Origin of the sequence: Arthrobacter sp. Soil764 (assembly GCF_001428075.1) — a bacterium.
In the GTDB taxonomy this organism is placed as follows: domain Bacteria; phylum Actinomycetota; class Actinomycetes; order Actinomycetales; family Micrococcaceae; genus Arthrobacter.
This window is the reverse complement of sequence record NZ_LMSI01000006.1, coordinates 57672-155877: the sequence shown is the minus strand read 5'-3', so window position 1 is coordinate 155877 and position 98206 is coordinate 57672. Positions and strand designations below refer to the sequence as shown.

At 66.5% G+C, this 98206-nt stretch carries 87 protein-coding genes, 1 tRNA gene, 1 pseudogene and 2 riboswitches (1 of these 91 running past the window's edge); of the genes and pseudogenes, 52 read left to right on the top strand and 37 right to left on the bottom strand.

Annotated elements, in window-relative coordinates; genetic code table 11:
• Window positions 1-191: 191 nt before the first annotated feature.
• On the top strand, window positions 192-1043 hold the full coding sequence (locus ASG86_RS06170; RefSeq protein WP_056331619.1) for a prephenate dehydratase: 852 nt from the start codon (window positions 192-194) through the stop codon (window positions 1041-1043).
• Here the strand turns inward: ASG86_RS06170 and ASG86_RS06165 are convergent.
• Window positions 1019-2950 (bottom strand): FAD-binding monooxygenase, encoded by a 1932-nt coding sequence (locus ASG86_RS06165; protein WP_056331617.1) that lies wholly within the window; start codon window positions 2948-2950, stop codon window positions 1019-1021. The genes ASG86_RS06170 and ASG86_RS06165 overlap by 25 nt on opposite strands.
• 230 nt (window positions 2951-3180) lie before the next feature.
• Here ASG86_RS06165 and ASG86_RS06160 point away from each other — a divergent pair, with 230 nt between their 5' ends.
• The 7 genes from ASG86_RS06160 to ASG86_RS06130 are packed head-to-tail and all read left to right on the top strand — an operon-like array spanning window position 3181 to window position 11139.
• Window positions 3181-4635: a fumarylacetoacetate hydrolase family protein gene (locus tag ASG86_RS06160; RefSeq protein WP_056331615.1), complete on the top strand. Its 1455-nt coding sequence runs from the start codon at window positions 3181-3183 to the stop codon at window positions 4633-4635.
• Entirely contained in the window at window positions 4628-5302 is a 675-nt protein-coding gene (locus ASG86_RS06155) for a GntR family transcriptional regulator (protein WP_056331613.1), read from the top strand. Before ASG86_RS06160 ends, ASG86_RS06155 begins: the two co-directional genes overlap by 8 nt.
• A 47-nt stretch (window positions 5303-5349) precedes the next feature.
• The gene (hpaE, locus tag ASG86_RS06150) at window positions 5350-6888 is read left to right on the top strand and encodes a 5-carboxymethyl-2-hydroxymuconate semialdehyde dehydrogenase (protein ID WP_056331611.1); all 1539 of its coding nucleotides are present in this window, start codon (window positions 5350-5352) and stop codon (window positions 6886-6888) included.
• Window positions 6889-6931: 43 nt separating this feature from the next.
• Window positions 6932-8017: a 3,4-dihydroxyphenylacetate 2,3-dioxygenase gene (gene hpaD, locus ASG86_RS06145; protein ID WP_056331609.1), complete on the top strand. Its 1086-nt coding sequence runs from the start codon at window positions 6932-6934 to the stop codon at window positions 8015-8017.
• A gap of 3 nt (window positions 8018-8020) precedes the next feature.
• A complete protein-coding gene (gene hpaH, locus ASG86_RS06140) occupies window positions 8021-8806 on the top strand; it encodes a 2-oxo-hept-4-ene-1,7-dioate hydratase (RefSeq protein ID WP_056331607.1) in 786 nt (261 codons plus the stop codon).
• Entirely contained in the window at window positions 8791-9606 is an 816-nt protein-coding gene (locus ASG86_RS06135; RefSeq protein WP_200946176.1) for an HpcH/HpaI aldolase family protein, read from the top strand. Before hpaH ends, ASG86_RS06135 begins: the two co-directional genes overlap by 16 nt.
• A 27-nt stretch (window positions 9607-9633) precedes the next feature.
• Window positions 9634-11139, top strand: a complete 1506-nt coding sequence (locus ASG86_RS06130) for an NAD-dependent succinate-semialdehyde dehydrogenase (protein ID WP_056331604.1) — start codon at window positions 9634-9636, stop codon at window positions 11137-11139.
• 143 nt (window positions 11140-11282) lie between these two features.
• Here ASG86_RS06130 and ASG86_RS06125 read toward each other — a convergent pair whose 3' ends face one another.
• From ASG86_RS06125 to ASG86_RS06115, 3 genes are all read right to left on the bottom strand, one after another.
• The gene (locus ASG86_RS06125; protein WP_082566692.1) at window positions 11283-12602 is read right to left on the bottom strand and encodes an MFS transporter; all 1320 of its coding nucleotides are present in this window, start codon (window positions 12600-12602) and stop codon (window positions 11283-11285) included.
• The gene (gene argE, locus ASG86_RS06120) at window positions 12599-13825 is read right to left on the bottom strand and encodes an acetylornithine deacetylase (protein ID WP_056331601.1); all 1227 of its coding nucleotides are present in this window, start codon (window positions 13823-13825) and stop codon (window positions 12599-12601) included. Before argE ends, ASG86_RS06125 begins: the two co-directional genes overlap by 4 nt.
• 188 nt (window positions 13826-14013) lie before the next feature.
• Entirely contained in the window at window positions 14014-14628 is a 615-nt protein-coding gene (locus ASG86_RS06115; protein WP_082566690.1) for a helix-turn-helix domain-containing protein, read from the bottom strand.
• A 225-nt stretch (window positions 14629-14853) separates the two neighbouring features.
• On the opposite strand from ASG86_RS06115, the gene ASG86_RS06110 reads away from it, so the two are divergent.
• Complete coding sequence (locus ASG86_RS06110) at window positions 14854-16263, top strand: aldehyde dehydrogenase family protein (RefSeq protein ID WP_056331599.1); 1410 nt, start codon at window positions 14854-14856, stop codon at window positions 16261-16263.
• A gap of 60 nt (window positions 16264-16323) precedes the next feature.
• Here ASG86_RS06110 and ASG86_RS06105 read toward each other — a convergent pair whose 3' ends face one another.
• From ASG86_RS06105 to ASG86_RS06075, 7 genes are all read right to left on the bottom strand, one after another.
• Window positions 16324-16710 (bottom strand): hypothetical protein, encoded by a 387-nt coding sequence (locus ASG86_RS06105; RefSeq protein WP_056331597.1) that lies wholly within the window; start codon window positions 16708-16710, stop codon window positions 16324-16326.
• A 196-nt stretch (window positions 16711-16906) separates the two neighbouring features.
• Window positions 16907-17332: a heat shock protein transcriptional repressor HspR gene (locus ASG86_RS06100; RefSeq protein WP_056331595.1), complete on the bottom strand. Its 426-nt coding sequence runs from the start codon at window positions 17330-17332 to the stop codon at window positions 16907-16909.
• 15 nt (window positions 17333-17347) lie between these two features.
• Complete coding sequence (locus tag ASG86_RS06095) at window positions 17348-18319, bottom strand: DnaJ C-terminal domain-containing protein (protein WP_200946174.1); 972 nt, start codon at window positions 18317-18319, stop codon at window positions 17348-17350.
• Window positions 18320-18600: 281 nt separating this feature from the next.
• Window positions 18601-19302 (bottom strand): nucleotide exchange factor GrpE, encoded by a 702-nt coding sequence (locus tag ASG86_RS06090; protein ID WP_056331591.1) that lies wholly within the window; start codon window positions 19300-19302, stop codon window positions 18601-18603.
• Between the two features lie 3 nt (window positions 19303-19305).
• Entirely contained in the window at window positions 19306-21177 is a 1872-nt protein-coding gene (gene dnaK, locus ASG86_RS06085) for a molecular chaperone DnaK (protein ID WP_056331589.1), read from the bottom strand.
• 233 nt (window positions 21178-21410) lie between these two features.
• The gene (locus tag ASG86_RS06080; protein WP_056331586.1) at window positions 21411-21857 is read right to left on the bottom strand and encodes a hypothetical protein; all 447 of its coding nucleotides are present in this window, start codon (window positions 21855-21857) and stop codon (window positions 21411-21413) included.
• Between the two features lie 90 nt (window positions 21858-21947).
• A complete protein-coding gene (locus ASG86_RS06075; protein WP_056331584.1) occupies window positions 21948-22700 on the bottom strand; it encodes a TetR/AcrR family transcriptional regulator in 753 nt (250 codons plus the stop codon).
• A gap of 126 nt (window positions 22701-22826) precedes the next feature.
• Here ASG86_RS06075 and ASG86_RS06070 point away from each other — a divergent pair, with 126 nt between their 5' ends.
• Window positions 22827-23756 carry an NAD-dependent epimerase/dehydratase family protein gene (locus tag ASG86_RS06070; protein ID WP_056331582.1) on the top strand — a complete coding sequence of 310 codons (930 nt, stop codon included), beginning with the start codon at window positions 22827-22829 and terminating at the stop codon, window positions 23754-23756.
• A 26-nt stretch (window positions 23757-23782) separates the two neighbouring features.
• Here ASG86_RS06070 and ASG86_RS06065 read toward each other — a convergent pair whose 3' ends face one another.
• Window positions 23783-25984, bottom strand: coding sequence for an MMPL family transporter (locus ASG86_RS06065; RefSeq protein ID WP_056331580.1), 2202 nt, complete (start codon window positions 25982-25984; stop codon window positions 23783-23785).
• Window positions 25985-26168: 184 nt separating this feature from the next.
• Between ASG86_RS06065 and ASG86_RS06060 the strand changes: the two genes are divergently transcribed.
• From ASG86_RS06060 to ASG86_RS06030, 7 genes are all read left to right on the top strand, one after another.
• Window positions 26169-26678: a MarR family winged helix-turn-helix transcriptional regulator gene (locus ASG86_RS06060; RefSeq protein WP_056331631.1), complete on the top strand. Its 510-nt coding sequence runs from the start codon at window positions 26169-26171 to the stop codon at window positions 26676-26678.
• A 29-nt stretch (window positions 26679-26707) separates the two neighbouring features.
• Window positions 26708-27526 (top strand): methyltransferase domain-containing protein, encoded by an 819-nt coding sequence (locus ASG86_RS06055; RefSeq protein WP_056331579.1) that lies wholly within the window; start codon window positions 26708-26710, stop codon window positions 27524-27526.
• 58 nt (window positions 27527-27584) lie between these two features.
• Window positions 27585-28208 carry a LysE family transporter gene (locus tag ASG86_RS06050; protein WP_056331577.1) on the top strand — a complete coding sequence of 208 codons (624 nt, stop codon included), beginning with the start codon at window positions 27585-27587 and terminating at the stop codon, window positions 28206-28208.
• 135 nt (window positions 28209-28343) lie between these two features.
• Window positions 28344-28877, top strand: a complete 534-nt coding sequence (locus tag ASG86_RS06045) for a low molecular weight protein-tyrosine-phosphatase (RefSeq protein ID WP_056331575.1) — start codon at window positions 28344-28346, stop codon at window positions 28875-28877.
• A gap of 59 nt (window positions 28878-28936) precedes the next feature.
• A complete protein-coding gene (locus ASG86_RS06040; RefSeq protein WP_056331574.1) occupies window positions 28937-29488 on the top strand; it encodes a DUF2231 domain-containing protein in 552 nt (183 codons plus the stop codon).
• 33 nt (window positions 29489-29521) lie between these two features.
• Window positions 29522-31588, top strand: a complete 2067-nt coding sequence (pabB, locus tag ASG86_RS06035) for an aminodeoxychorismate synthase component I (protein WP_056331572.1) — start codon at window positions 29522-29524, stop codon at window positions 31586-31588.
• Between the two features lie 154 nt (window positions 31589-31742).
• Complete coding sequence (locus ASG86_RS06030; protein WP_056331570.1) at window positions 31743-33017, top strand: multidrug effflux MFS transporter; 1275 nt, start codon at window positions 31743-31745, stop codon at window positions 33015-33017.
• 59 nt (window positions 33018-33076) lie between these two features.
• Here the strand turns inward: ASG86_RS06030 and cls are convergent, their stop codons facing one another.
• Window positions 33077-34552 carry a cardiolipin synthase gene (gene cls / locus ASG86_RS06025; RefSeq protein ID WP_440152717.1) on the bottom strand — a complete coding sequence of 492 codons (1476 nt, stop codon included), beginning with the start codon at window positions 34550-34552 and terminating at the stop codon, window positions 33077-33079.
• Window positions 34553-34647: 95 nt separating this feature from the next.
• Between cls and ASG86_RS06020 the strand changes: the two genes are divergently transcribed.
• Together ASG86_RS06020 and ASG86_RS06015 are read left to right on the top strand one after the other, a co-directional pair.
• Window positions 34648-35577 (top strand): aminodeoxychorismate lyase, encoded by a 930-nt coding sequence (locus tag ASG86_RS06020; RefSeq protein WP_056331567.1) that lies wholly within the window; start codon window positions 34648-34650, stop codon window positions 35575-35577.
• 59 nt (window positions 35578-35636) lie between these two features.
• Entirely contained in the window at window positions 35637-36101 is a 465-nt protein-coding gene (locus ASG86_RS06015; protein WP_056331565.1) for a pyridoxamine 5'-phosphate oxidase family protein, read from the top strand.
• Between the two features lie 38 nt (window positions 36102-36139).
• On the opposite strand, the gene ASG86_RS06010 is transcribed toward ASG86_RS06015, so the two are convergent.
• On the bottom strand, window positions 36140-36844 hold the full coding sequence (locus ASG86_RS06010; RefSeq protein ID WP_056331563.1) for a TetR/AcrR family transcriptional regulator C-terminal domain-containing protein: 705 nt from the start codon (window positions 36842-36844) through the stop codon (window positions 36140-36142).
• Window positions 36845-37064: 220 nt separating this feature from the next.
• Between ASG86_RS06010 and ASG86_RS06005 the strand changes: the two genes are divergently transcribed.
• A complete protein-coding gene (locus ASG86_RS06005; RefSeq protein WP_056331561.1) occupies window positions 37065-37319 on the top strand; it encodes a hypothetical protein in 255 nt (84 codons plus the stop codon).
• A 136-nt stretch (window positions 37320-37455) separates the two neighbouring features.
• On the opposite strand, the gene opgC is transcribed toward ASG86_RS06005, so the two are convergent.
• Window positions 37456-39921, bottom strand: a complete 2466-nt coding sequence (opgC, locus tag ASG86_RS06000; protein WP_082566689.1) for an OpgC domain-containing protein — start codon at window positions 39919-39921, stop codon at window positions 37456-37458.
• A gap of 226 nt (window positions 39922-40147) precedes the next feature.
• Window positions 40148-40263: riboswitch (SAM riboswitch) on the top strand.
• A 13-nt stretch (window positions 40264-40276) separates the two neighbouring features.
• Here opgC and ASG86_RS05995 point away from each other — a divergent pair.
• From ASG86_RS05995 to ASG86_RS05985, 3 genes are read left to right on the top strand one after another with little or no spacing between them, the layout of a single operon-like run.
• A complete protein-coding gene (locus tag ASG86_RS05995) occupies window positions 40277-40552 on the top strand; it encodes a DUF1737 domain-containing protein (RefSeq protein WP_056331557.1) in 276 nt (91 codons plus the stop codon).
• A complete protein-coding gene (locus tag ASG86_RS05990; RefSeq protein WP_056331555.1) occupies window positions 40549-40959 on the top strand; it encodes a rhodanese-like domain-containing protein in 411 nt (136 codons plus the stop codon). Before ASG86_RS05995 ends, ASG86_RS05990 begins: the two co-directional genes overlap by 4 nt.
• A complete protein-coding gene (locus ASG86_RS05985; RefSeq protein ID WP_056331552.1) occupies window positions 40960-42168 on the top strand; it encodes an O-succinylhomoserine sulfhydrylase in 1209 nt (402 codons plus the stop codon).
• Here the strand turns inward: ASG86_RS05985 and ASG86_RS05980 are convergent.
• Window positions 42165-42482 (bottom strand): DUF1905 domain-containing protein, encoded by a 318-nt coding sequence (locus ASG86_RS05980; RefSeq protein ID WP_056331550.1) that lies wholly within the window; start codon window positions 42480-42482, stop codon window positions 42165-42167. The two genes, ASG86_RS05985 and ASG86_RS05980, sit on opposite strands and share 4 nt — an antisense overlap.
• Window positions 42483-42621: 139 nt before the next feature.
• Between ASG86_RS05980 and ASG86_RS20955 the strand changes: the two are divergent.
• A pseudogene (locus ASG86_RS20955) lies at window positions 42622-43442 on the top strand (DUF222 domain-containing protein); the annotation flags it as partial.
• A 1-nt stretch (window position 43443) separates the two neighbouring features.
• The coding region (locus tag ASG86_RS20950) for an HNH endonuclease signature motif containing protein (RefSeq protein ID WP_235565109.1) at window positions 43444-44289 on the top strand (846 nt) is incomplete at its 5' end.
• A gap of 3 nt (window positions 44290-44292) precedes the next feature.
• Here ASG86_RS20950 and ASG86_RS05970 read toward each other — a convergent pair.
• The 6 genes from ASG86_RS05970 to ASG86_RS05945 all read right to left on the bottom strand — a co-directional run bounded on the left by ASG86_RS05970 (window position 44293) and on the right by ASG86_RS05945 (window position 50586).
• Window positions 44293-44583 (bottom strand): hypothetical protein, encoded by a 291-nt coding sequence (locus ASG86_RS05970; protein ID WP_056331548.1) that lies wholly within the window; start codon window positions 44581-44583, stop codon window positions 44293-44295.
• Between the two features lie 104 nt (window positions 44584-44687).
• Window positions 44688-45914, bottom strand: coding sequence for a glutamate--cysteine ligase 2 (locus tag ASG86_RS05965; RefSeq protein ID WP_056331546.1), 1227 nt, complete (start codon window positions 45912-45914; stop codon window positions 44688-44690).
• Between the two features lie 66 nt (window positions 45915-45980).
• A complete protein-coding gene (locus ASG86_RS05960; RefSeq protein WP_056331544.1) occupies window positions 45981-47504 on the bottom strand; it encodes a UDP-N-acetylglucosamine 1-carboxyvinyltransferase in 1524 nt (507 codons plus the stop codon).
• Between the two features lie 117 nt (window positions 47505-47621).
• Window positions 47622-48422 (bottom strand): energy-coupling factor transporter transmembrane component T family protein, encoded by an 801-nt coding sequence (locus ASG86_RS05955; RefSeq protein WP_056331542.1) that lies wholly within the window; start codon window positions 48420-48422, stop codon window positions 47622-47624.
• Window positions 48419-49957, bottom strand: a complete 1539-nt coding sequence (locus tag ASG86_RS05950; protein ID WP_442854291.1) for an ABC transporter ATP-binding protein — start codon at window positions 49955-49957, stop codon at window positions 48419-48421. The genes ASG86_RS05955 and ASG86_RS05950 overlap by 4 nt, the downstream gene beginning before the upstream one ends.
• A 5-nt stretch (window positions 49958-49962) precedes the next feature.
• The gene (locus ASG86_RS05945) at window positions 49963-50586 is read right to left on the bottom strand and encodes an ECF transporter S component (RefSeq protein ID WP_056331538.1); all 624 of its coding nucleotides are present in this window, start codon (window positions 50584-50586) and stop codon (window positions 49963-49965) included.
• A gap of 68 nt (window positions 50587-50654) precedes the next feature.
• Window positions 50655-50795: riboswitch (TPP riboswitch) on the bottom strand.
• An 83-nt stretch (window positions 50796-50878) separates the two neighbouring features.
• Here ASG86_RS05945 and ASG86_RS05940 point away from each other — a divergent pair.
• From ASG86_RS05940 to ASG86_RS05920, 5 genes are all read left to right on the top strand, one after another.
• A complete protein-coding gene (locus ASG86_RS05940) occupies window positions 50879-51421 on the top strand; it encodes a heme-degrading domain-containing protein (protein WP_056331536.1) in 543 nt (180 codons plus the stop codon).
• A 200-nt stretch (window positions 51422-51621) separates the two neighbouring features.
• Window positions 51622-52677 (top strand): iron-containing redox enzyme family protein, encoded by a 1056-nt coding sequence (locus ASG86_RS05935; protein WP_056331534.1) that lies wholly within the window; start codon window positions 51622-51624, stop codon window positions 52675-52677.
• Window positions 52626-53780 carry a glycosyltransferase gene (locus ASG86_RS05930; protein WP_327019816.1) on the top strand — a complete coding sequence of 385 codons (1155 nt, stop codon included), beginning with the start codon at window positions 52626-52628 and terminating at the stop codon, window positions 53778-53780. Before ASG86_RS05935 ends, ASG86_RS05930 begins: the two co-directional genes overlap by 52 nt.
• A 29-nt stretch (window positions 53781-53809) precedes the next feature.
• A complete protein-coding gene (locus ASG86_RS05925) occupies window positions 53810-54022 on the top strand; it encodes a CDGSH iron-sulfur domain-containing protein (protein ID WP_056331533.1) in 213 nt (70 codons plus the stop codon).
• Window positions 54023-54141: 119 nt separating this feature from the next.
• Window positions 54142-54405, top strand: coding sequence for a DUF4235 domain-containing protein (locus ASG86_RS05920; RefSeq protein ID WP_056331531.1), 264 nt, complete (start codon window positions 54142-54144; stop codon window positions 54403-54405).
• Between the two features lie 9 nt (window positions 54406-54414).
• On the opposite strand, the gene mnhG is transcribed toward ASG86_RS05920, so the two are convergent.
• From mnhG to ASG86_RS05890, 6 genes are read right to left on the bottom strand one after another with little or no spacing between them, the layout of a single operon-like run.
• A complete protein-coding gene (gene mnhG, locus ASG86_RS05915; protein WP_056331528.1) occupies window positions 54415-54819 on the bottom strand; it encodes a monovalent cation/H(+) antiporter subunit G in 405 nt (134 codons plus the stop codon).
• Window positions 54809-55087: a monovalent cation/H+ antiporter complex subunit F gene (locus ASG86_RS05910; RefSeq protein WP_056331526.1), complete on the bottom strand. Its 279-nt coding sequence runs from the start codon at window positions 55085-55087 to the stop codon at window positions 54809-54811. Before ASG86_RS05910 ends, mnhG begins: the two co-directional genes overlap by 11 nt.
• Window positions 55084-55629 carry a Na+/H+ antiporter subunit E gene (locus tag ASG86_RS05905; protein ID WP_056331524.1) on the bottom strand — a complete coding sequence of 182 codons (546 nt, stop codon included), beginning with the start codon at window positions 55627-55629 and terminating at the stop codon, window positions 55084-55086. Before ASG86_RS05905 ends, ASG86_RS05910 begins: the two co-directional genes overlap by 4 nt.
• Window positions 55626-57233, bottom strand: a complete 1608-nt coding sequence (locus tag ASG86_RS05900) for a Na+/H+ antiporter subunit D (protein ID WP_056331522.1) — start codon at window positions 57231-57233, stop codon at window positions 55626-55628. Before ASG86_RS05900 ends, ASG86_RS05905 begins: the two co-directional genes overlap by 4 nt.
• Window positions 57230-57835: a Na(+)/H(+) antiporter subunit C gene (locus ASG86_RS05895; RefSeq protein WP_056331520.1), complete on the bottom strand. Its 606-nt coding sequence runs from the start codon at window positions 57833-57835 to the stop codon at window positions 57230-57232. Before ASG86_RS05895 ends, ASG86_RS05900 begins: the two co-directional genes overlap by 4 nt.
• Window positions 57832-60927 (bottom strand): Na+/H+ antiporter subunit A, encoded by a 3096-nt coding sequence (locus tag ASG86_RS05890; RefSeq protein WP_056331518.1) that lies wholly within the window; start codon window positions 60925-60927, stop codon window positions 57832-57834. Before ASG86_RS05890 ends, ASG86_RS05895 begins: the two co-directional genes overlap by 4 nt.
• 195 nt (window positions 60928-61122) lie before the next feature.
• Between ASG86_RS05890 and ASG86_RS05885 the strand changes: the two genes are divergently transcribed.
• The 3 genes from ASG86_RS05885 (at window position 61123) to ASG86_RS05875 (ending at window position 64259) form a co-directional block, all read left to right on the top strand.
• Window positions 61123-62526 carry an MFS transporter gene (locus tag ASG86_RS05885; RefSeq protein ID WP_056331517.1) on the top strand — a complete coding sequence of 468 codons (1404 nt, stop codon included), beginning with the start codon at window positions 61123-61125 and terminating at the stop codon, window positions 62524-62526.
• 63 nt (window positions 62527-62589) lie between these two features.
• Complete coding sequence (locus ASG86_RS05880; RefSeq protein ID WP_056331515.1) at window positions 62590-63072, top strand: cation:proton antiporter regulatory subunit; 483 nt, start codon at window positions 62590-62592, stop codon at window positions 63070-63072.
• A 5-nt stretch (window positions 63073-63077) separates the two neighbouring features.
• Window positions 63078-64259 carry a cation:proton antiporter gene (locus ASG86_RS05875; protein ID WP_056331513.1) on the top strand — a complete coding sequence of 394 codons (1182 nt, stop codon included), beginning with the start codon at window positions 63078-63080 and terminating at the stop codon, window positions 64257-64259.
• A gap of 67 nt (window positions 64260-64326) precedes the next feature.
• On the opposite strand, the gene dcd is transcribed toward ASG86_RS05875, so the two are convergent.
• Window positions 64327-64902 carry a dCTP deaminase gene (gene dcd, locus ASG86_RS05870; RefSeq protein WP_018769967.1) on the bottom strand — a complete coding sequence of 192 codons (576 nt, stop codon included), beginning with the start codon at window positions 64900-64902 and terminating at the stop codon, window positions 64327-64329.
• Window positions 64903-65026: 124 nt separating this feature from the next.
• Here dcd and ASG86_RS05865 point away from each other — a divergent pair, with 124 nt between their 5' ends.
• On the top strand, window positions 65027-66772 hold the full coding sequence (locus tag ASG86_RS05865) for a CAP domain-containing protein (RefSeq protein WP_082566687.1): 1746 nt from the start codon (window positions 65027-65029) through the stop codon (window positions 66770-66772).
• A gap of 21 nt (window positions 66773-66793) precedes the next feature.
• Here the strand turns inward: ASG86_RS05865 and ASG86_RS05860 are convergent, their stop codons facing one another.
• A complete protein-coding gene (locus tag ASG86_RS05860) occupies window positions 66794-67255 on the bottom strand; it encodes an SRPBCC family protein (RefSeq protein WP_056331511.1) in 462 nt (153 codons plus the stop codon).
• Window positions 67256-67495: 240 nt separating this feature from the next.
• On the opposite strand from ASG86_RS05860, the gene ASG86_RS05855 reads away from it, so the two are divergent.
• From ASG86_RS05855 to ASG86_RS05850, 3 genes are all read left to right on the top strand, one after another.
• Window positions 67496-67566: transfer RNA gene (locus ASG86_RS05855), tRNA-Gly, on the top strand.
• Window positions 67567-67673: 107 nt separating this feature from the next.
• Window positions 67674-67814, top strand: a complete 141-nt coding sequence (locus ASG86_RS20730; RefSeq protein ID WP_200830458.1) for a hypothetical protein — start codon at window positions 67674-67676, stop codon at window positions 67812-67814.
• A complete protein-coding gene (locus ASG86_RS05850) occupies window positions 67811-68980 on the top strand; it encodes a N(5)-(carboxyethyl)ornithine synthase (RefSeq protein WP_056331509.1) in 1170 nt (389 codons plus the stop codon). Before ASG86_RS20730 ends, ASG86_RS05850 begins: the two co-directional genes overlap by 4 nt.
• A 60-nt stretch (window positions 68981-69040) precedes the next feature.
• On the opposite strand, the gene ASG86_RS05845 is transcribed toward ASG86_RS05850, so the two are convergent.
• A complete protein-coding gene (locus ASG86_RS05845) occupies window positions 69041-70417 on the bottom strand; it encodes an MFS transporter (protein ID WP_056331507.1) in 1377 nt (458 codons plus the stop codon).
• A gap of 141 nt (window positions 70418-70558) precedes the next feature.
• On the opposite strand from ASG86_RS05845, the gene ASG86_RS05840 reads away from it, so the two are divergent.
• Together ASG86_RS05840 and ASG86_RS20945 are read left to right on the top strand one after the other, a co-directional pair.
• On the top strand, window positions 70559-71413 hold the full coding sequence (locus ASG86_RS05840) for a LysR family transcriptional regulator (protein WP_056331505.1): 855 nt from the start codon (window positions 70559-70561) through the stop codon (window positions 71411-71413).
• 287 nt (window positions 71414-71700) lie between these two features.
• Window positions 71701-71895, top strand: coding sequence for a hypothetical protein (locus tag ASG86_RS20945; protein WP_235010440.1), 195 nt, complete (start codon window positions 71701-71703; stop codon window positions 71893-71895).
• Window positions 71896-72006: 111 nt separating this feature from the next.
• Here ASG86_RS20945 and ASG86_RS05830 read toward each other — a convergent pair whose 3' ends face one another.
• Both ASG86_RS05830 and ASG86_RS05825 read right to left on the bottom strand, forming a co-directional pair.
• Complete coding sequence (locus tag ASG86_RS05830; protein ID WP_056331501.1) at window positions 72007-75525, bottom strand: bifunctional proline dehydrogenase/L-glutamate gamma-semialdehyde dehydrogenase; 3519 nt, start codon at window positions 75523-75525, stop codon at window positions 72007-72009.
• A gap of 360 nt (window positions 75526-75885) precedes the next feature.
• Window positions 75886-77349, bottom strand: coding sequence for an amino acid permease (locus ASG86_RS05825; protein WP_056331499.1), 1464 nt, complete (start codon window positions 77347-77349; stop codon window positions 75886-75888).
• 156 nt (window positions 77350-77505) lie between these two features.
• Between ASG86_RS05825 and ASG86_RS05820 the strand changes: the two genes are divergently transcribed.
• From ASG86_RS05820 to ASG86_RS05805, 4 genes are all read left to right on the top strand, one after another.
• Window positions 77506-78420 (top strand): LysR substrate-binding domain-containing protein, encoded by a 915-nt coding sequence (locus tag ASG86_RS05820; protein ID WP_056331497.1) that lies wholly within the window; start codon window positions 77506-77508, stop codon window positions 78418-78420.
• 84 nt (window positions 78421-78504) lie between these two features.
• Window positions 78505-78930: an aspartate 1-decarboxylase gene (panD, locus tag ASG86_RS05815; protein WP_200946172.1), complete on the top strand. Its 426-nt coding sequence runs from the start codon at window positions 78505-78507 to the stop codon at window positions 78928-78930.
• A gap of 51 nt (window positions 78931-78981) precedes the next feature.
• Window positions 78982-79908, top strand: coding sequence for an AEC family transporter (locus ASG86_RS05810; protein WP_056331494.1), 927 nt, complete (start codon window positions 78982-78984; stop codon window positions 79906-79908).
• 42 nt (window positions 79909-79950) lie between these two features.
• On the top strand, window positions 79951-81096 hold the full coding sequence (locus tag ASG86_RS05805) for an FAD-dependent oxidoreductase (protein WP_056331492.1): 1146 nt from the start codon (window positions 79951-79953) through the stop codon (window positions 81094-81096).
• Between the two features lie 9 nt (window positions 81097-81105).
• Here the strand turns inward: ASG86_RS05805 and ASG86_RS05800 are convergent, their stop codons facing one another.
• Window positions 81106-82632: an MFS transporter gene (locus tag ASG86_RS05800; protein ID WP_056331490.1), complete on the bottom strand. Its 1527-nt coding sequence runs from the start codon at window positions 82630-82632 to the stop codon at window positions 81106-81108.
• Window position 82633: 1 nt separating this feature from the next.
• A complete protein-coding gene (locus ASG86_RS05795; protein WP_056331488.1) occupies window positions 82634-83626 on the bottom strand; it encodes an LLM class flavin-dependent oxidoreductase in 993 nt (330 codons plus the stop codon).
• Between the two features lie 141 nt (window positions 83627-83767).
• On the opposite strand from ASG86_RS05795, the gene ASG86_RS05790 reads away from it, so the two are divergent.
• Both ASG86_RS05790 and ASG86_RS05785 read left to right on the top strand, forming a co-directional pair.
• Complete coding sequence (locus ASG86_RS05790) at window positions 83768-84640, top strand: aldo/keto reductase (RefSeq protein ID WP_056331486.1); 873 nt, start codon at window positions 83768-83770, stop codon at window positions 84638-84640.
• 24 nt (window positions 84641-84664) lie between these two features.
• Window positions 84665-85363 (top strand): type 1 glutamine amidotransferase domain-containing protein, encoded by a 699-nt coding sequence (locus ASG86_RS05785; protein WP_056331484.1) that lies wholly within the window; start codon window positions 84665-84667, stop codon window positions 85361-85363.
• Window positions 85364-85471: 108 nt separating this feature from the next.
• Here ASG86_RS05785 and ASG86_RS05780 read toward each other — a convergent pair whose 3' ends face one another.
• A complete protein-coding gene (locus ASG86_RS05780) occupies window positions 85472-87805 on the bottom strand; it encodes a hypothetical protein (RefSeq protein ID WP_056331482.1) in 2334 nt (777 codons plus the stop codon).
• 329 nt (window positions 87806-88134) lie between these two features.
• On the opposite strand from ASG86_RS05780, the gene ASG86_RS05775 reads away from it, so the two are divergent.
• Window positions 88135-89112: an ABC transporter substrate-binding protein gene (locus tag ASG86_RS05775; protein WP_056331480.1), complete on the top strand. Its 978-nt coding sequence runs from the start codon at window positions 88135-88137 to the stop codon at window positions 89110-89112.
• A 57-nt stretch (window positions 89113-89169) separates the two neighbouring features.
• Here the strand turns inward: ASG86_RS05775 and ASG86_RS20470 are convergent, their stop codons facing one another.
• Window positions 89170-89358 (bottom strand): hypothetical protein, encoded by a 189-nt coding sequence (locus ASG86_RS20470; RefSeq protein ID WP_156386136.1) that lies wholly within the window; start codon window positions 89356-89358, stop codon window positions 89170-89172.
• Between the two features lie 141 nt (window positions 89359-89499).
• On the opposite strand from ASG86_RS20470, the gene ASG86_RS05770 reads away from it, so the two are divergent.
• The 6 genes from ASG86_RS05770 to ASG86_RS05745 all read left to right on the top strand — a co-directional run.
• Window positions 89500-90081 carry a TetR/AcrR family transcriptional regulator gene (locus tag ASG86_RS05770; RefSeq protein ID WP_056331478.1) on the top strand — a complete coding sequence of 194 codons (582 nt, stop codon included), beginning with the start codon at window positions 89500-89502 and terminating at the stop codon, window positions 90079-90081.
• A gap of 101 nt (window positions 90082-90182) precedes the next feature.
• Window positions 90183-91721: an aldehyde dehydrogenase family protein gene (locus ASG86_RS05765; RefSeq protein ID WP_056331476.1), complete on the top strand. Its 1539-nt coding sequence runs from the start codon at window positions 90183-90185 to the stop codon at window positions 91719-91721.
• Entirely contained in the window at window positions 91722-93362 is a 1641-nt protein-coding gene (locus ASG86_RS05760; protein ID WP_056331474.1) for a GMC family oxidoreductase, read from the top strand.
• Window positions 93363-93439: 77 nt separating this feature from the next.
• Entirely contained in the window at window positions 93440-95029 is a 1590-nt protein-coding gene (locus ASG86_RS05755; RefSeq protein WP_082566693.1) for an APC family permease, read from the top strand.
• A 148-nt stretch (window positions 95030-95177) separates the two neighbouring features.
• A complete protein-coding gene (locus ASG86_RS05750) occupies window positions 95178-95738 on the top strand; it encodes a hypothetical protein (RefSeq protein ID WP_056331469.1) in 561 nt (186 codons plus the stop codon).
• Window positions 95735-98206, top strand: the 5' portion of a protein-coding gene (locus ASG86_RS05745) for an ATP-binding cassette domain-containing protein (RefSeq protein ID WP_056331467.1). It continues 354 nt past the right edge of the window; the window shows 2472 of its 2826 coding nt (coding positions 1-2472); the start codon lies at window positions 95735-95737; its stop codon lies beyond the right edge, outside the window. Before ASG86_RS05750 ends, ASG86_RS05745 begins: the two co-directional genes overlap by 4 nt.

Here is a 98206-nt window from a genome sequence, read left to right as displayed (position 1 = left end):
TTGTGGAACTGGACTCTAGACAAGCCCCACTCCACTCGGAGGTTTTCTTCATGTCACCACGCCACGCCGACCGTCACCAACGTCCCTGGGTAATACAACTAGGTAGCAGCAGGCGTCGGTTTGGGGGCCCAAAACAGCATCTGCTGCTACTCAGTTGGGCGGGCGGGGCGGGACGTGAAACCATACGGATCATGGCCTCCAAGATTGCGTACCAGGGTGAGCCCGGCGCCAACTCCAATATCGCGTGTCAGCAGATGTTCCCGGACATGGAAAGCGTGCCGTGCGCCAGCTTCGAGGACGCCTTTGAACTGGTGGCCGGCGGCGAGGCGGACCTGGCCATGATTCCCATCGAGAACTCCATCGCCGGCCGGGTGGCGGACATCCACATCCTGCTGCCGCAGTCCAACCTGCAGATCGTGGGCGAATACTTCCTGCCCATCCACTTCGACCTCCTGGGCATCCCGGGCAGCACCATCGAGGGCGCCACCGAAGTGCACAGCCACATCCACGCCCTGGGCCAGTGCCGGAAGCTGATCCGCGAACATGGCCTGAAGCCCGTCATCGCCGGAGACACCGCCGGATCGGCCCGCGAGGTGGCCGAGTGGAATGATCCCCGCAAGCTCTCCCTGGCTCCCCCGCTGGCCGCCCGGATCTATGGCCTCGACGTCCTGGCATCGCGCGTGGAGGACGACCCCTCCAACACCACCCGCTTCGTGGTCCTGGCCCGGGAAACAGCGCTGCCGGCCAAGGATGAACTTCCCGGACCGGCAGTCACCAGCTTCGTGTTCCGCGTCCGCAACGTCCCCAGTGCCCTGTACAAGGCTCTGGGCGGGTTCGCCACGAACGGCGTGAACATGACCCGCCTGGAGAGCTACATGGTGGGCAACGAGTTCGCGGCCACCATGTTCATGGCCGACGTTGAAGGCCACCCCGAGGACCTGCCGCTTAAGCTGGCCCTCGAGGAGCTGGACTTCTTCACCACCGAGGTGCGGATCCTCGGCGTGTACCCCGCTGCTGACTACCGGGCGGCAGCCACCGCCTGACGCGGCTGCGCGGGTGCGGCCTTGGCGAGGGGCTTGAGCAGCGGCCCGAAGAACGCGCCGAGCTCCGCCGTTGCCGTCAGGGGCAGGACGTTGGCCACGTACTGGTCAGGGCGGACCATCACCACGGCGCCGGCACGGTCGATGCCGCGCAGGTCGAAGATGTCCGCAGTGGGATCCGTTGCGTACACCTTTTCGTAGTCGGTGAGCTTGAACGGACCCACCTGCGGCTTGAACACGGCAGGCACGGCGTTGATGTCGACGGCGGTGTGTGGCTGCTGGTAAATAACCTTCAGGTCGAACCACGCGTCCGGGTCGGCGCCGGCAGGCGTGGCAGCCAGCGGAGATTCGGGTGAGTTAACGAACCACTCGGCAAGCTTGTCCGTGGTGGAGTCCGTGCCGGGCAGGGCCTGGTCCGCGAAGACATAGATCCGCCACCGGCCGTCAGCCGTGGCGTGGTGGCCCAAGTGAATGGGGTTGGTGTCACCCACGCGGACGGCGGGTGCGGACTTGAACCGCTTGCCCACGGGGAAGCCGGTGGCAAGGCCCTGGTGGTCCGCCGAACCGATAATCAGGGACGGCGCGTACTGGGTCATGAAACCTGCCGGGAACTCGGCGGTCTGCACATAGAAGTCCTCGAGGTCGGAGGGGTGCTCGAACTCCTCCGGCTTCTTGGCCATCATGGTGGACCACTCCTTGTCGAAGTCGATCAGGTTCTTGGCCACCACCTGCCGCTCCTCCGAGTAGGTGGCCAGCAGGCTTTCCGGGCTCCGGCCCTCCAGCACGTGCCCCAGCTTCCAGGCAATGTTGAACCCGTCCTGCATGGACACGTTCATGCCCTGCCCGGCCTTGGCGCTGTGGGTGTGGCAGGCGTCGCCGGTGATGAACACGCGCGGGGTGCGGGTGCCGCGCTCCGCCGGCAGGACGTCGTCGAACCTGTCCGTGAGGCGGTGGCCCACCTCGTACACGCTGTGCCACGCCACGTTCCGCACATCCAGCGTGTACGGGTGCAGGATGTCGTTGGCCTTGGTGATGATCTGCTCGATGCTGGTGTTGCGGACGTCGTGGTGGGTGGCAGGATCCACTTCGCCCAGGTCCACGTACATGCGGAACAGGTAGCCGCCCTCCCGCGGAATCAGCAGGATGCTGCCTTTTTCGGCCTGGATGGCGCACTTGGTGCGGATGTCAGGGAAGTCGGTGACGGCCAGGACGTCCATGACGCCCCAGGCGTGGTTGGCCTGGTCTCCCGCCAGCGTGCAGCCGATGGCCGTACGCACTTTGCTGCGGGCGCCGTCGGCCCCCACCACGTACTTTGCGCGGACTGTCCGTTCCTGGCCCTCGTTGGGTCCGGCGGTGTGGAGCAGCGTCACCGTGACCGGGTAGTCCCCCTCGGTGCCGACGGTAAGCCCCTGGAAGTCATAGCCGTAGTCGGGCTTGAGGCGGGTGGGCGAGTTGGCGGCAAACTCGGCAAAGTAATCCAGCACCCGCGCCTGGTTGACGATCAGGTGCGGGAACTCACTGATCCCCGTCTCGTCATCCACGGCGCGTGCGGCGCGGATGATGTTCGCGTGGTTTGCCGGGTCCGGCTTCCAGAACGCCATCTCCGTGATGCGGTAGGCCTCGGCAATGATCCGCTCTGCGAATCCGAAGGCCTGGAAGGTTTCGACGCTGCGCGCCTGGATCCCGTCAGCCTGTCCGATGGCAAGGCGGCCGGGACGGCGGTCGATGATCCGGGTGGAGACATTGGGGAACATGGACAGCTGCGCGGCGGCGAGCATTCCGGCGGGGCCGGTGCCGACGATGAGCACGTCCACTTCCTCCGGGAGCTCCTCGGGCCGGTTCAGGCCGACGCCGGCCGCCGGCTGGACGCGCGGGTCACCGGATACATATCCGTGGTGGTGGAACTGCACGGGCTTTCCTCACTTCTTTGTGGATGACTCTCGCTGAATGTGTTCTATATCAGAACAAGTGATTCGATAATCGAAAACAATAAACTTGATTTCCACTGTACGCCGGATGTGACGGGGACGACAAGTAGCTCCGAAAACGTCATAAAAACGCCGGAAATCCGGGGGTTGACGGAAGCTGGAAATCGATGGATAGTGATCGTATACGATTTCGTACCTGATGAGGAGATGCTTTGGAGCAGGTCAACGGCGACACCCTGGCAGCAGCACGCAAGGTGATCGCGGTGCACATCAACTACCCCAGCCGGGCTGCCCAGCGCGGCCGCACCCCGGCCCAGCCGTCCTACTTCCTCAAGCCTTCCAGCTCGCTGGCAACCAGCGGAAGCCCCGTCGAGCGCCCGGCAGGCTGCGAACTGCTCGGCTACGAAGGCGAAATCGCGCTCATCATCGGCAAGGCCACGCGCCGCGTTTCCATGGAAGACGCGTGGAGCCACGTTGCCGCCGTGACCGCCAGCAACGACCTCGGCGTGTACGACCTGCGCTGGGCGGACAAGGGCTCCAACCTCCGGTCCAAGGGCGGCGACGGCTTCACCCCCGTGGGCCCGGCACTGATTCCGGCAGACGCCGTCGACCCTTCCAAACTCCGCATCCGCACCTGGCACAACGGTGAGCTGGTCCAGGACGACACCACGGAAGACCTCCTCTTCCCGTTCGCCCGGCTGGTGGCGGACCTTTCCCAGCTGCTCACCCTGGAGGAGGGGGACATCATCCTCACCGGCACCCCGGCCGGCGCCTCCGTGGCCAAGCCCGGCGACGTCCTAGAGGTGGAAGTCTCCGCGGGTGACCTCACCACGGGGCACCTGGTCACCACGGTTGAGCAAGGCACGACGGCGTTCGCTGAGTTTGGTGCCCAGCCCAAGGTGGATGACCTGCAGCGGGAGGAGGCCTACGGGTCCCGCGAAGCCGCAGGGCTCCCCGCACCCCAGCCCGCCCTCTCCGCCGAGTTGAAGGCCAAGCTCGAGTCGGTCGCCACGGCCACCCTGTCCTCCCAGATGCGCAAGCGCGGCCTTAACAACGTCAGCATCGACGGGCTGCAGGCCACCCGGCCGGACCGCCGCGTGGTGGGACTGGCCCGGACGCTTCGCTACGTGCCCAACCGCGAGGACCTCTTCAAGACCCACGGCGGCGGATTCAACGCCCAGAAGCGTGCCATCGATTCCGTCAACGAGGGCGAAATCCTGGTCATGGAAGCCCGCGGCGAAAAAGGAACCGGAACTGTGGGCGACATCCTGGCCCTCCGCGCCCAGGTCCGCGGCGCCGCAGCCATTATCACCGACGGCGGTGTCCGCGACTACACCGCGGTGGCCGGGCTGGAGATGCCCACCCACTTCGCCAACCCGCACCCCGCCGTGCTGGGCCGCCGCCACATTCCCTGGGACACGGACATCACCATCGCCTGCGGCGGTGCCACAGTTCAGCCCGGCGACATCATCGTGGCCGACTCTGATGGCATCCTGGTGATCCCGCCGGCTATCGCCGAAGAACTTGTTGAGGACTGCATCCAGCAGGAAAAGGAAGAAGCCTTCATCTTCGAGATGGTCAAGCAGGGCAACAGCGTGGACGGCCTCTACCCCATGAACGCCGATTGGCAGGCGAAATATAAGGAATGGGCTGGCAGTAATGACTGAAACCATGGCCGAGCTCTCTGAGGCCACTCCCGGCAGCAAATCCGAACAGGCCTACCAGGCCGTCAAGGCGCGCATCGTGGAGGGCACCTACACTCCCGGTTACCGCCTGGTCCTGGGCACCATCGCCAAGGACCTCGGCTTCAGCGTGGTTCCGGTACGGGAAGCGATCCGCAGGCTGGAAGCCGAAGGCCTGGTGACGTTCGAGCGCAACGTCGGCGCCACCGTGGCGGGCATCGACCCCACCGAATACCTCTACACCATGCAGACTCTCAGCATCGTGGAGGGTGCCGCTACAGCGCTCTCCGCACCGCTGATCGACAGCCAGTCCATCGCCCGGGCCCGTGCCGTGAACCAGGAGATGCGCGAGTGCCTGGAGCACTTCGACCCGGTGCGCTTCACCCAGCTCAACCAGGACTTCCACAACGTCCTGTTCGAGCACTGCCCCAACCCGCACATCCTGGACCTTGTCCACCGCGGCTGGAACCGGCTGGCCGCGCTCCGCTCTTCCACCTTCCGCTTCGTCCCCGGCAGGGCCCGCGACTCCGTGGAGGAACACGAAAACCTGCTGCACCTCATCGAGACCGGGGCGGATGCAGACGACATCGAGAAAGCGGCCCGCCGGCACCGCACCGCAACCCTGGACGCTTACCTCGCCCAAACCACCTAGTACGCAAAGACCACTTGTACGGATAGAACCCAGTTAGGACTTCAACGATGACGACCTCGGTAGAAACCACAAAGCACTACGTTCCGGATGACCTGCCCACCCACATCCAGCACTACATCAACGGCCACTTTGTGGACTCCGTCTCCGGCAGGACCTTCGATGTCCTGGACCCGGTCTCCAACCGGAACTACGCCACCGCCGCTGCCGGCCAGAAAGAGGACATCGACCTCGCCGTCGCCGCCGCGCGCGAAGCGTTCGTGAGCGGCCCCTGGCCCAGGATGAAACCCCGCGAACGCGCCCGGGTCCTGAACAAAATCGCCGACGCCGTCGAGGCCCAGGAAGCCAGGCTCGCCGAACTGGAAACCTTCGATACCGGCCTGCCCATCACCCAGGCCAAGGGCCAGGCCCTCCGCGCCGCCGAGAACTTCCGGTTCTTCGCGGACCTGATCGTTGCCCAGTTCGATGACGCCATGAAGGTTCCCGGTTCGCAGATCAACTACGTGAACCGCAAGCCCATCGGCGTCGCCGGCCTGATCACCCCGTGGAACACCCCGTTCATGCTCGAGTCCTGGAAGCTCGCCCCGGCCCTGGCCACCGGCAACACCGTGGTCCTCAAGCCCGCCGAGTTCACCCCGCTCTCGGCCTCCCTCTGGGCCACCATCTTCAAGGACGCGGGCCTGCCGGACGGGGTCTTCAACCTGGTCAACGGCCTGGGCGAGGAAGCCGGCGACGCGCTGGTCAAGCACCCGGATGTGCCGCTGATTTCCTTCACGGGCGAGACCACAACGGGCCAGACGATCTTCCGAAATGCGGCTGCCAACCTCAAGGGCCTGTCCATGGAGCTCGGCGGCAAGTCCCCCTGCGTGGTGTTTGCCGACGCCGACGTTGACGCCGCGATCGACTCGGCACTGTTCGGCGTGTTCTCCCTGAACGGCGAGCGCTGCACCGCCGGCTCCCGCATCCTGGTGGAACGCGCCGTCTACGACGAGTTCTGCGAAAAGTATGCCGCCCGTGCGAAGAACATCGTGGTGGGTGACCCGCATGATCCCAAGACCGAGGTAGGCGCCCTGGTGCACCCGGAGCACTACGAAAAGGTGGCCTCCTACGTGGAGATCGGCAAGTCCGAAGGCCGGCTCCTGGCCGGCGGCGGCCGCCCCGGCCACCTGCCCGAAGGCAACTACATCGCACCCACGGTGTTCGCCGACGTCGCCCCCGATGCGCGGATCTTCCAGGAGGAGATCTTCGGACCCGTCGTCGCCATCACCCCGTTTGAGAACGACGACGAAGCCCTCGCCCTGGCCAACAACACCAAGTACGGCCTTGCCGCCTACATCTGGACCCAGAACCTGACCCGCGCGCACAACTTCTCCCAGAACGTGGAGGCCGGGATGGTGTGGCTGAACAGCCACAACGTCCGCGACCTGCGCACCCCGTTCGGCGGCGTGAAAGCCTCGGGCCTGGGCCACGAGGGCGGTTACCGCTCCATCGACTTCTACACCGACCAGCAGGCCGTGCACATCACGCTCGGCAGCGTTCACACCCCCAAGTTCGGCAGCATCGAAGACTCGGCCGCCAACGAGGGCTGACCCCTTACTTCCTGATTAACCTGCTCAAAGAAGAGAGACCATCATGACCAACTTCGTTCCCACCCCCACCGTCCCGGCACCGGACATTGTCCGCTGCGCCTACATGGAAATCGTGGTCACCGACCTCGCCAGGTCCCGCGAGTTCTACGTGGACGTCCTGGGCCTGCACGTCACCGAGGAAGACGAGAACGCCATCTACCTGCGCTCCCTTGAGGAGTTCATCCACCACAACCTGGTGCTCCGCAAAGGCCCGGTCGCCGCCGTCGCCGCCTTCGCTTACCGCGTGAAGTCCCCCGCCGAAGTGGACGCCGCCGAGGCCTACTACAAGGAACTGGGCTGCCGGGTGGAACGCCGCAAGGAAGGCTTCACCAAGGGCATTGGCGACTCCGTCCGCGTCGAGGACCCGCTGGGCTTCCCCTACGAGTTCTTCTACGACGTGGAGCACGTGGAGCGACTCACCCAGCGCTACGACCTCTACTCCGCCGGCGAACTGGTCCGCCTGGACCACTTCAACCAGGTCACCCCCGACGTCCCCCGCGGCCGCGCCTACCTCGAAGACCTGGGCTTCCGCGTCTCCGAGGACATCAAGGACGCCGACGGCGTCACCTACGCCGCGTGGATGCACCGCAAGCAGACCGTGCACGACACCGCGCTGACCGGCGGCAACGGACCCCGGATGCACCACGTCGCGTTCGCCACGCACGAGAAGCACAACATCATCCAGATCTGCGACAAGATGGGCGCCCTGCGCATCAGCGACCGGATCGAACGCGGCCCCGGCCGGCACGGCGTGTCCAACGCCTTCTACCTCTACATCCTGGACCCGGACGGCCACCGCATCGAGATCTACACCCAGGACTACTACACCGGCGACCCGGACAACCCCACCATCACCTGGGACGTCCACGACAACCAGCGCCGCGACTGGTGGGGCAATCCCGTGGTCCCCTCCTGGTACACGGAGGCCTCCCTGGTCCTGGACCTGGACGGCAACCCCCAGCCCGTCATCGAGCGCGAGGAAAAGTCGGAGATGGCGGTGACGGTTGGTGCCGACGGCTTCTCCTACACCCGCAAGGAAGGCTCCCCCGAAGGCGACCGGACCGGCTTCAAACTGGGAGTGCAGGTCTAGGAGATGCTGGAGCCGAAGACGATTGAGGCCATCGCGGACGAGCTGGTGGAAGCCGGCCGGACCCGCACCCCTGTCCCCCGCCTGACCGCCCGCTACCCGGAGATGACGGTGGAGGACTCCTATGCGGTGCAGCAGCTGTGGCGGCGCCGGAACGAGGACGCCGGCCGGACCCTGGTGGGGCGCAAGATCGGCCTCACGTCCAAGGCAATGCAGGCCGCCACGGGAATCACTGAGCCTGATTACGGGGCCATTTTCGATGACATGGTGCTGGAGACCGGCTGCTCAGTGGAGTGGGACCGGTACACGCATCCGCGGGTGGAGGTGGAGCTGGCGTTCGTCCTGAAGGACGGGCTCAAAGGCCCGGGCGTGACCATCTTCGACGTCCTGAAGGCCACCGATTACGTGGTTCCGGCCCTGGAAATCCTGGATTCCAGGATCGAGATGGAGGGCCGGACCATCGTGGACACCATCTCGGACAACGCGGCCATGGGCGCCATGGTGATCGGCGGCAACCCGGTCAAGCCCCATGCCGTGGACCTCCGCTGGGTCTCCGCCATCCTGTACAAAAACCAGACCGTGGAGGAAACCGGAGTGGCCGCGGGCGTCCTGGACCATCCCGCCAACGGGGTGCACTGGCTGGCCAACAAGATCGCCGCCCACGGCGACGCGCTAAAGGCCGGCGACATCATCCTGGCCGGGTCCTTCACCCGTCCCATGTGGGTCTACAAAGGCGATACTGTCCACGCAGACTACGGACCCCTGGGGAGCGTCACATGCCGTTTCGAGTAGAGGACACCTTCCGGTCCGCCCTGGCCGCGCAAAAGGGTGGAGCAGGCCGGCCGCTGGCCGGAATGTGGGTGTGCTCCGGCAGCCCGCTGATCGCCGAGCTCTGCGCAGGGTCCGGCCTGGACTGGCTCCTGGTGGACGCCGAGCACAGCCCCAACGGGCTCGAATCCATCCTGGCGCAGCTGCAGGCCATCCACGGCTACCCGGTGCACACCATGGTCAGGCCGCCCGTGAACGACACCGTTGTGATCAAGCAGTACCTGGACCTGGGCGTGCAGAACCTGCTCATCCCCATGGTCGACTCGGTGGCGGAAGCGGAGGCGGCTGTTGCGGCCACCCGCTACCCGCCGCAGGGCGTCCGCGGCGTAGGTTCGGCTTTGGCCCGCGCCGCCCGCTGGAACCGTGTCCCGGACTACCTCGCCCGGGCCAATGAAACCATCAGCGTCACCGTCCAGATCGAGTCGACGGCGGCCGTCGAGGCTGTGGAGGACATCCTCAAAGTCGACGGCGTGGACGCCATCTTCGTCGGCCCGTCCGACCTCGCAGCCTCCATGGGCCTGCTGGGACAGCAGGAACACCCCGAAGTGCGCGCCGCCGTCGAACACTGCCTCTCCGCTGCCAAGGCAGCCGGCAAGCCTGCCGGCGTGAACGCCTTCTCCCCCGCCACGGCCCGGCACTATCTGGACAACGGCGCCGGCTTCATCCTGGTGGGCGCGGACGTTTCAGTCCTCGCCCGCGGTTCCGAAGCCCTCGCCGCCCAGTACATCCCCCAGGCCGACGGCGGCACCCCCGCCAGCTACTGACCTTCCCCTTCCCAAAGGACTTCTTCCATGACAGTTACTTCCGCGCTTTCCCCTGCCATCTCACCGGAGCGTGAAGCATCGTTGCTGGCTTCCGTGCCCACCGGGCTGCTGATCAACGGGAAGTGGGTAGAGGCGTCCGACGGCGGCACGTTCGACGTGCACGACCCCGCCACTGGCGAGGTGATCGCCACCCTCGCCTCCGCCACCAGCGACGACGCCGTCGCCGCGCTGGACGCGGCCGACGCCGTCCAGGCGTCCTGGGCTCGGACCGCACCCCGGGTACGCGCCGAGATCCTGCGCCAGGCCTTTGACCTGGTCACCGAACGGGCCGAGGACTTCGCCCTGCTGATGACCCTGGAAATGGGCAAACCCCTGGCCGAAGCCCGAGGCGAAGTGGTTTATGGCGCCGAGTTCCTGCGCTGGTTCTCCGAAGAAACAGTCCGCGACTACGGCCGCTACCTCACCACCCCCGAGGGCAGGAACAAGATCCTCGTCCAGCACAAACCCGTCGGACCCTGCCTGCTCATCACTCCCTGGAACTTCCCGCTGGCCATGGCCACCCGCAAGGTGGCCCCCGCCGTCGCCGCCGGCTGCACCATGGTCCTCAAGCCCGCCAAGCTCACCCCGGTAACTGCGCAGTACTTCGCGCAGACCATGCTCGACGCCGGCCTCCCGCCCGGGGTCCTGAACGTCGTCGCCTCCTCCTCCGCCTCCGGGATCTCAGGGCCACTGCTGAAGGACTCCCGGCTCCGCAAGGTCTCCTTCACCGGCTCCACCCCGGTGGGCAAACGCCTGATGGCCGACGCCGCGCAGAACGTCCTGCGCACCTCCATGGAGTTGGGTGGTAACGCACCCTTCATCGTCTTCGAGGACGCCGACCTCGACGCCGCCGTCGAAGGGGCGATGGCCGCCAAGATGCGGAACATGGGCGAAGCCTGCACCGCTGCCAACAGGTTTCTCGTCCATGAATCCGTGGCTCAGGAATTTACCCGAAAGTTCGCCGGAGCCATGGGCGCCCTGGCCACCGGCCGGGGCACCGAACCGGACACGAAAGTGGGGCCGCTCATCGACGCCGGCGCCCGGGATGACGTGCACGCCCTGGTGGCTGCCGCCGTCGACGCCGGAGCCACAGCCGTGACCGGCGGGGCACCCGTGGACGGTCCCGGCTACTTCTACCAGCCCACCGTGCTGGCCGACGTGCCCAACGACGCCGCGATCCTGGGCCACGAGATCTTCGGCCCCGTCGCCCCCGTCACCACCTTCAGCACCGAAGAAGACGCCATCCGGCTCGCCAACAACACCGAGTACGGCCTCGCCTCCTACCTCTACAGCCGCGACTTCAACCGCCTCCTCCGCGTGGCGGAGCAGATCGAGTTCGGCATGGTCGGCTTCAACGCCGGCGTCATCTCCAACGCAGCAGCACCCTTCGGCGGCGTCAAACAATCCGGCCTCGGCCGCGAAGGCGGGTCCGAAGGCATCGCCGAATACACCACCACCCAATACATCGGCATCGCCGACCCATACGCGGACTAGATAGGCAGAGACGCCCGACGGCGTCACGCAGGGCATGCTTTCGGCCCACCTTCGGCGGCGGGACCCCGGAAATCAGGGATCCCGCGTCGTTCAGGTGGCTAAAAGCATGCTCCGCGTGACGCCGTTACAGCCAAGATGGCGTTTTAGGCCTGCCGGAATACTTTCCGCGCAATAGCGAGGCTGACGGTAGCGATTGCGGCGACAAACACAAGGTAGTAGCCGGGGACCAGGAGGGAACCGGTCCTGTCGATGAGCCAGGTGAGGATAAAGGGAGCGAACCCGCCGAACACCGTGACTCCGATGTTGTATCCGAGGGAAAGTCCGGTCGAGCGGATGCGTGCCGGGAACATTGAAGACATGATTGCCGGCAGCGGGGCGAAGTAGGCCGTAGCCAGGACCGAAAGGATCGATTCCACCAGAATCATCATGGGCAGGGCGGGGGCAGCCATGAGCATCAGGAACGCCGGGATACCGACGAGGATGGTTCCGACAGCAGCCCACGTCATAACCCGGGCCGGCCCGGCCTTGTCGGCAAGCATTCCGATGAAGGGCGAGCCGATGCTCATGACAACTCCGAAGATGAGGGTGGAGACGAACGCCGCAGTCTTGGGCATGCCGAGATTGACGATCGCATAGGTGGGCATGAACAGCGCAATGTAGACGCCCACAGAACCCAGGGACACGACGCCTACGATTGCCCACAGCCGGCCGCCGTTGCCGATGAGTGTTTCCTTCAGTGGCGCCTCGGACCGCTCCGTGGCCATGAACTCCGGGGTTTCCTTCATTTTCGAGCGGATGTACCAGCCAACGGGTCCGATGGCCAGGGCGAAAATGAACGGGAGCCGCCAGCCCCAGGATTCAAGGGACTGAACGCTGAGGTAGGTGTTCAATACGAAACCGAAGATTCCGGCCAGCAGTATGCCTGTGCCCTGCGTTGCCACCTGCCAGCTCGCGTAAAACGCCTTGCGGTTCGGGGCGTACTCGATGAGGTAGGCCGTGGCCGTGCCGAACTCCCCGCCGGTCGCAAACCCCTGCAGGAGGCGGGCCACGAGCACGAGGATACTCGCGGTGATCCCGATGGCGACCGCTGTGGGCGCGAGAACAATGAGCAGGGTGCCGATGAACATGACCAGGATGGAGACCATCATGCCGGCCTTGCGGCCGGCACGGTCGGCGTAGCGGCCGATGATGATGCCGCCGAGCGGGCGCATGATGAAAGACACTCCAAAGGAAGCGAACGTCAACAACAGCGAGGCGGTCTCATTGGTGGTGGGGAAAAACAGCTTGGAGATGGTAACCGCGAAAGTGCCGTAGACGATGAGGTCGAACCATTCCAAACCATTGCCGATAGCCGCAGCAACGACTGCTTTCTTGGCGTTCTTCAGTTCAGCCGCACCGGCAGCTGGGGTCAGGGCTTCCGGCGTTACGGGACCCCGCCCGACGCTTGTGGCTTCGTGGCTCATCGCTGTTCGTTCCGTTCAGTAGTAGAGAGGTGTACGGCGAGGTTGTGCAGGAACTCCTCGCAGGCGGCGATCTGGGTGAGTTCTATGTATTCGTTGGCAGTGTGGCCCTGCTCCATGCTGCCCGGACCGCAGACCACCGCGTCGATTCCGGCCCTCTGGAAGATGCCTGCTTCGGTGGCGTAGACAACGGTCTCCTCGGCGTCGTTGCCCGTCAACGCCTGCGCCAGTTCAAGCGCGGCGCGGGTGCCCTGCGGGCTGAGCCCGGGAACAGCGCCCAGCGGTGTCATGCAGATATCCGCAGCGGCGTTTTCCAACTGCATCTCGGCCCGCAGGATCGCGATCTGGTCCTCAATCCGGGAAATAAAGGACTTTGGATCGTCACATGGAATGGTCCGGAACTCGAATTCGAACTCGCACTTTTCGGCCACGGTGTTCACGGCAGCACCGCCGGAAACCACGCCGACATTTGCCGTGGTGTACGGAACCACGAAGCTTTCGTCGAATGGGCCGGAGATCCGGTAATCGTCAGCGAGCGAACGAATAAAGGCAATAGACCGGGCTGCGTACTCAATCGCGTTGACGCCGGCGGGCGTCATCGATGAGTGGGCGGCCAGTCCGCTGACCGTAACGCGGTAAAGCTGGCTGCTTTTGTGTGCCGATACCGCACGCATGCTGGTTGGTTCGCCCACAAAACACAGCCGCGGCCGGATGCCCCATGCGTCCAGTTCCCGCACGAGGGCAACAGCACCGTGGCAGCCGACTTCTTCATCGTAGGTCCAGGCGAGGTGGAGCGGCTCGAGCAGGGGACGGGACAGGAATTCGGGCAGGACACCCAGGACCGCGCCGCTGAAGGCCTTCATGTCCGTGGTTCCGCGGCCGTAGAGCTTGCCCTCACGGATCTCAGGCGAAAACGGTTCGCTGGCCCAGTCCTGGCCGTCCACGGGGACGACGTCGGTGTGGCCGGCGAGCATGATTCCGCCCGTAACTGAACCATCCCGCGCGGGGATGGTAGCAAACAGGTTGGCTTTGGTTCCCTCGGGGTTCGGCAGGACAACGGGTGACAGGCCGCGGGCGGCGAGTTCGTCCGCCATGGCCTGGATCATCGGACGGTTGGAGTTCCGGCTGGTGGTGTCGAAGGAGACGAGCTTGTTGACCCATTCAAGGGTGGGTGCTGTCGGGGCACTCGGGGTTGGTTTGGCAGAGGCCGGGGCAAGGGTCGTCACTGGAAGGGTCCTTGGATTCAGGGAGAAGGAGAAGAGCAATACTGCCGCAGTACACGGCTTCAAAGTCCGAGGGCCCCGCCAGAAGAACTGAGGCGCAGGCCACATCCCTTCCAGTATTTATGGATATCGCGTGAGAGTCAACATTTTAAAGTGGTTTTATTCATTTTAATGAACGTAGGGGTTGATGCTCAGAAGGTGGGCGGCGTCATAGCGCCGATCAGGGCTGCGTCTTCGGAGGTGGGGTTCCGGTACCAGTGCGGCAGGGACGAGTCGTAGGTCAGGGAATCGCCCTCCTCAAGGTCATAGCCCACGCCGTTAACGCAAACATGCAGCCGGCCCTGCACCACGGTGACACATTCCTCCCCGGGGTGCTTGAACGGTGCGTCTCTGTTGTCCCAGCCCGCGCCGATTTGGGCCCTCAACATCCCAAGCTGTCCGTGCATATGGGGTGTGAGGAGCTCGTACACCAGGTTGTCCTCGGCGACCTCAAGACGCTTCCGGTCCGCGCGTCGGACAATTGCGCCAGCCTGGTCCCCAGTGTCGAAAAACCGCCCGACGGGTACCTTGAGGGCCTGCGACAGCTTGATCAACGTGGTCAAGGAAGGGTTTCCCTGGCCGCGCTCAATCTGACTCAGCAGGCCGGGGCTCAGCCCGGCGGCGGCAGCCAAACTTCCAATGCTGAGGCCGGAGTCCTTTCGCAACTGCAGAACCAAAGCTCCGACCGCCGTCATTGCCCGCTCGGCCTGATCGTCGACGCGGTGCGGTTCAATGTCGTTGGCAGCGTGCGCCGTGTAGCTATGCATAATCCCATGTTCCAGTTCATTGAAGGAATGGTCAACATAATGAACAAGGGCGGCGGCTCCCCCAAGGGCAGAAAGCCCTGCGCCGGGGCCGCTTTACTGGCGTTCGCTCCCGGACAAGGGCTCTGCGCACAAACACAAGAGCCCGGGGCAGGCCGGCACCCAGACTGGGGAGTAACCCGCTACGCCGACCGGCTGGCGTCCTTGCTACTCGAAGTGGAGTACCCCTTGGAAACCTACGATGCACTCCTCGCGTCCATTGCCCCCGCGGCCGGCACCGGCCGGACCATCTTTGATCCCGCTACGGGCGAGGCTGTAGGCGAAGCACCCGTCCATAGCCTGGAGTTCCTTGAGTCTGCCGTCGCCGCTGCCGTCGCCGCCCAGCCCGCCTGGGCTGCCTTGGGCCATGACGCCCGGTCCGCCGCGCTCCTGAAGGCGGCGGACGCCGTCGAACGCTGCGCCGAGGAACTTGCCCAGCTGCTCTCCCGCGAGCAGGGAAAGCCCCTGAACGGCCCCAACGCCCGCTTTGAAGTGGGTGCCTGCGTCGCCTGGCTCCGCGCCACCGCCGGCCTGCCCCTGGAACCCGAAACCATCGTGGACGACGGCGAGACCCGCGCCGAACTGCACCACCGGCCCATCGGCGTGGTGGGCGCGATCGGGCCCTGGAACTGGCCCATAATGATCGCCGTCTGGCAGCTGGCCCCGGCCCTGCGCATGGGCAACGCCGTGGTGGTCAAGCCGTCCGGCAATACTCCCCTGAGCGTCCTGGCCCTGGTCAAGGTCCTCAACGAGGAACTCCCCGAGGGCATCCTGTCCGTGGTCTCCTGCGGCCGGGAGGTCGGCGCACGGCTCACGGACCACCCCGCGATCGGCAAGATAATGTTCACCGGTTCCACCGCCGGCGGCCGCGCCATCATCAAGTCCTCCGCGGACACCGTCAAGCGGCTCACCCTGGAACTGGGCGGCAACGACGCCGGCATCGTCCTGCCCGACGCCGATCCCAAGGCCATCGCCACGGACATCTTCTGGGGCGCGTTCCTCAACACCGGCCAGACCTGCGCCGCGCTCAAACGCCTCTACGTCCACGACAGCATCTACGACGCCGTCTGCGAGGAACTCGTGGCGGTCGCCAAGCAGATGCCCATGGGCAACGGCCTGGACGAGGCCAACGTGCTGGGCCCGCTGCAGAACAAGGCACAGTACGACGTCGTGGCGAACCTCGTGGAGGCGGCCAAGGCTTCCGGGGCACGCGTCCTGCTGGGCGGGAACCCGGACACCAGCCAGCCCGGATTCTTTTACCCCACCACCCTGGTGGCGGACATCGACAACGACAACCCGCTGGTGGCCGAGGAGCAGTTCGGCCCGGCCCTGCCGATCATCCGCTACAGCAGCATCGATGAAGCGGTGGATAAGGCCAACGGGCTCGACGTCGGGCTGGGCGCCTCGGTGTGGTCCCCCAACCTGGCTGCCGCCCGCGAAGTCGCGGCCCGCATCCAGGCCGGCACCGTCTGGATCAACCGGCACGGCGCCGTGGACCCCCGCATCCCCTTCGGCGGAGCCAAGCAGTCCGGCTACGGCGTCGAATTCGGTGTCGAAGGCCTCAAAGCCCTGGGCGTACCGCAGGTCATCAACGGCTGACGTTGACGCGGGAGCCCGGCACGCGGCCTGCCAGTGCCGGGCTCCCGGGGCTGTGTGGCTTCACCCCATGGCCGGGGCGGTGGACGTCCTGCCGGCAAACTGCCGGCGGGCCCACCGGGCGAGCTTCTTGCCCTTGCCCTTCCACCAGTTGTCCTCGTCCTGGTTGTGGTGGAACCGGAAGACAATGGCCACCAGGACAAACATGCCCATCACCACATCCACCCAGGACGACACCACCAGGGCGATAAAGACGGTCATGGCATTGGCCACGATGGACGGGATTGCCAGGGTACGGAAGACGGTACTGGCCACAAAGCGCCGGTGCGACCGCGGGACGGACAACTCACGGACCATGTCGAAGCAGACGCAGACCACCACAATGGTCTGGCCGATGGCCAGCACGATCTGGCCCGGCACGGAACTGCTGAACGCTGCCACGGATTCCATTCCCGGGCTCATGGCCGGGCCCTGGTTGAAGCTTTGCTGAGATCTGTAAACACGGAAAAACCCCCAGAACTTGCAGAACTACCGCCGCTGATCCGGCGATGGTTCCATTCAAGTCCCAGGGGGCTTTTCCGTCACGAGTAGCGGGTACTCATATTTGTGCTGGGTGCCGGGAAACAGTACTTATTGTCCAGTCGGGTTACTGTCCGAGCGCACGCGGCCGCCACAGCATGACCGCCTGGGACCGGGGCCGGGGGCGCTGGCCGCGGGCCAGGCTCACCACGTCGCCCGCCGCGCCAGCCGCGAAGATGCGCGAATCCACCGAACGCGGCCGCCGCGCGAGTTCCTCGGTAAGTTCCGAGACCCGGCTTTGGAGGGCTGCCACCTGGTTCTCGAGTTCCAGGATGCGCTTGATCCCCTCCAGCGAGACGCCTTCCTGGGACAGCCGCTGCACTTCCCGCAGCATGTTCACGTCACGCTGGGAGTAACGCCGGGACTTTCCTGGGGCACGGCTGGGTTTGACGATGCCCAGCCTGTCGTACTGCCTCAGGGTCTGCGGGTGCATGTCCGCCAGCTCGGCCGCCACCGAAATCACAAAGATCGGCTGGTCAGCATTGATGTCCACGGCTCACCTCCGTGCCTAGAGCCGGGCCTTGGCTGCCAGGCCCTCGCGGACATCCGCCGATGACGTTGCTTCGGCGAACGCCTTGACCGCAGCCTCGGCTTCCTTGTTGAGGTTCTTGGGAACCGCGACGTCGATGGTCACCAGCAGGTCGCCGGTGGCCTTGGACGTCTTGACGCCTTTGCCCTTCACCCGCAGGGTGCGACCGGAAGGCGTGCCCGCGGGAACACGGACCTTGACCTTGTCGCCGTCGATCGTGGGAACCTCGATGTCCGCGCCCAAAGCAGCCTCCGGGAAGGTGACGGGGACGTGGATCCGGAGATTGTCGCCGTCGCGCGTGTAGAACTGGTGCGGTTGGACAGCGACGGTCACCACCAGGTCACCGTTACCGGCAGCACCGGGCTGGCCCTTGCCGCGCACACGGACCTTCTGGCCGTCCTTGATGCCGGCGGGAACCCGGACGTCAATCACTTCGCCGCTGGGTTCACGCAGGCCGATGGTGGTGCCGCGGATGGAGCCGGCAAAGGAAATGCTGGTGGAAGCGGTCCGGTCGGCACCCTTCTGCGGGGTGCGCTGGAACCCGGGGGCTCCGCCGAAGCCGCCAAAGAGGTCCGCGAACTCGGGCGGGATGCCGCCCGCGGAGGGGTTGAACCCGCCGGCGTGGCGTCCGGTGTTGCCGGTGAACAGGCCGCCGAACATGTCCTCGAAGCCGCCGTTCGTGGCGCCTGCCCCGCCCGGAGCAAAGCGTGCCCCGCTGCCCATGGCCCGGATGGCGTCATACTGCTGGCGCTCGTCCGGATCCGAAAGCACCGAATAGGCCTCGGAGATGTCCTTGAACTTCTTCTCGGAAGAAGCGTTCCCCGCATTCGTATCAGGGTGGTGCTGCCGCGCAAGCTTCCGGTAGGCCTTCTTGATGTCGGCGTCGGAAGCGTCCTTGGCAACACCAAGGATCTTGTAAAAGTCCTTGTCCACCCAATCCTGGCTAGCCAATGGCGTTTCCTTTCTTGTACAAACCTTCGTGTCCGGCTGGGCAACGCTCCGCTGGGTAGGGGGCCGTGCCCGCTTCGCGGTGCCCGCCACGCCGCGGCCCCCTACCCAGCTGCGCTTCGCTTGGTCCCACCTTAGGCGAGACAACCGCTGAGCGACGGACGGATAAGGGGCCCGGGAGTGGCATCGGGCCTGCCGGAGCTGGGTGGCTGGGGATCGCAGATCCTCAGCCACCCAGCGTAGGGGCGGGGCCCCTTATCCGTCCGGCGCGTCCACGAGTCCGACTAAGCCGGGACCGCGACGATGACCTGGGCTGCGCGGAGAACGCGGTCGCCTGACTTGTAGCCTGAGCGGAGGACCTGGCTGACGGTGTCAACCTCGATGTCCTCGCCGGGCTGCTGGATCAGGGCCTCGTGGATCGTGGGATCGAACTCCACGCCGGTCTCATCGATGCGGACCAGGCCGTAGGTCTTCAGCGCGTTCTCCAGCTTGGTGGCGATCGCGGCGAAGGGACCGTCAGTGAGGTCGCCGTGCTGCCGGGCGGCGTCGACGTCGTCCAGGACCGGGAGCAGGGAGTTCAGGACGCCGATGACGGCCATTTCCCCTGCCACGGCGCGGTCGCGTTCAACGCGCTTGCGGTAGTTGACGTACTCAGCCTGGAGGCGGAGCAGGTCGTTGCGCAGTTCGGCTGCCTCGGCGTTGCCGGCGGACCCTGCGGGCGCACCCTGGGCCACGGATTCCTCGGCCGGCACGTCCACGCCGTTGAGAATCTCCTCAGCCTGGGCCAGCGCGTCGCCGTCGGAATCTGCTGCCCCGGCCTGGGAACCGGCCCCGGAGGCGGACTGGCCGCCCTCCGGGTGCCGGGCCTGCCCGGTCACCGGGTCAACCTTGCGGTTGTCCCGGATGACCGGCTCCTGGCCGTTGCCCTGCGTGTTCTGCTGGCTTGCGGATGTGTTGTGCTCTTCCTCGTTACCGTGGTGCGGCATGGGTTACTTCTTCGCTTCGTCTTCGTCGATGATCTCGGCGTCCACGATGTCTTCGTCGGAGGAACCTGCCGAAGCGCCGGCGGGAGCGCCTTCAGCACCTGCAGCACCTGCGCCGTCCGGGGAACCGGGCTGGGCGTAGATGGCTTCGCCGAGCTTGGTCTGGGAAGCCTGCAGCTTCTCGAACGCGGACTTCACTGCTGCGTCGTCGGTGCCTTCGAGGGCCTTCTTGAGGCTGTCGACGTCGCCCTGGACCTCGGTCTTGACCTCTTCTGGCAGCTTGTCCGCGTTGTCGGCGATCAGCTTGTCCACGGAGTACGCGAGCTGTTCGGCGGTGTTGCGGGTGTCGGTTGCCTCGCGGCGGGCCTTGTCCTCGGCTGCGTGCTCCTCGGCGTCACGCACCATGCGGTCAATGTCTTCCTTGGAGAGGCTGGAGCCACCGGTGATGGTCATGGACTGCTCCTTGCCGGTGCCCTTGTCCTTCGCGGAGACGTGGACGATGCCGTTGGCGTCGATGTCGAAGGTGACCTCAACCTGGGGAACGCCGCGCGGAGCCGGAGCGATGCCGGTCAACTCGAATGTGCCCAGCGGCTTGTTGTCGCGGGTGAATTCGCGTTCGCCCTGGAAGACCTGGATGGCCACGGACGGCTGGTTGTCATCCGCCGTGGTGAAGGTCTCGGACCGCTTGGTGGGGATGGCGGTGTTGCGCTCGATCAGGTGCGTCATCACGCCACCCTTGGTCTCGATACCGAGGGACAGCGGGGTGACGTCGATCAGGAGGACGTCCTTGCGCTCACCCTTCAGCACACCGGCCTGCAGGGCTGCACCGACGGCTACAACCTCGTCCGGGTTTACGCCCTTGTTCGGTTCCTTGCCGCCGGCGAGTTCCTTCACCAGCTCGGAAACGGCGGGCATACGGGTGGAGCCACCGACGAGCACGATGTGGTTGATGTCGGAAAGCTTGATGCCGGCTTCCTTGATCACATCGTGGAACGGCTTCTTGGTGCGCTCCAGCAGGTCCTTGGTGAGGTCCTGGAACTTGGCGCGGGTCAGCTGCTCGTCCAGGTGGACCGGTCCGTCGGGGGTGACGGACAGGTACTGGAGCGAGACGTTGGTGCTGGTGGAGGAGGAGAGTTCCTTCTTGGCCTGCTCAGCTGCTTCGCGGAGGCGCTGCAGGGCGATCTTGTCCTTGGACAGGTCGATGCCCTTGACCTTGAGCTGGTTCAGCAGGTAGTCAACGACGCGCTGGTCCCAGTCGTCGCCGCCCAGGCGGTTGTCACCGGCGGTGGCGCGGACCTGGATGGTGGAGAAGTTGTCTTCGTCCTTGCCGACTTCCAGCAGGGAGACGTCGAAGGTACCGCCACCGAGGTCGAAGACCAGGATGAGTTCGTCTTCCTTGCCCTTGTCCAGGCCGTAGGCGAGGGCTGCGGCGGTGGGCTCGTTGACGATGCGCAGGACGTTCAGGCCTGCGATTTCGCCGGCTTCCTTGGTGGCCTGGCGCTCAGCGTCATTGAAGTAGGCCGGGACGGTGATGACGGCGTCGGTGACCTTTTCCCCCAGGTAGGACTCGGCGTCGTTCTTCAGCTTCATGAGGATACGAGCGGAGATTTCCTGCGGGGTGTACTTCTTGGCGTCGATGTCCACCTTCCAGTCGGTGCCCATGTGGCGCTTGACCGATGCGATGGTGCGCTCGATGTTGTTGACGGCCTGGCGCTTGGCGATCTCGCCAACCAGGACCTCGCCGGACTTGGAGAATGCAACGACCGACGGCGTGGTGCGGCCACCCTCGGCGTTGGCAATAACGGTGGGCTCGCCACCTTCGAGAACGGAGACGACGGAGTTGGTGGTTCCGAGGTCAATACCTACTGCACGTGACATGTGTTGCTTCCTTCTTTCCTTGGAAACTGGTTGGCGCCCTAAGCATTGAGCGTTCTGCACTCAACTCTACTCAGGGCGCCAGCGATGTCAATCCAAAGTTGAGCGGAGGCCGCTCAACTTTGGAGATCATGTCAGGCTTTTAGTTCGATATTCCTTGGATTTCCGGGCTTCCGTGCGCAGGATTACGACGCCGATCCAGGGTTTCGCTTTGGGAGAACGTACCGCCGGGCTGCTTAGCGCTCCGTATCCCGGTCGCCGTGGAGCGGGCCGCGCTCTTCCGCCGTCGTTTGAACCTGGCGGTCGGTGAGCCCTTCACGGATGGACTCCTCCGTACGGCGGCCCGCAGTGCCGGCATCGCCGTAGTCGCCTTCCTCATACTCGCCTTCGTCGTACTCGCCGTCGGCAAGGCCGCGTTCGGGCTTGTTCGCCCCGCCGGTGTCGCCGTAGTCCGCGTCCACGTACTGCCCGCCCTCCCCTGCGCCAGCGGCAGGAGTCGAGACTGTTCCGGCAGCGCCGTAATCGCCCTCCGGATATTGCTCACCCAGTTCCCCGGCCGGCCTTTCCACGGCTCCGGCGTCGCCGTAGTCGCCGTCCACGTACTGCCCGCCTTCCCCTTCAAGTCCGGGGGCGCTGCTGCCCTTGCGGGGCTCCTCGGCTGCAACTTCAGGGTTCTCAGTCATGGTGCATCTCTCCTTCGAGGCTCCGCGTCCATGCGGGCGCACTGGCAGTCTATCGACGGCCCGGGCGCATCAACAGGGCTTCGCCGGCACTTATCGGGAGGCCCGGACCGGCAGTCCGGCGACGCCTGCCAGCACGGCGAGGTGATGGTCGAAGAGCTCCGCGGGAGCCTTGAACGTGTTCGGCCCATACTGGTTGAACACCTCAAAGCTGACCGCGCCGAAGAGGGAACTCCACACCAGGACACCCCGTGCCACGAGCTCCTCAGGGAGGTCCAGACCGTACTCCGCACGGATGGCGGCCAGGTCGGCGGCAAGAGTTGGCGGCAGTTGCGGGGAGCCGTCGGCCGGAAGTGACAACTGGCCGGCCCGGGAAGCCGCGTCCAGGATAGCGATAAGGCTGACGATGACCCTCGTTCCGGGGCCAGTGGTGCGTTCCGCCGGGGCGTTGTAGCCGGGAACGGGGCTGCCGAAAAGAAGTGCGTAGCTGGCGGGCTCGCGCAGGGCCCATTCCCGGACAGCCCTGCCCAGCGCCAGGAAGCGGGCACTATGGTCCACTTCCGGGGCCTGGGCGACGGCGGCGTCCACTTCGTCCCCAAGCTCGCCGAAGGCGTCGATCAGCAACAGCGTCAGCAGCTCGTCGCGGCTCTCCACGTAACGGTAGACGGCCGAGGACACCACCCCCAGGTCCCTCGCCACCGCCCGCAGGGAGAGCGCGGCCGCGCCGTGCGTTGCCAGGTGCTGCCGGCCCAGTCGGACAATGTCCGCGATGGTCTGCGTCCTTGCCCGCTGCCGGGGCGTGAGCGGGCGGTCAAGGCCGGCTGCTGTTTCCTGAACTTCAGTCACCGGTCCAGCATGCCACAACCGAGAGCGCGGGAATCAAAAGAGAGCACTGCTCTTGACTTCGGCACCGCGCACCCCCATGCTGATTCTGAGAGCACTGCTCTCGGAAGACTGGAATGAGGAGGACAAATGGCAGATGTGTATGCAGTGACGGGCGCGGGCCCGGTGGGTTGGACGGTGGCCGAACAGTTGGCAGACCTGGGGCGGCAGGTGCGCGTCCTGACCCCTTCGGGCAGCGGACCCCGGCACCCGCTGATTGAGCGCATTGCCGGGGATGCAAAGGATCCGGACATCCTGCGCACTGCCTTTGCCGGCGCCAAGGCCGTCTTCCACTGTATCCACGGGTCGGCCTACACCGCCTCGGCATGGCAAGCGGAACTGCCCGCCGCCGAGCAGGCAGTCCTGGCCGCCGCACACGAAGCAGCCGCCGTCGTCGTCTTCCCCGAAAGCCTCTACTCCTACTCGGCGCCGGACCGCGTGATGACGGAGGGAAGCCCGCGCCGGGCTGCCGGCGGCAAGCGCGGGGTGCGGACTGACCTGCTTCGGGCCCGTGCGGCCGCAGCCGCTCCTGCCGTGAGCGTGGTGGCGGGCGACTTCTTTGGGCCCCGCGTCCGGATGGCGCACGGCGGCGAGCGCATGGTGGTGCCGATCCTGGCGGGGAAGAATGTCAGCGTCATCGGCAGCTCCCGCCAGCCGCACTCGTTCACGTACGGCCCGGACCTGACCAGGGCAATGATCGCCGCGGCGGACAGGCCCTCCGCCTGGAACGCCGTGTGGCACGCACCCACAGGGCCGGCGCTCACCCAGACGGAACTTGCCCACGCCTTCGCCGCAGCGGCGGGGCGGCCCGCTCCCAGAGTGCGTGTCCTGCCCGGCTGGACGCTCCGGGCGGCAGGCCTTTTTTCGGCCGATGCCCGCGAACTGGCCGAGATGCTGTACCAGTTCGAGCGGCCGTTCATCATGGACTCGGCCGCGTCGCAGGCAGCCCTGGACGTCAGCCCCACCCCGCTGGAAACGGCTGCTGCCGCCACCGTGGACTGGTGGCGGCAGCAGGGTTAGTGCTCCGGGTGGCGAGGGGCCCGGTGTTAGCGGCTGGGAACCTCTTCCAGGGGTTCGACGCCGGGCTCCCGCGGCCGCACAGCGCTCGGGCCGTCCGTGCGTCCCAGCTTGCTGGGCCACCAGATCTTCGGTCCGATGTCGTAGGCCAGGGCAGGCACCAGCAGCGAACGCACCAGGACGGTGTCCAGCAGCACGCCGAACGCCACAATGAACGCCAGCTGGACCAGGAACATGATGGGAATGACGCCCAGCGCCGCGAACGTGGCGGCGAGCACCACGCCTGCGGAGGTGATGACACCGCCGGTCACCACCAGGCCGCGGAGGATGCCGGGCCGGGTGCCGTGCTTGAGGGATTCCTCCCGGACCCGGCTCATCAGGAAGATGTTGTAGTCCACGCCCAGGGCCACCAGGAACACGAAGCCGAACAGCGGCACTGTGGCATCGGCGCCGGGGAAGCCAAAGATGTTGTTGAAGACGAAGGCCGACACGCCAAGCGCCGCCGCGTAGGAAAGCACCACGGAGAGCACCAGCAGGACCGGCGCCACGATGGAGCGCAGCAGCAGCATCAGGATGAAGAGGATCACCACCAGGACCACGGGGATGATGACCACCAGGTCATGCTGGGCGGTGGTGTTGGTGTCGAGTGCGGTGGCGGTGACGCCGCCCACCAGGGCCCCGGGGTCAACGGCCTTCACCCCGGTGCGCAGGGCCTTGACGGTTTCCTCCGCCTCCAGCGAGTCGGCAGCGTCGTTGAGGGTGGCGTTGATGATCACCCTTCCCTCCCGGACGTCCGGGGCGCTGGGAGCTCCGGGGGCTCCGGTGATGGGCACACTGCCCGGGCCCAGCAGGTAAGCCTCGCCCACGCCGTCGTCCGCTTTCACGCGGTCCAGCACCTCGGCCGCCTTGGCCTGGTCGGCAATCACGACGGCGGGGCTGCCGCTGCCGGCGTCGAAGTGGCGGGCCAGCGCGTCCTGGCCGTCAACGGCGTTGGAGGCGGTGAGGATGACGTCGGTCTGCGGCACGCCGTTGGCCTTGAGCTGGAACAGGCCGCCTGCCGCAACCAGCAGCAGGAGGACCGAGGCCACCCAGACCGTCCTGGGCCGCCGTGCCACGAGCGAACCGGTGGCACGCCACAGCCCCTTCTGCCCTTCCAGGCCCGTGACCAGCTCGGGTTCGCGCTGGTCTGCAGGGAGGAGCTTGGGGCGGAACGGCCAGAAGGCGGCCCGGCCCAGCAGGGCCATCAGCGCGGGCAGCAGGGTCAGCGCGGCGAACAGGGCACAGAGGATGCCTGCGGCAGCCACGGGGCCCAGGGCCTTGTTGGAGTTCAGGTCGGAGAAGAGCAGGCACAGCAGCGCGATGATCACGGTGGCGCCGGAGGCCAGGATGGGCTCGAAGGAGGCCTTCCATGCGGTGAGGACGGCGGCCGTGCGGTTGGTGGTGTGGGTGAGCGCTTCCCGGAAGCGAGCCACGAACAGCAGGGCGTAGTCCGTGGCCGCGCCGATCACCAGGATGGAGAGGATGCCCTGGCTTTGGCCGTTGAGTTGGATCCAGCCGGCCTTGGCCATGCCGAACACCAGCAGGATAGCCGCGCACAGGGCAAACACGGATGTCAGCAGCACCATGATGGGCAGCAGGAGGGACCGGTAGACAACGAGGAGGATCACGAACACGGCGGACAGGGCAACCAGCAGGAGGATGCCGTCAATGCCGCCGAAGGCTGCGGTGAGGTCTGCCGCGAGGCCGGCTGGGCCGGTCACGAAGGTCTGCGCGCCCTGCGGTGCTGCTTCCGTCACCGTTTCCCGGAGTTCCTTGACCGCGTCCTTAACTTCAACGGAGGATCCGACCGGGACCACGAACTGGACTGCCTTGGCGTCCTCGGATGGAATCGGGCCGATCACCGTACTACCCAGCTTGAGCTCTTCAAGGCTGGTCTTGAGCGTGGCCAGTTCCCCCAGCTGCGCCGGCGTGAAAGCCTCGTTCTTCTCGATGACGATAATGCCCGGAACCTCGTCCGAGTCACGGAACTTTGCCTGCCAGTCCTGGGCCTCGGTGGCCTCGGCGCTGGCGGGCAGGAACGACGCCTGGTCGTTGGAGGACACCTCCTCCAGCCGGCCGAATGTGGGGCCGCCAACCCCGGCCAGTCCCAGCCAGGTCAGCACCAGGACGACAGGGACCAGCCAGCGCAGCCAGAAAGGGACTCGCTCCTTGGCAACTTTTGTGCGGTTCATGGCGCCTTCCATCAATAAGCGGGTGGAGTAGTATTTGTTCCAGCATAGATTATCTCCATGATAGACATAAGTGGCTGCCAAGCTTTTTTCAGCTGCTGAAGACGTAAGCGGGACCTGCAGTAATATCCGTCAGTACGGCCGGATAGAAACGTTCGCGTGGAACAAGGAATGCAGGGAGGTGGACATGGCAGGGAAAACTTCGCCTGATGCGGCCCCGGGTCCGCTCGCCGGCGCGCCCGGAGGTCCGCCCGGAGGCCCGCTGCTGCGCCTTCTCCAGGAGTTCACCATGGAGGCCAACCGCTACGTGGATGTTGCCGGCGGCCGGAAGGACATGCACCGCACGGACATGAATGCCCTGGCCGTCATCATGCGCCACACGGCCGCCGGAAGCGTGGTGACTCCCGGGGTCCTGCGCAAGGAGCTGAACCTGAGTTCCCCGGCCACCACCGCCCTGATCGATCGGCTGGACAAGTCGGGGCACATCGTTCGCGAACGGAACAGCGCGGACCGGCGCCAGGTCCAGCTGAAGATGACTCCCAAGGCGTTCCAGGAAGGCGGGGCCGTCTTCGCTCCCCTGGCGCAGCATATGGGCATTGCCATGGCCGCCTTTTCAGAAGCGGAGCTGGAAACCGTCACGCGCTTCATGACGGCGATGGTGGAAGCCACGGTGGCGGCCCGCGGCGAATCCGAATAGCTTCCCGGCCGAGGGGGTAGCGTTTGGTTATGAGTGCCCAGCAGCCCGAAGACGACGTTTACACGCACGGCCACCACGAATCCGTGGTCCGCGCCCATGCCGCCAGGACCGCCGAAAATTCCGCGGCGTTCGTCCTTCCGCACCTCACTCCCGGCTCGACACTGCTGGACGTGGGCTGCGGCCCCGGTACCATCACCTGCGACTTCGCCGCCCTGGTCAGCCCCGGGAAGGTCACGGGCCTGGACCGGTCACCGGACATCATTGCCCAGGCCCAGGCCCTCGCCGTCGAGCGGGAAGTACCCAACGTCGAATTCGTGGCCGGCAATATCTATGACCTCGACTTCGCCGACGAAACGTTCGACGTCGTCCATGCCCACCAGGTGCTCCAGCACCTCACCGACCCCGTCGAGGCCCTGCGTGAGATGAGGCGGGTGGCCAAACCCGGCGGCATCGTGGCAGTACGCGACGCCGACTTCCACGGCATGAGCTGGTACCCCGCCATTCCGGAGCTGGACGAGTGGATGGACCTGTACCAGCGGATTGCGCGACGGAACGGAGCAGAGCCCGACGCCGGGCGGCGGCTGGTCAGCTGGGCACAGGCCGCGGGATTCAGCGACGTCGCCCCAAGCAGCAGCAACTGGCTTTACGCCACAGCTCAGCAGCGCCGCTGGCAAGCGCGCGTCTGGGGTGAGCGGGTGCTGCACTCGGCCTTCGCGGAACAGGCGCTGGAGTACGGGTTCGCCAACCCGGCCGACCTTGCCAGAATTTCTGCCGGCTGGCACCGCTGGGGCTCCACCGACGACGGCTGGTTCCTGATCCCGAACGGCGAGGTCATCGCCAGGGCCTGAGAGCGATACGCCATATGGGGTGGCAACCCTCTGGCAGCAAGGGCACTAAACTTGGTTGGTGCAATTCTCTCTCTGGCTGGCCCTTGCGGGCGCCGGCGCCCTGATCAGCTTCACCCCCGGCGCCGGGGCCATCAACACCATGAGCAACTCGCTGAACGCGGGCTTCCGCCGCTCCATCTGGGGAATCCTGGGGCAGCAGGCAGCGCTGGTGGTGCACGTGCTGATCGTGGCCCTGGGCGTCGGCGTCCTGGTGGCCAGTTCACCCCTTGCCTTCAACGTGATCCGCTACGCGGGCGCGGCCTACCTGGTGTACCTGGGAATCCGCCAGTTCCTGAGCAAGCCCACGGTGGCCCAGGAGCAGGCCGCCACCCTTCGCAACGAACCCGCGTGGTCCATCTTCCGGCGCGGGTTCTGGGTCAACCTCCTGAACCCGAAGGCGATTGTGTTCTTCCTGGCCTTCACTCCCCAGTTCATCCGGCCCGATCAACCACTGTTCACCCAGTACGCCGTGCTGACGGCCACGATTGTGGTCATCGACATCCTGGTGATGTGGTTCTTCTTTGCCGCAGCCGCGAGATCGTTTCAACGGTTTACCAACACCGAGCGGGGCCAGATGGTCCTCAGCAGGGTGTTCGGTGTGCTGTTCGTGGGTGTGGGTATCCTGCTGGCCCTGATCCACTGAAAAAGGGGCTTTCCAAGGAGGGCACCAACGTGACCCGTACCCATTCCGGCGTTAGTAATGCATCTTTACAAACCCGTAAAGCTTTGTGAACAGGCCGCTAGCCAAGAGTGATTGGAAGCGCGCATGCTTAGGGGCATGAACTCAGCGTCGAGCGCATATCGCGTCATCACCGTCTGCACGGGCAACATCTGCCGGTCCCCCATGGCTGAGCTGATGCTCAAGGCAGCGCTTGAACGCGAGGGCCTTGACCGCCTGGTGGAGGTGGACTCCGCAGGCATTACCGGCTACGAGGCAGGCCGGCCCATCGATCCCCGCGCCGCCCGCCGGCTCGCCGCGACCCAACTCGCCTCCGAACACCACGTAGCCCGGGAGTGGGAGCCTGGCTGGTTCCGCGAGCGCGACCTGATCCTGGCCCTGGACATCGACCACTACGCCTGGCTCAGCGAGGCGGCGCCGGACCAGGAATCCCTGGAGAAGATCCGGATGCTCCGCAGTTTCGATCCCACCATGGCCGAACGTGACCGGCTGGACCTGGGCATCGAGGATCCCTGGTACGGCGGCCATACGGATTTCGATGCCGTCTGGCACCAGATCCATGCAGCACTGCCAGGCCTTGTGCAGCACATCAAGTCCGCGGTCCTGCACAACACCCAGCTTCAGCCGCACTAGGGCCGGCGGACCCGGAAAAAGCGGTGCAATCCCCTGGCAGTAGGAGTATTTTGTGCTGCATGCAGGCCGCATCCAATCCCGGTAGTTACACCAGGCTCCTTGGGAAGCTCGAGAGAGCACAACCTTTGGACGCTGCCGTCACTGCGGCCGAGCCACTGGCGTCCCGCCTGATGTCGGGGCGCAAAATCCCGTCAATCATCCGCGGGGACACCACGGGCATCCCGCTGCACGTCATCCTCACCGACGCCCCCTTTGGCACCTGGTGGTCGGCGGTCTTCCTGGACTTCTTCGAGGACGAGGGTTCCCGACGTGCGGCGCGGCGCCTGGTAGGCCTCGGCGTTGTGGCCGCGGTGCCCACGGCCCTGTCCGGGTGGGCCACGTGGTCCGGCAAGGACCGTGCCCTGAAGCGCGTAGGCGTCGTGCATGCTGCCGCCAACGCCGCCGCAACCATTGTCTATGGTGCGTCCTGGGCTGCCCGGTCACGCGGACGGCATCAGCTGGGCGTGGTGCTGGCGCGTGCGGGAGCAGTGCTGCTGCTGGTGAGCGGGTTCCTGGGCGGGCACCTGAGCAGCGGGCGGCACGCCTCCGGGCAGGGCGTACCACGTGGATGAAAGCGAGCGGAGGAAAACGGTACGCTCTAGTCCATGAGCCCAGCCCCCGTCATTATCGCCATCGACGGGCGCTCCGGCGCAGGGAAGACCACCCTCGCCGTCGAGCTGGCGGCCCGGCTCCGCGCCCACCACAAGGTCTCGTTGTTCCACCTTGAGGACATCTACCCTGGCTGGGACGGACTGGCTGCCGGCGTCGAGCGTTATATCTCCACCGTCCTCACCCCGCTCAGCCGAGGCCAGGCGGCCTCCTGGACCAGCTGGGACTGGGAGAACCACTACGACGGTGACGCACGGGTGACGCTTCCTGCGGAGATCGTCATCGTGGAGGGGGTAGGGGCTGCCGCGGAGGCGGCCCGTCCCATGCTGGACGCGGTGATCTGGGCGGAATCCCCCGATGATGTGCGGCGGACCCGGGCACTGGACCGCGACGGCGCAACGTATGAACCGTACTGGGACCTGTGGGCCGCGCAGGAGGAGGAATGGCTGGGCCGCGACAATGTGCCCGGCCACGCGGACCTTCGCGTCCGGAACCTCGCCGACGGCGCAGCCCCGGCGGAGCTTTTGCAGCTGCTCCCCTACCTGCCCGCCCTGGCTCCGGTCCTCGCCCCCGAACTGTCGGCCCGCCGCGGCCTCCGCCTTCAGGCCCAGCGCATGGAGGCCGTCCCGGATGCGCCGGCCCTGTTCCAGTCGCTGTACGGCCGCTCCGCGAATGCCGTGTGGCTGGACTCCTCCAACGCGGGCACGGAACCTGGCGGCGGGGAGCCCTCACAACGAACGGCGGCAGAGCGCAGCCGTTTCAGCATCATGGCGGACGACGACGGCACGTTCGGCCAGTGCGTCACGCACCGCGGGGGTGTGAGCCGGATCAGCGCAGGCTCGTCCACTGTCAGCGTCCCCGGCCCCTTCTTCCGCTGGCTGGACACGGTCTGGGGCCGCCGCGCGGTGCGGACCCCGGAGGGCTACCCCGGTGAATTCACGCTGGGCTGGCTGGGCTTCCTGGGGTACGAACTGAAGCGCGAAACCGGCGGCAGCGATCTTTCCGCACCCACCCCGGATGCTGCCTTGATCTTCGCGGGCAGGGCAGTGGTCCTGGACCATGCCGAGGGTTCCGCCTGGCTTCTGGCGCTCGAGGCACCGGACGCGGATGATTGGCTGGCCCATGCCCGGTCAGCCGTGGAAGCCGCCGCTGGCCCAACGGTGGAAGCCGGCGGCAGCACCGGCGTCGTACCCCCTGCGCCGCCCGCTTTCCGCAGCCGGGACACGGGCGAACGGTACCGGGAGAAGATCGCCGCCGCCCAGCATCAGATCGCCCAGGGAAATACCTACGAGGTGTGCCTGACCACCACGTTGGAAGCCCGGGTCCACGCCGGCGCCCTGGATCCGTGGGCCACGTACCTGGCGCTCCGCCGCCGGAACCCGGCCCCCTTCGCCAGCTACCTCCGGCTGGGAGACCTTGCCGTGGCCAGCACCTCGCCGGAGCGGTTCCTCAAGATAGGGTCCGACGGCGGCATGCGCGCCGAGCCCATCAAGGGCACCCGGCGCCGGGCTGCCGACCCGCAGGAGGACAGCCGGCTGCGCACAGACCTGGCCACCTCCTTGAAGGACCGGGCCGAGAACATCATGATCGTGGACCTGCTGCGCAACGACCTCAGCCACTTCGCCGAACCAGGCTCCGTCACGGTCAGCCGGCTCTGCGCCATCGAGAGCTACGCCACCGTCCACCAGATGGTCAGCACCATCGATGCCAACCTCCTCCCCGGGGCGCCGCGGGCAGAGGCGGTGGCAGCCTGCTTCCCTGCCGGCTCCATGACCGGCGCCCCCAAGATCAGCACCATGGCCATCCTCGACCAGCTGGAGGCCGGGCCCAGGGGTGTCTATTCGGGAGCCGTCGGCTACTTCTCGCTCAACGCCGCGGCGGACCTCGCCGTCGCCATCCGGACCTTGGTGATCAATGCGGCCGGCGACGGAACGGCGGAACTCTCGCTCGGCGTCGGCGGTGCCATCACCTCGGATTCCGATGCCGACGACGAGTATGAGGAAATCCGGACCAAGGCCTACGGGGTCCTCTCCACGCTGGGTGCGGAGTTTCCCGACGACTGACCCGTCCAGCCCGGGCCGGCCGCAGGGTTGCCCTGCCGCCACACCCGGGAAAACGGTTTAGGAGGACACCACCGCGGGTAGGGACCTGAGCGTCAGCTGAACCGCTCAAGCAATGCGGCGGAATACCCAAGCGCCCACGAGTGAGGTTTGCCGCGTGACGGACCCGCCCCTCCCCCACAACAACAGCAAGCAGGCACCGCGGAGCGTTAAGTACATCCTCATGCTTGGCGCCCTGGCTGCCCTTCCTGCCATCACCACGGACATGTACCTGCCTTCGCTGCCTGCCGTGGAAACCGATCTCCACACCACCCAGACCGCCGCCCAATTGACACTGTCCGGAACCCTCGTGGGGGCCGGCGTCGGCCAGCTGGTAATCGGCCCGTTCTCGGACCGGTTCGGGCGAAGGCTGCCGCTGATGATCGGGATCTCGCTGCACGTGGCCATCTCGCTGCTGTGCTCCCTGACGCCGAACATCGAAACCCTGACCGGGCTGCGCGTTCTACAGGGCTTCTTCAACGCGGCCGCCGCCGTGGTGGCACTCGCCGTCATCCGCGACCGCTTCGTTGGGTCCGCCGCCGCCCAGCTGCTCTCCCGGCTGATGCTGGTGATTGGCGTAGCGCCGCTCCTGGCGCCCACCGTGGGCCAGGCGATCGCCGGCGCCTGGAACTGGCGGGCCGTCTTCTACGCCCTGGCACTGATCGGGGTGGTCCTGGTGGCCATCGTCTGGCGGTTCATGCCGGAGACGCTGCCGGAGGACAACCGCAGCCCGGGCCACCCGCGGCATGTGGCCGGTGCCTACTGGTCGCTCCTGCGGGACAGGCATTTCATGGCACTGGCGGTCATCCCGGGGCTGGGGCTCGCCCTGATCATGAGCTACGTGGTGGGATCACCCTTTGTCTTCCAGAACGAATACGGCCTCACCGCCCAGCAGTTCGCCCTGGTCTTTGCCCTTAACGGCGCCGCGCTGGTCCTTTCCGCCCAGCTCAATGCCGCCCTGGTCCGGAAGTTCCCGCCGGCCCGCCTGCTGCGCACCGCCCTCGTGGTCCAGTTGTGCCTTGCCCTGCTGCTGCTGGTGGTGGTGGCCACGGGTGCCGGTGGCGTGTTTGGCCTGGTGGCCGCCCTGTGGCTGGTCCTGTCAGCCCAGGGAATGGTCCCGGCAAACGCCTCCGTACTGGCCCTGCACAACTACGGGCACATGGCGGGAACGGCGGCGGCGGTCATCGGCGCCCTGCAGTCGGGGGTAGCCGGCCTGGTGAGTCCCCTGGTGGGGATCCTGGGCGGGAATTCGTGGTCGATGGCCGGCGTCATGATCGGCAGCTGCGCCCTGGCGGTGACGGTGCTTGCCCTGGGGACTCCCGCTTACCGGAAGGGCGGCTGGGCAGAGCATGCCGGGCGCGACGACGGCCAGCGGGTGGGCGCGGACGAATAGTTCGTTGCGGAGCCGGCTTGTTGGAACGTGTTTATTGAACAGTGCTTACTGGACCGTACCTATTGGACTGTGGCCGTCAGCCGGGCCACGTTGTCCACATAACGTGCGGCGAGCGGCCTGTTGAGCCAGTCCGCCAGCTTCAGTTCATGTGAAATGTCCCGGTAGGTATCCTCCACCGCCCGCATCTTGTTCACGATGTCCTCGCCCAAGAGCATGACCGACACCTCCAGGTTCAGCGAGAACGACCGCATGTCCATGTTGCTGGAGCCCAGGACGGCCACTTCGTCGTCGATGGTGAAGTGCTTGGCATGCAGCACGAACGGCGCCTTGTACAGGTAGATCCGCACGCCGGCTTCAAGGAGCGCCTCATAGTAGGACCGCTGGGCGTGGTGGACCAGGAACTGGTCGCCCTTCTCGGACACGAACAGCTCCACGTCCACGCCGCGCTGGGCCGCAGTGGTGATGGCGTAGAGCAGTGAATCGTCCGGAACGAAGTAGGGGCTGCAGATGGAGATCCGGTGCTGCGCGGAGTAGATGAGCGTGTTGAAGAGCCGGAGGTTGTTTTCGGTGATGAAGCCGGGACCGCTGGGCACCACCTGGGCCGTGACGTTGCCGGGTTCGGGGTTCGACGGGAGCTGCAGCTGGTGTTCCAGGGATTCGTCGGTCTCGGTCAGCCAGTCGGTGGCGAAGACGACATTCAGGGTGGTCACGATGGGGCCGCGCAGGCACGCCATCAGCTCCACCCATTCGCGGCCTGCCTTGCGGTGCCGCGGGTTGTTGTAGGAGGGCTCGATCAGGTTCTGAGAGCCCGTGAACGCGACTTCGCCGTCCACCACCAGGATCTTGCGGTGGTTCCGCAGGTCCGGCCGGCGCCACTGGCCGTGAATGGGCAGCAGCGGCAGCATCCGCTTCCACTGGATCTTGCCGGCCTTGAGCCGCTTGAGCAGCTTCCGGTAGCCCTTGATCCGCAACGTTCCGATGTGGTCGAAGAGGAGCCGGACTTCCACGCCTCGTTCGGCGGCTTCCTCCAGTGCGGTGAGCAGGTCGTTGGTGATGTGGTCCGAGCTCATGATGTAGAACTCGGCATTGACGAATTTCTTCGCCTTCCGAACGGCGTTCGTCATGTCCAGGATGGAGTCCGGGTAGCCGGGGATGAGCTCGACGGAATTGTTGTCCACCATGGGCAGCGAACCCAGGGTGCGGTTGAGCTCAGCCGCGGACTTCACCCACTCAGGCCCCGGATAGTCACTTTCGGCATCCGCGAGGGCGGTGATGCCGGCCCGCACCCGGTCATTGACCTGCTGCTGCTGTGCGCGGCGGCGGCTGGAGAGCTGGAAGTTCCCGAACAGCAGGAACAGCACAATGCCCACGAACGGGATGAAGAAGATCCCCAGCAGCCAGGCCATGGCGGTGGTGGGCCGCCTGTTCCCGGGGATGATACCCAGCGCCAGGACCCTGATGACAAGGTCGGCGAAGCCCAGGAGCACCACAACCCATGTCGGCGCGGTGCCGGCAAGCGAAAAAGGCCACAACACGTCAATAACTCCCGGGGAAATTGGGCTCCCGGAGGACGGTTTTCGCCCGGGGCACTCTGCCCAGCTTATCCGCGGCACCGCACTAAGCTGGTGCCATGAGCTCTCCAGCCCCCGTGGTTCTCGTTTTCCTTGACCCTGCTTTCCCCGACGGCAGGGTGGCCGACGCCTCCAAGCCCCAGCTGCTGGTCACCGACCTTGGCGTCACGCGCGGCGACGGCGTCTTCGAAACCATGCTGGCAGTCGGTGGGACGGTGCGGAAAATGCAGGCGCACCTTGATCGGCTTGCCGGTTCGGCAACGGCGCTGGACCTGGACATCCCGGACCAGGACGCCTGGCGGCGTGCCATTGCCGCTGCCGTGGCCCGGCACTGGTCGGAGAACGTGCCGGCAGACCCTTCGGCAGATGAACTGGTGGTCAAACTGGTGGTGACCCGCGGCGCGGAGGGCGCCACCACTCCCACCGCGTGGGTCCAGGCCTCCCCGGCCGGTGCTGTCGGCCGCCGGCAGCGCGAAACGGGCATCGATGTCATCCTCCTTGACCGGGGCTACGACAGTGACGTGGCCGAACGGGCCCCCTGGCTGCTCCTGGGTGCCAAGACGCTCTCCTACGCCGTCAACATGGCGGCACTGCGCCACGCACACAAACAGGGCGCCGACGACGTCATCTTCACGTCATCCGATGGTCGCGTCCTGGAAGGGCCCACGTCCACGGTGCTGCTGGCCCATGTGGAAAAGTCCGACGACGGCACAACAGTCAAACGCCTCATCACCCCGCAGCTGGACAGCGGCATCCTGCCCGGAACCTCCCAGGGCGCCCTCTTCGCTGCAGCCAAGGCGGCAGGCTGGGAACTGGGCTATGGCCCCCTGGAACCCCGGGACCTCCTGGACGCCGACGCCGTCTGGTTGATCTCCAGCGTCCGCCTGCTGGCGCCCGTGAACCGGATAGACGGCAACGAGATCGGCACCCCGTCCGTCCAAAAGGAACTGACCACCGAATTGAACCGGCTCTTCGCGGGCATCCAATAGCCCCCGACAGGCCGGGCCTGCCCTTTTCCCGTCCCCGCTTCACCCGTAAGGTGTGCACCATGGACTCGCAAAAGCTGCCGATCGAGAATTTGTCCTTTGACGACTGCTGGGATCTCCTTGCCAATGACATCGTGGGCAGGCTGGCCATTGTGGTGGACGGGCATCCGGAGATCTTTCCCGTGAACTACGTTGTCCATCTGCGCAGCATCCTGTTCCGCACGGCGCCCGGGTCCAAGCTCTGGGGCGCCAGGATGGAAAGGCCCGCCGCACTGGAAATCGACGGCTACGATCCCGCCACCGAACTGGCCTGGAGCGTGGTGGTGCGGGGCGATACGGAAATCGTCGAGGACCAGGCCGTCAAGGATGCGGTGGACGGCCTGGGCCTGGAACCGTGGCAGCCCGGCGAAAAGGCAAACTACGTCAGGCTGAACGCCAAGGCACTGACCGGGCGCAGGTTCCAGGTGAACCGGCCGGACGTCTGGAACACCCGCGTCCAGGACCGGCGCCGGGCGTCATTCGAATAGCGCCGCTCCTACGGCTTCACCTCTCGGCGGCGGCACTTTCACGCTCTGGAACCTGCCACCTGCCGCGAAAGCTGCGCCTCCAGCCCGGACAGCAGGATGGTGAGTCCCTGGTCAAGCTCCCTGGCGCCGTCGTACTCTGACAAGGCCGGCGCCAGAGCCCGCAGCCGGGGGAATTCCTTGGCGGGCAAGCGGTGGAGCCCAAGGCGCAGCAGCACTTCGTTCTCTTCCGGGTCCACCACGTACTCCTGAAGTTCGTTCAGGATGTGCCCGTAGAGGAAGCCGTAATAGGCACGGTAGACATGGAGCGCATCCGCCGGTTCGAATCCTGCGGACGCCAGCAGTGTCAGGATCTGTTCCAGCGGCCGTAGGGTGCCCAGCGGCCGCAGTCCCAGCGGCGTGGACAGGGGCCGGGTCACCAGCAGGGGGACCACGTTGGGGTGCTCGAGCGCCAGCATCCGGAGGTCGTGGGCGATGTTCCGCAGCTGGGCTTTCCAGTCCGGATCCTCGGGATGAATCGGGAGCTGGTCAAGGACCAACTCTGAAACCCCGTCCAGGAGCGCAGCGCGGTTATCGGCGTAGCGGTAGAGGCTCATGGGGTCCCGGCCAAGCTCCTGCCCCAGGCGCCGCATGGTCAGCGCGTCCAGCCCTTCGGCGTCAACCAGTTCGAGGGCCTTGGCCAGCACGGTTTCCCTGCTCAACCTTGCCTTGGCAGGTGTGCGGCCGGAAGCACGCGGGGAATCCATGATGTTGTCCTAGCGGTGGAGGTGGTCCCGAATAAATCGAGACGGTTGCGTCACTTGTAGTCTACGGGTACAGTCTACAGCGTAGACAGGCGCTGACAACGCTGAGGCCCACTGCATTCCAGGGGGACTCAACCTATAAATCCGATGGCCACGTGCAGGGCATCGGGTTTTGCTGCTGTAGCCGAACGGCGGCGCCGAGCACTTAGCGAAGGGGGCCGTCATGGCACATTCGCAGTTCGATATTTTCCTCAACGAAGCCACCTACCCCGACCAGGCCTCGGGTTCCAGCCTGGACCGCGACCGCCTCTACGGGCTGTACACCAGCTGGTGCTTCATCAACCAGCAGCCGCCCGGCAACGAGGACAGCTTCTGGGCAGCCATGAAGCAGAGGATTTCGCCGCGCCGCAACGGCCTTCGCATGAAGGGTCCTGCCGCTGCGGACTACATCCTCACCAGCTACCCCGGGCTGGTCTAAGACCTCCAGGGCTTTACAACGGCCACCTGACAACGAGTGGTACTGATCAAATGCTGTGGCACACCGTGCCGCAGCATTTTTCATGCCCGCCTTGACGTGGCAGCATAGCGGGGGCCTGGGCTGGGCCGGAGTGGAACTAGGTAGGGATGATCCGGAACAGGAACCTGGTGCGTACCATTGCCCAGAGCAGCGCCAGGACCACGGCGTAGGCCGCCGTGTTGAGGAAGATGCTTTGCTGCTGCAGCGCCGGAATATTGGCCACGACGGCGATCAGCACCACGTGCATGATGAACACGTAGAGCGTGGCGCGGCCCAGCGGAACCAGGAACCAGCCCAGGGCCCGCTCCACCGGTTTCCAGTAGGCGCTGAGGAACGCGTAGGCCGCCACCACCAGGACCAGGACGTTGAGCAGGCGGCCCGGGGCCAGGTATGTCCGGGAGAAGAAGGCGTCGTACATGGCCCGGTAAGAGGCGTCCGGCAGGAGCGCCAGCCGGACGTCATAGTTGTTGGCCAGGTAAGGGTTGCCCCAGGACAGGAAGGCCAGCGCGAACGCCACCGCGGTGCAGGCAACCACCGCCCAGGCGTGCCGGGACAGCCATGCCGTAATGCTGCGCCGGTGGTACCCCGCCACCAGCCCGAGCACGAACAGCACCTGCCACACCAGCAGCGGGAAGGAGTCCTCGAACTGGGAGGGCAGGATCCGGAACCGGGTCACGGCCCCCACCGCATACAGGACGAGCGTCGCAGCCAGAACCCAGATGGCCTGGCCGCGGTTCAGCGCCGCGAGGATCAGCGGGCTGGCCAGCAAAAGCACCACGTAGAGTCCCATGACGTTGAACTGCCAGGGCCCGAACTGCAGCAGCACGATGGCCGGCAGCACCTGGGGCGGGACGGGGAACTGGAACAGCGATGACATGCCTGCGTACAGGTCATAAGACCGGCCGGTTCCGGTATGCCCGGCTCCACCGGTTCCCTGGTCAACGAATGTGGTCAGGGTCTCGGTATTGAAGAACGGGAGCAGGGACAGGAGGAAGACGCCGATCAGCACAGCAAGTGCCGTCAGGTAGAGCTTGCCTGCGCGGCGGGTGGTGAGGTCCACCACCCGCCCGAAGTCCTCCCTGGCCTTGGGCCCGTACACCATGCCCACCACCAGGCCGGAGAACAGGACGAAAAGTTCCGCGCCGGACACGAAGCCCACTGCCTCCTGGGTAAGCAGTTGGAACAGCGAAGCCATGCCCAGGTGGTTCACCACCACAAAGACGATGGCCACTCCGCGCAGCAGATCCACCCGCGAATCCCGGGTGGAGGGATCCCGGTAGCTCCAGGCCGTGGCAGCGTTGATCCGGCGGGGAATCTGCCACAAGGCCACCAGGAGAATCACCATGGCGGCAGCGACAGTCCAGGCGGCAGCCCCGGAGAGGGTGTTGCTCCGGTCGTACGTGATTCCGGAGGCAACGCCGGTGAGCGGACCCGTGACCATCGGAGATTCCTTAAGTCTCTCCAGTGCCGCTTTGGCAATATCCGGGTGGCCGGTAAGCAGCCAACTGATGCTTGCCACGCCGGTATCCCTGGTGCTGGTGCGCTCGTCCCAGACCACTGCGGCAGTCGCGGCAAACCCGGGGGACGTGGCAGTGGTTACCACCTGGTCCCACCAGCCCGTTTTGATGTCCGCCTCGGACGCCCCGCCGGAGGCAGGGCTGTAGAAGGCCGCGGTCTGGAGGAGGAAAGGCTTATTGTGCCCCTCGGAGTAGGTGCCGTAGAAGTTTTCGCTGCCGGAGTCCGTCAGCATCTCCTGGAGTTCGCCGGCCCGCGGCAGGGTGTTGGCGGCGGCACCACCGGCGGTGTCATCGTGATAAGCAGCCAGCCCCACCCAGTCCACGGCGTCATCGCCCGGGTAGAAGGGCGCGTAGGCGCTGTCTTTTCCGTCCCAGGCACCGTCACCGTTCGTGTCCAGGACGGAAAAGCCTTCGCTTCCCGGCTGCGGCGCATTCCGGTTCCGGTCGAAGGGGTAGTCCTTGCCCAGGTAAGGCGCCCACACCATGGCGGCCCGGCCGCCGTCGTACTTCCTGAACGCTGCCGCAACCGTTTGGAAGGCCTCACGGTAGGCGGCAGGTTGTTGGCCCCATGCCACCCAGCTTGTGTTCATGTCCGGGGCAAACCGGACCAGCAGCTGCCCCTTGAATCCGGCGGCGAGGCCGCGCACCTGCTGGGCGAACGCTTCTGCCTCCGGGGCGCCGAGCTGGTCCAGCGGCACCGCCGGCTTCACCGTGAGCAGGGCGTGGGCACCTTCAGCCCCGGCCTGCTGAAGGAAACCATCGATGTCATTCCGTTCAGAATCGCGGTACGGAATAGTGATGTCGTGGCCGAAGACGGCCGGGCCGGCGCCAAGCCTGCCGCTGAATCCTGCGGCAGTGTCCTCGCCCCACTCGAGCACCGCACCGAGCCAGGGCTTCCCCTTCTCGGGTTCAGCCTCCGCCGCATGCGCGGGAGGAGCCGCCAACAGGACCATGAGCCCCATGAGGGCCGCTGCCAGAAGCGCGCCAATCGGCTGCCGGCGGTTCCGGCGCGTCGCGGCGTGGTGGTGCGAAGTGACTGGCCGCATGCTGCGAAGACCCCCGGTACTCGTTGCCCTGATGACGCCTGCGGCGCCCCGGTAAGAACTTTATCGGCCCGGCGGCTGCAGACTGTGCGCGGCGGGCCGCCCACCTGCGGCGATGTCCGTCGTCGGACTGTCCTTAGGCACTGCAACTTCCCTCGGCCCAGCTCAATTACGGAACATGACGACGGCGGCGGTGCGGCCTGGCGCGGCAGGTGTTACGTTTTTGGGGAGTAATGAGTACCGGTGTGAAGCCCTGACTGGCCGGTCGGCAACCCTCCCTTTCGCGGCGGGGTGCCTCAGGTGAATACTCGGCATATCGACCGATTCGAGCTGCAAGCGTGAAAGAAGGAGATCCGTCGTGTCTGACGCACCCGCCCCTGAAGAGAAACTGTCCTACCGCCTGATCAGTGGCCCGGACAACCGTGAATTCTGCGAGCGAATTTCTGCCGCCCTGGCCGAGGGCTACGTGCTGCACGGCAGCCCGGCGGCAACCTTCAACGGGACCAGCGTCATCGTGGCGCAGGCAGTGGTCCTTCCGGCAGCGATCGCCTCCGCAGACGCAGCGGTGGCCACCGCAGTGGATCAGCTGGACGCAGACTTTGAGGGCGAGTTCGACGGCGAGGGCCACGCATGAGCTACGCGGGAGATCTCACGCCCCATGAGGCATGGGAAAAGCTGCAACAGGGCGCCGTCCTGGTGGACGTCCGCACCGAGGGCGAATGGGCCCACATCGGCATCCCGGACACGAAGGCCACGGACAACGATCCCCTCTTCATCCAGTGGACCTTCCCCGGCGGCATCCCCAACCCCGACTTCGTCAAGGACCTCAAGGAGCAGGCGCCGGAGGACCCGTCCGCTGAACTGGTGTTCCTGTGCCGGTCCGGCGCCCGTTCCGTTGCGGCTGCCACCGCCGCCACGCAGGCCGGCTTCATCTCCTACAACGTGCTGGAAGGCTTTGAAGGCGAGCCGGACCGCTACGGTGAACGCACCGTCAACGGCTGGAAGAACCGCGGCCTGCCTACCAACCTCGGAAAGAACTAAGTGAGCTTCAACCAAGACGCCCCCGGCTGGAGCCCCGACACCCAGGCTGTCCGCGGCGGGCTGGACCGCACCAACTTCCAGGAAACGTCCGAGGCCATCTTCCTGAATTCCGGCTTCGTCTACGAATCCGCCGCAGCAGCTGAACGTGCCTTCACCGGCGAAGACGAGCGCTTTGTCTACTCCCGCTACGGCAACCCGTCCGTTGCCACTTTCCAGGAGCGGCTCAGGCTGCTGGAAGGCACCGAAGCATGCTTTGCGACGGCGTCGGGCATGTCCGCGGTGTTCACCGCCCTGGGTGCCCTGCTGGCAGCGGGGGACCGGGTGGTGGCCGCCCGTTCGCTCTTCGGTTCCTGCTTTGTGATTCTGAACGAGATCCTCCCGCGGTGGGGCGTGGAGACCGTCTTCGTGGATGGTCCGGACCTGGACCAGTGGCGCGAGGCCCTCTCCCAGCCCACCACCGCCGTCTTCTTCGAATCCCCGTCCAACCCCATGCAGGAGATCGTGGACATCGCCGCGGTCAGCGAACTTGCGCATGCTGCCGGGGCCACCGTGGTGGCGGACAACGTCTTTGCCACTCCCCTGCTGCAGCGCTGCGGAGACCTCGGCGCGGACGTCATCGTCTACTCGGGCACCAAGCACATCGACGGGCAGGGCAGGGTGATGGGCGGCGCCATCCTGGGCACCAAAGAGTTCATCGATGGCCCGGTGAAGCAGCTGATGCGCCATACCGGGCCGGCGCTCTCCGCGTTCAACGCCTGGGTCCTGACCAAGGGCCTGGAGACCATGAGCCTGCGGGTAAGCCATTCCTCTGCCACCGCCCTGCGGCTCGCGGAGTGGCTGGAGCAACAGCCTGCCGTGAGCTGGGTGAAGTATCCGCTGCTTACGTCCCACCCGCAGTATGAGCTGGCCGCAAGGCAGATGAGCGCCGGCGGTACCGTCCTCACCCTTGAGCTCGCCTCCTCCGGTGGGCGCTCCGGCAAGGAAGCGGCCTTCGCACTGCTGGACGGGCTGCGGATCATAGACATCTCCAACAACCTCGGCGATTCCAAGTCCCTGATCACGCACCCCGCCACCACAACGCACCGCGCGATGGGCCCGGAGGGTCGTGCCGCCATTGGCCTCACTGACGGTGTGGTCCGGCTTTCCGTGGGTCTTGAGGATGTTGACGACCTGATCGGCGACCTGGAACAGGCACTGAAGCAGATCTAGCCGGGCGGGGAATGGTCCGTCCGGACTTCCAGGTGGACTTGCACGCCGTCTCCGTCCTTGAGGTGCGCCTTGTCCCTGACATCCTTTTTGACGGGCAGCAGGTACGACGCGCTTTTGCTGTCGCGGAACAGCGACGTCTGCCACGAATGGCCGTCCACCTCGGCCTGGACTTTGACGGAGCCGAATGCCTTGCTGGCCCCTGCCGTTAGGGCGCGGACATCGTCCGCCACCTCTGCCGGCAGGGTCAGGAAGTGCCAGCCGGCTTCGCCCGGGTACAGCCACAGTTCGGCTTTGAAGGAATACGACGGCGTCACGCGCCGAGTATGGCACGCCGCCCCCGCAGGTGCCACAGATTTCGCCGATGTGGCTATGAGCCGGCTACAACCTAAAGGTCTTTCCGGTCTGCGAACTTCCTGCCCTCAGAATGTCGGACCCCCGCTGGATGATGTTCGTATGGGAATTGGCGCAGGTGTTGAGGTGGTTTTGGAGGGCGTTCACTCCTCTGTTGCTGCCCTCGATGCGCTGGACTGTGAGGATGCTTTCCTGGCGGCCGGGGTTGGTGTTGGTGCCGGTGTGGATGTGTTGCAGCGGCGGTACGAGCTCCGGCTGGAACGGCTGGAAGTGACGCGCCGCCTAAAGGCACAGCTGGCGGCCGTGGAAGCCCGCGACGCGGTGGAGTGCGTGGGGTTCCAGCACGCGATGCTTGCCCCGGACGCGCCGGTGCGGGAGCGCACGTTCGCGGAGATGTCAGTGGTGGAAGAGATCGCGGGGGTCCTGACCGTCAGTTCAGGCGCTGCCGGGGCGTTCGTGGAGCAGTCCCGGCGGGTGTGTACCCTCCCGCCCGTCCTGGAGGCTTTGGCCGCCGGTGTCCTGTCCTGGCAGCACGCGAGAATTGTTGCCGACGAAACCGAGGGCCTCACCCTGGACGGCGCCGCCGCCCTCGTGGCGCACTTCTTCGACCCTGATGCACCCAACCCTCCCCGCGGCGCCGCCCCCGGTGAACTCGTGCCCTCCCGGTTCCGCACCAAGATCCGTTCCTGGCGGGAACGCCACCACCCCGAAACCCTGGAGAAACGCCACACCAAGGGTGTCGCGGACCGGCGGATGGAATACACCCCGGACCGGGACGGCATGGCCTGGATCTCGCTCCACCTCCCCGGCGACACCGCCTGTGCGATCTGGAACCGCACCACCGCCACCGCCCGCGGCCTCCAAGGCCCCAACGAACCCCGCACCATCACCCAACTCCGCCCCGACATCGCCGCATCACTACTNATCTGGAACCGCACCACCGCCACCGCCCGCGGCCTCCAAGGCCCCAACGAACCCCGCACCATCACCCAACTCCGCCCCGACATCGCCGCATCACTACTCCTCGGCACCGGAACGCCTGCTAACAGAGACACCACCAATGCCGCTTACGCCGCCGCACGTTCCGGGAGCGTCCCGGCTGAGGCAGCCGCTACTGATACCGCCCAGGGTCCCGGGAGCGCGCCCGGTGCAGACAGCGTCTCCGACACGGCCGGTCTGGGAGCCACTACGGAAATCGGGAGAGTTCCCACTCCGCGTGCCGACGTGCTGGTCATGGTCCCGGTGTTCTCCCTCCTCGGCCAGACGGACGAACCCGCGGTGCTGGACGGTTTCGGCCCCATCCCGGCGTCCATGGCACGCAAACTCGTCCCGGACGGGGCGGAATCGTTCTACCGGGTCCTGGTCGACCCCCGCGACGGGGCGCCACTGGAGATCGGCCGCCAACGGTACCGCCTCCCCGAGACCATCAAACAGTGGATCCGGATGCGGGACGGCAAATGCACCTTCCCCGGCTGCAGCAACCACACCCCGGACAACGACACCGACCACCTCACCGCCTGGGAACACGGCGGCCGAACAGACGTCCGCGACCTGGCGCAGCTCTGCCCCAAACATCACCGCCTCAAACACGCACGGCCATGGATCCCCGACCCCGCCACCCACAACGGACCGCCCGGATGGACCTCACCAACCGGCCGCCACTACAAACCCGAACACCCCAACACCGCACCAACCCACTGGCCACCGGGCATCATGCCGGGACAACGAAGCCTGCTGGAGGAAGCACTTCTGGAGTTCCTCTCTGCCTAGAACTTAGGGGGTCGGCTTCGTCGTCTGCTGCTCTGAAGGAAGTGAAACCAAGGCGAGATAGCGCATTACCAGGGCCGCTGAAATCAGGGCCGCCGAGAACGGCAGGCAACCCTGGGCTGCCAGGACATGGATTTGCGTCAAGGCGAAGAAGAAGCCGTTGGAACCGTTTAACGTATAGGTTCCGATCGTCTGCATAAACGTGTTTGAGAACAACAGGATCAACAGGCCCACCGCACCCAGGATGATTCCCGCCCACAAGGTGCGCCGATACAGCATAGACTTCGCGTTTTCCACCAATTCAATCCCCCAACTACAAGAGCAGCCCATGGCACCGTTAACCCACCTAAGCACGGGCTGGAATGCTCGACAAGGCTCGGGGAAATCGGGCCGGCTATCCTTCAGGACTGGCGGACGCGCAGCAACTCAGGCGTGGCCTCCACATCTGCAAGATCCAGGGCATCGCGCATTGTGACGTGGACGGCCTGCCGGACCACGGCGCCGAACCCCATGTCCTCCGGGGGCGGTCCCGCCAAGGCCTTTTCGCGGGCGCGGCGCTGTTCAGCGGCTCCTGTTCCGCGGGCGATGATGTCCTCCACACCCTGCCGGGCCAGTGCCAGCTCGCCCTGTTCGGCCAGGACGGGAGCCAGGTAGTCCACCAGGGAGCGCACCACGTCGGCGGCCGGCGCGGGGCGGAAATTGCCGAAATCCAGGAGTTCACCACTGAGGCCTGCGCTGCTGGCCTGCCAGGAAGCCATCCGTAAAAGGACAGTGGGAACGGGCGCAGGATCCACGCCGTCCCGCCATTCCCTGCTGGCGGATTCCACCAGCGCCCGGACCAGCACGGCAATGAGCGCGGCGTCCTCCGCACGAAGGCACACATCCGCCACGCGGACCTCCACCGTGGGGTGGTTGCGGGAAAGCCGGGCATCGAAATACAGCATGCCCTCATCGAGCATGACGCCGCTCTCCAGCAGCCGGGTGACCACACGCCGGTAGGCAGCGTAGGTGCCGTAAATGCCGGCAGGTCCTGCGGTGGGCCACCGGTTCCAGGCCTGCGTGCGGTAGCTTTCGAACCCTGTGGGAACGCCGTTCCAGAAGGGCGAATTGGCGCTTAGTGCCGTCAGCACTGCCAGCTTGTCGCGGATCCGGTCCAGGACCGCCACGCCCTCTTCGGGCGATTCGATGAACGTGTGGACGTGGAAGCCGCAGGTCAACTGTTCCTGGGCGGTAAGGCCAAAGCGCTCCAGCATCCTGGCGTAGCGCGGGTCGGGGGTGGTGTGGGTGGTGGATGCCATCGGCGACGTGGCGAGTGCCGCCACCCGGGCGCCGTGCTTCCTGGCGGCCTGGTCGGCCAGGGAGCGGCCCGCCCGGATCTGTTCGAGCAGGCTCCCGTATTCCAGGCACGGCCGGGTCTGCGTCTCGATCTGCTCAAGCTTCAGCTCGGCACTCAAGCCCATCTCGTCGTCGTAATCCGCCTGCTTCCCGGCGTGGTGGACCTCAGGGTCCACGGGAAGATCGTCAGCCGCAACGTGGTGGTTGGCCAGGAGGGCGTCGGCCAGGGCAAGGGGCTCCCCGGACTCCGGATCAACGATCAGGAGTTCTTCCTCCACCCCAAAAGTACGCATACCAACATTCTGCGATACTTGGCCTGCATTCAAAGGGCAACGGCGGTTCATGACGAACCGTGAATGCTAGTCCTGGAAGTACTCCACCTTGGCGCCGATGGTGTTCAGGCGCTCGGCCAGGTCCTCGTAGCCGCGTTCGATCACGTAGATGTTCCGCAGCTCGGACACGCCCCGCGCGGCGAGCATGGCCAACAGCAGGCAGGCGGCCGGACGCAGCGCCGGCGGGCAGCCCACCTCGGCGGCGCGCCACTTGGTGGGCCCGTTGACGTAGATCCGGTGCGGGTCCAGGAGCTGCACCTGCGCCCCAAGCCGGTTCAGCTCCGTCAGGTAGATCGCCCGGTTCTCGTACACCCAGTCATGGATCATGGTCTGGCCCTGCGCGTTCGCGGCGATAACGGCAAAGAACGGCAGGTTGTCGATGTTCAGCCCGGGGAACGGCATGGGGTGGATCTTGTCCTCGGGGGCACGCAGCGTGGAGGGCTTGGTGGTGACATCCACCAGCCTGGTACGGCCGTTGCGTGCCATGTACTCACCGGAGATTTCCAGTTCCTGGCCCATTTGGCCCAGGGTGGCCAACTCGATCTCCATGAATTCGATGGGCACCCGGCGCACCGTGACCTCGGAGTTGGTGACGATGCCGGCCGTGATGAGGCTCATGGCCTCGATGGGATCCTCGGAGGGGAAGTACTCGATCTCGGCGTCAATTTCGGGCCGGCCGGTGATCTTCAGGGTGGTGGTGCCCACGCCCTCGATAGTGACGCCGAGCATCTGCAGGTAGAAGCACAGGTCCTGCACCATGTAGTTGGGGCTCGCATTGCGGATCACGGTGGTACCGGGCCGGTGCGCCGCAGCCATGATGGCGTTCTCGGTAACGGTGTCCCCGCGTTCGGTGAGGACGAAGGAGCGGTCCCGGGTGTCGGCGGGGGGTGCCTGGACGGTGTAGAAACCTGAGGTGGCCTCCACCGACAGGCCGAACTGGCGCAATGCCTGCATGTGCGGTTCCACGGTGCGGGTGCCGAGGTCGCAGCCGCCGGCGTACGGCAGCCGGTACTCCCGCGACTCATCCAGGAGTGGACCCAGCAGCATGATGACGCTGCGGGTCCTGCGGGCCGCGTCAACGTCCATCGCGTCCAGGTCCAGGACGGCGGGACGGCGCAGGCGCAGGTCCGTGTCGTTGAGCCAGGTGCACTCCACGCCGATGCTGGTCAGCACTTCGACGATGCGGTTGACTTCCTCGATCCGGGCCAGCCGGCGGAGCACGGTGGTGCCGCGGTTGATGAGGCTGGCGCACAGCAGGGCGACACCGGCGTTCTTGCTGCTGTTGACATCCACGGCGCCGGACAGGGTGCGGCCGCCCTCCACGCGGAGGTGCGTCATCTGCGGTTTGCCGACGTTGACGATGCTGCGGTCGAAGATGGTTTCCAGCCTCTGGATCATCTTCAGGCTCAGGTTCTGCTTGCCCTGCTCCATCCGGGCAACGGCGCTTTGGCTGGTGCCGAGTTCGGCGGCCAGCTGGCCCTGGGTCCAGCCCTTCTCGGACCGGGCGTCCCTCAACATGGCGGCAACGTGCTCAGCGGTTTCCTGCGTCATGACCCAAAATATATCATAAATGAGTTATCCCGGCCGCTGTGGCGCCGAGAGCAAGGTCGGCGGAAAGCCTTTACCCGCTGGATGCGATACACATCACCAGTAGGATCACCGCCAACCTCAGTTGCCCAGCCACACCATGTTCCACGTTCCGGCGGCCAGTGCCGCAAAGAGGGCAAGTCCAGCCACCAGGACACCACCGGCCACCACCCCAAGGTCCAGCGTGCTGAACGTGGATTCCCGGGCCCAGGTCCGTTGGCCGCCGCCGAAACCCCGCGCTTCCATGGTCACGGCCAGCCGGGAGGCGCGGCGGACCGCCTGCACCAGAAGCCCGAAGCTCTGCCCCAACGTCGCTTTGACCCGCTGGCCCAGGCTGCCGCGCGAACCCACGCCCCGCGCACGGCGCGCCATCCCGATGGTCTGCCACTCCTCGGCCATCAGCCCCACCAGGCGCATCGCGGCGAGCGTCCCCAGGACGAACCGGTGCGGCAGGCGTGCCTTCTGCGCCAGGGCGTCGGCGAGGTCCGTGGGATCCGTGCAGCTCATCAGGAGCACCGCCGGAAGGGCGATGGCAAAGCCGCGCAGCATGAAGCCGACGCCCAGCTGCAGGGATCCTTCGCTCATGGTCCAGATGCCGGCGTCGAGCAGGATCCTGCCGCTGTCCGGCGCCAGGATGGACGTGCTCCAGCCGCCCACGGCGGCGGCGATGATCAGCGGCCACCCGCGCTGCCACAGCAGGGACAGGGTGAGCCCGGCCAGGGGAAACAGCAGGAACTCGAAAACCAGGGCCACGGATGCCGACACCCAGTCGATGGACAGCGCCAGGACCGCGGTGATGAGCAGGACGGCCGCGAACTTGCTCAGTGGATTGGCGCGGGCCAGGAGGGCATGGTTGCCGGCAAGGGTGAGTTGCCGCCTCATGGTGCCACCGCTTCCGCCGCAGCCATCCGCAGTTCAGTCCCGCCCAATGCTTCCGTGAACTCGGCGTCATGGGTCACGGAGACCACCGCGGTGCCGGCGTCCAGGAGTTCGGACAGGAACGAGGCCAGCTCGGCCCACGTGTTGGCGTCCTGCCCGAACGTTGGCTCGTCCAGGACCAGCACCTGCGGGCTGGCGGCAAGGACGGTGGCTACGGACAGCCGCCGCTTCTCGCCGCCGGAGAGCGTATAGGGGTTCGCGTCCACCAGGTGGGTGAGCCGCAGCCGCTCCAGCAGTTCGTCCACCCGGTCCTCGCCGTGGCCCAGGTGCCGGGGGCCGAACAGCAGCTCATCCAGTACCTTGCCGGTCACGAACTGGTGCTCCGGCTCCTGGAACACCGTCCCCACGCGCGAAATCAACTGGTCGGCCTTCCAACGGTATGGGTCGATGCCCGCCCCGCGGCTGAGGTCCAAAGTGGCGGACACCTTTCCGGAGACCGGCTCCAGCAGCCCGGCCAGGGTGAGGGCGAACGTGGATTTGCCGGCACCGTTGGGCCCTGTGACGGTGAGGGCCTGTCCGGCACGGACCTGCGCGGCCAGGCCTTCCTGGACCGGTGCCGGCGGGATCTTCCGGAAGCCTTTGCGGCGGGAACGTTCGCGGGAGACTCCCAGCTGTTCGGCGGCCAGCAGCAGGTTCCCCGTGCCCGGCGACGGGACAACGGCGCGGGCGCGCGTTGCCGGCACGTAGCCGGGGACCCACACCCCGGCTGCAGCGAGCATGGCCCGGGCCTCCGTGAGCACCTGGTCCGGCGGCCCGTCCAGGAGCACGGCAGGATCGGTGCCGGAGCCCGGCTGCAGGACCACGATCCGGTCCACCAGGTCCTTCCACACCGAAACCCGGTGCTCCACCACCACCAGGGTGGCCCCTGTCTTGTTTAGGCAGCGCGCCACGGCGTCGCGGACCTCCAGCACGCCGGCGGGATCCAGGTTGGCGGTCGGCTCATCCAGCAGGATCAGGCCCGGGCGCATGGCCAGGATGCCGGCCAGCGCCAGGCGCTGCTTTTGCCCGCCGGACAGGGCCGACGTCGGGTGGTCCAGCGGGAGGTGGGACAGTCCGACGTCGGCAAGCGCCTCGTGCACCCGCGCCCAGATCTCCTCCCGTGGCACCGCAAGGTTCTCGGCACCGAAGGCGGCGTCGTCCCCCACCCGCGACAGGACCACCTGCGTCTCGGGGTCCTGCTGCATGAGCCCGGCACGCCCGCGCTGGGTCCGGGGCACGGCGCCGTCAACCAGGAGCGAACCCGACTCGTCGGCGTCCCCTGCCTCGCCGCCGTCGTCGTTGATGTCACCCAGCACCCCTGCCAGCGCATGAAGGAGCGTGGACTTGCCGGCGCCCGAGGGGCCGAGCAGGAGCACCCGCTCCCCCGGGCTGATGTCCAGGTCAAGGGCGCGGACGGCAGGCTTTGCCCTGCCGGCGTGCCGCCATCCCCACCCGCGGGCGGTGACAGCGGCAGGGCGGACCGCCGTGGCCTGGGCCATTGCCATCAGGAGAAGACAGGCTCCGTGGCAGCCTTGCGCGAGGCGAAGGAGCTCAGGACTCCCGTCCGCGCCAGGCCGCGGGTGGCCACCCAGGACAGGGCGCCGGCAATGACTGCTCCGGAAATCATGCAGAAGACGATATAGGCCAGCTTGTCGCCGCCGGAGTACGCGATGTTCCAGCCCCACGGCGCAAAGGAGTCATTCAGGCCGCAGAAGAGACCTGCTGCCGCACCTGCCAGCAGGGACACGGGCAGGTTGAACTTGCGGTAGACGAAGATGGCAAAGATGATTTCCGCGCCCAGGCCCTGGACGAAGCCGGAGAAGAGGACCGAGGCGCCGTACTGGGAGCCCATGAGCAGTTCCCCGGTGGCGGCCACGGTCTCGCAGAACAGTGCGGCGCCCGGCTTGCGGATGATCAGCATGCCCAGCACGCCCGGGATCATCCATCCGCCGGCAATGATGCCGGTCAGGGGCGGGTAGGCGGCGTTCATCGGCACGGATACTGCCGCCGCCCCTTGCGACCACGCCCAGAAAATAACGCCGCCGGCGATGGCCACCAGCGCGGCGACGACGATGTCCACGACGCGCCAGGACTTACTGGTGGTCTTCTTGATTACTGCAGTGCTCATTGGAATCCTCCTGGGAAACAGGAGGGGAAAGTGGACCCGGCTGACGGCCCGTTGCCGTGCAGCCGCGACACTTCGAGAACTCGACTCCCTTGCGCCGGTACTAACCGGATCAGGTTCGAGGGTCTGCGGCTGTCCGCACTCTCAGCGCCCACCTGCGGTGCCCGGCGGATGCCAGGATGCCCGACGGCGGCGCTCCCCTGTCGTTTGTAGTGTTGCTTTTTGTTGGGTAAGGCTTTTGATTGCCCTTCCGGGCGTGGTCAAGTTTACACCGGGCGGGGGTAGATTGAAGGCCATGAGCGCCATTCCACCGGATGTGACAGGGTTCGATCCCGATTCCCCCGACGCCCAGCCCGAGGGGTCGCTCGAGGCCCTGGTTGCCCGGGTCGAGGCGGAGGTCCGGGAGCTCCACTTCCCCGGCTTTTCGCCGGATGACGCACTGAACCTTGGGCTGCTTCTGGTGGAACTGGGCAAGGAGCGGTCGCTTCCCATCGCCATCGATATAACCAAGGGCGAGCAGGTACTGTTCCACGTCGCGCTTCCCGGCGCCACTCCTGACAACGGGCACTGGATCCGGGCCAAGCAGCGCACTGCCGCCCGGTACGAGGTGCCGTCACTTTTGGTGGGACTGCGGGGCCGGCTGGGCGGGGGCAGGATCGAGGACAACGCCTGGTTTGACCAGTCCCGGTATGCAGCCCACGGCGGCTCGTTTCCCATCTACGTCACCGGCGTGGGCGCCGTGGCCACGGTCACCGTCTCCGGATTGCCGCAGCTGCAGGACCATGGCCTGGTGGTGGAGGCGCTGCGCGACATCCTGGGGTCGGCCCTGTCTGACTGACCACTGCCTGGCTGAACACTGTCCGCAGCTGGGTACGGGGGGACCCAGCAAAACCCCCTATATACAAAGCCTGCTTAGCTTTTATTAGTAATCATGCTTACTATATTGTCCCCCGGGTTTCGAGGAGGACAGGGCATGGAATTCACCATGGGCGGTCCCGCGTTCGTTCCCGTCACCAGCGCGGCAGACCAAGGAGCACCATGAGAATCCCGGAAACCAGAGGCCCCCTCAGCAGCGCCCTGTTCACGGTCCTGGCGCAGGCTCCGGACTCCGCCGGGACAGAACTGGACGCCCTGCACCGCCTGGCCGCACGGCAGGTGGCTGCCACCGCTGACATCATTGGCCACGAGGACATCCAGCTGGCCCTCTTCTGCCTCTACGAGCTCCACTACTCGGGGCTGGACGGCGTCTCCGACCACTGGGAGTGGGAGCCGGGGCTGATCAGGGTCCGACGGCTGCTCGAGGAACCGTTTGAGGCGGACCTTCGCGCCGCCGCACAGCAGGCCGCCGGGGACCTCGAACTGCCCGCCGGCGGTGCCATGAGCAGCGACCAGGTAGCCGATGTCCTGTTCGGCCTCGCCGGCAAGGACACCGGCCCCAGCGTCTCCCGGTACGTGGCCAGGAAGGCAAACCTGGATCAGCTCAGGGAGTTCCTGGTGCATAAATCCATGTACCAGCTGAAGGAAGCCGATCCGCACACGTGGGCCATCCCGCGCCTGAGCGGCCGGCCCAAAGCCGCGCTGGTGGAAATCCAGGCGGACGAATACGGTGGCGGCCGGCCCGAGCGGATGCACAGCGCGCTGTTCGCACGGACCATGCGTGGCCTGGGCCTCGACGACAGCTACGGCGCCTACGTTGATGCCGTCCCCGCAGTCTCCCTCGCATCGGTAAATCTCATGTCCCTCTGCGGACTGAACCGGCGGCTCCGCGGTGCCATCACCGGCCACCTGGCAATCTACGAAATGACCTCCTCCCAGCCCAACCGGTTCTACGGCAACGGATTCCGCCGGCACGGTTTCGGCGCGGACGTCACGCACTACTTTGACGAGCATGTGGAGGCCGACGCCGTGCACGAGCAGATCGCCGGCCGTGACCTCGCCGGCGGCCTCGTCGAAGCCGAGCCGGAACTCCTGGCGGACGTCCTGTTTGGCGCGACGGCCGTCATGGCCATCGACAGCCGGCTCTCCGCCCACCTCTTGTCCTCGTGGGAAGCCGGGACATCATCGCTGCGGGCGGCCGTGCCGGCGGCAGCATGACGGCCCGCCCTACAGTGTCCCAGGGCGGGCACGCCTGCTTGGCCGGGGCGGAGTACATCCTTCCCCTGCGCTGGAATGAGGACTCCGGCCTGGCTGATCTGTCGGACTACCTCCGGCGCCTCGCGGACTGGATCCCGGTGACGGTGGTGGACGGCTCCGCCCCCGACTTCTTCGAACGCCACCGCGTGGCGTTCCCCGCGGCGGTGCGTCACCTCCGCCCGGACCCAGACGGTTACCCGGACCAGCACACTTCCCCGGACCAGCCCGGCGTCGTGCGCGGCGCCCACAACGGAAAGGTGGCCGGCGTGATGACCGGCGTGCGCGCCTCCAGCGCGGAGTTCCTTGTCATAGCCGACGACGACGTCCGCTACACGCGCGAGGCCCTCGCCGCCGTCGTCCTTCACCTCGGATCGGCCCACCTGGTGCGTCCGCAGAACTACTTCGACCCCCTCCCGTGGCACGCCCGGTGGGACACGGCCAGGACGCTGCTCAACCGCGCCTGGTCCACCGACTACCCCGGAACGCTGGGCGTCCGCCGCAGCGCCCTTCAGGCCACCGGCGGCTATGACGGTGTCCTGTTCGAAAACCTGGAGCTCGTCCGCACCATCAGGGCCGCCGGCGGCAGCGAACGGATCCTGCCCGGCCTGTTCGTGGCCCGCCGGCCGCCATCCGCCCGGCACTTCCTGCGACAACGCATACGGCAGGCCTACGACGATTTTGCCCAGCCGCGGCGGCTTGCCGCCGAACTTGCCCTGCTCCCGGCCACCATCGGCGCCGCATTTTTTCCAGCCCGGACAAAGCTGACCGCCCTTCTGGCGCTTGCCGCGGTGGCCGTCACCTGTGCGGAAATTGGACGGCGCCGGCACAACGGGAGCGCCGTCTTCGCCGCCTCGGCAGCCTGGTTTGCGCCGCTGTGGGCAATGGAGCGGGCCGTCTGCGTCTGGCTGGCAGCCGCCCTCAGGCTGGCCGGCGGGGTCCCCTACGCGGGCAGCAGGATCAGGACGGCGGCGCACTCGGAGGCAGAACTCCGGCGACGCCATGCCGGAAAGCTCCACCGGGTGACCGGCAACCAGGAAGCAACGATGAAAGCGGTACAGGGATGACCCCCGGACAGCAAGGAACAGGAGACCACATGGACCAGGAAGCAGCCAGCTCCATCGTGGTGTGCCCGGACGGGCCACTGATTATCAGGGGCGAGTTTGAGATCGTCACCCCGTCCGGGGACGCCGTGCCCCGCGACCGCAAGACCGTTGCCCTGTGCCGCTGCGGGGCCTCGGCCATCAAGCCTTACTGCGACGGCACGCACAAGATGATCAAGTTCCGCACCGAGCCGCCCGCCGGTTAGTCCAACAAAACTGTTAGTCCAACAAGCCGCCTGCAGCACGCCACGCCCTTGCCTCGACCGGCACGGGGGTACGGCTAGGCTGGAGGCAGTCCGTTTTCCGCCCGCAAGGAGTAATAGGAATGAACCTTTTCATCAAGCTGCTCGGGACCGGGGTGAGCCTGGGTGCAGGCCTGGTCGGTACCAAGCTCGTCAACACCATCTGGGAAAAGACCACCGGGCAGAAGGCCCCCACCGGCAAGAACGAGGACGTCCCCACCAGCCTGCGTTCGGCGTTGACCTTCGCGCTGATCTCGGCGTCGGTGAGCGCCATCATCCAGGTCCTGGCCAACCGCGGCACCCAGCGCGCCATCACTCGGTTCGCCAAGTCGCAGGACATCGTCTAGCTCCAAGCGCTACCCGCCGCCGTCGGGGCTGTCTTTCCGGGCAGCCTCGGCGGCGGCTTTTTGCACCACGGCTTCCAGCTCGTCGGCCGTGAGCAGTTCCCGGTGCAGGTGCTTGGTGCGGTACCCGGCGCGTCCCACCATGTGCGCGGACACCGGAACGGTGAGCAGCTGGAAGATCCAGGCCACCGCCAGGACCGGCCACACCCACCACGTCCGCATCTGCAGCCCAATGGCCGCCAGCAGCAGGAACAGGCCCAGGACCTGCGGTTTGGTGGCCGCGTGCATGCGGCTCAGCAGGTCCGGGAAGCGGAGCAGGCCAATGGCCGCGCCCAGGGACAGCAGTGCCCCCACCACCATGAACACGGCGGAGACGGCGTCGATCCAGCCGTCGGGACCGGACAGGTCAGGATTCATCAGGCTTCACCCTTCGGTCCGCCACAAAACGGGCCACGGTCACGGATCCGATGAAACCGATGATGGAAATGGCCACCACCAGCATGAGGTTGTTCAGGTGCCGGTTCACGGCCATGTCGATGCACAGGGCTCCGGCCAGGATGGCCAGCAGCACATCGGCCGCGAGTACCCGGTCCAGCAGCGACGGTCCGCGGGAGATCCGCATGATGGCGCCGGCTGCAGCAAGCGAGAAGATGACGGCTGTAACAGCCAGGACAACGTGCATCATGCGGCGGCCTCCATTCGGACAGCTTCGAGTTCCTCAGGACTGCCCATGATGCGGATCAGGCCGGCCTCGATGGACCGGACTTCGTTCCGCAGGCCCTCCACGTCCTCCTTGGAGGTGATGTTGAGCGCGTGCAGGTAAAGGGTGGATGTGGAGCGGTCCACCTCCACCACCAGGGACCCCGGGATCAGGGAGATTACGTGGCCGGTGGCGGTGACGATCAGGTCCTGGTGGCTGCGCAGCTTCACCGCGACGACGGCGTTGGTCACCTTGGGGCCGCGGACGGTGGCCAGGTACAGGACCTGGGCGCTGGCCACCACCACTTTGCCCACGAAGGCCAGCGCAAAGGGCACGGCGTACAGGATGTTGAAGCGGCCGCTGAGCTCCACCGGCGGAAGGTAGAAGAGCCGGGCCACGCCCACTGCCAGCAGCGCACCGAACAGGAGGTTTCCGGCACTGAAATCCTGCCACAGGGCACCCCAGACAATCACCAGCCAGACCAGGAGGGGCAGCTCCTGGCGCAGGGAAATGCGTTTGCGGCTCATCGCACTCCTCCCACGGCAGGTGTGGCCGGGATGGGAACATCACTGCCCAGGACCGCCTGGATGTACGGGGCCCGGTCCAGCATGTCCCGGGCGGCCCGGTCCGAAAGCCCGAACAGCGGACCGGCAAAGACGGTCAGGGCAACGCCGAGCACCACCAGGCCCAGGGTGGAGCCCACCATGGTGCGCGGCAGGAGCGTCACGGTGTTGTTGGCTTTGGCCCCGGGCCCGGAAAGCCTCACCGCAGGAGCGGCAAGCAGCACTGGGTCCGGATGTTCGGCGTCGGTTGGCCTGCGCCAGAACGCACGGTTCCACACCCTGGCGATGGCCAGCAGCGTCAGGAGGCTGGTAGCAACCCCGCCGATCACCAGCGCGTAGGCCAGCGGCGTGCCCAGCTCGATGCCCGCCTGCATCAGCCCCACCTTGCCCAGGAACCCGGAGAAGGGCGGGATACCGGCCAGGTTCATGCCGGGAACGAAGAAGAGCAGCGCCAGCAGGGGCGACAGTTTGGCCAGCCCGCCCAGCCGGTCCACAGAGGAGCTGCCGCCGCGCCGCTCGATCAGGCCCGTGACCAGGAAGAGGCTGGTCTGGATGGTGATGTGGTGGGCCACGTAGAACACTGCCGCGGCGAGCCCGGCAGCGGAGGACATGGCCAGCCCGAACACCATGTAGCCGATGTGGCTGACCAGGGTGAATGACAGGAGCCGCTTGATGTCGCTTTGGGCCAGGGCGCCAAGGATGCCCACCACCATGGTCAGCAGCGCGGCCACCATCAAAGGTGTGTTTAGGGTGTCCCCCGGGAACAGCAGGGTTTCGGTCCGGACCATGGCGTACACGCCCACCTTGGTGAGCAACCCCGCGAACACGGCCGTGACGGGCGCCGGCGCCGTGGGGTACGAGTCAGGGAGCCAGAAGGAGAGCGGGAAGACGGCCGCCTTGATGCCGAACGCCACCAGCAGCATGACGTGCAGCAGGGTCTTGGTGCCCTGGTCCAGTTCGCCAAGCTTGATGGCCAGGTCCGCCATATTGACCGTTCCGGTGGCTCCGTAAACCATGGCGATGGAGATCAGGAACAGCACCGAGGACACGACGGACACCACCACGTACGTGACGCCCGCGCGGATGCGCGGCCCGGTGCCGCCCAGGGTCATCAGTACGTAGCTCGCGGTCAGCAGGATCTCGAAGCCGACGTAAAGGTTGAACAGGTCCCCGGACAGGAACGCGTTGGACACGCCGGCCACCAGGATCAGGTAGGTGGGGTGGAAGATCGAGACCGGTGCGTCGTGGTCGCCGTCGGCCATGCCCTGGCCGGTGGCGTACACCAGCACGGCCAGGCTAATCGCGGAGGACACCACCAGCATCAGCGAGGAGAACTGGTCCACCACCATCACGATGCCCCACGGCGGCAGCCAGCCGCCGATGGTCACTGCCGCGGTCCCGCCGTTCCACGCGGACGCCAGCAGGAGGCATTCGAGCCCCAGGGTCAGCGAGAGCAGGGCGATGCTCACCGCCCGCTGGGCCCGGGTATGCCGGATCAGCAGGAAGGTCAGGGCGGCGCCCAGGATGGGAAGTACGACGGCGAGCGGGGCAAAGCTTGCGATGTTCACTTTCCGCCTCCTTCCGGGCTGGGGTCGATGTTGAGCGAGCCGGGCTTTTCCTCCGCGGCGGCATGTTCGGCGGGCATCTCCCGGCCGCCGGCCACGACAGTGGCCACGGGCTGGACCGTTTCCGGGCCCGTGTCCCCGCCGGACGCTTGGTGGTTTGAGACGTCCCGGCCGTCCGATCCCAGCATGGTGAGCGGGAACTCGGAGGTTTCCGCCGGAACCTCGGCGTCGTCCTCGGCGTCGAAGCTGGGGGTTGCCGCCACGCGGCGGTCTTCCAGGTCGTCCTGGATGTCGTCCTGCCGCGCCAGCACCCAGGTGCGGTAGATGATGCCGAGCATGAACGCCGTGACGGCGAAGGAAATGACGATCGAGGTCAGGATCAGGGCCTGCGGGAGCGGATCGTTGTAGTCCTGGGCCGGCGTGTCCTTGGCGAACAGCGGCGCCAGGCCCGCGTATCCCCCGGTGGCCAGGATCAGGAGGTTGGTGGCGTTGGCCAGGAGCATCAGCCCCAGCAGCACCCGGGTGAGGCTGCGTTCCAGGATCAGGTAGATGCCACAGGCATACAGGGCGCCCATGACGATCAGCAGGGTCAGGTTGACGCTCATGCGTGGCCCTTTGCGGTGGTCTCGGCGGGCATGGTCTCGGCGGGGACGGTGTCCGGTTCCAGCGGCGGCTCAAGGTCCCGTTCAGCTTCCACTTCCGGCTGCCCGGGACGGTCCTCCTCCGGCTCGTCCTGCTGTGCGGCCGCGGCGGACCGCTCCTCCATGTGCTCATCGATCTCGGCGCCCAGGCTGCGGAGCACGTCAAGCACCAGGCCCACCACCACGATGTACACGCCAATGTCGAAGATGGTGGAGGTGACGAACTTGATGTCGCCGAAGACGGGCAGCCACACCTGGATGATGGCGGACTGGAACACCTGGCCGCCCAGCAGCAGGGGCACCACGCCGGACACGGCGGCCAGGGCCAGGCCGGTGCCCAGCAGCGCGCCGGCGCTCAGCGGCGCGGCCTCCCGCAGTTCGAACCGTCCGCCGGCCAGGTAGCGGATGGTCAGCGCCAGCCCGGCGGTGAGGCCGCCGGCGAAACCGCCGCCGGGCAGGTTGTGCCCGGCCAGCAGCAGGTAGAGCGAGAAGATGATCATCGAGTGGAAGATCAGGCGGGTGACCACTTCGAAGATGATGGAGCGCCGTTCGGGCGCGAGCGTCCGGCCGGCCACGATCCAGGGATCGCGGGCAGCGGCAGCGAACTTACGGCTGATGGCCAGGGCAGCGCCGTCGCGGGAGCCCGGGTCCACGCCGTGGTGCCGGCCCACCGTGCCTTCGGCAACGGATGCGGAGGTCTGGAGGCGGTCGCCGCGGCCGCGGATGAAGATCAGGCTGGCCACGCCGGTGGCGGCGAGCGCCAGCACGCTGATCTCGCCGAAGGTGTCCCAGGCGCGGATGTCCACCAGGGTCACGTTGACCACATTGAGGCCGCCGCCGCCCTCGTATGCAAGCTGCGGGAACTGCAGTGATACGGGAAGGGCGGTCCGTGCACCCATCGCAAAGATCGCCGCGAACACCATGGTCACGCCGAATCCCAGGCCGATGATGACGCGCACCACCCGGTATTTGCCGCCGGTACGGTCCCGCAGTTCGGGGGGCAGGCTGCGCATGGCCAGGACGAACGCCACCAGGATGATGGTTTCCACCAGCATCTGGGTCAGGGCCAGGTCCGGTGCGCCCTGCAGGGCGAACACCAGCGCGATGCCGTAGCCGGTCACGGACACCATCAGCACGGCAAGGAAGCGTTTGTTCGCCTTGACGGCGGCCAGGGCGCCGATCACGATGCCCACGCCTGCCACGAGCTGGAGCGGGGAGTTCGGGTCCACCAGGTAGACGTCCCGCGGCAGGGCATTGCCGCCCAGGAGGATGGCCGTCAGCGGCAGCACAAACGCCACGCTGAGGATCACCGCAAGGTAGAAATACAGTGAGCCGCGCTGGGTCCGGCCGGTGATCCACACCGCCACGTCGTCCAGGGCGCCGATGGTCAGCTGGTAACCGCGGTCGCCGTCCACCCAGGCCGGAACCAGGGACTGGACACGGGCCACCGCGTTGCGGCCAAAGTACATCACCGCGCCCAGCACGAAGGTGACCGCCGTCAGCCCAAGGGCCGGGGTCAGCCCGTGCCACAACGCAAGGTGGCCCGCCTGCTCGGCAGGAGTGCCGGCGTCGGGCGCTGTTGAAGCGAACAACGCCGCGTACGGCTGGATCCAGGCGTCCACCGGCACCGGCCAAAGTCCGTAGGCGATGGTCAGGACGCTGAGGACCGCAGGCGCGGCGAGGAAGGAGGGCGTGATCGCTTTGAAAGGGGTGGGGGCCACGCCGGGTTTGGCCGCGAACGCGCCCCACATGAAACGCGCGCTGTAGGCGAAGGTGAGGACTGACCCCACCACCAGCCCGGCCAGGACCACCATGCCCCACGGTCCGGAGTGCGGGTCCGCAGCATGGTGGACGAACGCCTCCAGCACGGATTCCTTGGCGACGAAGCCGCCCAGCAGCGGAACGCCCGCCATGGAGGCGGCGCCGATGCCGGCCACGATGCCCAGGGCCCGGGAGGAGCGGAAGACGCCGGACAGTTTACGGACGTCGCGGGTCCCGGACTGGTGGTCGATGATGCCCACCACCAGGAACAGCGTGGCCTTGAACAGGCCGTGCGCCAGCAGCATGGCCAGGCCCGCCAGGGCGGCGTCGGGAGTTCCCAGGCCCACCACCATGGTGAGGAAGCCCAGCTGGCTGACGGTGCCGTAGGCCAGGATCAGCTTAATGTCGGTCTGCCGCAGCGCCCGGTAGCCGCCCACCAGCATGGTCGCCAGGCCCAGCCCCAGGACCACGGGCTGCCAGTACGCCGTCTCCGAGAACCCCGGGGCGAGCCGCGCCACCAGGTAAATGCCTGCCTTCACCATCGCCGCAGCATGCAGGTAGGCGCTGACAGGGGTGGGCGCGGCCATGGCGCCGGGCAGCCAGAAATGGAACGGGACCAGCGCGGACTTGGTGATGGCACCCACCAGGATGAGGACGACGGCGGCGCCCACCACGCCGGCGGACGTCCCGGAAACCAGCGCGGGGGCCTGATCCAAAATGCCGGAGATACGGTACGTGCCGGCGGTGTAGCCAAGCATGATCAGGCCCACCAGCATGGCCAGGCCGCCGGCGGTGGTCACCATCAGCGCCTGGAGGGCGGAACGGCGGGCCGCAAGCCTCGTCCGGGCAAAGCCGATCAGCAGGTAGGAAAGGATGGTGGTCAGTTCCCAGCAGATGAACAGCAGCAGCAGGTCATCCGCCACCACCAGCCCGAACATGGCCCCGGCGAAGGCCAGCAGCTGGGCGCCGAACCCGCCCAGGTCCTGGTCTTCCCTTTTGAAGTACCGGGCGCAGTAGACCAGCACCAGGGCGCCGACGCCGAGCACCAGCAGGGACATGATCCACGCCAGCGCGTCCATGCGGAAGGCGAATTCCAGGTGGAGGCTGGGGATCCAGTCGAAGGCTTCCGTGACGGCCCCGGGCCCTGAGTAGATGGGGTTGTGCTGGAACATCAGCCAGCCGAAGGAAACCGCCGGAACAGCGGCCAGCGCGTAGAAGGCGTTGCGGCCCCACAGCCTGAAGAGGAAGGGCGCGATGACAGCCACCGAAAAGTGCACGGCAAGGACTGTGATCACTGTATTCTCCGCAACGTCAGGAATTCGATTGTCAAAAGTTGGAGCAGGCGGCAAGAAGTAAGGTCCGGGAGGGTTCAGTTTACCAAGGGCCCTGCGGTATCCTGCCTCTTCCGCGGCTCCAGGGCAGGCGGAATCCCCGCCATCAAGGGCCCGTCGTCCCCGGGGTGTTCGCCACAGGCGGATACGATGCATCGTATGAACAGCGCCAGCGCTCCGGGAGCAATGCAGCCTGCCTCGGAACTCGAAACCGGACCCGGCAAATCCAGCAAGGGCCGGGCGCTGGCCTGGGCGTCCTGGGACTGGGGCTCGGCGGCCTTCAACGCCGTGATGACCACATTCGTGTTCACCGTCTACCTGACGTCCAAGGCTTTCGGCGGCGAAGACAATGCCTCGGCGGTGCTGGGCGCAGCACTGGCTGTCGCCGGGTTTGCCATCGCTTTGCTGGCCCCTGTCACCGGCCAGCGCTCTGATGCAGGCGGCCGGCGGAAACTCTGGCTGGGAGTGAACTCGGCCGCCGTCGCCATCCTTACTGCCCTGTGCTTCTTCGTGTTCCCGCGCCCGGAGTTCCTGCTCCTCGGGGTGTCGCTGATCGCGCTGGGGAACGTGTTCTTCGAATTCGCGGGCGTCAACTACAACGCCATGCTGGCCCAGGTCTCCACGCCGCACAACATCGGGAAAGTCAGTGGCTTCGGCTGGGGCGCGGGCTACCTCGGCGGCATCGTGGCCCTCCTGATCGTCCTGCAGCTGTTCGTGCAGCCGGCCTTCGACTGGTTCGGCGCGTCCACCCAGGACAGCCTTAACATCCGGCTGGTGGCCGTCTTCTCCGCCCTGTGGTTCCTCGTCTTCGCCCTCCCGGTCCTGTTCGCCGTCCCCGAACTGCCCCGGTCCACCCAGGCGGCCCGGCTCGGATTCTTCGCCAGCTACGGACTGTTGTTCCGGCGGATCAAGGCGATCTACGCCACCAGCCCGCACACCATCTACTTCCTGCTGGCCAGCGCCGTGTTCCGTGACGGCCTCGCCGCCGTCTTCACGTTTGGCGGCATCATCGCCGCCGGCACCTTTGGCTTTGCCCTCTCCCAGGTCATCTTCTTCGCGATCTTCGGGAACGTGGTGGCGGCAGTGGGTGCGGTGATCGGCGGTTTCCTGGATGACAAGGTTGGCCCGAAAGCCGTGATCACAGGTTCCCTGGTGGGGCTGCTGATCGCCGGTACGGCCATCCTGGCGCTGGGTAACGGGGACTATGTCTTCTTCGGCATGCAATGGGCCGGCAGCACCACGTTCTGGGTGTTCGGGCTCTTCCTCTGCCTGTTCGTCGGGCCCGCCCAGTCCGCGTCCCGCGCCTACCTCGCCCGGCTCGCCCCGCACGGTGAGTCCGGCGAACTGTTCGGCCTTTATGCCACCACCGGCCGCGCCGTCAGCTTCCTGGCCCCGGCACTGTTTACCCTCTGCATCACGGTGGCAACACCACTGGTGCCCGCCGGGCAGGCACAGCGGTGGGGCATCCTGGGCATCATGGTGGTCCTCCTGGCCGGGCTCCTGGTGCTGCTGCCGGTGAAGTCCCCGGAGAAGGCACCCATCGCGGTGGTCCCCGCCAGCTGAAAACACCCTCCGGTCCCCTGCCAGGGCCCGGCCAAGGGTTGCCAGGCAGACTAGGCTGGACGTATGAACGTGGACGAAACCAACCTTCCCGGCCTGGGCCGCAGGAAGGATTTCATGACCGCTTCCGGACGCCGCATCGGCGTCGTCGAGCGGCGGGAAGGCCAGACGGAACTGATCGTTTCCACCTGGGACGATCCCGATACCTGCCAGGCTTCCATTCCGCTCACCAGCGATGAAGCAGCCACCCTGGGCAACCTCCTGGGTGGCACGCACCTGGCCATGAAGCTCACGGAGGAACACAAGGACGTTCCGGGCATCGTCACCCGGCAGTTCTCCATCGCCGCGGACTCCCCGTTCCAGAACCAGCCCATGGGCAAGGCGTGCATCCGCACCCGGTGCGGCGTCTCCATCGTGGCCATCATGCGCGAAGGCGAGGTACTGCCGTCGCCCGGGCCGGACGTCGTGCTGCACCCCGGTGACCTGCTGGTGGCGGTTGGCACCCAGGAAGGCCTCGACTCAGCGGCCGATATCCTGCGCCACGGTTAGTTCGTATGGACCCGTTGGCCCTGACCCTCATTGAACTGGGGGCCGTTGTGTTCTGCCTGGGCCTGCTGGCCAGGCTGGCCGGACGGATCGGAATGTCCCCCATCCCGCTCTACCTGCTGGGCGGGCTGGCTTTTGGCGCGGGCGGGATCGTCAAGCTTGAAGGCATGCACGAGTTCGCACATCTCTCCGGCGAGATTGGCGTCATCCTCCTGCTGCTTATGCTCGGACTGGAATATACCGCGTCCGAGCTTTTTACCGGCCTGCGCCGGTCCTGGCAGGCCGGTGTCCTGGACTTGGTCCTGAACTTCCTGCCCGGCGCCGGGCTTGCCCTGCTCCTGGGCTGGGGCGGCGTGGGAGCCATGGTCATGGGCGGCGTCACGTATATTTCCTCGTCGGGCATCGCCGCCAAGGTCATTACCGACCTCGGGCGGCTTGGTAACCGCGAGACCCCGGTGGTGCTGTCCATCCTGGTCTTCGAGGACCTGGCGATGGCCGTCTACCTGCCCATCCTTACGGCCACTCTCGCGGGAGTGAGCTTCCTGGGCGGGCTCACCACGGTGGGAATCGCCCTGGCCGTGGTCAGCCTGGTGCTCATGGTGGCGCTGCGGCACGGACACCACGTCTCCAAGGCCGTGCACAGCGAGAACTCCGAGGTCTTCCTGCTCAACGTCCTCGGGGCCGCCCTGCTGGTGGCAGGGGCCGCGTCAGCCATGCAGGTTTCAGCCGCGGTGGGGGCCTTCATGCTGGGCATCGCCATCTCGGGTGCCACGGCCCACAACGCCACCCGGATCCTTGAGCCGCTGCGGGACCTGTTCGCCGCCATCTTCTTCGTGGCGTTCGGGCTCAACACCGACCCCTCATCCATTCCCCCGGTCCTCGGCTGGGCACTGGTCCTGGCAGCAGCCACCACGGCCACCAAAATGGCCACCGGGATCTGGGCCGCCAAGCGCGCCGGCATTGCACGGCCCGGCCGGTTCCGTGCCGGCGCCGCGCTCGTGGCCCGCGGCGAATTCTCCATCGTGATCGCCGGCCTGGCCGTTGCGTCGGGAGTGGTCCCGCATGAGCTCGCGGCGTTGGCCACAGCGTATGTGCTGCTGATGGCAGTACTGGGCCCGCTGGCCGCCCGCTACGTGGAAGCACTGGCCAGGCCGTTCCTCCGCAGGCCGGCCGTCGCCCCACAGCTGTAGGCGCACCGGCGGCTCCAAGCACACCCGCGGCACTGGCCTATGCCGGTGCCGCTGTTTACTGCTGGGGCTAAATGCTGGTGCGGTGGAAGTTCAGGTGGCTGCGGCTGGCGGTAGGACCGCGCTGGCCCTGGTACCGGTTGCCGTACTCGCCCTGGCCGTAGGGGTACTCCGCGGCCGAGCTCAGCCGGAAGAAGCAGAGCTGGCCGATCTTCATGCCCGGCCACAGTTTGATGGGCAGGGTGGCCATGTTGGACAGTTCCAGGGTGACGTGGCCGGAAAAGCCGGGGTCGATGAAACCGGCGGTGGAGTGCGTCAGCAAGCCCAGCCGGCCAAGGGATGATTTGCCTTCCAGGCGGGCCGCGATGTCATCCGGCAGCGTGACGGTTTCATAGGTGGAACCCAGGACGAACTCCCCAGGATGCAGGATGAAGGCTTCGTCCTGCTCCACTTCCACCAGCCGCGTCAGCTCAGGCTGCTCCTGCGCCGGGTCGATGTGTGCGTACTTGTGGTTGTCGAACAACCGGAAGAATTTGTCGATCCGGACATCGACGGACGACGGCTGGACCATCGCGGGATCAAATGGTTCCAGCACGATCCGCTGGGAATCAATTTCGGCACGAATGTCGCGGTCAGAGATCAGCACCGTCCCAAATTACCGTATCGGTTATCCACAGCCACATTTCCCCGTTGTTGCTGTCGCCTTGTGGGGCTAATGTTGCGAATGATAGCCGCCGGAACGGTCTCCCGGAGGCGTAACAGAGCTGGGGATGTTTGTGAATAAATTTGTGGCGCCTTCTTTTATTGGCGTTCTCTGCGCGTGGGCACTGGTCTCTTCATCAGTTGCGGTGCCCCCCACGCCGCTGCAGTTGGGTCAGGCAGGAGCAGCGGGCATCTCCCTGGCCGCTCCCGTCGTGCACGACGCCGGGACATCCGCCCAGAGTGACGGCACCGCCGGGAGCCTTACCCCCGCCGTGGACCCGGACATCCGGGTCGCTTCACCCCTGCCGAATGTCATCGCCGCGCCCACCGCAACTTCCGCGCCCACTGCAACCGCCGGCACAGCTTCACCTTCCACTGCTGGGCCCACGACCGCCACGGAAACGGCACCGGTTCCGGCACCCTCCGTCGCGTCGGCGGAGCCGGCCCCCCAAACAGTTGCGCTCCCCCCGCTGTGGGCGCCGGACCAGGAGCTGGCTTCCCCTCCCGCCACCAGGCTGGCGGCCCCGGAATCCGCCACCGCGCTTCCCTCCACGGAGGCACTGGTCCCGGACTCCAACGCAGCGGCCGTCCTTACCGTGTTCAACAGGATCAACGAGTACCGGGTGGCCAACGGCCTGAACAAGGTCAAGTACCACCCCACGGTGGCCGGCTTGTCGCAGGAATGGTCGGACAACATCGCCAGCCGCGAGGTAATCGAGCACCGGGCAAGCTTCTGGACCGATCCCCGCGCCCTCAGCCCCAATAACGGTGCGGGCGAGGTCATCGCCATCCGTACCGACCGCGATGCTGCCCAGCTGGTGGAATGGTGGAAGGGATCGCCGGGCCACAACGCCATGCTCCTGGACCCGCGTTTCAACGTGATGGGCGCCGGAATCTCCTACACCAACTCCACCTACCAGATCTGGGGCGTGGTGAACTTCTTCGGCTACACCACGCTGCCGGCGGGCACTCTCGATTCCCCGGGCGGCGCAGGATCCAGCGGTGCCTTCCCGGCACCGCCGCCAGGCCTGTGCGACGCCCCCGTCAAGCACATGCCGCCCACCCTTAACCTCGCCGCCGCGGCGATCACCGGCCCGGCAGACCTCGTGTCGGTTGACTCCGCCGGGCAACTGCTGGACAGGGCATCCACCGGGCCCCGCACCTATGCCGCAGCCAAGGTGATCGGTTCAGGCTTCAGCGGAGCCAAGGAAGTCTTCGTCACCGACTGGGACCGTGACGGCACATATGACGTCCTGACCCAGTGGACCGGCGGTGACCTGACGTTGCACCGGGGCAACTCCGGCGGCGGGTTCCAGACCGCCGTCACTCTCGGCAGAGGCGGATGGAACACGCTGACCCTGGCCGTTGGAGGCTGGTGCGCCAACAACCGGATGCCCCAGATCCTGGCCCTGGACGGCGCCGGGAACCTGTTCCTCTACGGCAACAAAGGCACCGGCGATATCGCGGAGCGTGCCACCGTTGCCACCGGCGTCTACGCTTCGCGCCTGGCCATGGTGGACTACGACGCCGACGGCTTCCAGGACCTGCTGGGACTCAAGGGCGACGGAAGCGTGCAGCTCTACCGCGGGTGGGGTACCACCGCCCTCCGTGCGGAGGCGCGGCCTACCGTCGCCACCGGCTGGACGGATGTCACCGGAATCAAGGCGCTGCGCAGTGTCACCGGGCTGAACTCCACGGGTATAGCGCTCCGCCGGGCCAACGACACCGTGCAGTACTGGGACCTGACTGGGGGAAGCCTGGCCTCGGCGTCGGCCATTGCCGGCCCATGGACCGGACAGCGGCTGGCCCAGTAGGCCGGGAACGCCGGCAGGGGCTCAGATGACCGGTTGAAGTTCCAGCACGTGCTTCAGCCGGTCCAGTTGGGCCACGTCTGCGCTGAGGCGGCGCTGCAGCATTCCGTTGAGGAACCCCAGCCTGCTGAGGAAACCGAAGCGGCCCTCGCGTTTCGCTTCCATGGCGAACCGGACCCGCGTCCCCGCGTCCTCGGTGCTCAGGTAGTAACCGCCCCAGCGGGTGGCAGGCCCGGAAACAACGTGGAACTCGATTTCTGCACCGGGCCGGACATTGGTGATTTCCAGGTCCGCGGGGATGCTCAGGCCGGAGCGCCCCGCCACCATTTTGCGATAGGCGGCACCGGCGGCTTCGGCCGGCCCCTGCACGAGCTTGACGCTGCGGACATCGTTCCGCCAGGCGGGGAGATTGGTGGCGTCAAGGAGGTACTGGTAGACGGCCATGGCGTCGCGCTCTATGAGGACCTCGTATTCTGCGATTGCCATGAAGATATTTCCTGTGGTTGACGTCGGCTGCCGCAATAGCTGCCTCCCCCAACGCGGCCGCTACCCGGATCAGGTTAGCCAGCGCTCAACGGCCAAACCTAGCCGGCAGCGCCGACGTTATTGAAGAGTTACTGGATGACGCCATGCGTGCCGGGACACGGAACCCGCCGCCTGCCGCGTTGACAGGGAGCCCGGGGATCTGCGCTAAGCTAAGTTCTGCCCCGCGCGAGTGGCGGCACTGCGGCTGTAGCTCAATGGTAGAGCGCTAGCTTCCCAAGCTTGATACGCGGGTTCGATTCCCGTCAGCCGCTCTCATCTCCCGATTCCCACAAAGATCAGCCTCCCCCGGAACCCATTAGGTGCACGGGTGTAGTGTCGGTAGCCAGGAACCTTTTCGGTTCCGCTACAGGAGCAATCAATGGCTGATAAGTCCCCGCGTCAAACGGCATCAAAAAAGTCCGGCAAGTCCATCAAGGAAAAGCGCGCAGACAAGAAGGCCGCCGCGGCGCCGGCCAGCTCCCTGGACACCACGTCCAGCAAGGCCGCTAAAAAGAAGTGAGCGGCCAACAGACCCAGCTGAGCCTGGGCGTCCTGGCCTCCACCCGGAAACCGGACGAGCGCCGTGTTCCCATCCATCCCCTGCACTTCGAGCGGATCGAACCCGCACTGCAGCAGCGCATCATCCTGGAGCAGGGCTATGGCGAGCGCTTCGGCGTCCCGGACAGCCACCTCGCACCCTTGGTGGGACGAATGGCGGCCAGGGAAGAGCTGTTGGCCGCGGCCGACGTCGTGCTCCTGCCCAAACCCCAGCCGGAAGACCTTGCCGACATGCGCGACGGGCAGGTCCTCTGGGGGTGGCCGCACTGCGTCCAGGACCGGGCCATCACCCAGCTCGCCATCGACAAGAAGCTCACCCTCATCGCGTTTGAGGCGATGAACCACTGGGCCAGCGACGGCGGGTTCGGCCTGCACGTGTTCCACAAGAACAACGAGCTGGCCGGATACTGCTCGGTCCTGCACGCGCTGGCGTTGACCGGCTCCACGGGAGACTACGGACGCCGCCTGAGCGCCGTCGTGATCGGCTTCGGCGCCACGGCGCGCGGTGCCGTGACGGCACTGAATGCGCACGGCATCCACGACGTCCAGGTGCTCACCAACCGCGGCGTGGCAGCAGTTGGCGCACCGATCCACTCGGTTAACATCGTGCAGTTTGACCACGACGCCGAGGCCCCCTTCCTGAGCCAGGTCATCACGGAGCGTGGCCGGGTTCCGCTGGCCCCGTTCCTCGCCGAAAGCGACATCGTGGTCAACTGCACCCTGCAGGACCCGAACAATCCCCTGACGTACCTGCGGACAGAGGACCTCGCGGGGTTCCGCCCGGGCAGCCTCATCATTGATGTCTCCTGCGACGACGGCATGGGATTCAGCTGGGCCCGGTCCACCACTTTTGTCGATCCCATGTTCACGGTGGGCGACCACATCAACTACTACGCGGTGGACCACAGTCCCTCCTACCTCTGGAACTCTTCCAGCTGGGAGATCAGCCAGGCCCTGCAGCCGTTCCTCGAAACCGTGATGGCCGGCCCGGCCGCGTGGGAAGGCAACGACACCATTGCGCGGGCCATCGAGATCCGTGACGGTGTCATCCGCAATGAGGCCGTGCTCCAGTTCCAGGAGCGGGGCGCGGAGTATCCGCACCGGCCACTGCACCTGGCAGCCCTCTAGGCACTGCGCTTACGCGCAGCGCCTGGGCACCTGGGCATCTGCGTGCCCAGGCTCCTGCGGCTACGCTCCTGCGCGGCTGACGATCCTCACCGGACGGCGGCCCTTGAGATCCATCCGGAGCTTTAATCCGCCCTTCCGCGCCAGGATCACACCCACCGTCATGGCCGCCAGTGCGGGGACGCCGCCGGAGACCAGCAGGGCGACATGAGGGTCGGCATGTTCAGCGATCCAACCCAGCATGGGCCCGCCCAGTGCCTGGCCGCCGATCAGCACCATGATGTACAGGCTCATCACCCGCCCGCGGATGCCCATGTTGGAGCTGACCTGCACCAGCTGGTTGGAGCCGGTGAGGAACATCAGGCACCAGAAACCGGAGAGCACCATGACGGCCCCAAACCACGGCATGGAGGGGGCAAGGGCCGCGAGGCAGAGCATCAGGCCGTACATCCCGGCGCAGAACACCACTGACCGCAGCCGGAGTTGGCGACGGCGGGTGGACGCCACGGCGCCGGCCAGCGCACCGAGTGCCACCAGGGCATTAAGGAGGCCGTATCCGCCTGCCCCCACCTGGAAGATGTGGTCCGCGAAGGCGGCGAGCACCACGGGCAGGCTCATGGCGAAGACTGCGATGAAGCCGGCCATGAGCCACGGCCAGTAGATGGTCGGCTTGCTTAACGCGTACCGCAGTCCCTCACGGAGCATGCCCTTGCCTTTGGGCGCGGGGGCGCTGACGTGCAGCTGTTCCTTCCGCAGGATCAGGAGCATGGCAACCGTGGAGCAGCAGGCCACGGCATTGGCGGCGAAAGCCCAACCCGCCCCCACGGCGGTGAGAAGCAGGCCTGCGAGCGCAGGGCCGATCAAACCGCCCAGCTGGAAGGTGGTGGAGTTGACGCTGATGGCGTTCCGCAAATACCGGGGGCCAACGAGCTCGTTCACGAACACCTGGCGGGCAGGCTGGTCAAGGACGGTCACCAGGCCCAGGACCAGGGCGATGGCGTAGACGTGCCACACCATGATGGCGCCGGTAAGGGCCAGGGTGGCCAGTGTCGCGGCCAGGATGGCGGCCATGCCCTGGCAGAGGATGAGGATCTTCCGCTTGGCGAACCGGTCGGCGATCATGCCGCCCCATGGCCCCAGCAGCAGCGAGGGCAGGAACTGCAGCGCCACGGTAATGCCCACGGCGGTCACGGATCCCGAGAGCTGCAGCACCAGCCAGTCCTGGGCGATCCGCTGCATCCAGATGGCGATGACCGCAATGAAATGGCCGGCGGCGAAGATCCGGAAGTTGGGCACTTTCAGCGAGATGAAGGTGTGCTTCCAGGGGAGCCGCTCCGCCACGACGGGAACTGGCTGGGTCTGGCTGTCCGGCGGCGCTGAGCCCGCCGCGTCGATGACTGGCTGGGAGACGGAAGCCGACGAAGGCGGTGGGGGTGCCACAGGAGTGTCCTCAAAATTGCGGGCGGTCTGGGATGCCCTTAACGCTAGGCTGGCGGAGCAGATTATGGAGACGTATGGTCCCTATAACTCGTATTGCAAAACGCAATGAACCACCAAGACCGGAAGGCCGGGGAGCCAATTATGTTCGAGCCAGCCCAACTGCGTTCCTTCCTCGCGGTGGCGGATACCCTCAGCTTCACCAAGGCCGCGGAGCGGCTGGGGCTGGCGCAGCCCACCATCAGCCAGCACATCCGCAAACTCGAAGCCGCCGCCAAGCGCAGCCTGATCACCCGGGACACCCGCGACGTCCGGCTCACCGACAACGGCGATGCCATGGCAGGCTTTGCCCGGAACATCCTGTCCGCGCACGACGCCGCCGCGCGTTACTTCTCCGGCTCCGCGATGCGGGGACGCCTGCGGTTCGGCACCGCGGACGACCTCGCCATCACCGGGCTGCCCAGGATCCTGCGTGAATTCCGGCAGATCTACCCCCAGATCAACCTGGAACTGACCGTGGGGCAAAGCGACCAGCTGTACCGCAAGCTCAACGCCGGCCAGCTGGACCTGGTCTTCGTGAAATGGGTGGCCGGGGCAAAGGACGGCACCGTAGTCCAGCACGACTCGTTCTCCTGGGTGGGGCTGGAACAGACCGCACTGGAGCCCGGGACGCCCGTGCCCCTGATCGCCTACCCGGCCCCCAGTCTCAGCAGGAAACTGGCCATCGATGCGCTGGAGGCCAACGGCAGGACCTGGCGGATCACCTGCACCACCCGCCAGATCAGCGGCGTGCTCGCAGCGGTCCGCGCCGGCATCGGCGTGGCCGTCATGCCCACGTCGCTGGTGCCCGAGGACCTGAAGATCATTACCCGGCGCTTCGACCTGCCCGCCGTGGGGGACGTGGACTTCACCCTGATCCGCAACCCGCTGGCCAACGCCGAAGTGATCGACGCCCTCACCCAATCGATCGTGGGCCGGACCATTAACCGCCAAACTTAACCCCCCGCCGTCGCAATTTGCAGCATTTAGGGGAGTTAGGGGGCCCGTGTCCATTGATAGGGGAAGTGGCATCCCCTATGCTGTCTTCCAGGGTCAAGCAGCAGGCCAGTTCACCGAAACAAGCGCGCATCCGCATGCCGGAACGCCGCGCTTGGGACAGGCAGCCAATGACGACAGCCAGGAACACCCATCTCAGTTCTGCACACGCGCACCCGTACTCCGCAGCACGGCCGTCCACCCGCCAGAACACCCTCGGAACCGGACACGCCTCCGTAGACTCCGGATACGTGGGAAAACCCACCTGCGACAAATGCCGTACCGACGAATTCGTCTACCTTGAGTCGTACATTCCGCCCACGTACCGGCGTGACGGAACAGTTGCCACCCTGGGCGAAGTGGCCTACACCTGCACCCGCTGTGAGGAATTCTCAGCACACAACGTGCCAGTTACCTGGACGCCGCCCGGCTGGTATCTGGGCTAAACCCATCTGGTCTCCGCGCTAAAGCGACAAGGCCGGGCAGCCACCATCAGGTGGCTGCCCGGCCTTTTTAGCGCTGGAGACCGACCCCAGACGCTTCAGTTCCGGTTCAGATCAGATCAGCGCGTCCGACAGGTGGTTTGGGGTACCGAACCGGTGCGCCGTGATGCTGACGGCCTGTTCGTGCAGGAACGGCAGCAGTTCCACCTGCCCGGCCTCGGTGACGGCGTGGGCGTAGATGGCCAGGTCGGGCCGGCCACCGGTGGCCTCAGCCAGCGCCGAGGCGTCGCCGCCGATCAGCCGGATGCGGGCTCCGGACAGCTTGCCCGCCGAGGCGAGGTGTCCCGCCGAAGCCAGCCAGCCGGCGTCGGACTCCACGGTCACGTCGATGTCCTGTGCGGTGAGCACGGAGCGCAGCTGGGCGGGAAGTTCGACGGCGGAGGACACGGTGAGTGCGGATCCCGCCACAACGCCGGCGGCCACAGTCCGGACGAGGTGCGCCAGCGGCTCGCCTTCGGACAGCCGGATGGTGACCGGCAGGCTGCGGTAGCGGAAGATGTTGCGCTCGGCGCTCAGTCCGGAGACGTCCTTTGCCGTGCCGAACTCCCCAGCCCATGCTTCCGCGTCGGATGCCAGGGCACGCTGGACGGACTCAAGCTCGGCGGGCTGCAGGGCGGGGCCGGCCGCGTTGAGGATGCGGCTGACCGCGGGGTGCGTGATGGATGCCGTAGCGGTGCTGGTTGCAGGGGTCCAGTCGCCCAGGCCTGCCAGGTAGTTGGGTCCGCCGGCCTTGGTGCCGGCACCGACGGCGGACTTCTTCCAGCCACCGAACGGCTGGCGCTGCACGATGGCACCGGTGATGCCGCGGTTCACGTAGAGGTTGCCGGCCTGGATGCCGTCCAGCCAGATGCCCAGTTCCTCGGAGTTGAGGGAGTGCAGGCCGGCGGTGAGGCCGTACTCGATCTGGTTCTGGATGGCGATGGCTTCTTCCAGGGTGTCCGCAGTCATGACGCCCAGGACCGGGCCGAAGAACTCGGTCAGGTGGAAGTAGGAGCCGCGCTTGACGCCGTAGCGCACGCCCGGGCTCCAGAGCCGTCCGGTGTCGTCCAGCTTCTTTGGTTCCACCGCCCAGTTCTCGCCGTCGCCCAGGGTAGTGAGGGCGTTGAGGAGCTTGCCGTTGGCGGGCTCGATGATGGGTCCCATCTGGCTGGTGGGATCCTCGGGGTAGCCCACCTTGAGCGAGGTGACGGCGTCGATGAGCTGGTTGTGGAACCGCTTGGACTTGGCCACCGAGCCCACCAGGATCACCAGTGAGGCGGCGGAGCACTTCTGGCCGGCGTGGCCGAACGCGGAATAGGCCACGTCCTTGGCCGCCAGGTCCAGGTCGGCGCTGGGGGTCACGATGATGGCGTTCTTGCCGCTGGTTTCGGCCAGCAGCGGCAGGTCCTTGCGGAAGGAGCGGAACAGCTCGGCGGTTTCGTAGCCGCCGGTGAGGATCACGCGGTCCACGGCCGGGTGGCTGATCAGCTGCCTGCCGAGCTCACGCTCGCCCAGCTGCACCATGGTGAGCACGCCCTTGGGCACTCCGGCTTCCCACAATGCCTCCACCATGACGGCACCGCTGCGGGCGGCCTGCTTGGCGGGCTTGATCACGACGGCGGAGCCGGCGGCGAGTGCCGCGAGGGTGGACCCTGCCGGGATGGCGACCGGGAAGTTCCATGGCGGCGTGACAACGGTGAGCTTGGCCGGGACGAACGTGGCGCCGTCGACCGCGTCCAGCTTGCGGGCGGACTCGGCGTAGTAGTGGGCGAAGTCCACGGCTTCGCTGACTTCAGGATCGCCCTGGTCGATGGTCTTGCCGGTCTCGCTGGCCATGACCTCCAGGAGGTCGGCCCTGCGGGCTTCGAGGATCTCGCCGGCGCGGTGCAGGATTTCGGCGCGTTCGTTGCCGGAGAGTTCACCCCAGGCCTTGCCCTTGTCCACGGCGTTGGCGATGGCCGAGTTGAGCGTCTCTTCGTCGTTGATGAACGCAGCTTTCACCGAGTCGTTGCCCAGGGTGGAGGACGCGACGCGCTCCAGGATGGCCCGGCCCCAGTCCCGGTTGGCGGGGAGGGACGGATCGGTATCCGGGGTGTTCCGGAAACCGGTATGCGGCATGGGCTCCGGGGGAAGGCTGCGGTCCTGGCGGCGGTTGGGCAGCGGGACGCTGTTGTCCAGGGTTTCAAGGGAGGCGAGGAAGCGCTGCTTCTCGCGCTCGAACAGGCCCTCGTTCTCGCTGAGTTCGAACACGGCGGACATGAAGTTGTCCTGGCTGGCCCCCTCTTCGAGGCGGCGGATCAGGTAGGCGATGGCGACGTCGAACTCGGACGGGTGCACCACGGGGGTGTAGAGCAGGAGGGAGCCCACGTCCTTCTTGACGGCCTCGGCCTGGCCCTGCGCCATGCCCAGCAGCATCTCGAACTCGATGCCGGATTCCACGCCGCGCTGCTTGGCCAGGAGCCAGGCGAAGGCGATGTCGAACAGGTTGTGGCCGGCAACGCCGATGCGGATGTTCTTGATCCGCTCAGGGTGCAGTGAGTAGTTGATGACGCTCTTGTAGCTGGTGTCCGAGTCCTGCTTGGAGCCCCAGGTGGCCAGCGGCCAGTCGTGCAGCGAGGCTTCCACCTGCTCCATGGGCAGGTTGGCGCCCTTGACCACGCGGACCTTGATGCCTGCGCCGCCGTTAGCGCGGCGCTCGGCGGCCCAGTCCTGCAGGCGGATCATGGCGGAGAGCGCGTCCGGAAGGTAGGCCTGGAGCACGATGCCGGCCTCAAGGTCCTTGAACTCGGGCTTGTCCAGGATCCTGGTGAAGACCGCGATGGTCATATCCAGGTCCTTGTACTCCTCCATGTCCAGGTTGATGAACTTGGCCTTCCCGCCGGTGCTGCTTCCGGCAGCGGCGAAGGAGTTGGCGCGCTGGAAGAGCGGGGTGAGCTTTTCGACGACGTGTTCCACGGCTTCGTCGAAGGCCCAGGCCGAGTGCGGGGCAACGGTGGAGGAGACCTTGATGGAGACGTAGTCGACGTCGGGGCGCGCAAGCAGGGTGTGGGTGCCTTCGAGCCGGCGGGAGGCCTCGTGCTCACCCAGGACTGCCTCGCCCAGGAGATTGACGTTGAGCTTGATGCCGTCCTTGCGGATCTTGGCGATGGCCGGGCCCAGCTTGGCGTCGGTGGCGTCAACGATCAGGTGGCCCACCATCTCGCGGAGGACCTTGCGGGCGACGGGGATGACCACCTGCGGCAGCACCGGGGCCATTGTTCCGCCCAGCGCCACGGCGCTGCGCATGTACCAGGGCAGGAAGGCCGGAACCTTCGGGGCCAGGGCGGCGAGGTTGCGGGCTGCAACGTTCAGGTCCTCGGGGCGGACCACGCCGTCCACGAAGCCAACGGTGAATTCCAGGCCGTTGGGGTCCTTCAGGACGCCGGCGAGCTGCTGGGCGGAGGCGTCCACCGGGACCTTTGCGGCCTCGGTGAGCCAGTGCCGGACCAGGGCCACGGCGTCATTGGCGAGGGCCTTTGCCTGGGGGACGTCGACGTCAACGGTCTGCTGTGCGGTACCGGCGGAAGTGGCTGGTTCCATTGCAACGTGGGTCATGGTTTTTCCCGATCTTTCTTGCCGTGGGAGGAGGTCTTTCCACCAGTATGAGCTTCTGCTCACATAAGATAAAGCGATCTTTTCCAACCAATACAGGTTAGTAAAACCGATGCATTTCGCACTGCCAACGCCCGCTCACCTTTGACCCCCACAACCCCAACGCCCGCTCACCTTTGCCCCCAAAAACCCCCACGCCCGCTCACCTTTGCCGCTCAAACAGCAAACCCCCGCTCACCTGACGTGAGCGGGGGTTTGCAAGTAGGCGCCCACAAGTGAGCGCGCGTTCCGGGAAACGCCACCAAAAGTGAGCGGGCGTTCCGGGAAACGCCGCCAAAAGTGAGCGGGCGTCGGGAGGGAGGGTCAGGCCAGGGGGCGGTGCAGTTCCGCGAGCTCCTGGTGCCGGGGGCTGTTGGGGTTCATCAGGGAGTGCTTGCGGCCGTAGCCGAAGTAGATGACCAGGCCGATGACCAGCCATACCCCGAACCGCAGCCAGGTTTCCCAGTGCAGCTGCAGCATCAGGAAGGCCGAGGCCAGGACACCGAAGGCCGGGACCACGGGCATCAGCGGCAGGCGGAACGTGCGCGGCGCGTCGGGGCGCTTGTAGCGGAAGATGATCACGGACAGGCAGACGACGACGAACGCGGCCAGGATGCCGATGTTGGTGAGGTCCGCGACCGCCTTGATGGGGAAGACACCGGCCAGGAAAGCCGAGGCGATGCCGCCGATCCAGGTGACGCGCTGCGGGGTGCCGTGGCGGTCGGTCTTGGAGAACCAGCCGGGCAGCAGGCCGTCACGGCTCATGGAGAACCAGACGCGGGTGACGCCCAGCAGGAAGGTGAGCATCACGGTGAGGATGGAGAGCACGGCGAACACGGAGATGATGGTGGCGATCACGGGCAGGCCCACCGAGGTGAAGGCGGAGGCGAAGCCTGCCTTGGGGTCGATGTCCTTGTAGTTCTGCATGCCGGTCAGCACCAGGGTTGCGGCAACGTAGAGCAGCATGGCAATGATGAGCGAGAGCACGATGGCCTTGGGCATGTGCTTCTTGCCGTCCTTGGCTTCCTCGGCCGCGGTGCTCATGGCGTCGTAGCCGAAGACTGCGAAGAAGACGGTGGCGGAGCCGGCAACCACTGGGCCGAAGCCGCTGGGCATGAACGGGTTGTAGTTGTTGGTGTCGATGTAGAACACGCCGAGCCCGATGATGAAGAGGATCAGGATCACCTTGATGGCCACGGCGACGAGTTCGAACCGGCCGAAGGCCTTGGTGCCGCGGGAGAGGATCCAGGTGACCAGCAGGCAGACCAGAATGGCGGGGATGTTGACGATGCCGCCCTTGCCCTCGTCTGCGGTGGAGGTCATCCAGGTGGGCAAATGGATGCCGATGCCGGACAGGAACGCGTCAAGGTAGCCGGAGATGCCGATGGCCACCACGGCCACAATGGCGATGTATTCCAGCAGCAGGTCCCAGCCGATGAACCAGCCAATCACCTCGCCAAGCGCTACATAGCCGTAGGTGTAGGCAGAGCCGGCGCGCGGGATCATGCCCGCGAACTCTGCGTAGGACAGGGCCGCGGCCGCTGAGGCCAGGCCTGCGATGAGGAAGGAAATCAGTACCGCGGGCCCCACCCCGGGTGTTCCTCCACTGCCGGCGGCCACCAGTCCCGCAAGGGAAAAGATGCCGACGCCGATAATTCCGCCAACGCCGATGGCGGTGAGCTGCCACAGCCCAAGGGACTTGAACAGTCCGCTGTGCTTGTTTTCTTCTTCGATGTCATCGATGGGCTTGCGCCGCATGATCGATTGGCTCAAATCTTTACTGCTCATCAGGGACTCCTGCTCGGGGGTGCGACCCCGCCGCGGCACGCCAAGGAAACTGGCTGTGACGGGGGTAACTCGGTTTCAACAGTATGCGTGCGCGGTTGCGTTAGATAAAGTGGCTACTTCTAACCTATATTCGTTAGTTTCAGTTAGGAATCCGCCATGCTTGACGTTCGCAGGCTCCGGCTGCTCCGGGAGTTAAGCATCCGGGGGACGCTCGCCGAGGTGGCGGAGGCACTGCAGTACAGCCCGTCGTCGGTATCGCAGCAACTGGCCCTCCTGGAGAAGGAAGTGGGCGTTGAACTGCTCCGGAAAACGGGGCGGCGGGTGCAGTTGACGCCCCAGGCGGAGGTGCTGGTGGCGCACACGGCGCAGCTGCTCGAAACCATGGAGCAGGCCGAGGCGGACCTGGCCGCCTCCCTGACCACTGTCACCGGCACGGTGCGGATCGCGGTGTTCCAGTCCGCGGCGCTGGCCCTGATGCCGGACACCCTGACCCGGATGGCCGCCGCCTATCCCGAGGTCCGCATCGAAATGATCCAGCGTGAGCCCGAGACCGCGCTGCATGAGACGTGGGCGCGCGACTTCGACCTGGTGATCGCTGAGCAGTATCCCGGGCACGCGGCGCCGCGCTATCCGGAGCTGGACCGGGTGAAGCTGACCACCGACGCCATCCGGCTGGCCGTTCCCCCGGCGTCCGACGGCGGCCCCTCCATCCGTTCACTGGCGGACACCGCGGAGCGCGCCTGGGTTATGGAACCGCGGGGTGCGGCGTCCCGCCACTGGGCGGAGCAGGCGTGCCGCAGCGCCGGCTTTGAGCCGGATGTGCGCTTTGAGACCGCCGATTTGCAGGCCCAGGCCAGGTTGATCGAGTCGGGGAACGCCGTGGCCCTGATGCCGGACCTGGTGTGGACCGGCCGCGGCACCACGGCCCAGCTGCTGGAGCTTCCCGGCACGCCGCACCGCACCATCTTCACCTCGGTCCGCCGCTCCAGCGCCCAGCGCCCCGCCATCCTGGCCGCCCGGGAGACCCTCGCTGCTGCCGCCGCCGCAGTGGCAAGGAACGACGCCGGGTGACCAGCCGCCGTCGTACAAGTACCAAGGCGTTGTGTTTCCTGCGTCACTGCGGGTGAGGGGTCGCAGGTCTAGACTGGAGCCGTTATGAATCGAACAATGTTCAAGTCCAAAATCCACCGGGCCACCGTCACGCACGCCGACCTGCACTACGTAGGCTCGGTCACCGTGGACCTTGACCTGCTCGAGGCCGCCGACATCCTGCCCGGCGAGCTGGTGTCCATCGTGGACGTCACCAACGGCGCGCGGCTTGAGACCTACACCATCGCCGGCGAGCGCGGCTCCGGCGTGATCGGAATTAACGGTGCAGCGGCGCACCTCATGCACGAGAACGACATTGTCATCCTGATTACCTACGCGCAGATGACCACCGAAGAGGCTCATGCCTACCAGCCCCGCGTGGTCCACGTGGACGCAAACAACCGGATCATCCAGCTGGGCAACGATCCCGCAGAGGGCCTCACCCCCGGGATGATGCGCCCCCCTTTCGCGCTTAACAACGCCACCCTGTAACCGGAGCGTGCGTCCCGGTCCTGTCCTCCGCTGTGCCCAAAAGGCTGATCCTTGCTAGGGGTGCTGGCGGGGTTCTTCGTGGTCTGGTGCATCATCCTGGTGGGATGGTTCGTGGGCCGGCGGAGAATCCTCGGCGATAACGCCCGCCCCGTGCTCAGCGGCCTTACGTTCTTCGTCGCCAGCCCCGCACTGCTGTTCGAGACCCTCAGCAAGGCCCGCCTGCAGGAAGTGTTCGCCGAACCGCTGCTGGTGACAGCGGTGGCCGCCATCATTACCGCCGCCGCATTCTTCGCCCTGGCCAGGTTCTGGCTGAAGCGGGCGCTCCCCGAAGCACTGATGTCCGCCATGTCCGCGTCGCTGGCGAACTCGGCAAACCTTGGTATTCCTATTGCGGTATATGTTCTGGGCGACGCAAGCTACGTGGCGCCGCTGCTGATCTTCCAGCTGGCGTTCTTCACCCCGATGTTCCTGATGATCCTTGACTCGAGCACCAGCACGCACCGCACCACCGCCCTGGGGTTCTTCCTGATGATCCTGCGGAACCCCATGATCGTAGGCTCGGGCCTGGGGCTGCTGGTGGCCGGCACCGGCTTCCAGGTTCCGGCGCTGGTCATGGAGCCCATCCACCTGATTGGCGGCGCCGCGATTCCTGCCATGCTGATTGCTTTCGGGATGAGCCTGAACGGCACCCGCCCGCTGCAGGCTTCCGCCGGCCGGCGCGTGGACACGCTGCTGGCGAGCGGCTTCAAGCTGGCAGTCCAGCCGGCCCTTGCCTATGTTTTCGCCCGCTTCGCGCTGGGGATGGACGGGCACGCACTGTTCGCGGTGGTGGTTACGTCGGCCCTGCCCACCGCCCAGAACGTGTTCGTGGCCSCCAGCCGTTACCAGACCGGGCTTACCGTGGCCAAGGACACCGTGCTGATCACCACCGTGGTGGCAGTGCCGGCAATGATCGGCGTCGCGCTGTTGCTGGCGTAAGGCGTGCTTGCAATGTGACCATAACCGCAGCTTGGAGGGCTGATGAACACTGTTCTTGACACCGTGGTGATCGGCGGCGGCGCCATGGGCTCGGCCGCCGCATGGGCGCTGTCCCGCCGGGGCCGGCAGGTGACGCTGGTGGAGCAGTTCGGTCCCGGGCACAAGATCGGCGCGTCCCACGGGGCAACCCGGAACCTGAACCCCGGCTACCACCGGCCGGAGTACGTGGCCATGCTGGCCGAGGGGCTGGCGCTGTGGGATGAGCTGGAGCAGGAAAGCGGCAAGCAGCTGCTGGCGCGCACCGGCATCGTCAACCACGGCCCGGGCGGGGACCTCCGGAGAGTATCTGATGCCCTCACCGCTGCCGGGATCCGCGCCGAGTTCCTGGACCCGGCGGAGGCGCATGAACGGTGGCGCGGCATCCGCTTCGACCAGCAGGTCCTGCATATGCCCGATGGCGGCCAGCTCAACCCTGAAGCGGCGCTGCCCGCCTTCCAGCGGCTGGCCTCCGCCCGGGGCGCCGAGATCAGGCACCACACCAAACTGGTGGACTTCGAGGTGTTCGACGACGGCGTGCGGCTGACGCTCGAATCGGCTGCGGGCACCGAGGTGGTCACGGCAGCCCAGGCAGTGGTGACGGCGGGCGGCTGGACGGAGAAGCTGCTGGAGATGGCTTCCGGCAGGGTTTCCGGCAAGGACGGCGCCGCGATCCGGATTCCCCGGCTCAGGGTCACGCAGGAGCAGCCGGCGCATTTCCGGGTGGCAGATGCCGGAGCAGTGTGGCCCGGCTTCAACCACTACCCCGGCCCGGACTACCGGGGCTGGTACTCCCCCGTCTACGGCATGCAGACTCCGGGTGAGGGCATCAAGGCCGGCTGGCATGGGGTGGGCCCCGTGGTGGATCCGGACCACCGCGACTTCCGGCCCGAACCGACCCAGCTCGCAGCGCTGCAGGACTACGCGCGGCAGTGGCTGCCGGGAGTGGACCCCGATGACCTGGAGGCCATCAGCTGCACCTACACCACCACCCCTGACGAGGACTTCATCCTGGACCGCATGGGACCTGTGGTGATCGGCGCAGGATTCTCCGGCCACGGCTTCAAGTTCACACCGGTGGTGGGACGGATCCTGGCCGATCTTGCCACCGGGACCCGGCCCGCGCCGTCGATCTTCCGCGCGTCCCGCTAAGGCGGGCAGTTAGCTGGCGCGGCCCTCCGCGCTGCGCACGGATTCCTCCACGGGTTCCGCTGGACGTTCCCCAGGTTCCGCAGATTCCCCGGTCTCCGACGGTTCCGCAGATTCCGCCGTCTCGGCCTTGACCGCGGGCATGGCCAGCACCGCCGCAACGGTCAGCAGCCCGGCCACCAGCGCCGCCAGGAACACGGCACCGGACGCGGAGATAACGGTGGCGGGGTCCGCTTCGCCGCCGCTGCTGCCGCCGTAGATCGAGTTGGCCACCGCACCGAACACAGCCACGCCCAGGGCGCTGCCGATGGAGCGGGCGAACATGTTGGTGCTGGTCACCACGCCGCGCTCGTGCCAGGGCACGCTGGACTGGGCGGCGATCAGGGTGGGGGTGGCCAGCAGGCCCAGGCCGAGCCCGACGACGAAGCAGCTGATGGCGATCAGCGCCACGTTGGGTGCGCCGGAGGTCAGTGACAGGATCAGCAGGCCCACCACGGAGATGGCGATGCCGATCAGGGCCGTGGACTTGAAGCCGATCCGCAGGTAGAACTTGCCGGCCTGCGATGCGCTGAGCGGCCAGCCGAGGGTCAGGGCCGCCAGGGCCAGGCCGGCCACCAGGGGTGAGGAGGACAGTGCGCCCTCAAGGAAGGTGGGCACGTAGGAGGTCAGGCCGATCATCACGGTGCCAACCCCGAAGGACACCAGCGCGGTGGTGCCCAGCAGGCGCCGCGAGACCACCCAGGCAGGCAGGATGGGTTCGGCTGCCCGCCGCTCCACCAGGAGGAACGCGGCCAGCAGGACTGCGCCCACCGCAAAGACGCCAATACTGACGGGCGAGTTCCATGCCCAGGCCTGGCCGCCTTGCAAGGCGCCGAGGATGAGCAGGCCAAGCGAGCCGGCCAGAAGCACGGCGCCGGCGTAGTCCACCTTGTGCTTTGCCCGTTCCACGTTTTCGTGGAGGGTGCGGACCAGCATCCAGCCGGCCAGCAGGCAGAGCGGCACATTGACTAGGAAGATGCCACGCCAGATGCCCAGCGCGGAGAATACGCCGCCCAGGCTGGGGCCCACTACCGAGGAAACAGCCCACACGCTGGCCAGGTAGCCCTGGACTTTGGCGCGCTCCTGGAGGGTATAGATGTCCCCCGCGATGGTGATGGATACCGGCAGCACCGCGCCGGCACCCAGTCCCTGCAGGGCGCGGAAGGCAATCAGCGACGGCATGCTCCAGGCCAGCCCGCAGAGCACCGAGCCCAACAGGAACAGGCCAATGCCGGTCAGGATGATGGGCTTGCGGCCCGCCATGTCCGAAAGTTTCCCGTAGATGGGAACGGTGACGGCCTGCGCCAGCAGGTAGGCGGAAAAGAGCCAGGGGAAGGATGAGAAGCCGCCCACGTCCCGGACGATCGACGGCACGGCCGTGGCCACGATGGTGGAGTCGATGGCCACGAGTCCGGTGGACAGCATGAGGGCGATGAGGATGGGTCCGCGGTCGGACCGGAAGCCTACGCCTTCCTTTGCGTTCGCTTGTGCCTTCGCCATCTCAGACCCGGACCAGTCCGGCGGCCTCGGCCAGCAGTTCGACGGACCGCAGCCGCTCCTGGGTCCCCGGGCTCTGGTGCGCCACGATGAGTTCGTCGGCGTCGGCGTGCTTTCCGAAGCTGTCCAGGTAGTCGATGACCGCATCGGGCGTCCCAACCGCGGAATACGTCATCATCTGTGCCATGTGGCGTCCCTGCGGCGAATCGAGGATCATGTCCGCCTCGTCATCGGTGAATTCGCGGGTGCCTCCGCCGAAGAACAGCGAGACCCGGGCACGCTTGGTGGCCTGAAGCATCTCCTGCGCCTCTGCGGCGGAATCAGCGGCGATGACGTTCACTCCGGCGATCACGTGCGGGGCGTCCAGCTGGGCGGACGGCTTGAACTCCCGGCGGTAGATGGCCACGGCCTCCTGCAGCGCGGCGGGGGCAAAGTGTGAGGCAAAGGCGTAGGGCAGGCCCAGCTGCGCAGCCAGGCGGGCACCGAACAGGGACGAGCCCAGGATGTACAGCGGCACGTTGGTCCCCTTGCCGGGGGTGGCCTCGACGCCCTGGATGCGGGTGGGGCCGGTCAGGTAGCCCTGCAGCTCAAGGACGTCCTGCGGGAAGCTGTCGGCAGACATGGGATCGCGGCGCAGCGCGCGCATGGTGTTCTGGTCGCTGCCCGGCGCCCGGCCCAGGCCCAGGTCGATCCGGCCGGGGTGCAGGGTTTCCAGGGTGCCGAACTGCTCGGCGATGGTCAGCGGGGAGTGGTTGGGCAGCATGACGCCGCCGGCCCCGAGCCGGATGCTTTCGGTGTGCGCGGCAACGTGGGCGATCAGCACGCTGGTGGCGGAGGAGGCGATGGAGGACATGTTGTGGTGCTCCGCGTACCAGACCCGCCGGTATCCCAGCTTCTCGGCGCTCTGCGCCATGGCCACACTGCCCGCGAAGCTCTCCGCCGCCGTCTGGCCTTTGCCGATGGTTGCCAGGTCAAGGATGGAGAGGGGAAGAGTCACGTCAGGTGCCGGCCTTTCAAAAAAGTTTCGTAGGGCGCGCCGGCCGGATTACGGCGGGCACTTGAGGCATAACGACGGCGGCGCCCGGCTTATTTCTGTGATTTGCGGAATACTCAGCACACTGATGAGGTTGCCGCCCCTATGAGCCATGATTCAACGAAGCAGCTGGAACTGTCCGCAACCATTGACCTCAAGGATCTGGGAACCGTGCACCGGCTCGGTTTTGGTGCCATGCGCATCGTGGGTGACGGCGTCTGGGGCGAGCCCGCAGACCGGCAGGCCGCCCTGGCCGTGGTGCGCCGCGCCGTCGAACTCGGCGTGGATTTCATCGACACCGCCGATTCCTATGGCCCCAACATCAGCGAGGAAATCATCGCCGAGGCCCTCCACCCCTACAAGGAGGGGCTGAAGATCGCCACCAAGGTGGGCTTCACCCGCACCGGGCCCAACAAGTGGGTTCCGGTTGGCCGGCCGGAATACCTGCGCCAGCAGACCGAACTGAGCCTGCGCAAGCTGAAGGTGGACACGCTGGACCTGCTGCAGCTGCACCGGATCGATCCCAAGGTGGACGCCGAGGAGCAGTTCGGCGTGCTGCGTGAGCTGCAGGACGAGGGCAAGGTCCGCGCACTGGGCCTTTCCCAGGTGAGCGTGGCGGAGCTTGAAGCCGCCGGAAAGCACTTCACCGTGTCCACCGTGCAGAACCGTTACAACCTGACGGACCGCAGCTCGGAGGACGTGCTGCGCTACTCGGAGGAGAACGGCATCGGCTTCATCCCGTGGGCGCCGATTTCCGCGGGCGAGCTGGCACAGCCGGGAGGCCCGCTGGACGAGGCCGCCAAGCGCCTGGACGCCACCACCTCCCAGGTGGCCCTGGCCTGGCTGCTGCGCCGCTCCCCCGTCATGATGCCCATCCCCGGCACCGGCTCCGTGCAGCACCTCGAAGAGAACATGGCTGCCGCCAACATCACCCTCGACGACGACACGTACGCCGAGCTTGAAGCAGCCGGCAAGTAAAGAATTACAGACAGGAGCTACACCATGGCAAACATTCTGATGGTCGTATCGGCCGCCGATTCCCTCACCATGAAGGACGGCAGCGAACACCCCACCGGCTACTGGGCAGAGGAACTGGTGGTATCCCACCAGACCCTGACCGAGGCCGGCAACACAGTGCACATCGCAACTCCCGGCGGGAAGAAGCCCACCGTGGACCAGGTGAGCCTGGCCGCCGAGTCCGCAGGCGGCGAGGAACGCGCGCAGGGCTTCCGCGACTACCTGGAAAAGATCGACAGCGAGCTGGCGCACCCGCTGGTCCTTGCCGACGTCGACGTTGCCGCCTATGACGCCGTGGTGATGCCCGGCGGCCACGGCCCCATGGCCGACCTCTACAAGGATGCCGATCTGGGCCGTCTGCTGGTGGCAGCCAACAGGGACGGCAAGATCATTGCGCCGTTCTGCCACGGCCCGGCGGGGCTGCTGGGTGCAACGGACGACGACGGCACGTTCGCTTTCGAGGGCCGGCGCCTGACGGTCTTCACCAACGAGGAGGAGCTGGGCGGCGGGACCGGCGAGAACACCCCGTGGCTGGTTGAGGATGCGCTGAAGGAGAAGGGCGCGGTGATCGAGAACGGTGCTGCCTGGTCCTCCAACGTGGTGCGCGACGGCAACCTGATCACCGGGCAGAACCCGCAGTCCAGCGAGGACGTGGCCAAGGAAGTTCTGGCTGCCCTCAGCTGAGCGGGCGACCGTATTTAGGCAATAACAGAGGGGACCAGTTCACACTGAACCGGTCCCCTCCTTGCGGCGCACGTCATTGAGCGCCGGGCGTTTTGCCGTACGGCCGAATCAGACGGCGCAGCCCCCGTTCTTGATGGTCGGGTCGATGACTGCCATCTGAGTCTGGATATCCGCCAGCTGGGCTTGAAGGCCGGCAACTACAAGCTTCTGGGCTTCAACCGCCTCCTTGCTCGGCTTCTTCTGAGCCTGGAGATCGCGCAGTTTTCCCTGCGCCGCCGTGACCTGGGTGTCCAATGCGGTCAGCTGGCTTTGCAGGGTTGTGAGCTTCGCTTCCGCAGCCGTGATCTCGCCGTTGAGGCTGGTGAGCTGGTCCAGCAGAGGCTTCACGCGTCCCTGGAGGTCGAGAACGGCAGCCTCCTGGGTGGCGATACGGGCATTGAGCTCCGTGATCTGGGAGGCCAGGCCTTCACCCAACAGGGTGAGTGCGGCGACTTCCGCCGTCTTGTCGGTGACCGCCGTATTGGCTGCGTCCAAAGTCGCCTGGAGTCCCTTGAGCTGGTCCTGCAGGGCGGCGATGTCCGACGTCTTGGTTTCCACCGCCGTGTTGGCTGCCGTGAGCGCGTCCTGCGCCTGGGTCAGCAGGGCCGTCTTGGCATCCAAGACGGACTGCTGGTCCGCGATCTCCCGTTGCGCCTGCTCCACATTCTCCGTCAGCCCAGGGAGCTCGTCCGCCAATTCGTCCACTACTTTTTGCTGTTCGGCAACCGCGTTGACGGCTGCAGTTGCAGCGTCATTCAGGGCTGCCAACTCGCCCTGCAGAGTGGTCAGCTCCGTCTGCTTACCCTCAACGGCGGCGTAGGTATCCTTGGCCGCCGCCTGCAGGTCCGGCACCTGGGCCTGCAGTGCCTCGATATCAGCCTGCTCTGCCGTGACGGCGAGGTTCGCTGTGTCCAGCGAAGCCTGGAGAGTTGCCGCCTGCCGCTGCAGTGTACTGCTCTCCTGCTGTTTGGTAAGCAGCTGGGCGTTCAAACTATTGACCTGCGTCTGCAGCGCGTCCAAGTTGCCCTGAAGGCCAGAGATCAGGGTGTTCTTGTCGGCGATCTGGGTGTTGACACTGTCCAGCTGCAATTTCGTCGCAGCCAGCTTCGCCTCGAGTTCCTTCTTCGTTTTGCCATTGTTGTTGATCGCTGCGATCTGAGAGTTCAGGTCAGCAATCTGACCCTCCAGGGTGGCCTTGTCGGCTGTGAGCGCGGCCAGCTCGCTCTTAGCTGTTGCCAGTTGAGACTTTTTCGCGTCAATTTCTGCATTCTTGGTATCGATCTGGCTCTGCAGCTTAGCAATGTCAGCGTTGACCGCGGCGATCTTGGCAGCGTTGTCGCTGACAGCCGTCGCTGCTGCTGCCGCCTTTGCCCGCAGCGCCACCAGGGCGTCCTGGGCTGCAGTGATTTCGGCGTTCTTGGCGTCAAGGGCTTCCTTTGCCAGGGAGGCCGTGGACTTCAGGCCCGCGAGCTGGGCCTCGGCAGCGGAGATCTGGTTCTTCTTCGCGGTGACAGCGCCATTGGCCACTGCGGCGGCATCCTGCAGCCCGGCCAGCGTCTTGTTGGCGGCGTCGACCGCTGCCTGCTGGGCATCCAGTTCTGCTGTCGCGGCAGATCCTGTGGCCACAAGCTCTGCGAGCTTGGTTTCGGCGTCAATGACTGCCAGCCGCGCAGCGTTCACGTCCGCAGCCGCCTGCTCCGCCTTGGCATTCAGGGCCGACAGCTCGTCCTGGGCCCGCTGGATTTCAGCGTCCGTGGCAGCAACCTCGGCGGCTGCATCGGAGGCTGCCTGCTCCAGGGCGCCGAGCTCCGTCTTGGCGGTTTCAAGGGACTCGGTGTTCAGCGCCTGCTGCCCCTCAAGGTCAGCAAGCGTGCTCTTCAGTTTCGCGGATTCAGACTGCGCCGTTGCCAGTTCCTCCTGCAGCGGCGCCAGCTCGCTTGCAGCCTTTGCCTGCTGGCTCTGCAGGGCGGCGAGGTCAGCTTCCGCAGCGGTCACGGCAGCGCCCAGATCACCCTGCCTAGAGAGCAGCCCGTCCACCTCGGCCTGCGCAGCGTCGATGTCATTGGCAAGTTGCGTCTCCTGGGCCGTAAGGCCGTCCAGTTCCTGCTGTGCTGCCGCAACCTGGGCGGTGAGCGAATCCTTGGAGGTTTGAAGCGTCCCCTTCTCCGCCTGCAGCGCGAGGATTGCGTCCGCGTTCTTCTTGGCCGCAGCCTTCAGGAGGTTCTCCTGGACGGCACCGCGGTGCGCGAGCTGATTCACCACGCCATTGCACATGCCCGTGGTGGACGTTGTGGCAGCAACGGCGGGCTGGACCAGCACCATGCTGGTGGCGAGCAACCCCGGCAGGACCACAGCAGCCGCAAGACGGCGGGTAAGAACAGACTTGGACGGGGAAGTACGCATGCGAGCTCCTGAAAAGACCAATGGAACGGCACCACTCTGGCCGCTTGATGGCTCAACCGTAAGTTCCGGCACCGGGGGAGAACACGCGTAATCACCACCTGTCTTTCTTCCCCGAGTACTCGTTTTCTGATGAATTTGTGACGGACCGCCACTTGGAGATCCACCGGCCCCGGCCCAGCCAAATATGACCGCCGCGGTCCTCCGGTTAACCGCCGTTACTCCCTGTATCCCAGGGTTTCGGACGCTTTGATTCCCGTTCCGGGGCTGCCGGATAGTTGCTGCAACGCGCACATTCCGTTGCATCCCCGCCACCCTTCCAAGGAGGAACCATGGCCTTCAAACCCAAGCCGGCCGCCGTCGTTGCCCTGGCCGTCTCAGCGCTGCTGGGACTGGCTGCCTGCTCCGATCCCGGCGCCTCGGCGGCGACAGCACCGTCGTCGTCCGCCACCAACTCCAGCGGCAAGACCTTCAACCTGTCTCCTCAGCAGGACCGCGTCAAGGTCACCAAGGACGACGCCGCAGCGGCCCTGGTGCCGGAGGCCATCAGGGCCGACGGCAAGCTCACGGTGGTGACCACCGGCGGCACGGCCCCGCTCAGCCTGTTCGCCACGGACAACAAAACCCTGATCGGCAGCGAGGTGGACATCGCCTACGCGATGGGCGGGGCGCTGGGCCTCGACGTGGAGGTCCTGCCCGTGGCGTGGGCCGACTGGCCGCTGGGCATCGAATCGTCCAAGTACGAGGCCGTCCTTTCCAACGTGACCGTCACCGAAGCGCGGAAGGAAAAGTTCGATTTCGCCACCTACCGCAACGACCTGCTGGGCTTCTATGCCAAGAACGGTTCCAGCATCGGGGAGATCAAGGAAGCCAAGGACGTGGCCGGCCGGAAGATCATCGTGGGCTCCGGCACCAACCAGGAAGCCATTTTGGTGCGCTGGGACGAGGAGAACAGGAAGAACGGTTTGGCGCCGGTGGAGTTCCAGTATTACGACGACGACTCCGCCTCGAGCCTGGCCCTTCAGTCAGGCCGTGCGGACCTGACGTTCGGGCCCAACGCGGCTGCCGCCTACAAGGCGGCGCAGGACGGGAAGACGAAGCAGGTGGGCACGCTGAACGGCGGCTGGCCGCTGACCGCACAGATCGCCTTCACCACCAAGAAGGGCAACGGCCTGGCGGTCGCCGCGCAGGCCGCACTCAACCACCTGATCGAGGACGGCACGTATGCCAAAATCCTGGACCGCTGGGGCCTCTCTTCGGAGGCCATCCAGAAGTCCGAGCTGAACCCGGCGGGCCTGCCTAAGAAGTAGGCACCTGCCGACGAATGGATCCCCGCCTCACTTCGGTAAGGCGGGGATCCTTCTGCGTCAGCGCGGGTGCGGCTCCACTGCCCACGCCAGCCGGTGCAGGAACGTGGCGGTCCTGCACCGGACCCCCATCCAGAGGGCCGACAGCCGCGAAGGCTTGGCAACGATTTCGCGGGCGTTGGGCTGGGCGCTCCAGCCTCTCCCGGCGGCACCCACAAATAACAGGGCCATGAGGCTTGCGCTTTCCATCTATCTCCAAAGCTGTACAGACAAAATCCAGATGCACAAGCAAGGTGCCCTGCTGGAGAAGGCTTCAAACAAAAATCAACAGCCGACTGCCCGGCCCGCCCGGAAGTGCGCTCCCGCCCGGTTAGGCAATAGTCTGGCCAGATGGGGACCAGTGCCGTGAACTCCGGCGAACAGACTGACAGACAGACGCGCATTCTCGAAGCGGCGATGGATCTGCTGTCCCGGCACGGCATTTCCGGTGTGAGCATGCGGGCCGTGGCACGGGAAGCCGGCGTGGCGCTGGGCCTGGTCAACTACTACTACGACGACAAGACCACCCTGATCCGGGCAGCCCTGCACCGGGTGGATGAGCATGACCTCCTGCTCGTTGCCCCGGACCCGTCGTCGCCCCCGGACGAACAGCTGCGCAAGGCCCTCCGGCGCGTGGCCGCCACCGACCTGCTGACCACCCGCTACCTGTCCCTGCGCCTGCACCTCTGGGCCCTCGCCCAGGCGGACGAGGACTACGCACAGATCAACGCCGCCGCCTTCGACCGGTACATCGACGGGCTCGCAGCACTGGTGTCCAGCGCCAAACCCGACCTGTCATGGGAGGCCTGCAGGGAGCGGGCAGCGGACATCGTGGTCATCCAGAACGGCATGTGGCTGACGGCGCTGCTCGGCGTGGACAAGGCCTCCATCCAGCGAAGCATCGAGCGTACGGAGCAGATCGCCTTCGCCTAAAAAACAGCTGCCGCGAGGCAACGGTAGCCTCATGAAAGTCATTGAACAAGTGTTCAAGAAATGTATTGAACACTCGTTCAACGTGCGTTACTGTCCTTCCTATGACTTACGCCACACCGGTTCGGGATTCAGCCCCAACCGAAGAAACTGAGACAGCTTCTTCCCTGTTCATCAACGGCGTTTGGGAGCCGGCCGCATCCGGCGCCGTGCGCCGGATCCACAACCCGGCAGACGGCGAGCTGGTGGCCACGGTCTCCGAGGCCGGCCGCGAAGACGCCGAACGCGCCATTGCAGCGGCCCGCGCCGCCTTCGACTCCGGCGTCTGGTCCTCCGTCCCGGCACCCGAGCGCGGGTCCTTCCTCCTGAAGGTCGCGGCAGGACTTCGCGAACGCCGGGAAAAGTTCGCCCGGGCCGAGTCCCTGGACACCGGCAAGCGGATGGTCGAAAGCCGCATCGACATGGACGACATCGCCGCCTGCTTTGAATACTTCGGCAGACTGGCAGGGCAGCAGGCCGGCCGGGTGGTGGATGCAGGGGACCCTGGCGTCGTGAGCAGGATCGTCTACGAACCCGTGGGCGTCTGCGGCCTGATCACGCCGTGGAACTACCCCCTGCTTCAGGCGGCATGGAAGATCGCCCCCGCTCTGGCCGCCGGGTGCACCTTCGTCCTCAAGCCCTCCGAGCTGACGCCGTCCACCAGCATCCTGGCCATGCAGCTGCTGCAGGACCTCGGCCTGCCGGACGGGGTGGCCAACCTCGTCACCGGCCCCGGCGCCCAGGCGGGTGCACCGCTCTCTGAACATCCCGACGTCGACCTCGTCTCCTTCACGGGCGGCCTGGAAACCGGCAAGCGCATCGCCGCTGCGGCCGCCGGCACCGTCAAGAAGGTGGCGCTGGAGCTGGGCGGCAAGAACCCCAACGTGGTGTTCGCGGACGCCGACTTCGACGCCGCCGTGGACAACGCCCTCAACGGCGCCTTCGTCCATTCCGGCCAGGTCTGCTCAGCCGGCGCCCGGCTGCTGGTGGAGGAATCCATCGCCGAACGCTTCGTGGCCGAGCTGGTCCGGCGCGCTGAGGCAATCCGGCTCGGCGGCCCCTTCGATGACGCCGCCGAAACCGGCCCGCTCATCTCTGCCGCCCACCGCGACAAGGTGCACGCCTACGTCCAGCGCGGCATCCAGGAAGGCGCGCGGCTCCGGACCGGCGGCGCGGCACCTTCGGAAGAGAAGTACGACGCCGGGTTCTACTACCAGCCCACCATCCTGGACCAGGTGCAGCGCGGCATGTCCTTGGTCACCGACGAGGCATTCGGCCCCGTGGTCACCGTGGAAACCTTCCGCACTGAAGACGAGGCAGTGGCCACCGCCAACGACACCATCTACGGGCTGGCCGGGGCGGTGTGGACGCAGGACGCCGGGAAGGCCCAGCGCGTGGCGAACCGGCTGCGGCACGGCACCATCTGGATCAACGACTACCACCCCTACCTGCCGCAGGCCGAGTGGGGCGGGTTCGGCCAGTCCGGCGTGGGCCGCGAGCTGGGGCCTACCGGCCTGGCGGAGTACCAGGAAGCCAAGCACATCTACCAGAACACCAACCCCCAGGTGACCGGCTGGTTCGCTGACCACGGCAAGGAGAACTAGATGCACGTCGACAACATCGAGGACCTCAGCGGGCGCTCGTTCGATTACATCGTCATCGGCGGCGGATCCGCCGGCGCCGCAGTGGCCGCACGCCTGAGCGAGGACCCGGACGTCACCGTGGCCCTGGTGGAAGCTGGCCCGGATGACCGCAACATCCCCGAAATCCTGCAGCTGGACCGCTGGATGGAGCTGCTGGAATCCGGCTACGACTGGGACTACCCGGTGGAACCGCAGGAAAACGGCAACTCCTTCATGCGCCACGCCCGCGCCAAGGTCATGGGCGGCTGCTCCAGCCACAACTCCTGCATCGCCTTCTGGGCGCCGCGGGAGGACCTGGACGAGTGGGAGTCCAAGTACGGCATTACCGGCTGGAATGCCGACGCGGCCTGGCCGCTGTACAGGCGGCTGGAAACCAACGAGGACGCCGGCCCGGACGCACCCCATCACGGGGACTCCGGCCCCGTGCACCTGATGAACGTGCCCCCGGTGGATCCTGCCGGCGTCGCGCTCCTGGATGCCTGCGAGCAGGCCGGGATTCCCCGCGCCAGGTTCAACACCGGCGCCACGGTGGTCAACGGTGCCAACTTCTTCCAGATCAACCGCCGGGCGGACGGCACGCGAGCCTCCAGCTCCGTGTCCTACATCCACCCGATCATGGAACGCGAAAACTTCACCCTGCTGACCGGCCTCCGCGCCCGCCAGCTGGTGTTCGATCCGGACAAGCGCTGCACCGGCGTGGACGTGGTTGACTCCGCGTTCGGCCGCACCCACCGGCTCACCGCGCGCCAGGAGGTCATCCTGTCCACCGGCGCCATCGACTCCCCCAAGCTGCTCATGCTCTCCGGGATCGGCCCGGCGGCCCACCTGGCCCAGCACGGCATCGAGGTCCTGGTGGACTCCCCCGGCGTGGGCGAGCACCTGCAGGACCACCCCGAAGGCGTGGTCCAGTTCGAGGCCAAACAGCCCATGGTGCAGACCTCAACGCAGTGGTGGGAGATCGGGATCTTCACCCCCACCGAAGACGGCCTGGACCGCCCCGACCTGATGATGCACTACGGTTCCGTCCCGTTCGACATGAACACCCTCCGGCACGGCTACCCCACCACGGAGAACGGCTTCAGCCTCACCCCGAACGTCACCCACGCCCGCTCCCGCGGCACCGTCCGGCTGCGCAGCCGCGACTTCCGCGACAAGCCCATGGTGGACCCCCGCTACTTCACGGACCCGGAAGGCCATGACATGCGCGTCATGGTGGCCGGGATCCGGAAGGCCCGCGAAATCGCCGCCCAGCCTGCCATGGCGGAATGGACCGGCCGCGAACTCTCGCCCGGCGTCGACGCGCAGACGGACGAGGAACTCCAGGACTACATCCGCAAGACCCACAACACCGTCTACCACCCCGTAGGCACCGTCCGCATGGGCCCGGCCGACGACGACATGTCGCCGCTGGACCCCCAGCTGCGGGTCAAGGGCGTCACCGGCCTCCGCGTCGCCGATGCGTCCGTCATGCCCGAACACATCACCGTCAACCCCAACATCACCGTCATGATGATCGGCGAGCGCTGCGCCGATCTGATCCGTGCAGCCCATACCGGATGCGCTGCAACTGAAGAAGCGGAGCTCAGCCCCTCCTTCGCCTGAGACCAGGCAACCACCATCGTGCTTTTCTGATCTAGGAGTCCATATTGGAACCCAGCAAGAGTATTGATTCAAGCGGCATGGACGAATTCGGCTACACCCAGACCCTGGACCGGAGCATCGGCAAGTTTGCCAGCTTCGCCGCAGGTGTCAGCTACATCTCCATCCTCACCGGTGTTTTCCAGCTGTTCTACTTTGGTTTTTCCATGGCCGGCCCGGCATATGCCTGGTCCTGGCCCCTCGTGTTCGCCGGCCAGCTGATGGTGGCGCTGTGTTTTGCCGAACTGGCCGGCCGCTACCCTGTGGCCGGGTCCGTATACAACTGGGCCAAACGGCTTGCATCCGGGACCACCGCCTGGCTGGCCGGCTGGCTGCTGATGCTGTCCAGCATCATGGCGCTGGGGGCCGTGGCCCTGGCCCTGCAGCTGACGCTGCCGCAGCTCTGGTCCGGCTTCCAGTTCGTCGGTGACGGCACCGGCCCGTACGACTTCGCCATGAACGGCGTGGTCCTGGCCACCATCATGATCACCATCTCCACCCTCATCAACGCGTTCGGCGTAAAGCTCATGACCCGGATCAACAGCATCGGCGTCTTCGTGGAACTGATCGCGGCCGTGCTGCTCATCCTGGCACTGGGCTGGCACGTGGTGCGGGGGCCCGAGGTCTTCTTCGACACCGCGGGCTTCGGGGAAGGCAATGACCTGGGCTTCTTCGGCGTCTTCCTCATCGGCGCCATGGCTTCCGGCTACGTGATGTACGGCTTCGACACCGCAAGCTCCCTGGGCGAGGAAACGAAGGACCCCAAGCGCACGGCGCCCAAGGCCATCCTGCGCGCCGTCACGGCCTCGTTCGTGCTGGGCGGCCTGATCCTGCTGTTCGGCATCCTGGCCGCACCTGACCTGACCGACCCCAAGGTGGGATCTGCCGACGGCGGCCTGCAGCACATCGTGCTCTCCGTCCTGGGCGGGCCTTTCGGCAAGGCTTTCCTGCTGTGCATCGTGGTGGCCGTGGTGGTCTGCACGCTCGCGGTCCACGCGGCAGCCATCCGCATGGTGTTTGCCATGGCCCGGGACAACAACCTGCCGTTCAGCCGGCAGCTCAGCAAGGTGGATCCGGTCCGCAGGACCCCCACCGTCGCGGCCATCGTGGTGGGTGTCCTGGCCGTGGTCCCGCTGCTCATCAACGTCATGCAGCCGGCCATCTTCACCATCCTGTCCAGCATCAGCATTGTGCTGATCTACCTGTCCTACCTCCTGGTCACGGTGCCCATGCTGCGCAACCGCTTCCTGAAGAAGTGGCCCCTGGCGCACGACGGCTCCGAACCCGGTTTCAGCATGGGCAAGTGGGGTGTTCCCGTGAACATCCTGGCGGTCCTGTGGGGCGGCGCCATGACCCTGAACCTGATCTGGCCCCGCCCGGAGATCTACAACTCGGTGCCGCCTTTTGAGTGGTACCTGCAGTGGGGCGGCGTGATGTTCGTGGCCGCCGTGGTCGTTGGCGGGACGCTGCTCTACCGCCTCAAGATCCGGCACCAGACCGGGGTGCTGGCCGAGCACGCCGCGGCCGTCGCCGCCCATCCGTCGTCAGGCGCCGGACGGCACCAGGCAACCGACGACGCGCCGCAGGATGCGCTGGCGGCGGACGGGGCACTGGCAACAGAACCCGCTTGACACTTCCCGCAGAAAGGGCCGACGGCGGCACTCACCCGAGTGCCGCCGTCGGCCCTTGTGCGTCACCAGCCCCCGCCCATGTTGAATATTGGCGTCACACAAGGGGACGGCCTCCTGCTCCGGGCGGGGAACGCCCTACCCTTGACAGGTGACTTTGACTAAGATCCGTACCGCCGCCGCGGGCTCACTCGCCGCCGCCGGTCTCCTGATTGCCCTCGCCGGCTGTTCCACGCCGTCCGCCAACCAGCCCAGTGCCTCCGCCTCCCCGGCATCGGCTTCTGCCAGCGCTTCTTCCAGCAGCTCAAGCGGGGAATGCGCCGGAGTGAAGGTCATCGTCGATTCCGGTGCCCTGAAACAGGCTGCCGCCAGCACCTCCACCTGCGTGTCCGTGGACGGTCCCACCGTGGCTTCCAAGGTGCTCGACGAGGCAAAGATCAAGACCGAGGGCACCACCCAGTACCCCGATGCCGTATGCCGCGTGAACGGCGTCCCCGCCGCCGACTTCGACGTCAAGCACAAGGACGGCACCTACCGCGAGGAATGCAAGGGCATGCCCGCGGCCTCCGCCTACTGGTCAATCTGGATCAAGCCGGAGTCGGGGAACTGGGAATACGCGCAGGAGGCCCTCTCCACCCAGAAGGTAAAGCCGGGAGAGAGCCTGGAACTGCTCTTCACGGTGGACGGCGAGCCCGCAGCCCCCGCGGCATGACCTTCCGGCCCGCGCCGTTGCGCGCAGCGGCAGTCCTCGCCGTTGTGTTCATCGCGGCGCGGGTCGTCTACCGCGTCCTTTTTAACGGGGCGGGCACTGGCAGCCCCATCCTGCTCGACCTGCCGCCGCTGCGCCTTCCCGCCCCCTATGCCCATGTAGTTTTCCTCGGCCCGGTCACCTTGCCCGGCCTCTGGGCGGCAGTCCTGTCCGCCCTGCCCATCGCCGCCACGATCCTCGGCTTCGGCCTGCTCAATGCCTGGGTGGATGTTTCCCGGGGCTTCGTCCGGCTGGCCCGCGGCGGCCCCCTGCAGGGCGTGGCCAGGATGCTGGTGGTGGCGTGGGCGGCGCTCCCTGCACTGGCCGACGCCGCGGCCTCCGTGCGCCTGGCGTTCCGCTTGCGGGGCGAGCGCTTTGGACCCCGCGCCCTGGTGCCCGTGCTGGAGCGCACCCTGGAACACGCCGGCCGGGTTGCCGCGGCCCTGGAGCTGCGCGGCTTCGGCAGCTGCGGGGCGCAGACGCAAGGGTTCGACGGCGGCATGCCGCTCCTGGTGCGGAACGCCGGGTTCCGGATTGGGGACACGTGCATAAGGGTTGACGGGTTCGTGCCCCCGGGCGGCTCGGTCACGGTCATCACCGGGACGACGGGATCCGGCAAGTCCACCGTCCTGCGGGGTATCGCGGGCCTGCTCTCCCACGTTGACGGTGGGGAGGTTTCCGGGACGGTGCACGTGGGCGGACTGGACCGTGCTGCTATTCCGCCCAGGGATACGGCCCGCCTTGTTGGGGTCGTCCTGCAGAATCCCCGCGCCGCCTTCGCCAGCACGCGGGTCAGCGACGAAATTGGCCTGGCGCTTGAGCTGCGCGGCGTACCCGCCCCTGCTGTGAAGGCGCGGGTGGATGAGGTAGCGGAGCGGATCGGGGTCACCGCGTTGCTGGACCGGAACGTCAGCGCCCTCTCGGCCGGTGAGGCGACGTTGGTAGCCATCGCCGCCGCCGTCGTGGACCATCCGGGCCTGCTCCTGGCTGACGAGCCCCTGGCCGACCTTGACGCCACCGCACGCGCACGCGTCATCACCGTGCTCAGCGCCCTGGCCCGGGAGGAAGGGGTCTGCGTCATCGTGGCGGAGCACCGCGCGGAAGCACTCGCCCCTATTGCCGATTCCTGGTGGACCATCGACGGCGGAGCCTTGGTGCCGGGCAGTGAACCCGCGACTCCTGGCCATCCCGATGCCGGTCCTGCGCGGGAGGTGCTGGACTCTGCGCCCGTGCTCACCGCGGAATACCTCGCCGTGCACCGCAAGGGCAAGCCGCTGGTGCGCGATGCCTCCCTGGCCCTGCACCGCGGCGAAGTGGTGGCCCTGGTGGGGCCGAACGGGGCCGGGAAGTCCTCCCTCCTGGTGGCGCTGGCCCTGGGTGACGGAGCTGTTAAGGGCAAGGTCGACGGCGACAGGGTGGCCCTAGTGCCGGACGCCTCGGATGATCTGTTCACCAGGGACACCGTTGCCGGGGAGCTCCGCGCGGCCGAGCGGCGCCTGTCGCGCGGCAAGAAGGGTGAACACATCGCCCCTGGCTTTGCGGCCTCACGCCTGGCCCGGCTCCGCGGAGGCGTTCAGATTCCCATCGGCCACGAACATCACCGGGACCTTTCTGCCGGCGAGCGCAGGATCCTTGCCATCGCGCTGCAGACCATGGACCGCCCGCCGGTCCTGCTGATCGATGAGCCCACGCGCGGCCTGGATCCCACGGCGCGGGCAGCCGTCTCGGCGGCGCTCCGCGCGGCGGCTGACGACGGCACGGCAGTCCTGATCGCCACCCACGACCTCGAGTTCGCACATGGCTTGGGCGCCCGGATCCTGCCGATGCGGGACGGTGTAGCGCCGGCAGCCGAACCACTCATCAGCCCCGAACCGCTTCTACTCCCACCCCGGCCGGCAGCAGCGAGGCCTCAGCGAGCAGCCCTCAACGAGCAGCCCGACCCCCGGGACACCGTGAAGCCCCGCCGCCTCCGAATGCCGCGTCCTGTCGAGCTGGCCGTCCTGGCTGCCGCAAACCTGCTGGCCCTCGCGGCGTTCTGCTGGCCGCTGCTCGCCGCCGCCCTGCCCCAGGACGCCACCGCTGCCCTTCCCTACGCGGCGCTGGCCATCGCACCCGTGGCGGCGGTCGCCGTCGTGGTGTCCCTGGACGGTTCGGTGCGTTCCGCACATACGGTGGCGCTGCTCGGCGTGCTCGCCGCCGTCGGTTCCGCTGTCCGGGTGGCGAGCACCGGCGTCGGCGGCGTGGAGGCCGTCTTCATCCTGCTGATCCTGGCCGGCCGGGCGTTCGGTGCGCGTTTCGGCCTGCTCCTCGGTGCGGCCACCATCGCCGTCTCCAGCGTGCTGTGGGGCGGGGTTGGGCCCTGGACGCCGTTCCAGATCTTCGCGTGCGCGTGGGTGGGCGCGGGGGCCGGACTGCTCCCCCGCCGGGTGCGT

Bases quoted from the DNA above. Each gene is read 5' to 3' on its own strand.
- ASG86_RS06170 (WP_056331619.1), top strand. From the start codon at position 192: ATGGCCTCCAAGATTGCGTACCAGGGTGAGCCCGGCGCCAACTCCAAT.
- ASG86_RS06155 (WP_056331613.1), top strand. From the start codon at position 4,628: ATGACTGAAACCATGGCCGAGCTCTCTGAGGCCACTCCCGGCAGCAAA.
- hpaE (WP_056331611.1), top strand. From the start codon at position 5,350: ATGACGACCTCGGTAGAAACCACAAAGCACTACGTTCCGGATGACCTG.
- hpaD (WP_056331609.1), top strand. From the start codon at position 6,932: ATGACCAACTTCGTTCCCACCCCCACCGTCCCGGCACCGGACATTGTC.
- hpaH (WP_056331607.1), top strand. From the start codon at position 8,021: ATGCTGGAGCCGAAGACGATTGAGGCCATCGCGGACGAGCTGGTGGAA.
- ASG86_RS06135 (WP_200946176.1), top strand. From the start codon at position 8,791: ATGCCGTTTCGAGTAGAGGACACCTTCCGGTCCGCCCTGGCCGCGCAA.
- ASG86_RS06130 (WP_056331604.1), top strand. From the start codon at position 9,634: ATGACAGTTACTTCCGCGCTTTCCCCTGCCATCTCACCGGAGCGTGAA.
- ASG86_RS06125 (WP_082566692.1), bottom strand. From the start codon at position 12,602: ATGAGCCACGAAGCCACAAGCGTCGGGCGGGGTCCCGTAACGCCGGAA.
- ASG86_RS06115 (WP_082566690.1), bottom strand. From the start codon at position 14,628: ATGCATAGCTACACGGCGCACGCTGCCAACGACATTGAACCGCACCGC.
- ASG86_RS06105 (WP_056331597.1), bottom strand. From the start codon at position 16,710: ATGGAATCCGTGGCAGCGTTCAGCAGTTCCGTGCCGGGCCAGATCGTG.
- ASG86_RS06090 (WP_056331591.1), bottom strand. From the start codon at position 19,302: ATGCCGCACCACGGTAACGAGGAAGAGCACAACACATCCGCAAGCCAG.
- dnaK (WP_056331589.1), bottom strand. From the start codon at position 21,177: ATGTCACGTGCAGTAGGTATTGACCTCGGAACCACCAACTCCGTCGTC.
- ASG86_RS06080 (WP_056331586.1), bottom strand. From the start codon at position 21,857: ATGACTGAGAACCCTGAAGTTGCAGCCGAGGAGCCCCGCAAGGGCAGC.
- ASG86_RS06070 (WP_056331582.1), top strand. From the start codon at position 22,827: ATGGCAGATGTGTATGCAGTGACGGGCGCGGGCCCGGTGGGTTGGACG.
- ASG86_RS06065 (WP_056331580.1), bottom strand. From the start codon at position 25,984: ATGAACCGCACAAAAGTTGCCAAGGAGCGAGTCCCTTTCTGGCTGCGC.
- ASG86_RS06060 (WP_056331631.1), top strand. From the start codon at position 26,169: ATGGCAGGGAAAACTTCGCCTGATGCGGCCCCGGGTCCGCTCGCCGGC.
- ASG86_RS06055 (WP_056331579.1), top strand. From the start codon at position 26,708: ATGAGTGCCCAGCAGCCCGAAGACGACGTTTACACGCACGGCCACCAC.
- ASG86_RS06045 (WP_056331575.1), top strand. From the start codon at position 28,344: ATGAACTCAGCGTCGAGCGCATATCGCGTCATCACCGTCTGCACGGGC.
- ASG86_RS06040 (WP_056331574.1), top strand. From the start codon at position 28,937: ATGCAGGCCGCATCCAATCCCGGTAGTTACACCAGGCTCCTTGGGAAG.
- pabB (WP_056331572.1), top strand. From the start codon at position 29,522: ATGAGCCCAGCCCCCGTCATTATCGCCATCGACGGGCGCTCCGGCGCA.
- ASG86_RS06020 (WP_056331567.1), top strand. From the start codon at position 34,648: ATGAGCTCTCCAGCCCCCGTGGTTCTCGTTTTCCTTGACCCTGCTTTC.
- ASG86_RS06015 (WP_056331565.1), top strand. From the start codon at position 35,637: ATGGACTCGCAAAAGCTGCCGATCGAGAATTTGTCCTTTGACGACTGC.
- ASG86_RS06010 (WP_056331563.1), bottom strand. From the start codon at position 36,844: ATGGATTCCCCGCGTGCTTCCGGCCGCACACCTGCCAAGGCAAGGTTG.
- ASG86_RS06005 (WP_056331561.1), top strand. From the start codon at position 37,065: ATGGCACATTCGCAGTTCGATATTTTCCTCAACGAAGCCACCTACCCC.
- opgC (WP_082566689.1), bottom strand. From the start codon at position 39,921: ATGCGGCCAGTCACTTCGCACCACCACGCCGCGACGCGCCGGAACCGC.
- ASG86_RS05990 (WP_056331555.1), top strand. From the start codon at position 40,549: ATGAGCTACGCGGGAGATCTCACGCCCCATGAGGCATGGGAAAAGCTG.
- ASG86_RS05965 (WP_056331546.1), bottom strand. From the start codon at position 45,914: ATGCGTACTTTTGGGGTGGAGGAAGAACTCCTGATCGTTGATCCGGAG.
- ASG86_RS05960 (WP_056331544.1), bottom strand. From the start codon at position 47,504: ATGACGCAGGAAACCGCTGAGCACGTTGCCGCCATGTTGAGGGACGCC.
- ASG86_RS05955 (WP_056331542.1), bottom strand. From the start codon at position 48,422: ATGAGGCGGCAACTCACCCTTGCCGGCAACCATGCCCTCCTGGCCCGC.
- ASG86_RS05950 (WP_442854291.1), bottom strand. From the start codon at position 49,957: ATGGCCCAGGCCACGGCGGTCCGCCCTGCCGCTGTCACCGCCCGCGGG.
- ASG86_RS05945 (WP_056331538.1), bottom strand. From the start codon at position 50,586: ATGAGCACTGCAGTAATCAAGAAGACCACCAGTAAGTCCTGGCGCGTC.
- ASG86_RS05940 (WP_056331536.1), top strand. From the start codon at position 50,879: ATGAGCGCCATTCCACCGGATGTGACAGGGTTCGATCCCGATTCCCCC.
- ASG86_RS05935 (WP_056331534.1), top strand. From the start codon at position 51,622: ATGAGAATCCCGGAAACCAGAGGCCCCCTCAGCAGCGCCCTGTTCACG.
- ASG86_RS05925 (WP_056331533.1), top strand. From the start codon at position 53,810: ATGGACCAGGAAGCAGCCAGCTCCATCGTGGTGTGCCCGGACGGGCCA.
- ASG86_RS05920 (WP_056331531.1), top strand. From the start codon at position 54,142: ATGAACCTTTTCATCAAGCTGCTCGGGACCGGGGTGAGCCTGGGTGCA.
- mnhG (WP_056331528.1), bottom strand. From the start codon at position 54,819: ATGAATCCTGACCTGTCCGGTCCCGACGGCTGGATCGACGCCGTCTCC.
- ASG86_RS05910 (WP_056331526.1), bottom strand. From the start codon at position 55,087: ATGATGCACGTTGTCCTGGCTGTTACAGCCGTCATCTTCTCGCTTGCT.
- ASG86_RS05905 (WP_056331524.1), bottom strand. From the start codon at position 55,629: ATGAGCCGCAAACGCATTTCCCTGCGCCAGGAGCTGCCCCTCCTGGTC.
- ASG86_RS05895 (WP_056331520.1), bottom strand. From the start codon at position 57,835: ATGAGCGTCAACCTGACCCTGCTGATCGTCATGGGCGCCCTGTATGCC.
- ASG86_RS05885 (WP_056331517.1), top strand. From the start codon at position 61,123: ATGAACAGCGCCAGCGCTCCGGGAGCAATGCAGCCTGCCTCGGAACTC.
- ASG86_RS05880 (WP_056331515.1), top strand. From the start codon at position 62,590: ATGAACGTGGACGAAACCAACCTTCCCGGCCTGGGCCGCAGGAAGGAT.
- ASG86_RS05875 (WP_056331513.1), top strand. From the start codon at position 63,078: ATGGACCCGTTGGCCCTGACCCTCATTGAACTGGGGGCCGTTGTGTTC.
- ASG86_RS05865 (WP_082566687.1), top strand. From the start codon at position 65,027: ATGTTTGTGAATAAATTTGTGGCGCCTTCTTTTATTGGCGTTCTCTGC.
- ASG86_RS05860 (WP_056331511.1), bottom strand. From the start codon at position 67,255: ATGGCAATCGCAGAATACGAGGTCCTCATAGAGCGCGACGCCATGGCC.
- ASG86_RS20730 (WP_200830458.1), top strand. From the start codon at position 67,674: ATGGCTGATAAGTCCCCGCGTCAAACGGCATCAAAAAAGTCCGGCAAG.
- ASG86_RS05840 (WP_056331505.1), top strand. From the start codon at position 70,559: ATGTTCGAGCCAGCCCAACTGCGTTCCTTCCTCGCGGTGGCGGATACC.
- ASG86_RS05830 (WP_056331501.1), bottom strand. From the start codon at position 75,525: ATGACCCACGTTGCAATGGAACCAGCCACTTCCGCCGGTACCGCACAG.
- ASG86_RS05825 (WP_056331499.1), bottom strand. From the start codon at position 77,349: ATGAGCAGTAAAGATTTGAGCCAATCGATCATGCGGCGCAAGCCCATC.
- ASG86_RS05820 (WP_056331497.1), top strand. From the start codon at position 77,506: ATGCTTGACGTTCGCAGGCTCCGGCTGCTCCGGGAGTTAAGCATCCGG.
- panD (WP_200946172.1), top strand. From the start codon at position 78,505: ATGAATCGAACAATGTTCAAGTCCAAAATCCACCGGGCCACCGTCACG.
- ASG86_RS05805 (WP_056331492.1), top strand. From the start codon at position 79,951: ATGAACACTGTTCTTGACACCGTGGTGATCGGCGGCGGCGCCATGGGC.
- ASG86_RS05800 (WP_056331490.1), bottom strand. From the start codon at position 82,632: ATGGCGAAGGCACAAGCGAACGCAAAGGAAGGCGTAGGCTTCCGGTCC.
- ASG86_RS05790 (WP_056331486.1), top strand. From the start codon at position 83,768: ATGAGCCATGATTCAACGAAGCAGCTGGAACTGTCCGCAACCATTGAC.
- ASG86_RS05785 (WP_056331484.1), top strand. From the start codon at position 84,665: ATGGCAAACATTCTGATGGTCGTATCGGCCGCCGATTCCCTCACCATG.
- ASG86_RS05780 (WP_056331482.1), bottom strand. From the start codon at position 87,805: ATGCGTACTTCCCCGTCCAAGTCTGTTCTTACCCGCCGTCTTGCGGCT.
- ASG86_RS05775 (WP_056331480.1), top strand. From the start codon at position 88,135: ATGGCCTTCAAACCCAAGCCGGCCGCCGTCGTTGCCCTGGCCGTCTCA.
- ASG86_RS20470 (WP_156386136.1), bottom strand. From the start codon at position 89,358: ATGGAAAGCGCAAGCCTCATGGCCCTGTTATTTGTGGGTGCCGCCGGG.
- ASG86_RS05770 (WP_056331478.1), top strand. From the start codon at position 89,500: ATGGGGACCAGTGCCGTGAACTCCGGCGAACAGACTGACAGACAGACG.
- ASG86_RS05765 (WP_056331476.1), top strand. From the start codon at position 90,183: ATGACTTACGCCACACCGGTTCGGGATTCAGCCCCAACCGAAGAAACT.
- ASG86_RS05760 (WP_056331474.1), top strand. From the start codon at position 91,722: ATGCACGTCGACAACATCGAGGACCTCAGCGGGCGCTCGTTCGATTAC.
- ASG86_RS05755 (WP_082566693.1), top strand. From the start codon at position 93,440: ATGGACGAATTCGGCTACACCCAGACCCTGGACCGGAGCATCGGCAAG.